Source organism: Alkalicoccus saliphilus (assembly GCF_003044065.1).
GTDB lineage: Bacteria > Bacillota > Bacilli > Bacillales > Salisediminibacteriaceae > Alkalicoccus > Alkalicoccus saliphilus.
Map to the genome: position 1 here is coordinate 1 of NZ_PZJJ01000001.1, position 115343 is coordinate 115343.

Here is a 115343-nt window from a genome sequence, read left to right on the forward strand (position 1 = left end):
GGAAACATGTCGTCGGTCCTGCCAGTGGCCCATCATGGGAATCGACTCCTTTTTCTTTTATCATACGCCGAACCGAGGCAAAATCAAGCAAAAAAAGCCGCCCGCGGGCGACTTTTTCAACAGCCTGAAAAGGGAAGGCCCCCGGGCCTTCCCTTTTTATTATTTAAAATACTCTTTGTGTAAATCGAATAATCATTCATTAAGCAGAAAATATTAATGTGAAGGATGTCCTGTCAATCTGAATCATCATCAAATAAATCCTGCTCCATTCGTGTGATATCCCGGTCTGCCCCAATAACAATTAATATGTCCTGTTTTTTTAAATTTTCATCGGCTGCCGGCGAGACATTAATATCTTCGCCTCTTTTTATGGCCATAATATTACAGCCGTACTTTGCACGAAGATCCAGATCCATCAATGAGTGATTGTGAACTCTGTCTCCAGCTATTAACTCCACAATACTGTATTCGTCAGATAACTCAAGATAATCCAGCACATTCTTTGAAACCAGATTATGAGCAATGCGAATTCCCATATCCCTTTCCGGATGAACAACTTTATGAGCACCTATTTTATTTAAGACTTTCTCGTGATAGTCATTCTGCGCCTTTACTGTTATGTGAGGAACCCCTACTTCCACGAGCATCAAGGTAGTTAAAATACTCGATTGAATGTTATCCCCTATCGCCACAATGACGTGGTCGAAATTCCGGATACCGAGACTGCGAAGCGCATTTTCATCAGTAGTATCGGCCATAACGGCATGCGTAGCTGCCGGGGCGAATTCGTTTACTTTATCTTCATTGATGTCTATAGCCAGTACTTCCATGCCGAGATCATTCAGTTCTTTTACTATACTGCCGCCAAAGCGTCCAAGACCTATTACTGCAAACTGCTTTTTCATTAGTAAAGTGGCGGAAAACCCGCGCCCTCCCCCTTCCTTTTTACACTTCTTTCATCATAACGGAGGAAAGTCGATGTTTCAAACAAATAATCATACAGGTTTCAGTCAGGACAATCGTATGATAAAATGCTATGGTGTGTAAATTCACAATTGAGAAAGGAGACGCATACATATGCCGGAATGGTTAACCGCGGTTGACTGGTCAGCACTTTTAACGAAAGCCGTTACAATCGCAATTCAGCTTGCAGGTATACTGATTGCTTTTTATATTGTGCGGGCAGCTGGCCGCAAATTTATTCAGAAAAGCTTTACGAGAATGAGTGATCAGAGAAACATTTCCAAAGGCAGAATTATTACTCTTGAAAAGCTGGCAGTAAACATTTTCTCCTACGTGCTGATTTTCATTGTCATAACGCTCATTGTAGGGGTATTTGAGTACGATATTACCGCTCTAATAGCAGGGGCGGGTATTGTAGGTCTTGCTATAGGATTTGGAGCCCAAGGGCTCGTCAGCGATATTGTAACAGGTTTTTTTATTCTCCTGGAGCGGCAGATCGATGTCGACGAATACGTCACTATAGCCGGCCTTGACGGAGTCGTGGAGGAAGTTGGACTGCGTACGACCAAACTCCGTGGTTTCGATGGTACGGTACACTTCATCCCGAACCGTGAAATTTCCAGCCTGAGCAACCACTCCAGATCGAACATGCAGGCACATGTGGATATAAGCATTGCCTATGATGAGAATATAGACGAAGCGATGCGCGTTATTCAGACTGCATGCAACAATGCAGCTTCCAAAGTGGATACCGTCGTGGAAGGTCCGGATGTTCTCGGTGTTCAAAGTCTTGGCGAGAGTGATGTTGTAATTCGCGTACTTGCTAAAACTGTTAACATGGAGCAGTGGGGAGTTGAAAGACTCCTTCGTCAGGAAATTAAAGAAGCTCTGGATGCACAAGGTATCGAAATCCCCTTCCCCCACCAAGTGTATTTTCACAAAGAAAGTGAATAACAATTTTAATCTTTTCAGATTTATACGACATACAAAAGAGGCCTGTGGAAGAGGCCTCTTTTTGTATTCCTTATCTCGCTGCCGAAATGATAATCATTATATTAGAAAATCTTTTATGAAAAGATCGTTTTTACTATCTTCCGGCAATCTGTGATTTAAGTAGGATCAGCCACATTGTAGTATATACGCAGTTTAGGACCTGCTTCTTTAATCAGGGCTGACAGTGTAATCTGACGGGCAAAATGGCCTGGATCCTCCATTACGAACAACAGCCGGTCCTCTGAATTCCATGGAGCGGCCGGATGAGCTGCAGCCCCTGCCGCAGCTTCCTTCACGCTTTTTACCACTTTCCCTTCCATCCAATGAAATAATTGTATATACCTGGACGTCCAAAGTACCGGTTCGTACTTCACTGAGCCTGCGTTACGGTACATATTATAAAAGGCTATTAAAACCTGTTTACGATCCGGAGGCAGCAGACCGTATATATCTTCCATAAAAGGAAAGGGATGATTTTTTTCGTACCATGGCTTAAGTAAAGGAACGGTTTCTCCATTTTTGTAAAATGGTTGTTCAGCGAAAGTCGCCGGTATCGTTATTTCAGCCATTTTTCATCCGCTTCTTTCCTTCTCTGCATAATTCCAGAAGAGGACATTCCACGCATTTTGGCTTTTGGGATTTACAGTGGTACCGTCCGAAAAAAATCATCCGGTGATGGGTATCTGACCATTCTTCTTTTGGAATTTTTTTCATGAGCGTTTTTTCCACTTCCAGTACACTGTCTTTCCAACGGCAGAGCCCCAGCCTTTTACTTACCCGTTCAACGTGTGTATCAACGGCAATAGCCGGTTCGTTAAAAGCTACGGAAGCTACAACATTTGCCGTTTTTCTTCCAACACCGGCCAGCTGCATAAGTTTGTCTCTTTCTTCTGGTACCTGTCCATCATACTGATCTATCAATGAACGGCAGAGCTTCTGAATGTTTTTTGCTTTACTTCTGAACAGCCCGATAGACCGTATATCGTTTTCAAGCTCTTCCAATGGTACGTGTACATAATCTTCCGGACGCCGGTACTTTTCAAACAGCTGCGGAGTAACTTTGTTTACGAGAGCATCAGTCGCCTGTGCCGACAATACTACAGCGATTGTAAGTTCCAACGGGTTTCGGCGTGTCAGCTCACATTCCGCTTCCGGAAACATTTCTGCCATTGTGTCCAGCACTGTACGAATTTGTGATTTATTCAGCATCAGCCGTTTCCTCCTTCCAGCCAGTTATAGCCGGGATGAGGCTTGGCTGCTTTTACTTCTGGAGCAGCGAGCCGCCGGCTGCGGATACTCTCCCCATGCTTTTTAGCAGCCTCCAGGTTTTTGATTCCATTTCTTTTCCAGTCATGAAGGATCCGGTCAATGTAACGAAAGTTCAATTTTCCGGAAATAACAGACTCTTTCAGGGCCCCGGCAATTAAATCGGTATCGTGACCGTCTTCGTCCAGCCACATAGAGATCATTTCCATTTCCATAGGGGACAATGGGCGGGCAAATTCTGTTTCAAACGTTTCAAACAGTTCTCCTTCGTCCGTCTTTTTTGTGTTTTCTTTCTCCTCCAGGTCTTTGTCGGAAAGGCATTCATAAAGTTTTTCAAACACCGGGCCAAGTGAAATTTCTTCTACAATTACTTCTTTGCCTGTTTGTTTATCCGATTCTTCGATTTCTTTAATTTCTATAAAACGTGATCCCATAAGATCTTTCAAATGTCGTGAACATTCCTGAATTGGAGCTGTCATCCGATCTGAAATCTGGGCCGGAGAAGGCAGACGGATCCCCTCCTGATGGAGCTGGTGAATATGCTGAAGCACTAGAAACTGCATATCTGTAAGACCAAGCTGTTTATAACATTGAAATAACACCGCCGGGAAAGTGAAAGGAGTTTCCTGCATCATATTTACTGCCCGTTGTCTGTTCATCTCTGTTCCCTCCTTTCGTTGAAAAAACTGTCCCGGGCTTATTACCGGGACAGTTCGGGTAGTTATGGGTACAATCTGTTCAGCAGACGTGGAAACGGGATAGTTTCGCGAACGTGTTCGATGCCTGAAATCCAGGCTACTGTCCGCTCCAGTCCGAGTCCAAATCCGGAGTGAGGAACCGATCCGTATTTTCTCAGATCGAGGTACCACTGGTAAGCTTCTTCTGACAGATTGTGTTCCTCGTACCGCTGCTTCAAAAGCTCTTCATCGTCTATCCGCTGGCTACCTCCAATAATTTCTCCATAGCCTTCAGGAGCAATTAAATCAGCACAGAGAACGACATCCTCCCGGTCCGGGTGTGGTTTCATATAAAAAGCTTTTATATCTTTTGGATAATTTGTTATAAAGACAGGCTTGTCATAAGATTCTGCAATAGCTGTTTCATGTGGGGCACCGAAGTCCTCCCCCCATTCAATTTCAAAACCTTCTTTTTGCAGAAAAGTCACTGCATCATCATAGGAAATACGAGGAAAAGGTGCCTGTATCTTTTCCAGTACTGCTGTGTCTCTTTCGAGAGCTTTCAGCTCCTGAGGACACTCCTTCAGCACTGACTGTACAATCCAGCTTACGTACTGTTCCTGAACTTCCAGACTTTCTTCATGATCCATAAAAGCCATCTCCGGTTCGATCATCCAAAATTCTATCAGATGTCTGCGCGTTTTGGATTTTTCCGCACGAAAAGTCGGTCCGAAAGAAAATACTTTATTAAGGGCCATCGCAGCCGCTTCCATATACAGCTGACCACTTTGTGAAAGGTAGGCGTCTTCATCAAAATATTTTGTGTGGAAAAGATTCGTTGTTCCTTCCGCAGAACTTCCGGTCAATATAGGCGGATCGACTTTCACGAACCCTTCCCTGTTGAAAAATTCATATGTGGCACGAATAATTTCATTACGTATGATCATAACTGCATGCTGCCGTCGGGAACGGAGCCACAAATGACGATGATCCATTAGAAATTCAGTACCGTGCTCTTTCGGCGTAATTGGATAATCCGCCGCCTCATGAATTACCTCGAAATCAGTAACCGAAAGTTCATATCCTGAAGGAGCACGATCATCGGCTCTGACCATACCGGTAACATAAAGCGAACTTTCCTGAGTCAGTTCTTTCGCTTTTTGAAACTTTTCCTCCCCGATTTCCGCTTTCACTACTACTCCTTGAATAAATCCTGTGCCATCGCGGAGCTGTAAAAAAGCAATTTTTCCACTCGATCTCTTATTCGCAAGCCACGCACCAATTATAACTGTTTCTTCCACGTGACTGCCGATTTGTCTGATTGTTGTCTTCAAATCTGATACCTCCAGCAGTGATTGATGATTATTGTTCTTTTATGAATGCCTCTATCCGGTCCAGTGCTTCTTCGAACTGTTCAAGACTCGTCGCATAGCTGAGTCGGATATTATCCGGAGCACCGAACCCTGCTCCCGGTACGACCGCCACTTTTGCTTCTTCCAGTAATGCCTCTACCCATTCCTCAGTTGAAGAATACGGACTTTTTTCCACGGCTTCCTTAACGTTCGGGAATAGATAGAAGGCTCCCTGAGGTCTCTGGCACGAAAAACCCGGTATTTCGTTCAGCCGGTCAAATACTTTCGACAGACGCTCTTCAAAAGCTTTACGCATTTTTTCCACCGAGCCGTCGTCCTCTGTATAAGCGGCTATAGCACCGTACTGTGCCATAACTGCCGGGTTCGACGTGGTGTGGCTTGCCAGATTCGCGATTTTCTTAATAATGTCTGCCCGGCCGGCCGTGTAGCCGATTCGCCACCCTGTCATAGAGTGAGATTTAGAAACACCATTTACGAGGAGGGTCTGCTCTTTGAGTTCCGGTGAAATTTGAGCAATGGATACGTGCTCTTCGCCATTATAAAGAAGCTTTTCGTATATTTCGTCGGAAATAATCAAAATATTTTTCTCCAGGCAGAGTTCTCCAATTTCCTTCAATTCTTCCCTCGTGTAAGTCATACCTGTTGGATTACTTGGGGAGTTGATTATAATAGCTTTTGTTTTTTCAGTGACTGCTTCCTCAATCTGCCTGCGGGTCGCTTTAAATTGATTATCTTCTTTCCCTTCAACGAAGACTGGCACTCCTCCGGCAATTTTCACCTGCTCCGGATAACTTACCCAGTAAGGAGTTAGAATAATAACTTCCTCGTCATCCCGGAGAATCGTTTGAAAAATGGAGGAAAGAGCATGTTTAGCTCCCGTAGATACTGCAATCTGATCCGGAGAGTATTCCAGGCCGTTATCTTCAGCAAACTTTTCGCAGATAGCCTTCTTAAGTGCCGGGAGTCCTGCTGCCGGTGTATATTTCGTATGTCCTTCGAGCATTGACTTGTAGCTGGCTTCAATTATATAGCGGGGAGTATTGAAGTCCGGTTCCCCTGCGCCGAGGCCGATAACATCATGTCCCTGCTCCCGCAGTTCTTTTGCTTTTGCTGTAATTGCCAGCGTAGAAGATGGAGTAATCGATTCGACTTTCTCGGAAAATTTCATCATTATCTCTCCTCATAAATTAGTTGATTCTGATTAAATAGAGCATCTCTGCTTTCTGAAGAATCTAAGAAGTACCAAGCTGATAGCTTTTTATATATTCCCCGTTTTCAAAAGATACATAATAATACCCCAGCCGGCCGTAGGAATCTGTGTAATTGATTTCGTAGATCGGGATTCCTTCCAGCATACCTAATCTGACAGCATGTACAGACTGCATGTCTTCATTCGCTGCTGCCGTTTCACGGGCTTCTTCACGAGTTATGCCCGCACTATGTAGTAAAACTTCCGGTTCTGCTTCTTCATTTTCCGGCACCAGAACGTAAATGTCCTCTCCGTCCTCTCTTACAGCATCCACTACCTGATAAGAAGTTTCCCCGTGAAAAAAGTTCACTTCGTAAATTTCCGCAATATCTTCCATAGAAGAAGCTGCAGCCCTTCCGGCAGCTTCTCTTTCTTCAAGCGGGGAAACTGCCGAATTATAAAGAAAAAGAAGAAGAACCGAAACACCAGCTGCAGCACCCAACGGTATCAGCAGCCAGTACTTCACGTGCCAGAGCCTTTTGTATCGTAAATAGTAAAAATCATCTGCTCTTTATCGTCCTCATCAAGTGCCAGCCCGAACATTAAATCTCTTTCTTTTAATGTCCTGTTCAGGCAATCCACCATCTTGTAAGCATCCCTGCATTTTTCCATCTTTATTGAACTCAACAGTCTTATTTGATCACTGGACATATATGATTCCTCCCGCTTAAATTCCAAGTGCTTATTTATTTTATCATAAATTAAAGCTAACTGTTTTTGATTATAGCAGTTTTTTCGCCTGTTTGTCTGCTTCAAAAAGTACTCTCTCTTCGTCCAGCGTGAGCAGTTCTCTATTTTTCATTACCTGACTGCCGTGGATCCATACGCTTTTTATATCGGTGGATTTCATAGCATACACTATATGGGAAACTGCTCTTTCTGGTAAGGCGGGTGTCAAATGAGGAGAAGCCGTATCGACAAGAATCAGGTCTGCTTTCCATCCCGGAGCAATTATTCCTGTATCAGGAAACTGAAGTGCTGAAGCTCCTTTAATTGTGGCAGCTTTTAAAATATCCTCTGCAGCAGTGGAAGCAGGGTTTTCTTCTTTTCCTTTGTGAAGCATGGCAGCCATTCTCATTTCCTCCACCATATCCAGCGTGTTATTACTTGCTGTCGAATCTGTTCCAATAGTTACATTCACCCCTCTTCTCATCATCTCTGCCGCCGGAGCGATGCCTGATCCGAGTTTAAGATTGGATTTAGGATTATGAGAAACTGCCGTATGTTTTTCAGCAAACAGGTCCATGTGGGCCGGTGAAATATGAACAGCGTGAGCCAGCAGGACGTTAAGATCAAAGATGCCCAGATCATTTAAATGATCGACCGGATGAAGTCCGTAGCGTTTTATATGCTCTTCTGTCTCTTCAGAGGTTTCTGCACAATGCGTATGAAAAAGGAGGTTATTCGATGAAGCGATTTCTGCTGCTTTAAGCATAAAATCCGGCGGGCACGTGTAAGGGGCGTGCGGCATAATACCTATCCTTATCCTCCCGTTTCCTTTCATATGCCATGCAGCGGCAAGGTTTTCTGCTTCAGAAAGCTTCCCCTTCTGTTCGTCTGCGTTTCCGAACCCGATCATCCCCCTGCCGAGCACAGCCTTCAGTCCTGCATGGTCGATTTTCTCGGCAAATTCCCCCATATGCAAATGATACATATCCAGAAACGAAGTAGTACCGGACTTGATCATTTCCGCCAGCGCAAGGTTTCCTGCCGCTTCCACCATATTTTTATCAAAACGCTTTTCATTCGGCCACATGACATTTTTCAGCCATTCATGAAGCGGCATATCGTCTCCTGCCCCCCGAAGAAGCGAACTTCCTGCATGACCGTGAGTATTTACAAAACCAGGAAGAAGCCATCCTCCCCCGCCGTCTGTTACAACATCGGCCTGTTCCTTCGGCGTGCCGCTCCCTGTTTTTATTACTTCATCCCCCTTAATCATAACCCAGCCTTCTTCCGGAGGCATTTCCGGGTTAACAATCACGACATTTTTAATGATCTCCGTCATAAACACTCTCCTTTAAAGGCTTATGAAGCCATGCGTCGATTTCTGTTTCCAGATCATATATGGACCCACGGTGCACCGGCATATCCGGCAGTGATTTTACGAATTGCTTTCCATAGCGCGCTGTGTCAATCCGCCGGTCCAGAACAATTACTATTCCTCTGTCGGTTTCCCTTCTTATTAACCGGCCGAATCCCTGCTTAAAACGAAGGACGGCCTGAGGCAGAGCGAGCTTAATAAAAGGAGAAGCACCTTCCTGTTTCAGTTTATCCGACTTAGCTTTAAATACCGGATCGGAAGGTGGAGAAAAAGGCAGCCGGGCCATAACGATTACACTCAAATCTTCTCCCGGGATATCAACACCCTCCCAGAAACTGCTCGTGCCAAAAAGTATCGTCCTGTCAAACTGCTGAAACATTTTTACAAGCTTTGTCCTGCTCTTTGACTGAATTCCCTGGCCGATAAGCATATACGAGTCGTCCAGAAGGTTGCTCACCAGGTGATATGTTTTTCTCAGCATGTCATAGGAAGTGAAAAGAACGAGCATTTTCCCCTCGGTCACTTCGGCTGTCTGATAAATAGCCTGGGCTATAGAATGGATATAAGCATCCTCCCCCGCTTCCTGAATCAGAGGAATATCATTAGGAATCATTAAAGCTACCTGCTCGCTCCAGTTGAAAGGAGAAGCCACTACTTTCGTCTCCACTTCAAAATCCTCCAGGCCGAGCTGCCTGATCACAAAGTTAAATGACTGATTTACGGTGAGTGTGGCACTCGTTAAGATCACACGTTTTTTCTTTTGGAAAAAACGGTCAGCGAGAAGCTGTGAGACCTCTGTCGGGCTGCTGAAAATCGTAATGGACTGTTTTGGTCCCTTGAGTGCTCTTTCCATCCAGTAAACATTGTCCTCCTGCTGATGAGTAATCAGGTCCATAAATTTCCTGTGAAGATCATCCATTTCATGAATATAGCGGTCAAGAGCTGTCTGTTCATTTTTATAAGCCGGGCCGGTAGATGTATCACTGCTTATTTCGAGTTCAATTTTTTTCAGCTCATCAACAGCTTCAGTGAACACAGCATGGAACCTGTGGGCAGCTTCCAGTACATAATTCCACGATTCGTCACGCACAATTACTTTGGAAACATCCCCTGTTTCTCCCCTGCCTGCTCCTTTATCCGCATAACTGTATATAGATAAAAACAAATCATTCCATTCTTCCCGGGCCTGCTGGATTTTTTCTTTGCATCTTTTCCACATTTCCGGTGTATATAACGAAAGCCATGGTTCGAGGACGTTATCCTGCCCGCGGGTAGTGAAATCGTTCAGCAGCTGAGCCATACTCGCATAATCCAGCTGGGTGCCGAAGTGCCTCGTAGCTGCTTCTTCAAGGTGATGTGCTTCATCAATAATAACCGAACTGTAGGAAGGAAGAATTTGGCTTTCGTGAACAATATCACTTAAAAGCATGGCGTGATTTGTAATCACAACATCCGCTGCTTTAGCCGCCTTTTTAGCGCGCTGGTAAAAACACCTGGAAAACCATGGACAGTCCGGACCGGCGCACGATTGAATATCGCTCGACACTTCCCTTAGGAACCGGTCCGATGCATCTGCCAGATTCAGCTCTTCCACATCCCCTGTTCCTGTTATCGTCAGCCAGACAACAATCTGTGCCTTGGATACCATTCTTTCATAGCTTTCCTGAAAACTCAGATCCAGCAGATTCTCAACTTTCTGAAGGCAGACATAATGCGTTCTTCCTTTCAGAAGCGCCGGTTTTACAGGAAAGGGGAGAAGCTTTTCAACAAGAGGTACTTCCTTTTTCAACAACTGCTCCTGGAGCTGAATAGTTTCTGTACTTATGACAACTTTTTCTTTATATACAGCTGCGTAATATGCGGCAGGCAGAAGATAAGCCAGCGTTTTTCCGGTACCCGTCCCGGCTTCCACAAGGCCGATCTTGCTGCCGGTAAATATTTGGTGCACAAAATTTATCATTTCTTCCTGTCCTGAACGTCTTATGAAGCCGGGCATCACCTTGCTAATGGTCTCACCGGTTTGAAAATCTGCAAATACCTCGTTAAAATCAGCCTCTATATTCTCGTTTTCCGCAGCCTCATAATTGATTTTTCTAAGAGCGATTCCTCTGTAGACTTCCAGTTCTCCTGCAGCATCTTCCGCCTGCTCAAACCATTCTTCCAGTAAAGGCCGAAGACTGCTCTTCAGCATATGTTCTATTCCGAGCAGATGTTTCAGTGCCGGACGTGGTAATTTACGAAAGACTTCTGATATTTTCAAGAAAAGTTCGGCTGTGGCATAGGCATCGCTGTCTGCCTGATGTGGTACAACATGATGAAGAGAAAGATTTTCAGCGAGTTCGCTGAGCCGGTAGCCCGATTCTGAGGGAAAAGCTATTCGGCTGAGCTCCACTGTATCCAGTACCGGACCTTCGTATGGCGTATAACCCGTATCTTCCAGAGTTTCGTTTAAAAAATGAAGATCGAAATCCACATTATGGGCAACAAAGCAGGAATTATTTAAGTCTTCCATTAATTCCGGTACAATTTCCTCAAATGATGGAGCTTTAGCCAGATCTTCTGTCTGAATCTGCGTGAGCTGCTGTACAAAGGCCGGGATAGTAGTTTCTGAATTTATTAACGTATTGAAAGTTTTAACTATCTTTTTTTCTTCAATCACTGTATAAGCAAGCTGGATTATCCGGTCTCCTTCCGCATAGGAAACTCCTGTAGTTTCTAAATCCAGTACGACATATCGAGACATATTACGACCCTACTTTCTGAATAACATTCCTCTGCTATTGTATCACGATTGAACAAATTCTTCTTTCAGCACTGCAAAAAAAGTGACCCGCCTACACTTAGGCGGACCACTTTTATCAACTGTTATAAAAAAGACGATCATTTTCGAGAGGAGCCCTGCGGATCAGATTCGTACCGTTGCTGCCGGTTCTGTCCCCATTTTCTCAACGATCTCATTGGCATCATTCAGGATTGCAACATTTGGAGTGTGCTGACGGGCCTCTTCTTCTGACATCCATTTGTAAGAGATAACAATTACTTTATCTCCCGGCTGCACGAGTCTCGCAGCAGCGCCGTTCAAACAGATTGTTTTCGAACCGCGTGCACCGGCAATAATATACGTCTCAAGTCTTGCTCCATTGTTATTATTTACAACCTGGACTTTCTCATTTTCCAGCATATCTACTTCATCGAGAAGATCCTGGTCGATAGTTATGCTGCCGACATAATTGAGATCTGCCTCAGTTACAGTCCCACGGTGTATTTTTCCATTCATCATTTCACGGATCATTTTTTTCATCCTTTCTGCTGATTCCACATCACATTATCAATCAGCCGGGCCTGTTCATACTTGACGGCCGCCGCCAGCAGCAGCGTTCCGCTCTCTGTACCGTCTGCTTCCTTCAGGTCAGGATATGTGCGCAGTTCAAGATAGTCCACTGTGCCTGATAATCCGGCCAGTTTACTGCGCGCTTCAGAAACAGGATCACTGATTTTATCACTCTGAATTTTTTCTGCTGCTTCAATAAGCGTTTTATAGATTAAAGGAGCTTCTCTTCGCTCTTCTTTCAAAAGACGTACATTTCTGGAACTCATCGCCAGTCCGTCTTTTTCCCTTTTAACAGGAACAGGGATTATTTCAATATTTAAATGATAATCTTCTACCATGTTGCTGACTACAGCGACCTGCTGCGCATCCTTCTGCCCAAAAAAAGCTTTCGAAGGCCGGACAGCCTGAAACAGCTTCATTACTACGGTTGCTACCCCGTCAAAATGGCCGGGACGGCTCGCTCCACATAAAACGTCTGTACCCTGCTTTACTTTCACGATGGAAGTCATGGGACGTGGATACATTTCCTCTGCATCCGGAATAAACAAAATGTCCACTCCGCGCTCTTCTGCAAGCTTTCTGTCCCCCTCGGCATTTCTCGGGTAGCTCTCAAAGTCTTCCCCTTCACCGAATTGGAGCGGGTTGACAAAAATAGACATAACCACTGTGTCACACTGTTCAGCCGCTGCATCAACGAGACTCATATGGCCTTCATGAAGATAGCCCATCGTAGGCACGAATCCGATAGCGTTTCCCTGTCTGCTTAAGTCATTCGATATTTTCTGCATTTCACGGATCGTTGTTATTTTTTTCATCGTTTTTCTCCATAAAGAGAATTAATTTTTTCTACGGGTGAAAAAACGTGGGACTTCTCTGGAAAAGTTTTTTCCCGGACTTCTTTCGTATAGGTGGAAAGTGCTTCTCTGATATCTTTTCGGATATCTGCATACTGTTTAACAAATTTAGGAGTATGTCCCCCGTAATAGCCTACGATATCGTGATACACAAGCACCTGGCCATCGGTTATTCTGCCTGCTCCAATACCTATTACAGGAATGGAAAGCATCTCCTGAATTTTTCCGGCAGCCTCTTCCGGCACGCATTCAAGTACGAGCATGCATGCCCCCGCTTTTTCAGCTTCTTTTGCATCCTCCATCAGCTTTTTTTGTTCGGAAGCAGTTTTTCCCTGTACTTTGTACCCACCGGTCACCCCGACAGTCTGCGGGGTCAGCCCTAGATGACTCACTACCGGTACACCGGCCTCTACGAGTGCTTCCGTATGCCTGAAAACTTCACCGCTTCCTTCCAGTTTCACAGCGTCCGCTCCGCTCTCCTGAATAATTTTCTGCGCATTGAGCATCGTTTCAGCTTTGGAAATATGGTAGGACATAAACGGCATGTCCGTGACGATGAATGTCCCGGACGCTTTACGTTTTACAGCTTTCGTATGGTGAATCATGTCCTCCATCGTAACGCTGACTGTGGAATCATAACCGAGGACTACCATACCTAGAGAATCTCCGACGAGAATCGTGTCCGCTCCTGCTTCTTCACAGAGTTCAGCACCCGGCGCATCATAGGCTGTTACCATGACAATCGGGTGCCCGTCCTTTTTCATTCTGAGAAAATCCGACGTCGTTTTTTTCAACATCAACACTCCTTCTTAGAAAATAAGAAGGAAAGAACGCAGTACGCTCTACCTTCTGTCCCTGTCCGTCGATGCCGGATCAAGGCAGATACCTTTAATTCTCCTGTTCTGCGGTACAGTTTCCATGAAGGAATACTGTCCATTTTTTATTATATCAAATAAGTTCGTTAAATGTCTAAATCATGACAGTTCGATATCCCCGGAAACTACCGGATGAATTCTACCGTCTTCCGTGCGGAGCTGCAGTATCCCCTGATCGTCAACCGATTCTGCTCTCCCGGTAAAATACACACCGTTTTGTTCGACCCGGACAGTTCTTCCCAGCGTACATGTATGTTTTTCCCAATCATCTTTCAACCCTTTGAATCCTTTTTCAAGAAAGAGCTGATAATCCGAAGCGAACTGCATTAATATCGCTGAAGCGAGATCGGCACGGTCCAGCTCCATTCCGGCAGCTTCCTCCAGAGAAACTGCTGTGTTTTCAAGCTCCCCGGAAAAATCATCTTTTTTAACATTCAGACCAATACCAACTATGACAGATCTGACCTGATCAGGATCAGACTGCATTTCTGTTAAAATCCCGCATGCTTTTCTGCCGTTTATCAGCAGATCGTTCGGCCATTTTATTTCCATATTAACACCAGTCACTTTTTTTACAGCCTTAACGATAGAAACCGCAGCAGCCAGTGTCAGCTGCGGTGCTTTATAAGGCGGTATGCCGGGAGTCAGTATAATACTCATCGCAAGCCCCTTACCTTCCCGTGTCTGCCACTCTCTTCCCAGTCTCCCCCGCCCACTCGTCTGGCTGTCTGCTATAACTACTGTTCCTTCCCGAGCACCCTCCAGAAAGAGACGCTGTGCTTCCGGCTGAGTGGAGGAAAGTACCCGGTAAAAATTAACGTGATAAGGCAGCATCGCTCCGGAAAGCTGGGAAGATACTGCATGTGCAGAAAAAGCTTCCGGCGAATTTTCCAATAGATACCCTCTGTTGCGGACCGCTTTAATGATATAGCCCTCTTTTCTAAGTTTTTCGATATGTTTCCAGACAGCAGTTCTTGAACACGAGAGCTCCCCGCTCAATTTTTCTCCTGAAACGTACTCTGGATAATTCTCTTTCAACACAGCAAGCAGCTTACTCTTCATTGATTTTCTCCTTCGATATATGTAATAAGTTTTTTTCTATCGTTGGAAACTTTTCCTGTTACCACGGCTTTTTCCAGTATCGACAAAGTCCGGCCGATCTCCCGGCTCTCCATATGCAGTAAATCTCTGCCGGAAACCTTCAGATCCCGCACAGAATGAATAGGAAGCCTGTCAAACTGCAAAAGAGGATCTTCTGCAAAAGATTCTCCTTTCAGCAGTTTGATCAGCACAGCGGATTGGATCACCGTTCTGCCCGCTTCATAAAAAGCCATGTTGTCCCATCGGTCCTCTGACAAAAAAGAATGTGTTTTACGCACATGCTTAAGTATTTTCTTCGGCAATGCACGTCCCGGCCACACCGCGCTGTTTCCATAGAGGATAACAGTCCACCATTGTTCAGGAGTGAATACCGGAGTTATTTTTAAAAGTCCTTCATACAGACTCGTGTCTTCAAACAGTCCGAGAGGAAGCTGCTTCAGCAATGGATAGACGTTCACCCAGTCACTTTTCGTGATCTGATGTCTTCCAAGCTTGGATAATTCCAGGTAAATGCGCTCTGCCGGCGTCTGTTTAATTAATCCCGACATTTGTTTGTATGACGTAATGATTTCTCTGCTCAATGAAAACTGGAGCTTCACTGAGAGACGAACAGCACGAATCAGGCGGAGCGGATCATCTTTAAAAGTTTTTTCAGCAGAAACGACTGGATGAAGTATTTTTTCCGAAATAGCTTTCCTTGCCTTAAAAGGATCAATTACATTTTCGGCAGTGTCCACTGCCGCCGCATTACATGTGAAATCTCTCAAAGCAAGGTCTTCTTCAATCGTGCTTCCTTTAAGTTTTGTAATTTCCACCGGCTCTCCAAATGGAAATATAAGAAACGTCTCTTTTCTGTTTCCGGCAGGCACAGTACGTCCGAATATTTTTTCGAGTTTTTCAGCACTGACAGAGGAAGCAATATCTATGTCAGCCGGCTCTTTACCGAGAAGTTTATCTCTTACAGCCCCCCCGGTAAGATATGCTTTGTCCCCTTCCTTACTGATTCTTTTTATAATCTCCATTGCCTGCTGCCATCTTTCCATATCAGCTGCCTGCCAGTCGTGCATATATTTTTTCATACTGTTTAACTATATCGTTCTTGTTGAATGTAGTCTGTGCTCTTTTCAGGGCAGCTTCCCCCATTTTTCTGCCGAGGGCCGGATTATTAAATATGTTCATAACATACTCTGCAGCTTTATCCGTATCTCCAAGTTCACATATATATCCACTTTTCCCATGTTCAATAACTTCAGGTATTCCACCTATATTTGTACCAACGGCTGGAACTCCGCAGGCCATCGCCTCGAGTATCACCAGACCAAAACTTTCTTTGGAGGACAAAAGAAGTTTAACATCACTCATCGACAAAAGTTCAGCTACTCTTTTCTGGCTGCCGGTGATATGTACTTTCTCTTTAAGGCCAAGGTCTTTCACCAGGCGACGGATTACAGGCAGTTCCGGACCATCTCCGATCAGCAGAAGGTGGGTGTCTATTCGGGCTGACACTTTCTGAAATGTATAAACAACGTCCTCCACCCGTTTAACTTTCCGGAAATTTGAAACGTGCACCATAACTTTAGCCTGTTCGGGTATCCCCATTTCTTTTTTTACTGAAGCGGCTTCGCTTTTTCGTGGATAATAAATTCTTTCGTCTATAAAATTATATACTGTATCAATGTGGACATTTGTATTTAATAATTCTTTCGTTTGTTTGATCAAATCACCTGAAACAGCTGTCACCGCGTCCGACCGTTCAATCCCGAAGTGGATCATATCACTCAACGTCGGATCGTAACCGAGAACTGTTATATCTGTGCCGTGCAGTGTAGTAACTATTTTAACTTTCCCATCCACCATTTCCTTTGCGAGATAGGCACTGACTGCATGAGGGATGGCGTAGTGCACATGAAGAATGTCCAGACCTTCTTCTTTAATAACTTCCGCCATTTTACTTGCCAAGGCTAAATCATACGGCGGGTGCTGAAACACTGCGTAGGAGTTTACTGAAACTTCATGAAAATATATATTGTTTTCACTTTCATCCAGACGAAACGGGAGACTGGACGTAATAAAGTGCACCTCGTGACCTTTTTCAGCGAGAGCTTTGCCGAGTTCAGTAGCTACGACTCCCGATCCCCCCACCGTTGGATAGCAGGTGATGCCAATTTTCATTGTTCCCCCTCCTCTTCGAAAGGATTATGGAGAAGCAGCGCATCCGTTTTAAATCCTTCCGCGTAGTCTACTCCGGATTCCCGTCCTGTAAGACGGTCCCGGGCTCGGAGGTCTTCCAGATAACCGCTGTTCAGGGGGGTTGAAGCTGCTTCCGGAATCTTCTCAAACTGACTTTTAAAGCACTGTAAAGCCTCAAACTTTTTCTCTGCTGTTTCAGTAATGTCAATTGCGAAATCAGGGTTTCCGAGCCCGTTAATTTGATAATAATACAGGTTTTTTGGACGCCATGCCTCTTTAAAGCCGTATTTTTTGATGCCTGACGAAAAAAAAGCTTCCTTAACGAGTGAAGAACAGTGAGCATGATCCGGATGTCTGTCTTCAAAATAAGGTGCAAACAAATAATCCGGTCTGCCGGTACGAATAAGCTGTACAAGCTCCGCAATGATTTCCTCCCGTTTATTCAACAGGCCCCGGTCAGGATAATTCAGGGCAACCGGTTCAAGCACTCCGAGCCTGCTGCACGCTTTTTTAGATTCTTCTTCACGTTCTTCCACCGTCCCGTTCGACGAAAGTTCCGCTTTTGTTAAGTGGACAAACTGTACTTTTTTTCCTGATTCAGCAGCTTTGGCTGCACTCCCTCCCATCCCTATTTCAATATCGTCAGGATGTGCTCCAATTGCAATAATATCAATTTTCATTGAACTCAGGCCTTCCCTTCCCTTTTACAAGTCCTCTCCACTCCAGATCACCTCTGCTCAGTCCTGCAATTAATATTTCAGCGGAGGCCATGTTCGTAGCAAGAGGGATGCTGTATACGTCGCAGAGGCGTATGAGCGCATTAATGTCCGGTTCATGCGGCTGTGCTGTAAGCGGATCCCTAAAAAAAAACACGAGGTCCATTTTATTTTCTGCAATCATGGCGCCGATCTGCTGATCCCCTCCGAGAGGTCCTGAACGGAAGCGGTGGACAGAGAGATCAGTGGCTTCAATAATTTTTGTGCCCGTGGTACCAGTAGCAAAAAGGCTGTGTGATTCCAGTACAGGCTTATACGCAGTCATAAATTGAACCAGGTCATCTTTTTTCTTGTCGTGTGCGATGCAGGCGATATTCATATAGAACCTCCTTCAGTGGACATTTTGGAACTGGGACTTCTTTATAATTGAGCTGTCTTCGTCGATGATTATTGGAGAAAGCTTTCAGCTCTGCTTTGAAGAAAAGCTTGTTACCTTCCGTAATCAAAAGCTGGAAAGCCGGGTTCCCTTTCTTAACGTAAGAACCATGAACTTTAACATAGCTTAATCAATAAATTCATCCAGGCCGTAGACAAGTCCGGTAGTTTCCATCACTTTCTCTACAGCAAGTCGTACTCCAGGCATAAAAGAAGTACGGTTTAAAGAATCATGACGAAGTGTAAGAGTCTGCCCCTCCCCACCAAAAATAACTTCCTGATGGGCTACCCGTCCGGGCAGACGTACACTGTGCACACGCATCCCTTCATACTCGGCTCCTCTTGCATGTTCCCATGCTTCTGTTTCGTCAGGGTGTCCCTGCGGCTTTTCTTTTCTTACTTCCGAAATCATCTGAGCTGTTTTCATCGCTGTGCCGGAAGGAGCATCCAGCTTCCGGTCATGGTGCTGTTCGATAATTTCCACATCGTCCATATAACGTGCCGCCATACGGGAAAGTTTCATGAGCAGAATAGCTCCTATCGCAAAATTCGGGGCAATAACCGCGCCCAGCTTCTTTTTTTCAGCTTCCGCCGACAGCTCTTTAATATCCTCGTCTGTAAATCCTGTCGTCCCTATTACCGGACGCACACCATGTTCCAAGGCTTTTCTCAAATGTACTTTGCCTGTTTCCGGATTAGTTAAATCAATCAGTACGTCGGGCTGTTCCTCCGTAAAGCACGCCTCGATTTCTTTGTACACAGGAATATCCAGCGGCTCCATGCCTTCCGCCTCTTTCATGCTGATTCCATCGTAGCGGTGATCCACTACAGCTTTTAAAGCGAATTGGTCCTCATTTTCTACCATTTTAACTGCTTCCCTGCCCATATTTCCTCTAGGTCCGGCAATAACTATACTGATCATATTAATTTTCTCCTTTTTCTTTTTTGGTCCACCGGTCTTTATCCCGGGTTTGAAATTTTTCCATGACGAGATCGAAGGATTCTTCCAGTTCAATGTCGAGGGAATTAGCCAGGCAGATCATTACAAAAAGGACATCGCCGATTTCCTGCTCCATACTTTTTGCATCCTCTGAATCCTTTTTAGGTTTTTCCCCATAATAATGATTTACTTCTCTCGCAAGCTCTCCAAGTTCCTCCGTTAAACGGGCCGTCATAGCCAGAGGACTGAAGTATCCTTCCTTAAACTGTGATATGTAGTCATCCACCTGCTTCTGCATTTCCTCCATCGTTTTCCCTTCCATATTCAGTATCAACCCTCCTATATTACATCCAACCATATCGTAGCGGATAAAAGCGGGGAATACAAACGTTTATACCCCATTGCAGGTAAATGTTCCTTAGCTTATAATAAAGCAGGCTGGAGGTGACCGTAAAATGGTAGCAAACGTACATGCGAAAAACATCTTTTTTATACTTCTCGGCACGGCTGTGCTGTCTTTTGGGCTTGTTTATTTTAATATGGAAAATAACCTTGCTGACGGAGGTTTTACCGGAATCACACTGATTTTATACTTCATTTTTGAATTAAATCCTGCCTTTTCAAACCTGTGGCTTAATATCCCTTTATTTATCATAGGCTGGAGAGTACTCGGCAGGCATGCTTTTATTTACACTCTTATTGGTACAGTCGCAGTTTCTGTTTTTTTATGGCTGTTTCAAACCTATCCGGTAGTTTATATGCCGCTGCAGGATGACATGACTCTGGCTGCATTGTTTGCCGGTGTTTTTATCGGTACGGGCCTGGGGATTGTATTCCGCTTCGGCGGCACCACCGGTGGAGTGGACATTATTGCAAAACTTGGTTTCAAATACTACGGGTGGAGTATGGGTCGGACTATGTTTGTATTCGACGCCTGTGTTATTGCATCTTCCCTTTTTTACTTGAACTACCGGGAAGCTATGTATACGCTGCTCGCCGTTTTTGTGGCAGCTAAAGTAATCGACTTAATGCAGCAGGGAGCCTATTCAGGAAAAGCTGCAATGATTATATCTGAAAAAGCACCGGAAATAGCAGAAACAATCCTTATAGAAATGGATCGTGGAGCGACCCTCCTGCAGGGAAGAGGTTCTTTTACAGGTACCAAACGGGAAGTATTGTATTGTGTCGTAGGGAGAAATGAAATGGTTCGGCTTAAAAATTTAATTGCAAAAGTTGACCCCCACGCTTTTGTAACTCTTCAGGACGTTCAGGACGTGATGGGAGAAGGGTTTACGCTTGATGAAAACAAAAAACCACTCGAAATATAACTCTTCATATTCAGAAAAAAGGATGGCCTCCGCTGCTTGGAAGGCCATCCTTTTTTAATTAATCATTATTCATCATGAAATACATTAGAATAAATCTGACGAGCTCAATTACTGCGACGAGCGCAGCCGCTACATACGTTAATGCTGCGGCATTAAGCACTTTTTTAGTTTCCCGTTCTTCGTTATTCTGGATAACGCCTGTTGATACCACTTGATCCATTGCCCTCGATGAAGCATTAAATTCGACAGGCAGTGTGACAAGCTGGAACAGAACGGCAAATGACATTAGTACAATCCCTGCGAGCATCAGCTCCGACATCGTCAGAAGCATTCCACCGATAATAAGAAAAATAGATGCGTTGGAACCAAAACTTGCCACCGGGACGAGGGAACTTCTGAAACGCAGAAATGCATACTCCTCAGCATCCTGCATAGCGTGTCCGACTTCATGGGCTGCTACTGCAGCTCCGGCCACCGAATCACCATAATAGTTGTCCTTTGAAAGACGAACAACTTTGCTGCGCGGATCGTAATGGTCGGAAAGCTGCCCTTTAACCGGCTCGATTGACACATCATAAAGGCCGTTTTCATCGAGAATCTTCCTGGCGACTTCTGCTCCGGTCATCCCCGAGGAAGCCGGGACTTTTGAGTATTTTTTATACGTTGCTTTAACTCTTCCGCTCGCCCACATCGGGATGATGAGAAGCACAGCGAAATAAATTAAAAATGCTGTCATTGATCCGAACATTACCCTGCCTCCTTATAATAATTTTTATCTAATATTATTTTAATGTTCTTAACTTCTTCTGTCAAAGAAATTGTTTTCCAATGACCGAACAGGCTGTTTCCTAACACTGAAGTACCATACCGATGAAATTGAAATCACACTCAGCCAGAAGGTAAAATACCCTATTTCTCCAATATAAGGCACCAGGTCCCTGGAAACCCATGGATGCATGCCGAATAAATAATCGATCATATCGTTATGAATAGTCCACAGGGCGACTACAACGAGATGCCAGTTTTTTATACGGTAAAAAGACATATACAGAAAAGCCTGGACCGCCATACCTCCATGGGAAAGAACAAGCATCCAGTGAAGGTAATTAAGCTCTGTCCCGGCAGCACCTGCAGCAAGGTTCATCACGACAGCCCACAGGCCGTATTTAATGAGCGTAACTGCTGCAAAAGCTTCCATCAGCGGGAATCTTCTGCCCGCGATATAAAAACCAAGGACGATTGTAAAAAAAAGACTCGCTGTAGGACTGTCCGGTACGAAAGGAATAAAATACCATGGCGTCTGCAGCAGCTGCTGGTCATACCATATATATCCATAAATTGTACCGAAAAAATTTATAATAAATAAAACAATTAAAAACCTGCGGTCTCCGAGTACCGCATACATATACTCCCGCATTAACAACCGCCTCCGGCCAGGATGATTACAGCTCCATAAGAAAAAGGAGCGGGTGACACACACATCACCCGGCTCCCTGCTGAATTATTCTTCGTCGTTTTCTTCTGTTTCGTCTTCCTCAGCATTTTCTTCGGCATTTTCACCGTTATTTTCGTCGGCGTTATCTTCGCCGTTATCATTACCGCCGTCGCCATTATCAGGGTCCTGGCCGTCATTGGCAATGAAAGCTGCCATTGTTTCCAGCTCTTCATCAGAACCATCAAACTGATCGGCCGGCATTTCACCAATACCATTTTGTATAATGTCGATTACTTCATCCGTATCGTAATCACTCTGGAAGATGTTAGGTCCGGCTGCTCCGCCCTGCATATCTCCGCCATGACATCCGATACAGGAATCCTGCGTCTGGTATATTTCATAACCTTCTGCTGATTCATCGACTTCCACTTCATCTTCAATGGCCCCCTGCTGGGCTGCTGCTTCCCAGTCATGCTGGTCAACTGATTCCCATGTAAGGAAAATAATTGATATAACACCGAGAATCATCAGCCCGCTTGCAATCGGGCGCTTGTAGGCTCGGCGTTCTGTTCCCCCATCGAGAAATGGAGCCAGAAGCAGCGCACCGAAAGCGACACCTGGAATAACTACAGCACCCATAACAGTGTAAGGGCCTGCCGCAAATTCGTATTTCAGAAGCTGGTACAAAAAGAGGAAGTACCAGTCCGGCAGTGGAATATATCCGGTCTCTGTCGGATCCGCTATCGTTTCAAGCGGTGCCGGGTGCGCTACGCTCAGTACTAGAATACCAATCAGGAATACAGCACCGACCATCCACTCCCGGAGCAGGAAGTTTGGCCAGAAGGCTTCTGTTTTTCCTGGATATTCGGAATAGTCTTTAGGTATGTTTGGCTTGCGTTCTGCCGGAACACGTGAGTCTCCGACAAACTTCATGCCTTTTCCGCGATGCATAATGTCCCCTCCTTATCTACTTTTTACAACGGTCCGGAAATACCCTGCTTACGGATCATGAAGAAGTGTGCTCCAAGAAGTCCGAGCAGTGCACCTGGAAGGAAGAACACATGGATCGCAAAGAACCGGGCAAGTGTCTGTGCACCGATAATGTCTCCACCAGCCATAAGAATCCTGGCGAATTCTCCGACAAATGGTGCAGCTTCCGCAATCTCAAGTCCTACTACCGTCGCAAAGTATGCTTTCATGTCCCAAGGCAGGAGATATCCTGTAAAGCCAAGAGCTAGAATTACAAAGAAAAGCAGTACACCTACAACCCAGTTGAGTTCGCGCGGCTTCTTATATGATCCGGTAAAGAAGACACGCAGTGTATGAAGAAACATCATAACTATAACCAGACTGGCACCCCAGTGGTGCATACCGCGGACGATCATCCCGTGGGTGACTTCATTTTGTAAGTAATAAACTGATTCATATGCATGAATAATATCTGGTACGTAGTACATCGTAAGAAACATACCGGATAAAATCTGAATGACGACAACAAAAAATGTCATTCCGCCAAAACAATAAACAAATGCTGAAAAATGATGGGCCGGATTGACGTGCTCAGGCACCTCGTGGTCTGCAATATCGCGCCATAAAGGGGTAATATCGAGACGTTCATCCACCCAGTCGTACACTTTCTGTAACATTTCTGGTCCCCCTTAACTAGTCACGCTGATTGATCTGACCTAAATAAATCATGCCGTCCCGCACTTCAACCTCATACACGTCCAACGGCCGCGTAGGCGGTGTACCTGGAATGTTGGTTCCATCACGCTCGAATCTTCCAAAATGACACGGGCAGAAAAACTCTTCAGGGTTATCTTCGTTCGTACCCCAGTTTACTGTACAGCCAAGATGGGTACAGATTGGCGAAAGTGCCATCACTTCGTCGCCGTTTCTAAAAACCCATGCGGACTGTGTCTGCTCGGACTGATACCAGCCGTCGTCGAGCTCTACAGTGAAATCCACACGCTGCGGTTCTTCTGACAGTTCATCTTCACTGAGTCCAATAGAAACAAAATCGGAATCCGCTCCTGCTTCCAGTGCTGGATCCAATGCCATTCGAACCATGGGAGCGAGCATTCCTGCTGCCATGAACCCGCCTACACCTGTTAATGTATAGGTCAGGAACTGACGCCTTGACACTCGGTGTTTTTTCTCGCTCACGACCTTCCCTCCTCACTTCCGTTACTACACACATTTTTAAAAAATATCATACTAAGACATAAACATCATAGCCTATCAAATGCAGTCATGTCAATAAATTAAAGGTAATCATTTTATGAGAATAACATTATGTGAAAGCGTTTTTCTACGTCCACTGCTGGGTCATCAGCGGTATGATCTGCTGTGCCTGCTGCTCAATTGCCTGATGTCTTTTCCCTGGTTCCATATCATGCACAGAGAAGGCAGGAATCCACACCAGTTCCCCTGCTTCTTCCACACTGATTTTTCTCCACTGCATATCTGCTGTCACGAACAAAAAAAACTTAAATCCATGTTTTTCAAAATGAGCAGCCCACGCTGACAGCCGGTTCTTTTTTTCTTCTCCACTCTCTTCCTTCAAATATGTAAACGGCGGAAGAAGGTACACCCGTCCCATATACTGCTTTTCCAGATACTCTGTTAAATACTGGGTGAATTCCCCCATCATAACACTTTCCTGCTGTTCTTTTCCTCCGGCGACCGGTAAAAGTGGTATGACTGCAGTGTCCACGTATTCCTTCGCTTTTTCATATACCACTGTATCCTGTCCTGTCCATTTCACCGTGCTCCCCTCCTTTTATATCAATTTTGTTTTCGTACGGTCGAGATCCTCGCTTTTTGCCTGCTACGATACAGCCTTCTTATTGAATGAGTAATCAGGGAAAGCATTGCCCTCCCCTGATTCAAATGCAGGCAAAAAAAATCAGCCCCGCGGATCGAGGGCTTTCAATTCAGAATATTGTTTCGAAAGCTCCAAAAATGTACTGCGGTCTTTCTGCGCAAGTGCTTCATCAATTCTGACTTCCAGGTTTTTCAGGCGGTGAAGTCTCACCGCTTCGTCCAGAACCATCTCAGCAAGCAGATCCGTTACTACGTCCTCCTCGCTGCTGTCAGGCAGAAAAGGGTTCTCTTCCAGCACCGCTACATACTGCGGCAGTGTATATTTATTTTTGAAATTCAGCTGGATATAAATATCCTCACTTCTGTTTAAGCGGATGTCGTGAAACGACTTTTCGGCGTCCATTGTTACATGATGGTTTTTGTGAAAAGCAAAAGGAACCTGGTCGACATCGTTTGCTGAAATCATCAAAGCTTTTGGACAGTGTTCTGCCTGCTCCACAAAATGAACGCGTTCCATCAGGATATCATCGCTCATTAGAAAGTTAAGCAGCCAGGCACATTCACGGCGTTTTAACTGGTATTTTTCAAGAAACCATTTCAAAAAATCACGTTTCTCCATGACAGGAATTGGACTATTCATTACGAATTCCTCCCTTATGCGGTCCGCTTAAACAAATTTGTATCCGCTGTTTATCCTATTCTACTCCCCCGGGGAAATTCCTGCAAAGAATTACACATTCCTCAGGAATTTTTAAGTTCCTCCAGCCGCAGCCGTATATCTTCTCTGTCAGGATCCAACTCCAGAAGTTCCTCAAGAAGTGGAACTGCTTTTTCTTTCTGCCGGTTTGTCAAATACACTGCTGCTGCATCTTCAAGAAGCCTTTCGTCCCGTGTGAGTGTAGTAAGAGCTGCATCCATTGCCTGAGCCGCTGCTGAAATTTCATTTTCTTCAAACAGCGCCTTGGCACGAAAGCGTTCGTACATCGGATCGAATTCATTATAGTCGTCCAGAAAGCGTATCAGTTCAATCATTTCCTCGTAATCTTCTGCTTCATCGTAAAAGTACAGTGCTTCCTGAACAGCGGAAACATTGGATGGGTTCATTGCTATTACTTTTTTTAGAAATTCCCTGCCTTCGCCGGTTTCCCCCCGTGAAAGCTGAAGCTTTGCCATTTCCAGGTAAAGTTCTTCGTTGTACTCATCCCGGTTGATTCCTTCTTTCAACGTTTCTCCGGCCTCTTCCCACTTTTTAATGTCCATGTACGCTTTGGCAAGACTGCCGTAGGCTGAAGTGTAGTCAGGATCCTGTTCGAGAAGTAAGGATAAAGCATCGACTGCCGTATCGTAGTCCTCCAGCTGAAGAGCTGTAAAACCAAGGCCGAACAGCCCGTCAGACGTCTGTTCCTTTTTAAGACCTTCTTTGTAATGCTCCATAGCTTCTTCAAACTGCCCTCCTGCACTGTAGGCTTCTGCAAGACGTACGTGCGGATCCACAGGAAGATCGTCCGGCAGTTTTCCGGAACTTAATGCTTTTTTGTAATAGCCTGCCGCCTGCTGATAATCTCCGCGGTTCAGGTAGAATTCAGCCAGCCCAAGCTGGAGCACGCTTTCTTCGGGCATAATCTCCAATGCCTGAAGCAGTTTCGTTTCAGCCACTTCCTCCAATCCCTGACTTTCATAAAGATCTGCAAGTAGCAGCTGAGCCTGCAGAAAAGCCGGGTCTTCTTTTTTAATTTCATTCAGCATGTCGAGAGCCTCTTCTTCTTTGCCAAGCTCAATATAGCATTCTGAAGCAAAAGCAAAGAGTTCCCCATGGTCAGGATAACGAAACATAAGTTCTTCCGCCAATTCCAGTGCTTTATCCACCAGTCCAAGTTCATAATAAAGTTCTGCAATAGTCCTTTTCGTTTCATCGTCTGCCTCTTTTATCATTTTTTCAACTTGTTCAAGCCCTTTTTCATGATACCCGGATTCAATCTGCTTAATAGCTTCCTGGAGCTTTTCGTTCATAGTACACTACCCCTTTCGTTATCTTTGCTTCGGTATTAAATGCCGCCGCACGAATGATAAATTACTTATCACTGCAGTAAACGTCAAAATTATCAACCACAAACTTTAACAGAGCTCCGGAACAAATTCAATTAAAAAAGGTGCCTTTTTATAACGGCACCTTTAATACATTTCTAATTCATAAGTTTTTCCAGATCTTTGTAAAATCCGGGGTAGGATACAGCTATAGCTTCTGTATCTTTCACGAGCACCTTATCCGAAGCGATCAAACCAGCAAGAGACATAGTCATTCCGATGCGGTGATCGTGAAAACTTTCGACTTTTCCACCTTTCAATGGAGTAGGTCCATGTATGATCATTCCGTCATCTGTCGCTTCACAGTCTGCCCCAAGCTCATTCAGCTGATTTACCACTGTATCAATTCTGTTTGTTTCTTTTACTTTTAATTCAGCAGCATCTTTTATGACAGTCGTTCCTTCCGCCTGCGTAGCGAGAAGAGCAAGGACCGGAATTTCATCAATAAGCCGGGGAATTTCCCCGCCGCTGATGGTGACTGCCTGCAAGGCACCGGATTTGATTGTGATATCTGCTACCGGTTCTCCGCCGAGCATACGTTCCGAATGGATGTGCATATCTGCATTCATTCGTTTCAAAACATCTATCGCGCCTGTACGCGTCGGATTCATGCCTACATTTCTCACGGTAATTTCGCTGCCCGGGACGAGGGCTCCTGCCGCCAGCATAAATACGGCAGACGAGACGTCTCCCGGAACATCCACCTCAGAGCCTGTCAGTTTCTGTCCTCCGCTTACTGCTGCGGAAACTTCGTCCGTCTCCACCTTTACTCCAAACGTTTCAAGCATCCGCTCTGTGTGATCTCTTGACTTATGAGGTTCTGTTACACGCGTCACTCCCTGAGCATACAGTCCCGCAAGCAGAACGGCAGACTTCACCTGGGCACTTGCTACGGGGGAAACGTAGTGAACCCCCTGAAGAGACCCTCCCCGCATACATAGAGGAGTATAATTGGCAAAATCTCTCCCGTCTATGGAAGCGTTCATCATTTTTAAAGGACCTGTCACCCGCCGCATTGGTCTTCTTCCAATAGACTCGTCTCCTGTCATGACAGAAGAAAAAGACTGACCAGCCAGGATACCTGAAAGCAGGCGGACCGTCGTCCCTGAATTCCCGACATCCAGTATTTCCGAGGGTTCGTTCAGCCCGTGCAGCCCTTTTCCTTCGACGCGGATTATTTCCCCGTCCTCTTCAATTTTCACTCCAAGTTTTCTCATGCAGCTGATGGTACTCAGACAGTCCTGTCCATTTAAAAAACCTTTAATAACCGAAGGTCCTTCTGCGATCGCTGCAAACAAAACAGCCCTGTGGCTGATCGATTTATCACCGGGAATGGTTACCGACCCCTGGAGGGGCTTTAAAGCCGTATCAATTGTCTTATGCATTTTTCCACTCCTTCGATTACGGAGATTCATATGTTTCGTACATATGCTCTTCAAGCAGATTTTTAGCTGTCGCCAGATCTTCCTCCGACCGGAAGCTCAGGCGGAGTACTCCCATGATTCCTTCCCGCGCTTCAATGATCCGGATATTCGTAATACTGATTGCGTATTCTGCCAGTATCGCTGTCACGTCGGAAATTACACCGGGATGGTCAGGAATATCGACAAACAAATCATAAAAAGGAAGCATAGCTCCTTTTTTCTTCGATGGAAGACGGTCTCTCGCTGCTTTTGCTTCTTCGAAAAAATTAAAAATTTCTTCGGTATCTGCGTCTTCCACCATCGTCTCGATCTCCTCCATCCGGGATTTCCATTCACCGATCATCTGCAGGAGCGGTCCTCTATTGTGGATAAGAATATCTCTCCACATTGTAGGCGAAGCCGAAGCTATACGGGTAATGTCCCGGAAGCCACCTGCTGCCAGCTGATGCACAAAAGGATCTTTTTCCCCTGCTTTTTCCAGCTGATGTACAAGCGCGGCAGCAATAATATGCGGCAGATGACTGATCATTCCCGCGTACCGGTCATGGGTTTCTGCATCTATCTGTATAAACCGGGCTTTCGTCCCCTTCAGCAGGTTTTGGAGCTGAATTAACCGGGAGGCCGGAGTATCTTTATCCGGAGTAAGAATATAAAAAGCATTTTCAAACAAATGGCTTCTTGAAGCTTCGACCCCGGTTTTATGAGAGCCCGCCATCGGATGACCTCCGATAAAGGTCACTCCCTTTTCCTGCAGTTCTCTTCCTTTTTGCACAATGGACACCTTCGTGCTCCCTACATCTGTTACTACGGCCCCTTCTTTAAGGTCCATGCTTTTTAAACTTTCCAGAACAGATAAGGAGCTTTCGACAGGCGCAGACAGAATAATTATGTCTGCGTCTTTGACACCTTCCTCTATGGAGGAAACTGCGTAATCAATAACCTGCAGACTGTCAGCAAGCCTGGAAGCCCGGCTGTTAACATCGTATCCACGTATAACAGCACCTGGATAGGTTTCTTTTACTGCAAGAGCAAGTGAACCCCCGATCAGGCCAAGCCCTATAATAAATATCGTTTTCTTCACAATGCCCCTCCTACTTAAGCCAGTTCAGCAGTTCCGTGCGGATGTCCTTATTTTGCCGGGGGGTCCCAAGAGTAATCCGTACATAATCAGGAAATCCGAGAGCCTCTCCGTTTCGTACGATGAAGCCGGCATGAAGAAGCTTTTCATATACTTCTCCGCCAGGCCTGCCTGCACTCATCAAAATAAAATTAGCTTCCGAAGGATAATAGGAAAATTCGTTTTCCTCACAGAATGCTTCGAATTTTTTCATCTCTTCTGCATTTTTTTCTGTACAGCTGTTTAAGAATTCTTCGTCTTCGAGAGCGGCAGCAGCTGCAGCCTGGGCAGCACTGTTCGTATTAAAAGGTTCTCTGCCCGGCTCGACTGCCTGTATTAATTCTTCGCGTCCGATACCGTATCCAATTCTAAGGGAGGCAAGTCCATATGCTTTCGAGAAAGTTCTTAAAATAAGCAGATTGCTGTACTGTTCCAAAAGTGCTTTTGTATCAGGAAAATCGTGTGCCGTAACGTATTCATAATACGCTTCATCACTCACAACGAGCACGTCTTCCGGTATTTTTTTCATGAAATCACTGAATTGCTTATGATTCACATAAGTACCTGAAGGGTTATTCGGGTTACATACGAAGACCATTTTAGTTCTGCTGGTAACAGCATCTGCCATATTATCCAGGTTATGCACCCCCGCTTCGAGCGGAACTTCTTTCACTTCCGCCCCTTCTATCACCGCGTTATGTTTATATTGTGGAAAAGTTGGAACAGCGGTTACTATGTTATCTCCAGGATTCAGGAGTGCACGGCACAGGATAAGAATCACTTCGTCCGATCCGTTACCAAATAGAAGCTGCTTTTCTTCAACTTTCTGCTGCTGAGCTACTTTCTCACGAAGCACTCTTGCATAGCCGTCCGGATACACCGCAACATTTTCCAGTGCCTTATTTACTGCTGCGAGTGCCTGAGGTGAAGCTCCATACGGATTTTCATTAGATGCGAGCTTAACGACACGATCCAGTCCAAGCTCCTGTTTCACTTCTTCCATTGGCTTTCCCGGCTGATATGGGGTAAGGCCGGCCATCGATTGTTTAATCTTCAAACTGAATGCCCCTTTCTGCTATGAATTAAGCTCTGTTATAAAGCTGCGGATTTCTTCAAGTGCAGCTTCCTTCCGAGTACTGCTGCGAAGCACTTCTGCTCTTTCAGAAATAAACTTGACGAGGGCGCTGCCTACAATGGCGCCGTCAGCAATTTCCTGGAAATAACGCACGTGTTCTTTTTTGGATATTCCAAATCCGGCGAGTACAGGAACTTCCGCTGTCTTTTTCAGTTCGTTGATTGTTTCTTCCAGTTTTTCGGCAAAATTCTCTCTGGCTCCTGTAACTCCTAGAGAAGTTACATAATAAATAAACCCATCTCCCAGCCGGCTGATTTTTTCCATACGGGTTCCGGAACTCGGAGCCACAAGCGATATTAAAGATATGCCGTATTCATGACATAAATTTCTCAGTTCATCACTTTCTTCAAAAGGCAGATCCGGAATCAGAATACCATCCATTCCGGCAGCGTTCATTTTTTCCAGTACTTCTTTATAGCCGATAGAAAGAACAGGATTAATATAAGTAAAGAGGACAAGTGGTACGGTAAGACCTCTTTCTCTTGCTTCCGCAGCTCCTTTAAGTGCCTGGCGGAGACTCCCTCCTTCTTTACGCGCCTCTTCACCTGCCTCCTGAATCACAGGTCCGTCAGCCAGCGGGTCACTGAAAGGCACTCCCCATTCTATAGCACTGACACCTGCTTCCTCCAGTGTCAGTGCTATATCGATCGAGGCTTCGTAAGTCGGGTGACTGCTCATTATATAGGGAACAAATCTTTTCTCCGCATGTGTGAAGTTGTTTTCTGCAAGACGATTCATTCGTTCTCCTCCAGTACGTTCTGAATTGTGTGGACATCTTTATCTCCACGTCCGGAAAGACAGACGAGAATAATTTCATCTTTATTCATTTTTGGTGCTGTTTTCTCCACGTGTGCAAGGGCATGAGCCGTTTCTACTGCCGGAAGAATTCCCTCCAGCTGGCAGAGAGTCTCCAGAGCTGCCATAGCCTCACTGTCGGTGGCAGGCACGTAGTTTACGCGTTTTGTTTCATGAAGATGAGCATGCTCCGGTCCGATTCCCGGGTAGTCCAGACCTGCTGAAATCGAATACGGTTCAGTGATGTTTCCGTCCTCATCCTGAAGAAGATAGGAAAGGGAACCGTGCAGTACTCCTTTTCTGCCTTTGGAAAGAGTAGCTGCATGAAGCGAAGTATCCACTCCTTTGCCGGCAGCTTCCACGCCTGTGAGTTTTACTTCTTCGTCCTCAAGAAAAGGATGGAACATCCCGATTGCATTGCTTCCGCCGCCGACACAGGCAACGACTTCATCGGGAAGCTTCCCTGTACGTTCGAGAAGCTGACGTCTGCTTTCTGATCCAATTACGCTTTGAAAATCTCTTACGATCATCGGATACGGATGCGGACCTACAACACTTCCTATTAAATAAAAAGTGTCTTCCACATTTGCGACCCAGTGACGGATAGCTTCATTTGTAGCATCTTTAAGCGTACGCCCTCCTGAAGTCACTTCGATTACTTCGGCACCGAGAAGTCTCATCCGGAATACATTAAGCTCCTGACGCTTCATATCTTCCGCACCCATAAAAACTTTACAGCTTAAACCGAATCTTGCTGCTACGGTCGCTGAAGCAACTCCATGCTGTCCGGCTCCCGTTTCAGCAACAATCTGGTTTTTACCCATCTTTTTTGCAAGCAGCGCCTGTCCCAGTGCATTGTTAATTTTATGCGCACCGGTATGATTTAAATCTTCCCGTTTCAAATAAATCCTTGCTCCCCCGAAATGTTCTGTCAGTCTTTCAGCATAGGTAACAGCAGTAGGCCGCCCGGAATATTCACTTAGTTCCTTCCATAGGTCGTTATGAAACTGCTCATCCTCTTTGATGCTTTTGTAGGCTTCTTCCAGCTCTTCGAGAGCGTACATTAAAGTTTCCGGAACGTACTTTCCCCCGAATGAGCCGTATCTGCCGAGAGCGTCAGGTGCCTGGTAGCTTTTTTTTGCAGCTTCTGACATGATCATCATCTTCCTTTCATCATTTCGTTCGTCTGATTCGATACCTGAAGAAACATCTATACCGTGCGGTTTAAAGGCGAGAAGATCTTTTATATTATCCGGAGTGATACCTCCTGCTATGAGACAGAAGACATTTTGTTCCTCTGCTTCCTTCGAATAGGCAGGTACTGCTTCCCAATCAAAGGAAGTCCCTGTCCCCCCCCATCCCTCTGGTGTTTTCGTATCGATAATGTATCCATCGACCATACCTTCAAACAATTTCATCTGCTCCAGCGCCTTACTGCTGTGATGAATTGTTTTAAAAATAGTGAGGGAAGTTTCTTTTTTGAGGTTTTTTACATCCTCAGGCGTTTCAGATCCATGCAGTTGAATACCATCAATTCCGGCCTGCTGTGCTGTTTTTTTTATAACTTCCGGAGATTCGTTCACAAATACACCAATAAGTTTTTTACTGCCCGGTGTATTGGACGTTTTCCACGCCTTTACTTGAGTGGCAGTGACCCTTCTTTTACTATCTGCAAAGATAAAGCCGATAAAATCGGCTTTTGAACGAAGAGCAGCTTTATAATCTTCTTCTGAACGTGTACCGCAGAATTTAATCAGCGTCATAAGCACCTCCGAAAAGAGATTCCAGAAACTGCTTTTTATTCGCACTTTTCATAAAACCTTCTCCAACGAGCAGCCCTTCAGCACCTGCGTCCCTAAGATAATCGGCGTCCGCTTTCGTGTGTACACCGCTCTCACTTACAAGCAGCGTATTTTCAGGCAGGTACGGCTTCAGCCTTGAAGTTGTCTTCAAGTCCGTTTCAAAAGTATTAAGGTCACGGTTATTTATGCCGATAAGTTCAGGGGTCACATGACTGAAAACCTTTTCGATTTCTTTTTCATTATGCACTTCCACAAGAACTTCCATGCCAAGCTCAACCGCCTGGCTGTAAAGCTCCTTCAACTGTGCTCCCTCGAGAATTGCAGCGATCAGGAGTACTGCATCTGCCCCAATTTTCTCTGATTCGCGTACCTGTACTTCATCAATAATAAAATCTTTCCGCAGAACAGGCACATTTACCTCTTGCTTAATTTTTGTTAAATAGTCTGCTTTTCCCTGAAAAAAATCTTTATCTGTTAAAACAGAGATGCCTGCAGCATGAATATCTTCATACTGCAGGGCTGTTTCAACCGGCTGGAAATTTTCCGTCAAAATGCCTCTCGAGGGTGAAGCCTTTTTCACTTCGGCAATAATTCCAAGCGGCCACATTGACTGTTTCAATGAACGGTAAAGAGATTTTTTAGAGGTGGTTACAAGCCTTTCGCCAGGTATCTTAATCGCTGGTATTTCTTCTTTCTTTCTGGCAGTAATAGTATTGAGTATAGTCATCCTACATTAGCCCCTTCTCTCTGCATCGCTTCCAAATGGGCAAGGACCGTTTTACCAAGAGCATTTTCAGCAGCGGCCACGCCCTCTTTAATGGAGGCGGTTTTTCCAGCAGTGTATAAAGCCGCACCTGCATTGAGAAGCAGCAGATCCACGGCTGCTCCCGGTGCTTCTCTCTGGAATATTCGTTTAATAAGTGCCGCACTCTCTGACGGGGTGTTCACTACCGCTTCGTTAATGGAGTGTCTGGAAAGCCCTGCATCCTCCGGAGTATATTCATACTCAGTTATATTTTTTCCATTCTTTTCTACGACAAAAGTCCTGCCCTGTACAGTAAATTCATCCATGCCATCTTCCCCGGCAACAAAAAGAGCACGTTCTATTGGAAGCTCCATAGAGGCTTCAGCCATCTTTCGGGCGGCATCAATACTGTAAACGCCTATCACACGGCGGGAAGCCTGGGCCGGATTGGTTAAAGGACCCAGAAGGTTAAAAATTGTTTTCTGTTTCAGTGCCTTCCTGACAGGAGCTACGTTTTTCATAGCTTCATGATAGACCGGGGCATAAAAGAAAGTCAGTGAATGATCCTGAAGGCTTAAGGCTGCCTCCTTTTCGCTGTTCTGAAAAGGAACACCAAGCTTTTCCAGAACATCTGCACTGCCTGTTTTCGATGAAACACTCCGATTGCCGTGTTTAGCTACTTTAACGCCTAAAGAACTCAAAAGAATGGCTGACGCTGTCGATATGTTGTACGTACCGGAAGCATCTCCTCCGGTTCCGCACGTATCCAGTACTTCAAAAGGGAGAGATACGTTTTTCGCTTTAGCGAGCATTCCCTGGGCAAACCCTGTTATTTCCTCTGCTGTCTCACCTCTGTAAGCCATAACAGAAAGTACAGCCGCCATTTCTTCTCTGCTCATTCTGCCTTCCATCATCTGCATTACAATTTCCCTCGACTCAGCTGCGGTCAGACGGCTCCCCGACAAGACCTTTTCTAGTGTCATTTTCAATGACCTCCTCTTTAGCTATTCTCTGCTCTGCCAGTTTAATGGCGTATATTAAAGCCTTTGCTTTGTTTCTCGTCTCTTCCCATTCCATTTCCGGAATGGAATCCTGAACAATTCCTGCCCCCGCCTGAACGTAGGCGGTTTGATCCTTAAGAACTATTGTACGGATAGCGATGCAGGAATCCATCGCTTTATTAAAACCGTAATAAGCTACAGCTCCGGCATAAACGCCACGCGGCTGCTTCTCAAGTTCCTGAATGATTTCCACTGCCCTGACTTTCGGCGCGCCGGAAACTGTGCCGGCAGGGTGAGTAGACAAAAGTGCTTCGAAGGGATGAATCGATTCCTTCAGACGGCCGGTCACTTTCGTCGTCAAATGCATGACGTGGGAAAAATAAGATATATGCATCATGTCGTGTACACGGATGCTGCCGTATTCACTTATTCGTCCCAGATCGTTACGGGCCAGATCCACAAGCATTAAGTGCTCTGCTTTTTCTTTTTCATCTGCGGCAAGTTCTGCGGCGAGCTTTTCGTCTTCTTCTCTGTTTCTGCCTCTTTTTCTGGTTCCGGCAATCGGATGAATTTCCAAACCGCGGCTCTTGTCCACTTTCACGAGTCGTTCCGGCGAACTGCCGATGACTTCCTGTTCCGGAAATCGTATATAGTACAAATACGGGCTCGGGTTGATTTTTCTTAATACTCTGTAAAGGTCCAGTCCACTTGATCGCACCGGTACTTCGAATCTCTGAGAGAGAACCGTCTGAAATACATCGCCGGCTGCAATATATTCTTTGATTTTCCTGACATCTTTTTCGTAACCTTCTTTAGTATAATTTGAAGAAACTCCACTGAAGATATCTTCATTCAAAGATTCCTCCACTGGAACAGCAGGCAGTGTTCTTTCTGAACCTCTGTCAATTTTCGCAAGAAGCGACTCTATCTTTTGTACTGCTTTCCGATAGGCAGCAGCCCCACCATCTGCCGTGTTTTGAAAATGCATCAGTGTAAGCTCTTCTTTTTCATGGTGATAGGCGAGAACCGTTTCACAGAACATAAAATATACATCGTTCGTGCTGCTTTCAAGCCCTGCAGTTCTTGGTTCATAAAACCGGAATCCTTCAAAGCCGAGATAGCCTACAGCTCCACCGGGGAAAGGAAGGTCAGGAAGGTTCTGCGATACGTTAAAGTCCTTCATCGTACGTTCCCACGCTGCCTGAAGACTCTCCTCCTGCCACAGCTCTCTGCCTGATACATCGTAGGAAGAAAACCCTGTTTCTGAGTCCTTTAAAAACTGCATTGGATTCAAACCGATAAATGAATAGCTGGACCAGGAAGAGAGAGGATCCCTGCTTTCCAATAAAAAAGAGGCTTCTTCGTCAAAAAGTTGAAATAATTGTATAGGTGTTTTTGTATCTGCCACTACAGTAGCAGTAACTGGGATGGTCGTACTGGTTGCTGCCTGATTTATAAATTCCTGTTCGGTTATGGAAATCATTTATTCACCTCATCCTGTTTGGAGATGAAGCATTTTAAGAGGGGGGAGTAAAGATGGAGATACCCTTAACAAGATTTTTCTGAAAAGAAAAATCCAATCCGGGCGGATGTACGTTGTGGTCTCAGCTCATCTTCTCTCTGCTCTGTCTCTGCTTCTCTCTGCTCTGCTAAACTAACTATTAGCGACTATACTAACGCTGTCTGTTCCCTTTTGTCAAGGAAAGATCCGGCCGGAGCTTTTCAGCTTCATTTAAATAAATATGGGTAATTTCCTTTTGTCCCCTGTCCGTTTCTGCTGTCACCATCAGTCTGATACAAAAAGGCAGGCTTCCTGGAACAGGTATCTCCCTCGCACACATTACCGGCACGAATTGATAGCCGGGCATATCCCTCAGCGACCTTGCCGGGAAAGTGGCTGTCACATCATCAGTTACTGTTATCATGACATGAGAAATATGTTCCGGTAAAAGATCATTCTGCTCTTCAATTTTACGCATCAGTTCTTCTGTTGCTCTTAAAATTTCTTCTTCTTTATCTCCTGATACCGTTGTTGCTCCCCGGATTCCCCTTATCATTTTGCCACCTCGTTTTCCAGCAGATGAAGCAGTGTCTCCTCCGCAGCCCTTTTCAAAACGGGCCGCCCCACTTCTTCAAGCAGCACGAAATTAATTCTGCCTCCGGCTGTTTTTTTGTCTTTTTTCATTAATTGAATCAGTTTTACAGCCTCAGCTTCTTTTTCCAGATCCAGCCTGTATCCAAGGCTGGCCAAGTATTTACGGAGCTCGTTTTCAGGAAGTGCCGCGTTCAGTTCCGCGCGGCTGAGTCTTACAGCGAAGATCATCCCGGAAGCAACGGCTTCTCCATGCGTGAGCTTTCCATAGCCGGCATAGGATTCAAGCGCATGGCCGAGTGTGTGACCAAAATTCAAATAAGCTCTTATACCGCTCTCCCGCTCATCTTTCTGAACCACGTCTGCTTTTACCTGAATCGACTTTTTAAGAAGCTCTTTAAGACGTTCCCCTTGCAGAAGCGAAAGATCCTGTACATTCTCCATCAGCCAGTTTAAGAATGGTTTATCAGAAATCAACGCGTGCTTTACTACTTCTGCATAACCTGAACGCCACTCCTCCGGCGGAAGGGTGCGGAGCATTTCCGGGTCATAGATTACTCCATGCGGAGGGTGGAAAGCTCCTACCATGTTCTTTGCACCGGGATGATTGATGCCCGTTTTTCCTCCTACACTGCTGTCATGGGCAAGAAGAGTGGTAGGGATTTGAATAAAAGGTATACCGCGCATATATGTGGCAGCTGTAAATCCTGCTATATCCCCTGTGACTCCCCCGCCAAAAGCGAGAATAACTGACTTACGGTCCAGCCCCTGCTGCAGACACTCAGTTATCAGCCGTTCATACTCGGCGAATGATTTAGACATTTCCCCTGCAGGAAGCAGTGTATAATCCGGTCTGCTTTCCGCAGGAAATGAAGAAAGTATATCTTCTATATAAAGCTTACCGACGTTTTCGTCAGCTATAATAAAAACCTTCGTATAGTCTGGAACGGCTTTTCTTACGAGTTCAGCAGTGTGATGCCGGATACCGTCTTCTATCCATACTGGATAGGAATGCGAGGCACTGTGAATAAGAAGACTCTCGTCCATTTTAAAAATTCCTCGCTTCCTCCTGATAGTGATTATAGGCAGCATGAATATCATCCATCGTATCTGAACCGAACTTTTCCAGGAAAGCATCGGCGAGCTCCCACGCTACTGCTGCTTCACACACAACTGCGGCTGCAGGTACTGCACAGCTGTCGGACCGCTCTATCGACGCAGTGAATGGTTCTTTGGAATCGATATCCACACTCTGAAGAGGCTTATAGAGCGTAGGAATAGGCTTCATTGCTCCATGGACGACGACCGGCATTCCGTTGGTCATACCACCCTCAAAACCGCCGAGACGATTGGATTTTCTATAAAAACCTCTTCCTTCTTCATAGGCTATTTCATCATGAACATTACTCCCGAGCATCCGGGCGGCTTCAAAACCAAGACCTATTTCGATTCCTTTAAAAGCATTGATACTCATGACAGACTGGGCAATTTTCCCGTCCAGTTTTCTATCATAATGTGCAAAGGAACCAAGACCGATCGGGACATTTTCTGCAATGACCTCTACAATTCCTCCAATGGAATCTCCGTTTTTCTTTGCATCATCAATTGCTTCCTTCATTTTTTCTCCTGCTTCCTCATCAGAGCAGCGCACTTCAGAAGCTTCCGTTACACTTTTAAGCTCTCCCACAGAAGAAAAATCTTTTCTTTCTGCACGTATATTACCTATTTCAAGGACGTGTCCCGCCATATTAATACCAAACTGCCTCAGGATAACCTGCGCAAGAGCTCCTACTGCAACTCTCACTGTCGTTTCTCTCGCACTGGATCTTTCCAGGACGTTTCTCATGTCACGGTGCCGGTATTTCACAGCGCCGTTAAGATCTGCATGGCCAGGGCGCGGCCGGGTAATTTTTCGTTTTACCTCCTGCGCCTCCTCCTCACTGATAGGCTCTGCTCCCATAATTTTTGTCCAGTGAGTCCAGTCTTTATTCTCAACAGCAAGCGTGATAGGCGCACCTGTTGTTTTACCGTGACGTACACCGCTTAATATCTGAACCTGATCTTTTTCGATCTGCATGCGCCTTCCCCGCCCGTAGCCTTTCTGCCTTCTGGCCAGATGTTCATTAATATCTTCTGCCGTAAGCGGAAGCTGGGACGGAACTCCTTCAATAATAGCCGTCAACTGCGGCCCGTGAGATTCACCTGCTGTTAAAAATCGCATTACTATCTACCTCTGCTTTCTTTATCACTTTTATGTGTTAAATTAACTTATCCTCTATTGTTGACGAAATCAGATTATTTTTCAAGGGGGAAAGATAATTTAAAGCGTGTTCTGGTAATAAATTACGCTTTGACTGCGCACCCAGTTTTCACTTACTGGATAATCAGCTCTGACTTTTATCCATTGCTGCAGTATACTTCCCTGCAATGATTATGAATAAGCTCTAAAACATCCATTCATCTCAAAAGCTGCTGTTAACATCTATCGGGAACTGTGAGCTGCTCTTACGTGAAGGATAACAGAACCTCCCTTGAAGTTAAACGGGACCGGCTCGAATTCAGAATTAAGCCTAAAAAAATTTTAAGGCCCAGTTTTTAACTTGCTGGCAGTAAAGGCAGCCAATCGTCGTTTTCTTTAGAGGTGGTATCAAAAAAGACACCCCCGGAGGAGTGCCTTCTTCTGAATATTATACATTTGCCGCAGAGCTTTGTTCAATAATTTCTTCACTGCTGAAGAAGAGGGAAATTTCCCGTTCTGCACTTTCCGGAGAATCCGAGCCATGAATAATGTTTTCTGATTTTAGAATGGCATAATCTCCTCGGATCGTACCGGGTGCAGCTTCCTTAGGATCTGTTTTGCCAATCATTTTACGGGCTTCCTCAATGACACCTTCACCTTCCAGCACCATTGCAAACACCGGCCCGGAAGTAATAAATGACACAAGTTCCCCGAAAAAAGGACGCTCTTTATGTTCTGCATAATGAGTTTTTGCAAGATCTTCAGACATCTGCATCAGTTTCGCACCACAGATTCTGTAGCCTTTCGCTTCAAATCTGGCCATTATTGAACTAGCCAGCCCCCTCTTAACACCATCGGGTTTTACCATTACAAAAGATCTTTCCATTTTGACCACTCCTGCCTGCATAATATGTAATTCTATTCCACTATAACAAAAGAAAGTCATAGTGACAACGCTTTCAGCAAAAGTGATTGAAAACTCTGTGCCGGGGCACAGAGCTAAAATTTCCTACTGCCTATATAGACCGCAATCTTCTTTAGAGAAGCGTGCTGTTCCTCTTCCGGAATGATATCCAGCATACGCACAGCTTTTGCTACATACTTATCAGCCAGAGATTTCGCTGCGTTTACTGCCCCGCTCTTTCTAATGATCTCAATAGCTTCCTCCACTTCAAGACTTTCCTCCGAAGGATTATGCATATAACGGTTAATGTTTTTTCTGAATTCCGGATTTTTCTCCATCGCATATAAGGCAGGATAAGTAATATTTCCTTGGATAAGGTCACTTCCCGCTGGTTTGCCAAGTTCTTTTTCACTACCGACAAAGTCCAGAATATCATCCGTTATTTGAAAAGCCATTCCTACGTAATATCCATACCATTTTAATGCATACTGAACAGATGGTGAAGCACCGGATACAAGAGCCCCGAGTTCACAACTCACCGAAATTAGGAGTGCTGTTTTGCGCCGGATTCTTTTCAAATACTGCTTTAAAGTCTGTTCCGTACGAAACTGATCACGAATTTGCTCTATTTCCCCAATACACATTTCTTCCATGGCGTATGAAAGTACCGGATGTACTTGAGGATAGGAGCTGAATGCTGCTATTTCCGTAGCCTTTGCAAATATATAGTCTCCGGTGTACATGGCAACCCTGTTGTCCCACTGGGACTTTATCGTTTTTTTACCCCGCCGGACTTCAGCGTTATCGATTACATCATCATGCACCAGGGATGCCATATGAATTAATTCCAGAGGCACAGCCACTTTTTTGATTTCTTCAAGATCGTACGTACCGTACTGGGCACTTAAAAGTACAAATACCGGACGAATCCTTTTGCCGCCGGCTTTAAGAAGATGAGTAGAAGCTGCACGGAGCACTGGATGGTCCGCCTGCACCTGCGCCTCTATTTCTCTTTCCAGCTTAACTATGTCCGGACGCAGATGCCGGTATATGTCCACTAGCTTCATGTTATATCCACCTTACTTAACTGGTCTTCTCTCAGCGGTTTCCAAAGTTTAATGCTTTCTGCTTTATTAATATATCCTTCTTCTTCAAGGAGCGAAAAATACAGTTCAAGTCCTTTAAAATGATCCTCGGTAAGCTCAAAACGGAGATTACGGAAATAATCCGCCCAGAACTTTTCGGATCCTCCGGACGACTGACGAATTTTTTCAGTCAGTTCCCGGTACTCATCCTGCTCGTTTTTGAGTCTGCTTTTATGAAAAGATTCAAACAGCAGCTGCAGTTCGTATGGGTATTTATAAGCAGCTTCACTTCTTACAGCAAACAACGCATACGTCATAGGAAAGCCGGTCCATTCGTACCAGAGCGTTCCGAGATCGTATGTATAAAGCTCCTCGTTTTCCCAGGAGGCTTTTATCGCATCATCCCCTATTAAAAGACAGGCTTCGCTGTGCTGAAGCATTTTAGTAAGATTCGGTGGTTCTGATTTGAATTCCGGAAAAATTTTATAATAACGATTCAAAATGATTTTCAGTAAATGAACGGACGTAGCAGAACTTGAGGTAAGTGCCACATTTTCTCCGTCGAGCTCTGAAACCGGTATGCGGGAAAATAAGAAAATTGACCCTACGGCTCCTATAGAGGAAACACAGAGACCAGGAAGCACTTCATAAGCAGAAGAGTTCTGGGCATATTCAAATGAACTAATGCCGCCAAGGTCGACCTCCCCTGCCGCCATCATCCGGTTCAACTGTGAAGGAACGGCCTGCTGAAAAGCAAACCCCTTATTCAGAAGCTCTTTTCGGGGGAGTTCCGAGAACATCGGCATAATATTTGTATAATTAATTTCTCCAATTACAAGAGACATTCAAAAACCTCCTCCCGCCGATCAAGATAACACCATTAAATCGCCTAATGTAAAAGTCAGCATTAAAAGGCTGATGATTCCATTCATAGTAAAAAACGCCACGTTGACTTTGCTTAAATCCGTTGGAGATACAAGCGAGTGCTCATACGTCATAATAGCTCCTACGATAAATGTCCCAATTAAATAAATCCAGCTGAGAGGGGTTATAACTGCAAGTGTAAGCATCGCTGCAAAACTGACAACATGAAATCCCCGGGCAAACCGCAGAGCATTCGCTATGCCAAATCTGCTCGGAATAGAGTGCAGGCTGACTTCCCGGTCGTATTCTGCATCCTGCGTTGCGTATATAACATCGAATCCTGCTGTCCATAAAGCTACCGCTGCAAAAAGTACGAGAGCTTCCCACGTAATGGTTCCAGTAACAGCCACCCAGCCTCCAAGCGGGGCAAGTCCAATAGTTACTCCAAGAATAAGATGGCATGCCCATGTGAAGCGTTTTGTGTAGGAATAGAACACAAGAAAAAACACTGCAGCAGGCAGCAGATATACAGCCAGTATATTCAATTGGAAAGCGGAAAAAATAAGCAGTGCGAAGGATACTGTAATAAATATAAGTGTTTCCGCTGTCGATAACAGTCCGGCTGGAATAGCTCTATCTGCAGTACGGGGATTAGCTTTATCAATTTTAGCATCGATAACTCTGTTCAAAGACATTGCTGCGCTGCGGGCCCCAACCATAGCAAGGGTAATCCAAACCCAGTCCATTAAAGGCGGCCATCCATCATTTATAAGCATACTGCCGAGTACTGCCCCCAAAAAAGCAAAAGGGAGGGCAAATACAGTATGTTCAAACTTTATCATTTCTAATATAATTTTCAATTTTCGCATCCGGAAAACCTACTTTCGCGATTTTTCTGCAAAATGGGCGGCGGCTGCACCAGCTGAATAGGATTTCACTTCCACCGAAGAAAAACCTGCTCTAAGGAAAAGATGCTTTAATGCCACTTTATCCGGAAACTGCTTAGTGGATTCCTGAAGCCAGGAATATTCTTTGTAGCTCTTTGCAAAGATTCTTCCGAATAACGGCATTACGTAAGAAAAATAAGTCCAGTACAGCTGTTTAAAGACGGGTGCAGTAGGCTGGGAAGTTTCCAGGCACACGGCAAGACCTCCCGGCTTTACCACACGGTACATTTCTTTGAGCACCTGAAGATAATCCGGCACATTCCTGAGCCCGAATCCGATAGTAACGTAATCGAATGTATTATCTTCAAAAGGAAGTTCCATGGCGTTTCCCTGAATCAGTTCAATCTGGGAGTAGTTTTTTGTTTTATCCACGCCAATGTCGAGCATATTCCGGCTGAAGTCAAGCCCTTTCACTTCCCCATTTTCTCCACATGCTTCGGCAAGCTGAATCGTCCAGTCAGCTGTACCACAGCATACATCCAGGGCCATTTCCCCCTGTTTCACATTCATTTTTTTCATCGTATCTTTTCTCCACGCTACGTGGCGCTGAAAACTGATTATTGCATTCATTCGGTCGTATTGTCCGGAAATAGATTCAAAAATATCGTGTACACGCTGCTCTTTGGATTGTCGCATTGATTTATTCTCCTGTCCTCATAGATGCCATCAGCATATCAGCTTCCTGCTGAATGATGTGATAGAGAGGAAAATCTTCCTGCCCCTCCTCCTTAATCAGTCCATATGCCTGTTGAGCCAGACTTTTCCGGCTGCTGGCCGACTGATTTACAGCTGTATTGAGCATAAAACTTTCTTCTCTGCCGGTCAGGCACTGCAGCAGATAAAGCCGGCGGATAGACGGTATGGAAGAAGCAAATCCGAGAAAAGCGGCTAAGTGAGTTGTAAGTGCACTGCGTACTATCATAAAATGTTCCATCGCTTCACTTTCAGAATCTGCTTCCGTTACTCTCATTTTTGCTTCGTTGATTTCCTGGATTGCTCTTGAAAACACCTTTATAAATTTTCCTTCGCCACATTCAGCCAGCAGTCCGTAATACAGGCTGCTGAAATAATCGCCGGCAAGGACCGTCAGCTGGCGCTGTTTTCTTTCAATCTCACTTGTCGTTTCCATAATTCCAATTCTGTCATGTGTATCCATTGCAGCCTGCACGAGCAGGGCGGAGAGTGCTACAGAATGCCTGTCATTGATCTCTGCCCCGGATCTGTCCAGCATTGTCAAAATGATTCCCGCCTGAGTCGGGTTCATTACAGGCTCAGGTATAAAACGCTGCACATACGGCTCTCTCACCCGCTGATAAAACTCCGTCGTTAATTTATGTATAATGTGTACGTTGTCATAAGTCGCGGTCATCCTTATTTCCTCCAAACTACCTGTGGCGCCTTTGTTTAAAAGGCTTTCAAGCCAGCTAGTATAGTATATCATAATTAATTTCCGACGAGGAAGGTACACAGCGAAGTTTTACCAGCAGATCCCTGGGCAGCCTGAAACAGAAACCTTTAAAACTTACCTGTTAATCATTACTGGACATTTCTCCATGTGCAGTCTGAACTGTAGCGTCTCCACGGATTTTAATTGCTGACGTATGTTCGGTGAACTGGGCAATCATCATTTCGTTTTTATCAAGCTTCTCCGAATGGTGGAACCGCGTATCCGTTCCTCTTGTAAGTCCGATAACGTTTACGCCGTCCTGATTCGCTTTAATGACAATATAATCATTTGACTGTGCCACTTTCTCACCTCTTTTATTTAATATAGATGCATTTTTAATATACAGTTACAGGTTTGAATTAATTAAAACTGCTGAAAAAATCCGGCTGCCTGACCGGCCGTCTTTCGTATCATTATTTTATTAAAGAAAGTACTTCTGATCTTGCTGCTTCATCTTCTCTGAATACTCCCCTGACTGCTGAAGTAATCGTAGAGGAACCGGGCTTCTTTACGCCCCTCATCGTCATGCACATATGTTCCGCTTCAACAATAACCATAACTCCCTGGGGTTCAAGGGTTTCTACAAGGGAATCCGCAATAGTAGACGTAATTCTTTCCTGAAGCTGAGGACGTTTTGTGACTGCTTCCACGGCCCTTGCCAGTTTACTTAGGCCTGTGACTTTACCTCCCTGCGGAAGATAGCCTATATGCGCTTTACCAAAAAAAGGAACAAGGTGATGCTCACACATTGAATAAAACGGGATATCTTTTACGAGAACGAGCTCTTCATGATCTTCGCCAAAAATTGTTTTGAAATGTTCCTTCGGGTCCTGATGCAGCCCCTGGAAAATTTCTTCATACATGCGGGCTACGCGTTTCGGTGTATCCTGCAGTCCTTCCCGACCCGGATCTTCTCCTACTGCTTCCAGAATCATAGTAACGGCCTCTTCGATTTTTTGGTGATTTATATGTGTCATTTGCTGCTTTTCCTCCGATCCGAATCTGCTGTCTGCATTCATTGTATAGATAATAGCACAGCGTTTATTTGTAAAACAAGAAAGGCGCCTTGCTGCAATTTGTAAGACAGGGTTCATAGTCTCCTGACAGCAGGAGAAGGAAGAAACCGTACTGCTCTTTCTGCAGTCACCCTTCCCGAATAATAACCCAAAGCAGGGCCTGTAAAGAGTCTCTGCAAAAAGAAAGCCCGATAAGCAGATGCTTAACGGGTTTCTTTATTACATAAGCCTGCTTATGTAATTGTATTACTTTACTGCATCTTTAAGGGCTTTACCAGGCTTGAATGCAGGTACGTTGCTCGCCGGAATTTCGATTTCTTCCCCAGTCTGTGGGTTACGGCCTTTACGGGCAGCACGCTCACGGACTTCAAAGTTACCGAATCCAATCAGCTGAACTTTTTCCTGCTTCTGAAGAGCGTCAGTGATAATATCAAAAACTGCGTCTACAGCACCTGTTGCATCCTTTTTAGAAAGGTCTGTCTTTTCTGCAACTGCATTGATTAGTTCTGTTTTATTCAATCTGTTCACCTCCCTGCAAGATGTAGTACCGTCACTGTTAGTTCTAAAAGCGTCATCCCTTGATACGACGGGATAACAAGGCTTATGTTATACGAAAAAGCCCGTAAATTCAACATTTTTTATGTATTTCATCGATTTTTTATAATTTTTCTGGCGAATATGGATAATATATACAGAAAAAGGCGGGATTTATAATAAAAACCCGCCCCGCGGCTAGCCCTGGTCTCCTTCGGTAAAAACTATTTCTCCGTCCTCCACAGTCTGCGGTACGGAGTAAGCCGGTACAAATGGAGAATGATCCACAAGAAGCCAGCGTAAATCGTCCCCTTCTTCATAATCTTCCATTCCATATTCTTCAATATAGTATTGGATATCCAGTGAAAAATCGATCACTACATCCCCCTGCGTAGTAAACAGCAGCGGCAGGCGGTGATCAGGATGAAATGGACTATCCACTACAGGTTCCTCTTCATAACCTAATGCTTCGTAATCAAGCCTGAGAAGTTCGTCTCCCACTATTTCCTCCACCGGTGCGTAATCGTTGGAACTACGGTAGGAAAAAATGCGGGTTTCGACCTCCTGTATGGTTCTTGTAGTAGTAAGGTCAATCAATTTCACTGTCGGAAATTCTTCTACATTCACCAGTACGTACTGATAATTACCGCCATTTTCAAATGCATTTCCCGGCGGCTCATTGATATAAGAAGGAATCAGCTGAGTGAACTGCACAGGATATCTGCGAAACGTCGGAGTATCTGCTTCCCGGGTGGCAATTGGCAGCACTCCGGTGCTTTCCTGAAACTGAGTTACTGCATTCTGAACCCTGTCCACCTGCTCCTGATTCGGTCCGTGCTGTCTGCTTCTTTCCTCCTGGGGATATAAACAGCCGCTTAAAAGAATGACTGTAAGCGCAAGAAAAATCAATTGGGTTGTTTTCATTATTACTCCCGCCTTACGAAATATTCTGTCTTACTCCGGTACCGGGCCGCTGAAAGTTATTACTAAAACAATCAGCCCGGACACTACGATGCACACAAAGCTCATCGTCAAAAGTGAGTAACGAAGCACCCCTGTCAGCTTTTCTTTTGTAAATATAGTAATTACAACGGAGAGAAACATGAGGGCCATGGCAATAAAAGATACCCACATCTTCAATAAAGGATCATCGAACATACGCTTTTCCTCCCCTCTCAGCTTTCAATTCTGCATCATTATAGCACACTATTTATCCTGATGCATAAACGTAAACTACGCATGACGGGCGGTGTTCCAAACGTCAATAAATTGTCACATATCCGGAACCGGCGCATATAAGAACCCCCGGGAAAAATCCCGGGGGTTCATTGCTTTACGGCTCCATATGATCAAGGGGGTCCCGGCCTTCTTTTTGAACAGCACCGGTCATAAGTTCCTCCACTTCTTTCTTCTTTACTCTTCCCATTAAAGCTTCCACCGCTTCTTCCACATCCTTCTCTTCAAACAGGACAGCGTAAAGTTCTTTTGTAATAGGCATGTCCACATTCAGTTTTTCTGCAAGTTGATAGGCAGCCTTTGTTGTCCGGATGCCTTCCACTACCATACCCATTTCTTCTTCTGTCTGTTTTACTGACATGCCTTTGCCGATCATATTTCCGGCACGCCAGTTTCGGCTGTGAAAAGAAGTACACGTTACTATCAGGTCCCCGAGTCCGGAAAGCCCGGAGAAAGTGAGAGGATTTGCCCCCATTTTCACCCCCAGCCTTGAAATCTCAGCCAGACCTCTCGTCATTAATGCAGCTCTCGCGTTATCGCCGAAGCCGAGACCGCTCGTCATCCCGGAACCGATCGCAATAATATTTTTCAATGCTCCTCCGATTTCCACACCAATCAGATCCGGGTTAGTATAAACCCGAAAAGCCTGATTCATAAATAAATCCTGAGCTTCCTCTGCAAGATTCATATGAAGAGATGAACATGTTACAGTTGTCGGCTGCTGTTTGCATACTTCCTCAGCATGACTAGGGCCGCTCAGGCAGACTACCGGCTTGTTATCCAGTTCTTCTGCGATAATTTCCGAAATTCTCATATGAGTTTCCGGTTCGATTCCCTTGCTTGCGTGTATAAGTACCGCATCTTTCTCAAGGTAAGACTTTAAAGCCGGCAGAACTTCTCTCATTGCCTTAGTCGGTACTACGAGTACCACAAAGGAGGCTTCCGTTACTGCCTGCTCCATGGACGAATAAGCTTTAATCGTGGAAGGAAGAGTCACTCCGGAAAGATATCGTGTATTTTTATGCGTTTCATTTATCGTTTCTGCCTGTTTTTCCGACCTGGTCCAGAGCCTGACATTGTGGCCGTTGTCAGCCAAAACAATAGATAATGCCGTCCCCCAGCTTCCCGCTCCTATTACAGCAACTTCTTTCATGTCATCATCCCCCCGCTTCCTTGGATTTAACTTTTTCTCCCAGCTTGCTTTCTGTTCCATTCATAAGCTTTTTAATATTAGAACTGTGGCGCCATAAGGATAGAATTGTTAAAGCGGCTAAAAAATAAACATAAACGAACGGGTAATTAAATACCGGGTGAAGAACTGCTGTCAATAGAGTTGTTCCTATCATAAACAGCAGTGAGCCCAAGGAAACGTATCTCGTCACGGCTATTGTAAGAATCGCTATGATCCCTGCTGCCAGCGCCGTCCAAAAAACAAGTGTTGCCAGAACTCCTATGGTAGTCGCCACGCCTTTGCCGCCCCGAAATCCGAAGAAAACAGGCCAATTATGTCCAACAACTGCCGCTGACCCGCACAGAGCTGCAAGAACTGGATCTCCTCCCCCTGCTGCAAAACCAATCCATACAGCCGCAATGCCTTTCGCACAATCAAGAAGTAGAACAACTATTGCCGGCCCGACCCCAAGCACACGCAGTGTATTTGTCGCTCCGGCGTTCCCACTTCCATGATCCCTGATGTCGAGTTTTTTAAGAAGCTGGCCAATTAAATAGCTGAAACTGACCGCCCCAATTAAATAAGAAACTATAACAGCTGCGATTCCCAATGAACCGACCCCCTCTTCTGATACAGTGATCTAAATCAGTCACTTTTTTTACGTGCAATAATTCTGATCGGAGTACCTATGAAGCCGAATGCCCGACGGATATTGTTTTCCAAGTATCTATGGTAGGAGAAATGGAGCAGGTCGGGATCATTTACAAATAACACAAATGTCGGTGGTGCTACAGCTACCTGAGTCGCATAATTGATGCGCAGGCGTTTACCCCCGTGATCCGTCGGCGTAGGATTTGTCGTGACCGCATCTACAATAACATCGTTAAGGACGTTTGTTTTTATCCGCATATTGTGCGATTCACTTACTTCATTCACAACTGGAAGAAGCTGATGAAGTTTCTGCTTTGTTAAAGCAGATAAAAATACGATAGGAGCATAATCCATAAACTGGAACTGATCACGGATTTTCTCTTCAAATTGCTGCATTGTTTTATCGTCTTTTTCTACAGCATCCCATTTATTTACGACAATAACTACTGCCCTTCCGGCTTCATGCGCGTAACCGGCTATTTTTTTATCCTGTTCGATAATTCCTTCTTCCCCATCGAGCACAACGAGTACAACGTCGGATCTGTCAATCGCTTTCAAAGCGCGCAGAACGCTGTATTTTTCTGTTGATTCGTACACCTTTCCACGTTTTCTCATCCCCGCTGTATCAATTACAACATAATCCTGGTCGTCTCTTCGAAAAGGCGTATCGACAGCATCACGGGTAGTTCCTGGAATACTGCTGACAATTACTCTCTCTTCACCAAGAATGGCATTTACGAGCGAAGACTTTCCAACATTTGGACGTCCTATGAGACTAAGCCGTATCGTATCTTCGCTGTAATCATCTCCAGCTTCTGCCGGGAAATTAGCGCACGCAGCATCCAGCAAATCCCCCAGGCCAAGTCCGTGGGAACCGGATACAGCAAAAGGCTCCCCTACTCCAAGTGAATAAAATTCATATATTTTTTCATGCATGGATGGATCATCCATTTTATTCACTGCTATTACTACAGGTTTTTTGGAACGCTGCAGCAGTCGTGCGACTTCTTCATCCGCTCCTGTCATTCCTTCTCTGCCGTTAACGACAAAACAGATGACATCTGCTTCATCAATAGCAAGTTCTGCCTGCATTCTCATCTGTTCTATTAACGGCTCGTCCGACATTTCAATGCCGCCTGTATCGATAATAAAAAATTCGTGGTTAAGCCATTCGCCGGAACTGTAAATCCGGTCTCTTGTCACTCCTGGCTTGTCTTCTACAATTGCTAATCTTTCTCCAATCAATCTGTTGAAAATTGTAGACTTCCCTACGTTCGGTCTTCCTACAATTGCTAGTACCGGCTTAGCCACATTATTTCCCCGCTTTCAATCATCAAAATTCATATAAAACCAACGTTCATTATAGCATAAACTGAGTTGAATACATGTAACTTCATACTAGCACCAGACATAAAAGAAAAAAAGTTATTTCAGAAATATTTCTTCATTTTTCCTTTATTCTTCTTTACCCTTCGAAAAATTTATAACGTTTTAACAGCTTATATACCGCTTTTTAAAAGGCATCAGTTTACACAAAAGGACCGGAAAGCCCCTTTTGCTTCCGGGCATTCCGGTCCTGCACATTTATCAGTTTAACTAGTTTTTATACTTTTTCAGCTGATCACCGATCATGTCACCAAGTGAAAAACCGCCGTCATCTTCTTTTTTGTATTCCTGTTTCGCCTGGGTCTCTTCTTTTTCCACCTTTTCTTCTTCCAGAACACGAATGCTCAGTGAAATACGCTTTTCACCGATGTTAACATCAAGTACTTTTGCCTGCACTTTATCGCCTTCTGTAAGAACTTCGCCAGGTGTAGCAATGTGCCTGTTAGCAATCTGGGAGATGTGTACGAGCCCTTCCACTCCCGGAGCAACTTCTACAAAAGCTCCGAAGGATACGAGTCGTTTCACGGTGCCTTCGACCGTATCATCCTGCTTAATCTGCTGGGCGATAGATTCCCACGGACCAGGCAGCGTATCTTTAATCGACAGGGAGATTCTCTCGTTCTCCGGATCAACAGAAAGTACTTTCACATTGACCTGATCTCCCTCAGACACAACATCAGACGGTTTTTCCACGTGCTGATGAGCCATCTGGGAAATGTGAACAAGTCCATCTACTCCGCCTACATCTACAAAAGCCCCAAAGTCCGTCAGACGCTGTACGGTACCGGCAATGATATCCCCTTCCTTAATCTGTTGAAGGGTTTCTTTTTTCCGCTCTCCTGCTTCTGCATCAAGCACAGCACGCTGAGAAAGAATAAGCTTGTTTCTTTCACGGTCCATCTCCACAGCTTTCAAACGGAGCGTTTTTCCTTTATAAGAGGAGAAATCTTCAACGTAGTGGCGCTCCACAAGAGATGCCGGGATAAAGCCACGGACTCCTACGTCCACAACGAGTCCTCCTTTAACAACGTCTGCAACTTCCGCTTCAAATATTTCGCCGCTTTCCAGCTTCTGCTCCATATCCTCCCAGGCTTTTTCAGCGGCTACTGCTTTCTTGGAGAGTACGAGTTCTTCTTCTGTTACTTTCGTAACTTTAAACTCATGCTCCTCCCCTTCCTGAAGCTCATCACTTACTTTTTCGACATGGAGGCTTTTAAGTTCACTGATAGGTACAACACCATCAATTTTATAGCCGACATTTACATATGCCTGCTTATCCTCCACTTTTGCTACAGTTCCTTTGACAAGATCTCCCACTGATAGTGAGCGGAAGTCCGTCATTTCATTGTTCATTTCTTCTGTCATAAACCATTACCTCCCTATATCCCGTCAATTTGCGGGCCTATACTTCTTCAGTATAAGCTATTCTCCATAAAATGAGAGAATTCCTGCCTACTTTTTATATTTGTCTAAAAGTTGTTTGATGGAGGCCATAATTTCCTCCGATGCTTCTTCCGGTGATGCTTTCCTGTCCCGCAGTTTCTGCATATCTATAGGCTCCCCATACACAAGAAGAATTTTGGAAAAGGGCTTATACGTACTCATGATGGCACACGGTACAACATCCGCCGGGGATCTGAGAGCGAAAAAACCTACTCCTGCCAGCCCTTTCCCCAGGTTGCCGTCCCTGCTTCTCGTACCTTCCGGGAACACACCGACGATTTCTTCCTCTTTAAGGAGCTTCAAACCGGCACGCATTGCCTGCCGGTCACTGGACCCTCTTTTTATAGGGAAAGCTCCTACTTTCGGCAGAAGAAATTTCAGTACAGGCAGTTCGAAAAGTTCCGCTTTCGCCATGTATCTTGTTTTTCTTTTTAAAAAGGCTCCTAAAAGCGGAGGATCAAGATTGTTAATGTGATTACTGCAGAGGAGTACTCCTTTGTCAGCAGGAATGTTCTCCTTACCTATTATTTTTACCCGGAAAAACAGCCGGAAAAACGTGCGGAATAAAAATTGTCCTGTCCAGTACATTTTATTATTCATAAGCTGCCAGCTTTCTCTGTATCCGGGTGTACAGATAATCTACTACTTCTTTAATACTCATCCGCGTGGTATCCACTTCCTCCGCATCGTCTGCTTTTCTAAGAGGAGCTGTTTCTCTTTCAGAGTCCAGCATGTCCCGGCGTGAGATTTCGGATTTCAATAGTTCGAGATCGGAATCCATTCCTTTCCCGAGCTGTTCTTCATGCCTTCTTGCAGCCCTTTCCTCTACAGTTGCATTCAGAAAAAATTTCATTTCTGCTTCAGGAAGTACTGCAGTACCGATATCCCTGCCGTCCATGACTGTTCCTCCCCTCGCTGCAAGTTCCTGCTGTTTATGCACCATATATTTTCTTATATGAGGATGTCTTGCAGTATACGAAACGTTATTCGTTACTTCAGGAAGACGGATTTCGTCCGTCACGTTCCTGCCGTCGACGATAATTTCAGGCGTCCCATTATTATTACGGAGTTCAAGCTCCATTTCCTGGAGAATGTCTGCCAGGGATGCTTCATCTTCACACCCTGCTCCACTTTCAAGCGCTTTCCATGTAAGTGCTCTGTACATCGCTCCGGTATCAATATAAACATATCCGAGGCGGGAAGCCAGTTCCCTTGCCACTGTACTCTTTCCTGCGCCTGCCGGCCCATCAATTGCTACATTTATTTTTTCCTGCATCACGTCAACCTCTTCACTATACTTTAATTAAATACTTTTTCATCTTAACATAAGGGCAAATTCAGGTCTAATGCCCCCTGATATTAGAATCACTCTAAAAAAATACGGCAGTAACTGCCGTATTTTTTATATTCATACGTTATATTATTCCGGTGTTACATCCAGATCGAATGCAGTTTCATTACCACAAACACAACGTTTAAATCCGGTATCGAACCCGCCGTCTTCGTTCGGACGCCCCCGAAGGATGTATTTTTCGCCGCATTCCCGGCACCGGATCGTAACTTTGTAGCGCTGTTTTGTTTCAGGCAAAAAACTCACTTCCCTTCTCAATAAGTTGTTGTACTTGCAGACCTTTAATTTTTACTATACAAGAAACAGGGGCCTTCGTTCAAGAAAACTGCCATTTCATATTATTTTCAGCCTCTTTCTGCGCAATATTTGCTGCTTTAACTTTTCTCATTGCAAAAATCCATAAAAATATCATGAAAGGAATAATTAAATAGGACCAGCTGCTGAAATAAAGAAGGATAAAATTATATGTGCTGTGCAGAAGAAAAGGCACTATTAATGCAGCAGCTAAAAAAAGGTTTTTTCTCGACGAGAACTTCGCTGCCCCAAGATAATACCCCATCACTACGCCGAACAGCGCGTGACTGGTCATGGGAAAAACAGCACGCAGAAATGCAGTGTCAAGTCCATCAGCCAGCAGATAGAATACATTTTCCATTGCAGCAAATCCAAGACCTACCGCACACGCATAAACTATACCATCGTATCTTTGATTAAAATGGACATGGAAAAAGACAGTCAGCAGAACTACAAACCATTTTAAAAATTCTTCCAGAAGAGCTGTCTGAACTATAACGTAAAACAGCATGGAACCAGCGTTTGTTTCCTCAGTTATTACAAACTGGATAAAAATCACTGGAAAAACGAGCAGCGCCCCAAATATGAAAGAGCGGATCACCATATAAACCGGCTCCTGTTCAAATTCATCCTTTAAATAGAAAAATAACAGAAGGGCTGCTGCAGGTGCAAAAGCTGCTGTAAGTATACCTATCATATAAATGTCCTTTCCATAACAGAAGGAAACTGTTTTACAGTTCTCTTATCTTTCAAATGCCCGTTCAGCAGGCTGGCCGGATTTCAAACAGGCAATAAGTTTGATTCTCGCCTTTTTGCTGTCGTAGTCCCTGCCCAAAATCACCCCTCTTTTGTACAGATCATATGCACTGCCGCTGTATTCGTAGGTAGTGTAGACGTGTCCTTCCTCTGAAGCCGTTGTGATAATTACTTTTATACCTTTTTCTACAGCTGCAGTCACTGCATCCACCATGGCCGGATGTATCTGTCCTCTCCCAAGTCCTTCCAGCACAATCCCATCCACATTTTCAGCTGTGCAGGCCTTGACGAACAAATCTGTTCCATTCATAAAGCATTTAATTATTTCCACATTTACTTCTCTTTTTTCGGCAACCGGATAGTATTCTTTGTGAATCGGCCGCTGATAGAGGTGTATTTCATCATTATCTATTATCCCAAGATATCCGAACCCGAAGGCATTAAAACCTTGAATATTGGACGCATGCTCTTTTTTTACATATTTGGCTGAGAAAATGCGTTCGTTAAAAACGACTGTCACCCCCGTCCCGCGAAGACTTCTGCTTCCTGCTGCATAAATAGCGTGGCGGAGATTAATGAAGGCATCACTTCCAAGAGCATCCGGTGAACGCTGTGAGCCGGTGAACACTACAGGTTTTTCATAATCAGTAATTAGATCAAAATAATAGGCGGATTCTTCAAGAGTATCCGTGCCATGGGTAATTACGAGACCGTCAAAGGATGGAAGGAACTGATCAGCTGTTTCTTTTATTTTTTCAAGATCTGCAAACGTAATATGTACACTGGGTTTCTGCAGTGCAGAAATTATTTTAACTTCCATATCCTCTGGTATTCCAAGTTTTTCTGCAAGTTGTTCCCCCGAATACTTTCCTGCTTCAAGTTTTCCCGCTTCGTTTTCTGTACTGGCAATGGTGCCTCCAGTTGAAATTATTAATACTTTTTTCATTTTAATCCTCCTCAGAACAGATCAGTTGTAAAAATCACTGTGTTATCCCCGCTGCAGCAGGGATAACGGCAGTTTCAATACACTGGGGCTATCTTGGAGCAGAGTCTGATTTTGCTTTCGAGAGGCAGGCTTCTGCAATATACTTTCCATGCCAGCGTCCGTTTTCAATAAATATTTCATTGGCGTTGTTTCCTGCAGCGATGACCCCGGCGATAAAAATGCCATTTACATTTGTTTCCATCGTTTCCGGATTAAAATGCGGTCTTCCGGTCGAGTCATCCACTTGTACTCCCATCCCCCTTATAAAGCTGTGGTCAGGGTGGTAACCAGTCATTGCAAAAACAAAGTCAGCTTCTTGTTCCTGTTCTTTCCCATTTTCATTATAAAACACTTTTTCGGAAGTGATTTCTGTAACTTCCGTGTTAAAATGCATATTTATACTTCCGTTTCTGACTAAAGCATCAAATTCCGGCAGGATCCATGGTTTTACACTTTTGGAATAATCACTGCCCCTGTAATAAACGGTAACTTCTGCTCCTGCTTTTTCAAGTTCCAGTGCTGCATCAACAGCTGAGTTTTTGCCGCCGATTACTGCTGTTTTCTGGTTAAAAAACGGGTGGGCTTCATGAAAATAATGTTGGACATGCGGGAGATTCTCCCCAGGAATCCTCATATAGTTAGGTGAATCGTAGTAGCCTGTTGCTACGACAATATACGCTGCTTCATATTTTTTTTCTGTTCCTTTTTTAACAGTACTCAGTTCAAAAGTTCTCTGATCTCTATTAAAGACCGATGTTACCTCTTCATAGGAATTAATGCGTATTCCTTTTTCTTCTGCAACTTTACGGTAATATACGAGTGCTTCGTTTCTTTTCGGTTTGCGTTCTGTACTGTAAAAGGGAATGCCTCCGATAGAAAGTTTTTCGCTCGTGCTGAAAAACTGCTGATGAGTCGGATAGTTGTAAATCGCATTTACCAGATTCCCTTTTTCGATAACAAGAGGATTCATTCCTTTGTTCTGCATTTCAATTGCTGCAGATAATCCGCATGGTCCTGCTCCAATTATAATTACTTCTTCCTGCTGCACGCTCATACTCCTTTCTCCATATACGAGTTATTCATTTTAAAATCGGGGATCAGAATGATCTAATCCTGTATATACATACGACACATTCTGCCGCATTGCACAGCTGTTCTATATTTATCAGAATAAAAACAGAAAAGAGCTGTCCCAATGCTACCAGGAACAGCTGCTTACAGTATAACGAATATTTTATTTTAAATCCAACCTCTGAACCGGCTTGCTTCCGCCATTTTCCGGACACCGACCATATAGGCGGCAAGTCTCATATCAACGTTACGCATCTGAGCCACACGGTAAACATTTTCAAAGGCGGTTACCATAACTTTTTCAAGCCGGGTCCCCACTTCCTCTTCGGTCCAGTAGTAGCCTTGATTATTCTGCACCCATTCAAAATAGGACACCGTCACCCCTCCGGAACTGGCAAGAACATCAGGCACGAGAAGAATACCTCTGTTATAGAGCATTTCTGTAGCTTTCATCGTAGTCGGTCCGTTGGCTGCCTCTACGATGATACTCGCTTTAATTCTGTCAGCATTGTGCTCGGTAATCTGATTTTCAATGGCTGCCGGGACAAGGATATCACAATCCATCTCCAGAAGTTCCTGGTTACTTATAGTGTTTTTAAATAAATTGGAAACTGTTCCGAAGCTGTCTCTTCGATCCAGAAGGTAATCAATATCCAGACCCTCGGGATCGTAAAGAGCTCCCTGAACGTCAGAGATTCCTACAACCAGAGCTCCGGCGTCATGCATGAATTTCGCCAGGAAGCTACCGGCATTACCGAATCCCTGAATTACTATCCTTGCCCCCTGAAGCTCGATACCTCTCCGTTTAGCTGCTTCTCTGATACAGATCGTCACGCCTTTTGCTGTTGCAGATTCTCTACCGTGGGATCCGCCCAGAACAATTGGTTTACCAGTAATAAATCCAGGAGAGTCAAATTCCTTAATTCTGCTGTATTCGTCCATCATCCAGGCCATAATCTGGGAGTTCGTCAGTACGTCAGGTGCCGGAATGTCTTTCGTAGGTCCTACTATTTGACTTATTGCCCGGACGTATCCCCGGCTGAGACGTTCCACTTCCGGAAAAGACATGTTCCGCGGATCGCAGATAATGCCTCCTTTCCCGCCTCCGTATGGAAGATCAACAATCCCTGCTTTAAGACTCATCCATATTGAAAGCGCTTTCACTTCCGTTTCGGTTACATCCGGATGAAAACGTACTCCACCCTTTGTCGGTCCGACCGCATCGTTATGCTGCGCCCGGAAACCAGTGAAAATTTTTGTGGACCCATCATCCATTTTAATAGGAATACGCACAGTAAGCATCCGCATAGGTTCTTTCATAAGCTCGAATACTTCCTCCGAAAAACCAAGCTTTCCAAGTGCTTTATGAATGACCGTCTGTGTGGCTTCAAGCACATCAATTTCTTTTTCCTGATGCTCAGCTTCTTTTGCGTGTCCTGCTTTATCTGCCATTAAAATTCACCTCTGCGTGTTGTTTCGGTATTTACTTGCGATTATATATTTCTCTCACCTATAACTATAAAGAAGTCTCCGGCTTTTTTCCACTGTCTTTTGCTAATTCATCACTCCCGCTTCACAATCGGGACCGATTTATAAAAAAAAAGCAGTTTTCACTGCTCTTTTAACCACGTAGACCATTCTTTCTCTGTTTCTCCGATCAGCATTTTATTAAACTTTTTTTTGTCAGTTTCTTTCATGTAATTCAGCGCTTTCCCTCCAAGACCTATCCTGACATCTTTGTTATGGGAAGCCAGAGATTCAGCCATAGCAAGAGATTTCGGAAGGTTCTCAGCGAGGGTAGTAGAAACTATAGCATACCCTGCCCCCACATCTGCCACTACTTTGTGAAAATCCTTTTCGGGGATACCTGCACCGAGATAAATCGTTTCATACCCCCGTTTTTTAAGAAAATAAGTGAAGATTAAAAGTCCTATTTCATGATTTTCATCAGGACCACACACACATACCGCTTTTGGAAGAAAACTGTTCACTGGAAGAGTATGAAACACCATGCCGATTCTCGTACGGATAAGCGACGTAACGAAATGCTCATGAGCTGTTGTAATCATCCCTTTTTCCCACCGGTTTCCTACTTCCGCTAAAATGCTCCCTAGTATTCTTATAAGCACTTTATCTGTCGAGAAAAGTCCGAAAGCCCTGTCGATTAACTCATTTGATCCACTTTCGTTAAACTGCAGGAGTTCGTGCAGAAGTTTTTCTTTCATAATGTCCATTTGATCCGTCATTCCCGGGTCCGGTTCTATAAATGCCGGCTCATCTTTATTATTAAGAAGATCAACTGCCTGGCCGATAGTAAATCCGTTATCTACTTTATTCACTATCCATTTGAGGATCCTGATATGGTCTTCGCTGTACAGCCTGTGACCGGCCTCATTTCTGACCGGTTCTATAATCTTATACCGGCGCTCCCAGGCCCGGAGCGTTCCGGAATGTATCCCAAGCAGGTTTGATACTGCTTTTATATTGTATTTTCCCTGCGGCTCGCTCATCTCACAAGTCACCTGCTTCTCGTATATTTATAAAGTTTCACATTTAACCAAGGATATAGGAAAGACAGTAATACTTCAAGCAGAGTCCTTTTTCTCTGTCAGCCTGATAAAATGCAGCTGAGGCGGGGCTCCAAGGCGAAGCGGCAGTTTTGTAGTACCGTAGCCGTTCGAAATAAGAATGGGCACACCCTTTTCCACCGTAATCCCTCCGAGTGGGGCCGGCGCGTAAAATCCGAGCCTTATTTGACCTCCATGCGTGTGACCTGCCAGTACAAGCTTAATATTATAAGCACTGTGCAGCTCCTCTTTAATATCCGGACCGTGGCTCATCAATACCACGGGACCGGCCGCATTTTCGAGCGCTTTAGTAAGGTCGTCCAGCTGAAGACTGCGGTCCTCTATACCTGCAAGTGTCCAGCATCCCCCTCCCATAGTAACACTGGAATTATTCAGCTCTGTAACGGAGTATTTTCGGAACAGTCTCTGCAGTACTTTTTTTCTCTGATAATCATTGTTTCCCCATACAAAGTACAATGGGCCAACAGATGCCAGCTGAGACAAATTGTGTTCAATGAGAGCGGCTCGGGCCCCCGCTTCCGTAAGATCTCCACCTATAAGTACAGCATCTATTACCTCATCTGTGAGCAAATCTTTTTCCTTTACAGACCTTTTGTGAATATCAGAAATAAAAAGGATATTCTGACTGCCCCCTCTGTGAAGAACAGCAAATTCGTGTCTGCAAATATTTGTTCTGCCTGCCTGGATAAACATAAAAGCAATAAGCACTGCTCCTGCAGCACCTGCAATAATAAAAAGTCTCAGCATCTTCTCCTCCAACTGACCTGTGAGTACTTTTATCGTACCACAGCGCCGGGTTAAGAAGACAGCTGAGACTCTTTTGATTTAATTCGCACAGAAATCGCGTTAAAATCCGAAACGTCTTTAGGGGCTGTTTATGTTCCCGGTAACGTCTGCTAAAACAGTCCTACTGCTCCCCCTTCATCATTCACATCCATATCAAGGGCTCCGGGACGCTTTGGGAGTCCGGGCATAGTCATGACATTTCCGGTTAAAGCAACAATAAATCCAGCACCTGCGGAAACGCGCAGTTCCCTTACGGTGATCCGGAAATTCTGAGGACGACCGAATTGAGCCGGATCGTCAGAAAGAGAATACTGGGTTTTCGCCATGCATACCGGAAGATTGTCCCACCCATGTTCTTTTATTTTCTTCAACTGGGCGGCTGCGCCGGAAGAAAAGTTTACTCCATCGGCTCCGTAAACAGCGGTGGCAATATTGTTGATTTTCTGCTCCACAGGAAGATCAAGAGAATACAACGGCGAAAAATTCGACGGTTTTTCTATCTCATTCAGTACTTTCTCTGCGAGTTTTTTACCTCCTTCTCCTCCGCTTTCCCACACATCCGCCAGTTCCACCTGAATGTCACGTGAATGGCAGAACTCCTTCAGAATTTCTATTTCCGCCGGTGTATCATGTGAAAAACGGTTGATAGCGACAACGTGTGGAAGACCGAAAGAATGGATCGATTCAATATGTTTTTCCAGATTGGCAAGACCTTTCTGCAGGGCCTCTGTATTTTCTTCCTTTAGATTGTCCTTCGGTACACCCCCGTGCATTTTCAGCGCACGAATAGTAGCTACGACAACGACGAGAGCCGGCTTAATGTTACCAGCCCTTGTTTTGATATTGAGAAACTTTTCCGCACCGAGATCAGCACCGAATCCAGCCTCTGTAACAACGTAATCTCCGAGTTTAGAAGCCATTTTTGTAGCCAGTACACTATTGCAGCCGTGGGCAATATTTGCAAACGGTCCTCCGTGAATGAGAGCAGGGGTGTTCTCCAGTGTCTGGACAAGGTTTGGCTTCAGAGCATCCTTTAATAAAAGCGTGAGCGCTCCTTCCACCCCGAGGTCTTTAACGGTAACAGGCAGATCTTCATAGGTGTAGCCAATCACTATTTTTCTGATTCGGTTCCTCAAGTCGTTAATACTATCCGCAAGACATAAGACAGCCATTAACTCTGAAGCCACTGTTATGTCAAAACCGGTTTCATGGGGGACACCCTGCAGAGGTCCCCCAAGGCCGGCTACAACTTGACGAAGGGAGCGGTCATTCATATCCATTACTCTTTTCCAGGTGAGCTTTCGAACATCGAGTCCAAGTTCATTCCCCCGGTGAATGTGATTATCCACAAGAGCGGTAAGAGCATTATGGGCTGTTGTAATAGCGTGAATATCACCCGTAAAATGCAGGTTTATATCTTCCATCGGCACTACTTGAGAGTATCCTCCCCCGCAGGCTCCCCCCTTCATTCCCATTGTAGGTCCGAGTGAAGGCTCTCTCAGAGCAACGACTGCTTTTTTACCAACTTTATTCAGCGCCTGACCGAGCCCCACAGTCACAGTGGATTTCCCTTCGCCTGCCGGTGTAGGATTGACAGCTGTTACAAGTATTACCTTCCCATCTTTATCTTCTTTTCTTCTATGTAGAATATCCAGGGAGAGTTTTCCTTTATAGTGTCCGTACGGCTCGACTTCGTGTTCTTCAATTCCAAGTTTTTCAGCAATTTCTGTTATTTTCAACATTTCCGCCTGCTGGGCTATTTCAATATCGGAAGGTACTCTCATACATAACGCTCCTCTTTATTTTATTTTTTCTGTATCTATCATAAACAATTCAGGAAATCTCTGCAAGACAGCATGTAAACGTTTTCTTTGTGTGTTTGTTAAAGCATTATTTAGTTATTCGGATTATGACAACCCGTACCGCAATTTTCTAAAACCAAGAGGAGAAATCCAATAATGAACAAACATTTTTATTACTGTCTGCTCTCCGAGGTTTTCAGTCCGGCAATTAAGGTAATGTTAATAAAGCATGTCCGTTTCATACGGGGATGAATCATATCATGGAGGTGCTGCAATTGACCGGCCCTAAATTCGTCGTCTGGTTTCGTAATGATTTTCGTTTTGATGACAATCCCACTGTTTATCAAGCCTTTCGGGAAGCGGAAAAAGCTGATGGAGAGATAATGTTTATCTTTCACCTTCACCCTGATTTCACGTCACAAATTAATCTCAGTAATGATTATTTTTTTCAGACGGTGGAAACTTTTGCCGGACAGTGTAAAGATAATGGAATGAAGCTTCATATTTTAAGCGGATCTGTACAGAAAGCTTTTCAGCTTCTTTTCGACAAGGCCGGGAGTGTACATACAGTTTTTTGCGCAGAAGAATACACGTCTTTTGCAGCGTCACGCGACGAAGAAGCCCGCAGAATTATTGAAAAGAATGATGCCAGCCTCGTACACACCCCGGGGAATTATGTACATCAGCCGCAGGAAATTATTAAAAATGACGGTAGACCCTACAAAGTATATACTCCATATTCACGCCGCTGGATGCAGAAAGAAAAGCCTGACCTTTATTCTTCCTCAGCAGCGGATATTCAAACAAGATATGAGCGCCTGAAAGCACTGGATGAAACAAGCGAACGAGAATGGACCGAAATAATAAAGCGCTGCACAAGACCTTGGAAGCGGCTCGGAGAAGAAGCCGGCAGAAACCGGCTTGAACACTTTTGTCAAAAGGTACTGCCTCACTATCATAAATCCCGCGATCTTCCGGAGAAAGCAGGTACTAGCCGCCTTTCCCCTTTTCTTAGGACAGGAGCACTGTCAGCAAGGCGGGTGTATGAGGCAGCGGACAGCAAAAGAGAAAATCATACTTCTCAGGGACCCGAAGCCTTCATTAAGGAACTCGCCTGGCGTGATTTTTATACGATGATTCTTTATCATTTTCCTGAAGTGGAGACGAAGGAATTTCAGGAAAAATACAGAGGTCTTACCTGGCGTGAAGATAAGGATCTTCTTCAGAAGTGGAAAGAGGGGCGCACCGGGTTTCCTATCGTAGACGCCGGAATGAGACAGTTGAATGAAGTCGGCTGGATGCACAACCGGCTGCGGATGATCACTGCTTCTTTTCTCACGAAAGATTACCAGATGGACTGGCGTATCGGGGAAGCCTACTTCCGGGAAAAGCTGATTGATCATGATCCTGCTTCGAATATTGGCGGATGGCAGTGGGCTTCTTCAGTCGGCACTGATGCCGTCCCCTACTTCCGTGTTTTCAGTCCCGTCCGTCAGGGGGCAAGGTTCGATCCTGAAGGTGCTTTTATTAAAAAATATGTACCCGAATTAAAAAATACAGACAAAAAATACATTCATGAACCACATAAAATGAACGATCAGGAGCAGAAAAAAGCTGAGTGTATTATCGGAAAAGATTATCCTGCCCCAAGTGTCGATCATAAGGAAGAGAGAAAACGTGCCATACGTATGTTTAAGGAGATCGAGGACTGAGAAGAGGATTAAATAAACGTCCTGTCAGTGTTTGATTTAATACAAAGGGCACCTTGAAAATAACGCCTGAAGGAATTTTCATCATCCATTTCACGGTAGATTCATAGAAATGTCCCTGTTAGTGTTTCCTGAGTTTTCAAGGATACCTGCCTCTCTGCAATGAAGTGTTTCCATTGAGAAAAAGCGGATCTCAACAATGGCTGCGCCTATAAAGGACAAAAAAAACGGCAGCATGGCTGCCGGCTGAAAAGTATTATTAACATCACCGATTGCTTAATCAGAGACTGATCATCTTCCTGTTTACCTACTGAGAGCTAGCTTCCCCATACCGGGTATGTAGCGACCGCAGTGACCAGTGTGAAAAAGAGAACAAGCCACACTTTAAAAAAAGACAGTTCCACCGGCTTTTTCTTTTTCTTCCTTGGAAGACTCCGGTACACTTTTTTTCTACGGGGCATATTTTTTCTTGAGGGAAGAGGAGCCATACTCTCTTCATTAACAGATTCATGATCCATACGTTCAGGTATCAACTGCATCATCTCCCTTCCTTGTTCTCTCTATATAATACCACTAATTCCCTTTTATTGCTATATCCTTCCGGGTGATTTATCGGCTGCGGTAACGTATTAACAGTCCCAGCACGGCGTCAATCAGGAAATGTGCTGTAATAACTGTCCATAAGTTTTCAGTCCACATAAAAAGGAAGCCGAGAGAAAAACTCATAACTATAACGAATAAAAATAAAAACCACTTGGATAAATACCTGATATGTATTAATGCAAAAATCAGGGAGGCTGCAACAATTCCGAATTCTGTCTGTAGAACTCCCCGGAAAAGCAGTTCTTCTGAAAAAGCTACGAGCATACTCAGCCCCACAATCTGAACGGCAGGCATTCTCCGAAATATTCTTTCATTTATACCTCCATCATCAAACCATTTTTTAGGAAGCGTGTAATAGCATAAAAATTCGGTCAGGAGGACAAGACCGGCGAACCCTGCTCCTATCAGGGTCGCCTGCCACGTAATATCGATTAGAAAAAACGGCGCAAATACACTTCCCTGAAGAAAAAATGCAAGAATCAGCGCCGCTGTTAAGATCATCGTCTGGGTCATATATAAGTTTGCGTACAGCTCTTTATCCGAGAGTTTATGAATTATTTCTGCCTGTCTGCTCATACTTCCTCCCTCTGCCTTCCGGAAAAAACAGTTCCTCCAGCCGTCTCTGCCACGATTTTTCTACTTTAGTCCCTGCCTGATAAAACTCATCCGGCCAAACCATGTTACCACACGCTGAACAGCAGGGATCGGGCTTATTAAGAAGATCTTCCTTAAAAAATGAAAGGATTTCTTTTCTTAAACAGCTGTGTGACTGCACGTACTTCTGCATGGAGGTCAGCTGGCGGTATTTTTCCATCCGGCGGCTTTCATACCGTTTCTCCAGTTTTCTGCATAATTCCCGCGTGTTATCCAAATAAACAATTTTACCTTCTTTCACGAGCCCTTCTTTTTCAAGATGGGCTTTGATCATACGAAATAATGTATCGGAAACTTCTGTATAACAACGTATATCTTCCAGCTTTCTCCCATGCATTGCCGGGTTAAGGACAAATTTCCCGAGCCAGCCTTCTTCAGGGAACTCTGCTTCAATAAAGGCAAGAGGGAGATGCATATCTTCCTCCGAATAGAAAAGTACCGCCTTGCTCGGTTTACCATCTCTGCCTGCCCGGCCTATTTCCTGCACGTAGTGTTCAATGGAAGCAGGCATCTGCATATGAAGGACAGCCCTTACATCCGGCTTATTAATTCCCATCCCAAAGGCGTTCGTAGCAGTCAGCACATCCAGCTCATTGTTGATAAACTGGGTTTGTATCAAATTACGCTCCTCTGCAGACATGCCGCCGTGATAAGCTGCTGATTCTGAGAATCCTATCTTCCCGGCGAGCATTTCTGCCGCTGAACGCGTACCGGTGTAAACGATACACGGTTTTGGCAGCTGTTCAATTTCTGCGAGCAGAGCATCCAGCTTTTCCTCCCGGGATGATGCGTGCCGCACTTCCAGATAGATATTAGGCCTGTCTATCGATTGTTCCAAAATAAACGCATCTTCCATATTAAGCTGTTTTAAAATGTCTTTTTTAACTTCTTTTGTAGCCGTTGCCGTTAATGCAAGTACGGGAGGCGATTGAAGTTTTTTAATCCTGCTGCCAAGATCCTGATAGTCCGGACGAAATTCATGGCCCCACTGTGAAATACAGTGCGCTTCGTCCACGACGAATAAAGAAATGCTGCGTTTTGCTAAAAGGTTTTGAACAAACGTGGAGGAGAGCATTTCCGGTGATAAATACAGGAGATTCCACTGATCGAATTTGTCTGCTACTTCCATGCGTTCTTGAAAGGACTGCATACTTGTAAGCTGGGCAGCCCTTCTCTCTCCCTGACTTTTAAGCTGGGTCACCTGATCATTCATTAAAGATACGAGTGGGGAAATAACTATTACGAGTCCTTCCATTATTTTTGAAGGGAGATAATAACATAAAGTTTTTCCACTTCCGGTCGGAAGCATTGCAAACACATTTTTTCCATCGAGAACCTTTTCAATTATCTCCCGCTGACCAGGACGAAAAGAATGATAGCCCATTTTTTTTAATAAATTATCCACTGTCCCTCTCCCCTTGTTTATTCTTATGCAGAAGTGCCAGCGCCAGCCTTATGTGAAAGTAGCTGACTTTCTTTCCAAGAGATTCTCTTATATCTTTCAGTTTTCGTTCTCCCGAATGCTTCTCTACAGCTTCAAAAATATTAGCAAGAATGGTTGAACTGATAAACCTTTCGTACTCAAACGACGGGTCGTGCATTGCCAGTTCCACGAGGTGGTCTTCTATCGTGCTTTCTTTCAGTTTTCTAAATCGGGCGGTTTCCTGAAGACTTCTTCCCTCTTTTACTGCTTTTCCTGTTATGGCAGCTGAAGCGGTTACCTGTGAGGCAGCTTCTTTAACAGGAAAAAGACCATACAGCTCTGCCGGACTGCTTTCAAGATCCTCAAGCATCTGGTGAATAATACTTCGAAATTCCAGGTAAGTAAGAACTACCGGTGCGTTTTGATTTTCTAACTGAAAAAACGTTCGGCCCGTATAATTGTAACCGCTCAGTCTTGCCATAAAGAGCTCGGCCCTCTCTTCACCGGCTTCTTTCAGATGAATGTTGAGAAAATGAAAGAGTTCTTCAGCGAGATTATTTGAGTTATTCTGCCGAAGTATATTTTTTACGTAATATTTCACCTCATACGGGGCATACACAGGAAGATAGGAGCTGTTTTTGTACTGTTTATGACTGACAGCCTGAGTAAGGAGAGACAATCTCTGCCAGAAAATTTCCGCTTCATTATCCCACTCCCATTTCCGCCCATTAAATTGAAGATTATGCATGATTTCCCGGTGTTTATTCAAATAATTATATCCCTTTTCCGTCAAAAAGGCTGATTTGTTTTCTGTATGCACCATGTTATGTACGTACAGCTGTTCTTCTACTTTCCGAAGCCTGCTGTAAGGGACATGTTTGAGGGCGGCCGCCCATTTATCACATTGGAAAAGGCCAATATCCTGAATTGTCTGGGATGAGCGTTTCCCCTTCAAAAGGTGAAGCGGTCCGCTTACTGTTCTTACTCCATTCATTTTACTGAGGACCTCAAGAAACAGCACCTCCATATATTTCCCTCCTTTCTTTTTAAAGTCCCGTACTTCACATCTCCTGAGACTGCTGTTTTCAAGTAAAACGATACTGACAGAAGATCGAAACCTTTTATAAATAATACAATACTTTAAATGAATTATTTCCTGTTTTTTCTGCAGCATCTATTATAAGCTACAAACGTTTGTATTCACAGCATATATGTTTTCCTGTTGAAAAGTACAGAAAGAACCTATACAATTGTAAAGCGTAGATTACTTACACTTGTTCGATCGTGCAGACTGGATTTTCAACTTATGTTAAGCTTTACTTAATGCACCGGTACTGCAGAATCACTTAATTACTTGGGAGGTTATATAAATGGCAAAATTTACGATTGTTGATAAAGATACATGCATCGCGTGTGGAGCGTGTGGAGCAGCAGCACCTGATATTTATGATTATGATGACGAAGGCATTGCCTACGTTATTCTTGACGATAACGCCGGTACAGAAGCCGTTCCGGAAGATCTTTACGAGGATCTGGAAGATGCCTTCGACGGCTGTCCTACCGACTCGATTAAAATCGCCGAAGAACCATTTAACGGCGACCCGCTGAAATTCGAATAGAAAATGTGAACCGCGGCTTTGACAGCTGCGGTTTTTTATTTTCTCGTCTTTTAATTACGGCATCTGAAGCTTCTCTGTGAACTTTGCAGCGTATCCTTAACAGGCCGGTACAAATTTTCATTATTTTGTACACAATGCTGGCTTAAAAGCGGAAGATTTTCTATAGTGAAACGCTCCTGAACGAATGAAATCGCTTTATTTGTCAGACTTTTCCGTCCTCACCTCAAAAACTAATGTTTTTTTGCAATGTACGTGCAAATCTTCTGAATTTCATGTTAATATGAGTAAATCACAGAATGAGAAAAGGTGGAGATTATCGCATGGTACAAGTAGAAAATCCTGTGCAGCAGCAAAAGGGGACCTATACAGTTCTTGTTTCCGATAACATGAGTGAAGACGGCCTTAAACCGATCCTTGAAAGTTCGGCTACTCACGTCATCCGGGAAAATATCCATGAAACGCAGGTTCCCCTGGAAACGATCGATGCTTTATTGATCCGGAGCGCTACCACCGTTGATTCGGAAGTACTTAAAAAACTTCCGAACCTGAAGATTATCGGCCGGGCCGGTGTTGGTGTGGACAACGTTGATCTCAATGCTGCGACGGCCCACGGAGTCGTAGTTATTAACGCTCCTGACGGAAATACGATTTCAACAGCTGAACATACTTTTGCAATGCTCGCATCCCTCGTTCGGAACATTCCTCAGGCTAATCAGTCTATGAGGGAAGGGCGCTGGGACCGGAAGCTTTACCAGGGCTCCGAACTGCGCGGCAAAACACTCGGCATCGTCGGTTTTGGAAGAATCGGTGCAGAAATTGCCCAGCGTGCCAGAGCCTTCCGGATGAATGTACTTGCTTTTGACCCTTTCCTTACCCAGAGCCGGGCTGAAAAAAATCACGTAAAAGCTGTAACGCTTGATGAAATTCTTAAGGAGAGCGATGTCATTACAGTTCATACTCCTTTAACGAAAGAAACGAAGGGGCTTTTAAACAATGAAACGTTGAAAAAAACGAAAAAAGGCGTTTTCATATTAAACTGCGCCCGTGGTGGAATCATTGATGAGGAAGCTTTATATGATGCCATCGTTTCCGGTCATGTAAAAGGTGCCGGAATAGACGTATTTGAAGAGGAACCTGCTGTGGATCACCCGCTTACAAAGCTGCCGGAAGTAATTACTACTCCGCACATTGCTGCCTCCACTTCTGAGGCCCAGCAGAATGTAGCAGAGTCTGTTTCTCAGGAAGTACTCGATTATTTGACAGGGAGTCCTGCCCCCCATGCCCTGAACCTTCCGTATCTGGATCAGGATTCTTTTGAAAAATTTTCACCTTTTACACAACTGACAAAAACACTCGGGGACACGGCTTCCCAGCTGTTCCGGGAACCTGTAAAGCAGATTGAAATCAGTTACGCAGGTGAAATATCCGATCAGGAAACCGGCCTGTTCAACAGAAGTTTTCTTGCCGGATTTTTCAGGCACCGTATCGATGATTATGTTAATGAGGTAAATGCCTCTCTTGTAGCGAAAGAACGTGACGTGGAAGTTTCGGAACGTCATGAAAGTGAGTCTCAGGGTTATGCCAATTTTGTTAAGGCGATCGTTCAGGGAGAAAACAGCGCTATTCATATTCATGGCACGTACAGCAAAGAATTCGGAGCGAGAATTGTGAAGATTAATGGATTCCAGCTCGACTTTCAGCCGGCCCGGCATACTCTTTATGTCAGACACAATGACCGCCCGGGTGTGATCGGTAAAGTCGGTCAGCTCCTTGGCACACACGATGTAAATATTGCAACGATGCAGGTGGGACGAAAGCAGGAAGGCGGCGAAGCAATTATGCTGCTTGCAACAGACAAGGAGTGCAGTGAAGAAGTACTTCAGTCTTTTGTTGAAATTGAGGAAATAAATTCCGTATCTGCTATCGAACTATAAGCTTCTGTATAAAATGCGGCTGAAAAACGGCTGCTTATAAGTCAAAGTAAGTTTCGACGTACTCTGAAGGCTGTTCCGTTTCTTTTTCGGGACAGCCTCTTCTTTTTGAGGTCGTTTCATGCCGGCTATTTTTCACCTATCATTTAACTATCTACCACCTGTCCCAGACGGCCGACTGATCAGCTCCTTCTGTTTTCCATGTCGTCATTTTTACAAAGAGTCTTCCTCTTTCAAGCAGCTTCTTCGGAGGTTTTCTTCAGAGCCGGACCAGCTCTACGTACACTTAACTGTATAATCACAATTTCTTTTTATAAAGCTGCCCTGAAAATAAAAATGAATGTCTGCTTTCATACTTCTTTTATATTTTTAAAAATAGTGGAATGTATAGAAATCTTTTTCGGCATAATGCCTGTCACGACAGGCATCCTACACAGTTTTATAGATTTAGAAAATTGATAATTTCACACATTTTGTGATAAAGTGGGTACAGTCAGGGATATATAATAGAAAGGTTGATTACTCTAATGAAAAAAATGTCTAAAAATGGTCTGCTTACATTGTCACTCACTACACTTCTTGTTGCTGCAGCATGCGGCAATGAAAATAATGGAAATGACAATGCTAATACAGAAGAAAATAACGCTGAAACCGAAAATAATACCGAAGTAAATGAATCGGAAAATAACACCGAAACGGAAATGAACGATGATACAGAAACGAACGATGAAGCAACGGAAGATGGAGATCCGGAAGAAGCAATGGAATTCATGGATCAGGATCCGGAAGAACCAGTTGCTGTCGTAAATGGAGAAGAAATAACAAGCGGTGAATTACAGGGACAGCTTGCTCAGTTTGAAACTATGTTTGCCCAGCAGGAAATGGAAGATGAAGAAACAGCAATGATGATGATGCAGTTTCAGCAGCAGTTCCTTGATCAGCTGATTAACCAGACAATTCTTGCTCAGGAAGCAGAAGAAGAGGGTTTCGAAGCAGATGAAGAAGAAGTGGAAGAAGAAATTGAAGAAATCCGTGCCCAGTTTGAAACAGAAGAGCAGTTTGAAGAAGCATTGGATTCTCAAGGTTATTCAGAGGAAGACCTGGAAGAGGAAATTCGCCAGGTATCAGTAGTGGAACAGCTTCTTTCAATGGAACACCTTGATGAAGGGGAATACGAAGTAGAAGAAGATGAAGTCCGGGAATATTATGAAATGGCTGCCGCCAATGATCCGGAAATGGCTGATTCAGAATTTGAAGATGTCCAGGAAGATCTGGAAGAGCAGCTTAGACAAAATCAGTATATAGAAGATCTCCGGGACAGCGCGGACGTCGAAATACTGCTGTAGTTTAAATGAAAAAAAGAGCGTCCCCAGCCACGATGCGGGGACGCTCTTTTTCAGCTTGTTGGTTAAGGTTATCACGATAGAATAATTATTTTATCCTCCGGACACCTCCTGCACCTCACCGCAGCTTAAAACCTGCTTAACAATCGATCCGGAGAGGATTTTAGATGGTATTTCTCTTCTGAATACCATTATTTGAATTCGTTTTTTCCCCGGGCATACAAAATATCTTCAAACCCGGTACGTGCATTCACTGCCCGGGCGGCTGCAAAGAAAAAATCAGATATTCTGTTTAAGTAAGGAAGTGCTGCAGGTGGCAGCGGATCGTCATCATCGATTCCGCTTGCCAGTCTTTCCGCCCTTCTGGCAACCGTGCGGCAAACATGCAGATGAGCGGCTCCTTCATGACCACCTGGAAGAATAAAGGTGTTTATTGGAGGTGATTCATCCCAGTATGCATCAATTCGTAATTCCAGTCTTTCCACCGATTCAGTATTCAGTGCCCATTCTGTCTTTCCACTTACATTGGCAAGATCTCCACCAAGATCAAAAAGTTCGTGCTGAATAGTGAGCAGTTCTTCATAAATATCTTTTGTTTTTCCTGATTTTAACGCTACGGAAGCGACCCCGATAAAACTGTTTAATTCATCGACAGTGCCGTAAGCTTCTACCCTTGAATTCGTTTTACGAACCCTCCTGCCGATCAGCTGGGTTTCTCCTTTATCCCCTTTTTTCGTATAAATTTTCATAATCAGCACCTTCTTTCTATTAGTCGGAACCCCGTCCATCCGGAAAGCCGGTTGTATGAAAACTGTCGGGTTCCGCAAAAGGAAGCACGACACTAAACGTTGTGCCTTCCTCCAATTTACTGTGTACAGTAACTTTACCATTATGTGCCTCGACAATGTTTTTTACAATCGCGAGTCCAAGACCAGTTCCTGCCCTTCCTCTCGTCCGTGCTTTGTCCGCTTTATAAAACCTTTCAAATACAAAAGGAAGGTCCTCCTCAGGTATACCTGAACCTGTATCTTTTATATCAATTCTCAGCCCTGCTTCTGTTCCATACACTTTAAAAATGACTTTCCCATGTTCCGGTGTGTGCCTGATAGCGTTATCAATCAAATTAGTTACGACTTGTTCAAGACGGTCCGGATCTGCAAACACCTCTTTAGACGGTGGATTGATATCTCCCTGCAGGTCCACATGCTGTTCACGGGCAATCACCTGGAATTTTCTCAGTATTTTATCTGCAAAACAGGGAATATCAACCTGTTCCCTGGAAAGGCTGAAGTGACCTGCTTCCATTCTTGCTAAATCCAGCAGTTCGTTGACAAGCCTTCCGATCCGAAGTGATTCATCATAAATAACGCGGGCCATTTCTTTTTTTTCTTCTTCCGTTTCAGCAATACCGTCCACAATTGCTTCGCTGTAGCCCTGGAGCAGAGAGATTGGCGTGCGCAGTTCATGGGAAACGTTGGCGATGAAGTCTTTTCGCAGTTTATCGTGCTGGCGCTCTTCCGTCATATCACGCAGAACTGCGACGGCTCCGCGGATTGCTTCATTGTCATAAAGCGGAGTCATTAATATTACCCAGGTTCTTCCCTGAATAACGATCTCATCAACGACTTCTTCTTCGTCAGAAACGACTTGATCAAAAAGCTCTTTCAAATGAAATGGTTCTTCCCCTCTGGAAACCTGTTCTTCATATCTCCAGGCATCAATAAATTCTCCGGCGGGTGGATTTGTGATTTTCACCTGTCCCCTTTTATCAAACGTCATTACTCCGTCAGCCATGGAACTTAGTATTCTTGAGAGCTGCTCTTTTTCCTGATTCAGTGCATGCAGGTTTGTATTAAGTGCTCTGCGCATCCGATTAAAAGCCATTGCAAGAAGTCCGATTTCGTCTTTTGTCTGAATAGGTATTTTTGTGTCAAAGTTTCCTTTTGCCACTTCAAGTGATGCCGCCCGCATCTGCCTCAGTGGAGCTGTAATCCGGGAGGTCAGGAAAAACGCAAAAACTGTCGTTAGAATAATCGCTATTCCTGCCGAAAAAAAGATAATCTGTTTTGTCTGGTCAGAGGCTTCTTCAATAACATCCAGCGACTGGTATAAGAAAAGAGAACCTTCTTCCCCACCCGCGAAACTTACCGGCATTCCGACAACTATAATTTCCCCGCTGCGCCCTTCCCGGCTGGCATCCGTAAAGTCACCGTGCGTGATTACCGTAGCCTCTTCGTGCAGCACCTCAGAAAGATTTTCATCTTCATAAAACAAAGAAAGGGGTATCGACTCCTCATCTTCCTCTGAAGTATACCAGTAATCATTTTCCCCGATTACAAGCGCCCTTGCCGCATAGGATTCTGAAATAATTTGACTCACATTGACAGCGGCATCCTCTGTGGATTCGTTTTCAAGAAAAGTTACGATGAGATTTGCATGATTCAGCAGTTCTCCTTCCGCCTGCTCAGTATGGAATCTTTCGAAATATTCCATAAGAAGTACAGTCAGTACTAAAAGTACTACTGAAACGAGAAGAAGTATAGTGAACCACAGCTTGCCTACGACACTTCTCCAGAACATCATGCCTGATCCTGGACCTCGAACTTATAACCTACCCCCCAGACTGTCTTAATCATCTCAGCAGCTTTCGGATCCTCATGACTCAGCTTTTCACGGAGTCTTTTAACATGTGTATCGACTGTTCTCAAATCCCCGAAAAATTCATAGTTCCATACGTCTTTTAAAAGCTGCTCCCGTGCAAATACTTTATCAGGTGCCTGGGCAAGGTACAGCAGCAGCTCGTACTCTTTTGGTGTTAAGTTAATAAGACTGCCGTCCACGGTGACCCGGTGGGCTTCATTATCAATAGTAAGATGAGGGAATTCAAACAATTCTTTTGTTTTTGTTTCTGTTTGAAGAAACTTAGTGGAAGACGACCGCCGGAGCAGTGCTTTGACCCGGAGCACTACTTCCCGGGGACTGAAAGGCTTTACGATGTAATCGTCGGTTCCTGCTTCGAATCCCTGGACCCGGTTTACTTCCTCCCCTTTTGCTGTCAGCATAATAATCGGTGTCGCTTTTTGTTTGCGGATTTCTTCACAGACTTCTATTCCATCCATTCCCGGCATCATTAAATCAAGAATTATAAGATCAAAATCCTTATTTAAAGCCATCTCCAATGCTGATTCACCATTTTCAGCATCGTTTACAGTGTACTGCTCTTTTTCAAGGTACATTCTCAGCAGACGCCTGATACGCTCTTCATCATCTACTACAAGAATACTTGTTGATTCTGCATTCATTATTATCCCTCCAGCAAAAGGCTGTCCAATGCATTTATCGGACAGCCTTTTCATTACATATTTATATTGTATCGAAGTTAAGCGTAAGAGTGAAGTCCGGCGATTATCAGGTTTACGAAAATCAGGTTAAACATGATCAAAGCAAACCCTATAACACAGAGCCAGGCACTTTTTTCTCCCTGCCACCCACGTGAAAGACGAAGATGGAGATAAGCTGCATAAAATAAAAACGTGATAAGAGCCCATACTTCTTTTGGATCCCAGCCCCAGAAACGGGTCCAGGCGATCTGTGCCCAGATCATTGCAAAAATCAGTCCTCCAAGAGTGAACACAGGGAAACCGATAGCAATTGCGCGGTAGCTGATTTCATCCACCGTCTGAGGATTTACGTTGCGTACGAGCGGCTGAAGAGCACCGGCTACGGGTTTCCTAAAGCCAAAACGGAGACCCCCGTATAGAAGTAAGCCGCCTAATACGGACCACAACACCGTATTTACGTCATCACTCCGAATGAATTCCGGCATGGAAATAACCGGGTTAAAACCTTGTTCAGAAACGAGTTCTCCTTCATTTGGCCCTACTATAGGAGGCAGGGGATAATCGATTTCTGATGTCTCTCCAAATTCATTGACGTACTCAAATGTTGCCGTATAGTCCGCCGCCCCAAAGCCAATACCGATCATTACATAGGCTACTGTTGCAAGCAGTGTAAACATAATAAACTCTATGCCTTTTACTTTCTTGGAAGCTTTCGTAAAATCAATCATTCTGACGAGGTAAAGGACCCCTGCGGCAAAACCGATTGCAAGAATTCCCTGGCCGATAGCTGTAGTAATGACGTGAATAAACAGCCAGTTGGACTGAAGCGCCGGTATCAGCGGCTGAGCTTCTACAGGAAACATGGAAGCGTAAGCAATAATCAGCATAACAACAGGCATCGTAAACAGCCCGAGATAATTATTTTTGTAAATTGGATAGATTATCACAAAAGCAAGAGACATAGCGATTCCGAGAGCAGTAGTATATTCAAACATATTACTCACCGGAGCGTATCCTACGGCAAGCCATCTGGTCACGAAGTACGCCAGAGCGGAGATAAATCCGCCCACGGCACTGATGTAACCAAACAGACCCGATTTATTCGCCTCTATTCCTCGGCGGTTTTTAAATTTTTTCCCCGTAATTGAGACCGCAAAGAAAATTGTTGCTGCCATATACAGTCCGAATGCGACAAACAGGAGCGTGCTGCTTAACTCAAACATTTTATCGGCTGCCTCCTTCACTCATCTTCGATTTGTCTTCTTCTATTTTCTCTTCTTCATCCAGCTGATCATGAACTTCAGGCAGGTTCGTACCTTCACTGATAAACGCAATATCATTTTTCAGCGCATGCCAGTTTTTATTGGCGTGCCCTGCAACCAGCATCCGGCCGTCTTTCTGCTGAATCCATATTCTCCGGTGATGCCAGTACGATCCCTGGATTAGACCAACCATGAAAATAGATCCCCCAACGATGATTATTGGCAGCGTATGGTCTCTGCGTACAGTTAATCCTGTCACATCCACAAGTTCTACGTCCTGCATACTGATGCGGTGCTCGTGTCCTTCATTTAACGCCTCGTTTACCTGCACTCCGATCATACTGATTTCTCCCGTGTCTGTTTCCGGGTCTGTATCCGGCGGGAAAACTTCAAAGATAATTCGAGGATTATCCGGCACACGGTTCATCGTCATCGGTTCTCCATCATCACTCACGTAGAAATTAGGGAAATACTCGATAATTTCCACCTGATAGCCATTATCATAATCATAATACATCTGCGGATCATTCAGATCCACGTTAAAAACAACCTCTTCCAGCTGATCTTCATCCGCTGTCTCTGATTCCAGGGTAAAAGTAAAATTAGAAAGTTCGTTAATCTTATAATCCACCTGGTAAAGAGAAATACCTTCGAAAGTAAGCGGCTCGTTTACTCTGATCTCATGATCTTTAACATGTTCAAGCTCTGTTTCACTTCCAATACTGCCGCCCTCCGCACGTTTGTAGAGGCTGGCGTTTGTCTGATAGTTGGAAACGACCGGAGCGTCTTCCCGCATTAATGCTTCCTGAAAAATATCCTCGTTCTGATCATCATATAATTCGACGAGAAATTCATTGTTTTCCACAAAATATTCCCCATCTGTTCCGCTGATTACTTCTGTTTCACCTTCCCGGATCCATACATAGTCGTCAAGGTACATTCCTGGGAAAAAGCGGAGCATTCCTCCGATAAGAAAAATAATCAGTCCAATATGATTGACGTACGGTCCCCAGCGGGCGAAGCGTCCTTTTTCCGCCAGCAGATTCCCATTCTCTTCCCGGACTTTATACCGTTTAGACTTCAGTTTATCTTTTACGCTTTCCAGATCGGCATTTGATGAAAGACCTTCTCCATATACCCGCTGCTTTTTCATAAAGGCAGCATGTCTTGTCACCCGCTGTTTTTTTAACGCCCGGTAAAGGGGTACAAACCTGTCGAGGCTTGCTATTACAAGTGAAATTCCGAGTGCTGCAATGAGAAGCATATACCACCAGGAGCTGTACAGGTTATGAAATCCCAGATCGTAGTAAAGCTGTCCGAGTATGCCATACTCCTGTGCATAGTATAAAGAAGGATCCTCTCCCGGCGGAATATACATCTCCTGAGGAAACAGCGTTCCGATGGAAGACGTGACAAGAATCAGCACGATAATCCAGATACCAACTTTTACCGACGAAAAGAAATTCCACACTTTGTCGACGACGGACCGTTTGTAAGTCTGGGAGCGTCTTGCCACCCCTTCATATCTCATGTTGGCGAGCCGGCCGTCTTCTTTCAGCGGTTTTCCGCACGATTCACATAAGTACGTCCCATAAGGATTTTTATGTCCGCATTCACATGTTTCTTTGTTCATACAAATCCCCCATTAATTTTCCGGCACGAGGCTGTCAAGAGCATCAATTACCTGTTCTTCTGTTTTCCCTCCGACTTGACGCTCTTTTACCTCCCCCTGATCGTCAACAAGATATACGGAAGGGAGAACCCCTACACCGTAGGCATTGCCGACCAGCATGTTCCGGTCAATGTACAAATCAAAATCAAGATCATACCGCTGCTGATGCCGTTCCACCTGAAGAGTAGTTTCATCCACATTGATGTTCAGCACCTTCACACCCATTTCTTCGTATTCTTCGTAATGATCGTTCAGCACCTGCATTTTATCGCGGCAGTAGGTACAGTAAGTTGCCCAAAAATTCATATAAACTCCCTGCCCCTGCAGATCAGAAAGTTCAACCCGTTCGCCTTCCATATCCTCCAGAACAAAGTTCGGGGCTTCATCCCCCTGATCCACCAGTCCTCTTTCTTCCGAAAAATGATTATAGAATGTATATCCTATAGCTGCAAGCATAACGAGCAGTATTGTCGTCCGCATCCAGAGACGCTTCTTTTTCATAAGGCATCCCCCTAGAAAATAGGTTTTTTGACTGTTTCCCATTTATCTTATCATTTGTATCCAAAAACTACAGGTATGAATAATGATACTTTATTGAAATTTATGTGACAGAGAGTTCACGCAGTTTTTTTACTTCATGAGGCTTTAACTCCCGGTATTCACCTGCGTTCATTCCCTTTAAATCGAGAATCCCGTAGCGTTCTCTTTTGAGCTTAATTACCGGATGACCGACTGCTTCGAGCATTCTACGTACCTGCCGGTTGCGGCCTTCATGAATCGTGAGTTCAATAATGGCCGTACCTTTTTTATTATCGGTTTTGCGGACTTTTGCGAAGCCGGGAGCTGTTTTGCCGTCTTCCAGCTTCACTCCCCTGTTGAGCTTCTGTACAGCCTGTTTGGACGGAATGCCTTCAACTTTGGCAATGTACGTTTTTTCCACTTTGTATTTCGGATGCATAAGCATGTTGGCGAATTCTCCATCGTTCGTCATTATCAGGACACCTGAAGTATCAAAGTCGAGTCTTCCTACTGGATATATCCGCTGCTCTGCAGGAATAAAGTCCGTAACAACTTTTCTTCCGGACTCATCTTTCACACTTGAAATAACGTTCGAAGGTTTATAAAGCAGGAAGTATACCGGTTCTTCTTTTTCGAGCGGTACCCCGTTAACTATAATTTCATCCTGGTGTATATCGGCTTTAAAACCCAGTTCTGTGACTGTTTCGCCGTTAACTTTGACTTTGCCGCCGGTAATAAGCGTCTCAGCTTTTCTTCTGGACGTAATGCCGGCATTTGCTATAATTTTTTGAAGTCTTTCCATTAAAATCTCTCCTTTATGTTATCATCACGACAACGACTACTGGTGCATACAGCCCCAGTATTATATTGTACCTCGGATTTCGTGTGAAAGAAAGGCTGAAGCTGCAGTGTCCATCCGTCAGTCGGATAGATTAAAACCGTACCAATCAGCGAAGGGAAGGGTGCCTTTTTTGAAAATTATTCTGCTTTTAATAACAGCTGTTTCGGCAGTTTATTTATTTCATGCCTGGCAGATACTCGGCAGCCAGGACAACATGCTTTTTATAGGAGCTGACATTACAGAGGAAAGAGTCGAAGAAGTAAATTCGGAATGGGATAATACAGAAGAACTTCATTTGGAAACAGATGACGGGGAAATTCTCCACGGCTGGATTCAGCATGCGGGCACGACACCTGCCCCACTGCTTATTTATTTCGGAGGTAACGCAGAAGAGGCTTCCGCTGGTATTGAACAATATAATATACCTGAAGACTGGTCTGTTCTTTTCATGAACTACCGCAGCTATGGCAAAAGTTCAGGCGCGCCGGAAGAATCCACTTTATTTGAAGATGCTCTTCTACTTTACGATTATGCTTCTTCTCACGAAAAAGTAAAAGACAGCAGTATTGCAGTTATGGGGAGAAGCATGGGCACAGCGCCTGCAGCTCATACAGCAAGCAGCAGAGATCCCGCCGGCGTCGTACTCATATCTCCTTACGACAGCCGGGAAGCACTTCAGTCCCACCGGTATCCATACCTTCCCATATCTATGTTTATCCGGCACCCTTTTGAAGTAAGCAGCATGGCGGCGCACTCGGAAGCTCCCCTGCTCGGTATTACCGCTTCAGAGGACAGAGTAATTCCCCCGGATCATTCCTATGTAACATTTAATAGCTGGAAAGGAGAGGTACATCAAGTGGAGATCGAAGGTTATGACCACAACTCTCTGCATCAGAGTGGAGAATTTCACGAGGAAATTAAGATTTTTCTTGCACAAATAGAATCTTCTTAAAGATACTTTTTTAATAATTTCAGCAGACTCTGTACAGCGGGGCGTATAATTAACCGTAATTTTATTTCTCCTACGGAAGAGAGACCGAAAGCTTTCTCTATGTCAGGTAGAAAGAGCTCCAGCCGCACTTGTGTTTTAAGAAATCTTTCATAAAGCCTGTATATACCTGTGAGCCATCACTTGAAGAAAGAAGATGCCTGAAAGAGACACCTTCTTTTCGCTTATTAATCAAGTTTTGGATCGTGCTGATAACTGTGTATCCACGATCTTCAGCTTCTGTTTATTTTGAACCTTCGTTTATAAACAGCCTGAAACCAAATTCTCCGGCTGAGTCAGTACGTTGTCACGCCGGATATTTTCTGCAGACGGTAGACCCACTGACGCCAGGCAGAATGAGGGTTTTCGTATTCCTCATAGCCGGCCGTGTACTTATAGGATTCATTATACCAAATCTCCTCGAACCACTCTCTTACTTCGACTGCCGCTTCTGCATCAGGCGGGGACTCCACGTATAAGTTGGTATCCAGATTGTTATTTCTCATGTTTCTGCTGGAAAAGTTGGCGGAGCCGGCGATCATTTTCGCAATGTCTTCAGAATAAACTGCCATCATTTTAGGGTGAAACTGCTCATCAAGCGTGTTGTACCAGCGGATCGTCAACGATCCCCCCGTACTTTCCATTAAATCTTCAGCAACCGGACGATTCGGCATTCCGAAAACTTCAATACCGAAAGCACTTTCGTTCGGATCCAGTATCATATTTATTTCTACACCTCTTAAAGCCGCCTCTTCGATTGATTCAATTATTTCCGGATCGGATATAAAATACACCCCAATCCATACTTCATTATCTGCCTCAGCCTCATCCAGCATTTCCTGCACTCTTTGAAAGTTTGCACCTTCAGTCAGAACCTGGACATCGTAATCCCCTTCTTCTTCCTCAACATGAAAATCCGGAAGACGAACGCCGGAAGAAAAGTTCAAAACCGCCTGTTCAGTCTCATAAATATCTTCCAGTACTTTTCCCGAAACCTGAAAGCCGGTATTGGTATAGTAATAGCTTTCGTCGTGAATATTTGCAGAGGATATAAGTCCGGATTTTTCTGTAAAAAACACTTTGCGGTGATTTGCACGTCCATTCATTAATTTAAGTATAGATCTGGCAGTCATTTCCGGGGCGTCCGGATCAAACGGATTTTCTATCCACCCCGGTCCGCTCTGGCCGAACCATTGAATGAACGCCCGCCATACTCCCGAATAGAGCGGATTGGAATCCTGAAGATTTGTAATATCTGTAATCACTACTTGAATACCTGCTTCTTCCATTTCGTTCAGCAGCTCCGATTCATGGGAATAATAGGAAGTATTAATAGGATCGGTGATAACCGTTATCGGCATTTCCGGATGATACTCTTTTTTATGAATCAGTGCTTCGGCTATTTCTCTGCTTACACCCGGAAATTCGCCTTCAGCCATGTCATTAAACATAAAGACATCCAGGACGATCATTTCTTCTGCCTCTTCAATCCCTTCGATCATTGCAGAAAAAATTTCCTCCTCAAAAATTCTTTCTCCATCATCATTGATTGATCGATTGTAGAGAAATGATACATCCTCCGCTGCGTGCATCTCTCCTTCGTAGGAAGTATTATCAGGAATCGGTTTGAAAAGCCCATACAACGTTGCCGCAAGAACTATCAAAAGAATCAAAGCTGAAATAAGGCGGGTTGGGCTTTTCGTTATTTTCATAGCGTCTGCTCCTCTGCTGTTAAATTATGGATGATGCACTTCTTTTACAGGTAATAATATCTATTATTATATACCCTCAATACGACGCTCATCACTCCTGCAATTCGGAAGCTGTGAATGCTGCAGGCAATCTTCTGATTTACAGGATAAATGGACTTGTTTTATCTTTTTATAGTAGGGAAATAAGAAGCATAATAACTGAAGGAGGATTATTCATGGGTATATTTTCTGATAACTTATTTGCTAATGATCACATCATTGTGACTGGAGCTACCGGAGGGATCGGCTATGTTACGGCTATGGAGCTTTTGAAAACCGGGGCAAAAGTAACTGCCTGCGGCAGGAACGAAGAAAAACTGAATAAATTGATGCAGTCTGCCCACTACCAGTCTGAAGGAAGCCGTATACTTATCGTAGCAGGAGATTTAAATAATCCGGAGGACAGAGAAAAAATCGTCCAGGAAGCGAGAACCCACTTCGGTGAAATAACCGGTCTCGTAAATGCAGCCGGTATAACGGGGGGAGATCTCGTAGAAAACATTGAAGAAAACGAAATTATCCACGTAATGGAAACAAATTTCACTTCACAGGTAATGTTTTCCCAGCTTGTTTACAAAGAAATGAAAAAAGAACGCCGTGGGAATATCGTTAACGTTTCCTCCCTCTCGGGCCTGCGTGGGACGTATGGCAATACAGCATACGCCGGTTCAAAATTTGCGCTTATTGGATTTACACAGTCGTTCGCTCTCGAAGCAATAGAATACGGCATCCGGGTCAACGCTGTCTGCCCGGGATTCGTTGATACAGAAATGGCCAGAAATATACTTGATAAAAAAGCTTTTCGTGCCGGAATTACTTACGATGAACAGCTTGAAGCAGTCCAGAAAGATCTTCCTTCAGGCAGGATTACGACTCCTGAGGAAGTAGCTTCAGCTATTTTATATCTGCTATCCGGAGCATCCGGCAACATTGTAGGCGAATCATTAAAAATATCGGGTGGAAGTGTCATGAGGTAAGAAGTTTTACAGGACTTTCGTCTTTATGCCCTACCTTAATCTCCACAGGTATTTTAAACATGGAGACGAGGACTCAACTGCTGAATGAGAAATGATTCGGCAATTTTTTAACAAAAGAGGCTGTCTCAGAAGGTTCATTGAGACAGCCTGAACAGCACGAGTGGAGCCGTGCTCCATTCCTTATGGGACCTCCCCTTTCAGCCTGATAAATCACTTATCCTCGGCTGCTGCCTTTTGAAATTTCTCAAAAAACAAATCGTAGTCTTCTTCCTCTTTTTCTTCTGCCTGTTCCGGAAACGGCGGGAGATCGTTCAGCGATGATAAACCGAATTGATCAAGAAAATGATTAGTCGTCCCATATAAAATGGCCCGGCCCGTTCCTTCCTGTCTTCCGTTTTGTTCTACGAGACCTTTAGCCTGCAGCGTCCGGAGCGGTCTCTCTGTTTTAACCCCTCTAATTTCTTCAATATCCATTCTGGAAACCGGCTGCCTGTATGCAATAACAGCTAAAGCTTCGAGTGCAGCCTGTGACAGTGCGGCAGATGAAGGTGAACGCACAAGTTTTTTATAAAACTCTGCGTGTTCTTTTTTTGTAGTGAATTTCAGACCTCCAGCCACCTCCTGAATCTGCATTCCTCTTTCGCTTTTTTCATATTCTTTTTTCAATTCTTCTATAAGAGGCTCAAGTTGTTCTTTATCAAGGTCCAGTACTTCCATGAGCTGGTCTTTTTCTGTTCCCTCGTCCCCTGCTACAAACAGCAGACCTTCCAGGACTGCTTTTTTGTTTACTGCTGCCATGGTGTTCCGCCTGCTTTCTGTTTAATTTTTATATCTTTGTAATGTCCGTCCTGCATACAAACAATCCGATCCGCTTTCATTAATTCAAGGAGTGCCAGGAACGTCACAACCATTTCCTGTTTTTCTTTTCTTTCGAAAAGTCGTGAAAACAGCGTTTCCCCCTTAAAGGAATGCAGCCGCAGCAGCACCTCTTCCATCTTTTTTTCAATAGGTATCTCTTCTCTCGCAACCTTCGTTACCCTGTTTGAGTGCTGCTCCTGTTTTTTTCTTTTATTTATCCGGCTGAAAGCCTTCAGCATATCGTAGACTGTCGCCCTGACGTGGGTCTCTCCTTTTTCCCTGGCTTCTTCCATAAGAGGAGTCAGGTCAGAAACCGGCTTCGTGAACAGTTCGCTTCTTTCCATTTCTTTTTCCTTCAGCGATCCGGCTGCTTCTTTAAACTGTTTATATTCTTTCAGTTTATCAAGAAGGTTATCTTTTGTTATTTCTTCTTCTTCGATTAATATTTCTTCGTCCCAGCTATTTTCCTCAATTGGCAGAAGAAGCTGGCTTTTCATGTGAAGCAGTGTGGAAGCCATTACGAGGTATTCACTGGCAACATTAAGCTCCAGCACCTGCATCGCATGAATATATGTCATATACTGATCTGTTATTTCTTTAACAGGAATATCCTGAAGATCCAGATCATTCTTTTGTATCAGGTGCAGCAGAAGATCGAGAGGACCTTCAAATGCATGCAGCTTAACACTGTATCCCATAGTTTCTTCCTCCCTTTACGAGCGCTATTATATCATATGGGCTTTCTGGTGCGGTTGATTTTTCTTCACAAAATGTATTCTGTGCTTTATGATATAGAGAGTATTATTTGCAGAGGAGAGTTGCCTTTTGCGGACAAATGTAATTCATGACTATCCATCAGAATACAAAGAATTCCTTATACATTTCCACGGTACAAGAGACTATTTTGAATGCCATGAAATTCTGGAGGAATACTGGCTTGAACAGAACCGGGAAATTCAGTGGCTCGCACTTATCCAGCTGGCAGTTGCAGTGTATCATGAACGGCAGGAAAACTACGCAGGCAGTGTAAAACTTTACAGGCGTGTGCTTGGACACCTTCAGTCGGAAAAGACAAGGTTTGAGCGCTTAAGTATTGATGTCTCCCGGCTGAATGATCAAATCGAGGAAAGGCTGTTTTTAATAAAAAATAGAATGCCTTACTATCCGATGAATCTGCCGGTAACAGATGAAAAGCTTCTTGCTGAATGCCGGGAAACAGCAGAAAATCGCAGGATCGTATGGAATACAGACGACCGCCGCGCTGGTAAAGAACTTGTTTACAGGCACCGTCTTCGTGACAGAACAGAAGTTATTCAAGCCCGCAAGACTTCACTACTTGAGAAACAGACTAAACGGCAGTACTAAAAAACCCTCTGAACAGGATGCTGTTCAGAGGTTTTTGTTCAAATTATGCTGAAGACTATTTCTCTTTTAGTATATTCTTATTTAAACAAGCGGATATCCCATAAGTGAGAGAGCACGACCCTTTTGAGACAGCCTCTCTATTTCATATTCCGGGTGTATATCTTCAGAATGCCTTAAACTTAAAAGGAGTTATTTAAATTTGCCATTTCTATAGCTGATACAGCTGCATCCCAGCCTTTATTTCCTGCTTTCGTTCCTGCCCGCTCGACTGCCTGTTCAATTGTATCAGTCGTAATTACTCCAAAAATCACCGGAACCCCGCTACCCATTCCTGCCTGGGAAACACCTTTGGCAGCTTCGCTGCATACATAGTCAAAATGCGGAGTGGCTCCGCGGATAACTGTACCAAGTGTTACGACAGCATCATATTTTCCTGTATCCGCCATTTTTTTTGCAATGAATGGAAGTTCATAAGCTCCAGGAACCCATGCTACATCCACATCATCCTCGGAAACGCCGTGACGCCTGCAGGCTGCCTGAGCTCCTTCGAGCAGTCTTGCTGTTATAAAATCATTAAACCTCGCAGTTACTACTGCTATTTTTAAACCTTGTCCCGATAAATGTCCTTCGAATACTTTTCCCATTGTGTATCATCTCCTCTAATGACGGTTTGCGTTTAATAATAGTAATTAAGTTTATTATTACAGATGGAGCATATGACCAAGCTTGTCTTTTTTCGTCTTCAAATATTTTTCATTGTCTCTTGAATGGGGCAGCTGAAGCGGCAGACGATCAACAATTTCCAGATCGTATCCTTGAAGGCCCGTTATTTTTCTCGGGTTGTTCGTCAGCAGCTTCATTTTTCTAATGCCTAAATCCCTGAGAATCTGGGCTCCTATTCCATAATCCCGGAGATCCGGTCCGAAACCGAGCTTTTCATTGGCTTCCACCGTATCCATGCCCTCTTCCTGAAGTTTATAAGCTCTCATTTTGTTTAACAGCCCGATACCTCTGCCCTCCTGACGCATATAGAGCACAACTCCGGAGCCGTTTGCCTCAATCTGGCTTAAAGCTGCGTGAAGCTGCGGTCCGCAGTCGCACCTTCTTGAGCCGAATACATCTCCCGTCAGACATTCTGAGTGCACACGAACGAGCGTAGGCTTATTCCCGCCGATTTCACCTTTTACAATGGCTACATGTTCCTTCCCATCCACTACATTGGAGTATCCAATGGCCCGGAAATCCCCATAATCAGTAGGAAGCTTGATTTCTATTTCCCGCTGCACGAGTTTGTCTTTGCGGTTACGGTATTTAATTAAGTCTTTGATAGTCACCATTTTCAAATCGTGTTCGTCAGCAATTTGACGAAGCTCCGGCACCCGTGCCATCGTACCATCTGCATTCATGATTTCACAGATAACACCTGCAGGCTTCCCACCTGCCATACGGGCAAGATCAACTGCTGCTTCTGTATGACCGGCTCTCCTCAGTACACCCCCGTCTTTTGCGATGAGTGGAAAAATATGCCCCGGGCGTTGAAAATCAGCTGGTTTAGTATCTTCATCAATCAGTGCCTGTACAGTCATCGCTCTCTCCTGAGCAGAAATACCAGTCGTCGTGTGTTTATGATCCACACTTACTGTAAATGCTGTGCCGTGAGGATCGGAATTCCGGTCCACCATAGGAACGAGGTTTAATTTGGAAGCACGTTCTTCGGTGACAGGTGTGCAGACGAGTCCCCGTCCATGGGTAATCATAAAGTTAATTACTTCCGGCGTCGTTTTTTCTGCCAGCGAAATAAAATCTCCTTCATTTTCTCTATCCTCATCATCACATACTATAACTACTTCCCCCTGTGCCAGGGCATATATTGCTTCTTCAACTGGATCAAAGTAATTCATAACACCGGCCTCCTTCTTAAACACTCTATATTAGGGTTTCACCGAAAACATATTTATATCAGCTTCTTAATGACACGGTATCTGCCGATCCATTACTTGAAACCATGGTTATTTAAAAAATCTTCTGTCACGGGAGCAGGATTGTCCGTCATGCGAAATTTATGTTTAAGCAGTTCATCAACGTATTTGGCCAGCATATCGCATTCAATATTGACAGGATCACCGGCTTCCTTTGACCCGATAACAGTTTCCTGCAGCGTGTGTGGAATAATTGACACAGTAAACGTTGACTGTGTGACTCCAAAAATTGTCAGGCTCGTACCATCAACGGCCACGCTTCCCTTCAGTGAAAGATAGGGCCTGAGTACCGGATCAATTTCTATTTCATAATACACTGCATTGTCTTCTGCTTTTTTATTAATAATTGTTCCAGTGCCGTCTACGTGACCACTGACGAAATGACCTCCAAATCTTCCCCCCGCTGCCATCGCCCGCTCCAGATTCACTTCTGAACCTGCCTGAACATCTCTGAGACTCGTAGCTCTGACAGTTTCCGGCATCATATCAACCGTAAATGCCGTATCTGTAAAAGAAGTAACTGTCAGACATACACCGTTCACAGAAATGCTGTCCCCTTGCTTTACATCAGTCAGGATAGTGGGGGCATATACTGACATAACGATAGCTTCTCCCTGCTGATCGACGGATTCAACTTTTCCTTTTTCTTCAATTATTCCTGTAAACATTAGTCATTCCTACTTTCTCTATGAAAAATGTGTTTAGTATCTTCACCGAGCCGTTCCACCGAAAGAAGCTTCAGACGCGGAACGTCCGCCAGTCTGTGGATACCGGATCCGGAAACGGACGAAGGGGCGTCTTTTCCGCCTATTAATAAAGGTGCCATATAAAGGACAACCTGCTGGAACAATTTTTCTCTCAGAAAACTGTCGTGAACGGTTCCTCCTCCCTCCACGAGAAGTGATGTCACGTCCGCCTGTCCAAGCTTTTCCATCACTTCGTCAAGCTGAATCGTAAAACCGGACATTACTGTAACAGTCACGCCGGCCTCCCGAAGCTCCCTGATTCTGGACTCTTCAGCCTGTTCTGTCGTGAAAATCCACGAAGGTGCGTCCTCATTCAAAGCTTTAGCTTCCGAGGGTATGCGGAGCCTGGAGTCAAGTATGACACGGAGAGGGTTTTTTCCTCCCTGTGGAAGTCTTGTAGTGAGCAGCGGATTGTCAGCAAGAATTGTTTCAATTCCGGCAAGGATGGCATCGTTCTCATGACGCAGAAGATGTCCATCCATCCGGGAAGCGGAACCGGTAATCCATTTGCTTTCTCCACTGGAAGCGGCAATTTTGCCATCAATACTTGCAGCCATTTTCAATGTCACATAGGGCGTCTTCGTCACTGCGAAATGAAAAAATACGGAGTTCAGGGCATCTGTTTCTTCTTTTAAAATTCCGGTATGAACTTCCACCCCGGCTTTACGAAGCTTATTTATACCCCGTCCTGATACCCTGGGGTCAGGATCATCCGAGCCGATGAATACCCGCTTAATACCTGCCTCTATAACCGCATCAGCACAGGGAGGCGTTCGACCTGTATGGGAGCACGGTTCAAGTGTCACATACATATCCGCCCCCTCTGCACTGCTGCCTGCCATATTCAACGCGTGTTTTTCTGCATGCTGTTCTCCGGCTTTCAAATGGGCGCCAAGCCCGATAACTTCTCCCTGCTTAACAATAACTGCTCCTACGAGTGGATTAGGAGAGGTCTGGCCTTTTGCAGAAGCTGCCATGTCAATAGCCAGCTTCATATAATTTTCTTTCATCCTCTCTTCTCTCCTTTTAAAATGTATTACTATAAAAAACGCCCTGAACAGATAATTATCCATTCAGGGCATACTTGCAGAATTCTGCATAAATCCGGTGAACAGCCTGTCGCTGAAAAAGGGTACACTGCTCCCTCTGCAGATGACATTCACCAGAAGTTTTTTCCTTCTCCCATCCAGACTGTTACTGTCGGCTTTGGAGTTGCACCAAATCCACCGCTGCTTCTTACAGAAGCAGACGGGTCACGGACTGAAAGACACAGTGTCTTATCACCGCCGGTTGGGAATTGCACCCGACCCCGAAGGAATATATTTATTGAATTGTAGGCACTGCTTATCATAGTGAAAAAGTTAAGGTAACTATACCACTATCTTTTTGTAAGAAGCAAGCTTCAGCAATTATGCGTCGTAAACAGTAACTTCCTGCATTACATCGTTTGGATTGATCCGGTCAAGCGTATCAAAGCCGGCAGTCATTTTACCGAATACTGTGTGGACCCCGTCCAGATGAGGCTGTGGTGCAAGCACGAGGAAAAACTGGCTGCCTCCTGTATCCTTTCCGGCATGAGCCATAGAAAGACTTCCCTTTTCATGTTTATGCGGGTTTCCTTTTGTTTCGCACTTAATAGTATATCCGGGACCTCCCGTGCCGTTACCTGTCGGGCACCCTCCCTGAGCTACAAATCCAGGGATCACACGGTGAAAAGTTAATCCGTTATAAAAGCCGTCGTTTGCCAGCTTTTCAAAGTTTTCCACTGTTCCTGGTGCTGCTTCCGGAAAAAATTCTATTTCAATAACTTCTCCGTTTTCGAATTTAATTTCGCCTTTTTTCATATGTACAACCTCCATAATTTCTATTGTCCAGCACTTTCATTTTACCAGAACTGCTGCTGTCGCGCCATTATAAAACTTTCGTCCGTAATAATCCGGCAGTGCATATTAAGAAAACTTGTTAAGAGGCGCTTCAGTCGTGAGTTTCACAAGTGTTTTCGCAGGTATTCTTTAAAAAAATTTGCAGCCACATTAAAAAGCCGAAGGTCTGCCCACCGGCTTTTACTATAATACAGCTGATTTAAACCTGCTTCTCCTTCTGTACCGCAGCAGCTTTAGAATATTTTCTTTCTCTGCGGGTCAAATCAGTAAGCGTTTCTCTTTCAATAACAATTTCATGCTGCCCATCTTCGACAAAAACAACAGCAGGACGGAGAATCCGGTTATAGTTGTTTGCCATTGAATAACCATAGGCACCTGTAGCGAATACCGCCAGAATATCACCTTGATTTACTGCCGGAAGATCCAGATCCCATATCAGCATGTCTCCGCTTTCACAGCATTTTCCTGCAATCGATACTGTTTCCTCTGTTTCTTCTGCTGCCCGGTTAGCGAGCAGGGCTGTATACTCTGCCTGATAAAGAGCCGGACGAATATTATCCGTCATACCACCGTCAACTGATACGTACGTACGGACATCCGGAATGTCCTTTCTAGCTCCAATACTGTAAAGTGTTGTACCAGCTTCCCCCACGAGAGCTCTTCCGGGTTCTATCCATATTTCAGGTACAGGCTCGTTCATTGCCTCAGCTTCCTCTTTTGCTGCAGTCACCATCCGGTCAATATAAACGTGAAGCGGAAGCGGTTTATCACTTTCTGCATAACGTATTCCAAATCCTCCACCAACATTCAGCACTTGCGGGTAGTAATTCATAGATTCCTTCCACTTACGGATCATACGATAAATCTCTTTTACAGCTTCTTCAAAACCTTCGGCCCGGAAAATTTGGGAACCAATATGGGAATGCACTCCCTGAAGCTTTAAAAATGGATGGTCGAGCAGACGCCGGATTGCTTCGTCTGCCTGGCCGCTGTTTAAATCAAAACCGAATTTGGAATCTTCCTGTCCAGTGGAAATATATTCATGTGTATGGGCCTCAACTCCAGGGGTAATCCGGATTAAAACTTCCATTTCAGTTTTTTCACTTTCGGTCAGAGCCATAAGCCACGTTAATTCAGTAAAATTATCAACAACAATACAGCCGATTTTTTCTTTTACAGCCATCTCGAGTTCTTCAGGAGTTTTATTGTTGCCATGGAAATGAATTCTTTCTGCCGGAAACCCTGCTTCCAGCGCCGTATGAAGCTCACCATCTGAAACCACGTCCAGACTGAGGTCAAGGTCTCTTGCAAGTTCCATCATGGCAATACAGCTGAAAGCTTTTGATGCGTAGGCAATCTGATAATTTACACTCTGGGCACGGAAAGCATCATGAAATTCTTCTGCCCTGTTCCTGATGTCCTTTACATCATAGACAAACAAGGGGGTTCCATAAGTTTCAGCTAGACCTTCTGCCTCCACTCCGCCAATTTCAAGTTTTCCGTTCTCATTAATCCGCTGTGTTCCATAAACGTTCATCTATTCATACACTCCAATCTTTTATCCATAGAAAAAGGGAAATGAACAGCTGAAACCTATCCATTTCCCAAACCCGGACGGGATTGAAAAAGATAGCTCTCCGCAGCACTCCACGGCAGTAACCCGCTTATTCAACGGGCCCCCAGGTCGTTCCCCGTAAGGAGAGGAGAAAACCTTCGGCAGAACGGCCTTTTCAACACGATCCCGGCTGTCCTTCAGCTCACGCATTGTACTGATCCATTCTGCACCTCTATCTTTCTATTCAATTAAATTATTTTTTCCAAGATAGCATATTCAATAGATGAGATCAAGCTAAAGCGTCCGGCTACTCTTTGATAACTTTATAAATAAGCGGAAGTTTGTCCGGCTGTTCATCCGTAATACTGTATGCTTCATTGATTTTGGCTGCTGAATCTTCAGGGTTATCTTCATTGGCATGGAGAATAACAAGCGGCTCTCCTGCTTTTACGTAGTCGCCAATCTTTTTCCGAAGAGTAATCCCCACACCGTAATCGATCTGATCGTCTTTCGTCGCTCTTCCTGCTCCAAGATACATCGCAGCAACGCCGATGGAAGCCGCATCAATAGCGTTGATGTAACCACTCTTTTCAGCCTTAATTTCAATATCGAAAGGTGCTTTCGGGAGTTTTTCCAGATTATCAATTACTTCCGTATCGCCCCCCTGTGCCTGGACAAATGTACGGAAGGCGTCAAATGCACGGCCGTTGTCGAGATTTTTTTCGAGTTCTGTGTAAGCTGTTTCGTAAGAAGAATAAACTCCTGCGAGAACCGTCATGTGGGCACCGATTTCCAGTGAAAGTTCACGAAGATCTGATATGTTTTCCCCCTGAAGTACTGCCGCTGCTTCCCTGATTTCGTTGGCATTACCCACTTCAAAGCCGAGAGGCTGATTCATATCACTGATTACAGCTACTGTCTGCTTTCCGAGATTATTGCCTATCTGAACCATTTCGCGGGCCAGAGCTTCTGAATCTTCCAGGTTTTTCATGAAGGCTCCGGAGCCGGTTTTTACGTCGAGCACGATACTGTCTGCACCGGAAGCAAGTTTTTTACTCATAATGGACCCTGCAATTAAAGGAATGGAATCAACGGTAGCCGTTACATCCCGAAGAGCATATAGTTTTTTGTCAGCAGGTGCCAGGTTGCCTGTCTGTCCGGCAACGGCGAGCTTATTTTTATTGACGTTATCAATAAACTCTTCCTTTGTAATCTCCACGTTGAATCCTTTTATAGCTTCAAGCTTGTCGATCGTTCCACCTGTATGACCAAGACCCCTCCCGCTCATTTTGGCTACGGGCACACCCGCAGAAGCGACGAGCGGACCGATGATGAAGCTGATCTTGTCCCCGACACCGCCTGTAGAATGCTTGTCCACTTTATGTCCTTTTATAGAAGATAAATCGATCGTTTCTCCTGAATCCACCATTGCCTGAGTAAGAAGCGCTGTTTCCTCCGGATCCATTCCCTGAAAATAAACCGCCATCATAAGAGCAGAGGCCTGATAGTCCGGAATGTCCCCTTTTGTATACCCTTCCACAAAAAACTGGATTTCTTTTTCTGTAAGTTGTCCGCCGTTTCTTTTCTTCTCAATTATGTCTACCATTCTCATGGTTTATTCCTCCCTGTTTAAGCCGGGGTGCAGCAATAGTTTCTGCACCCGCCGGCTTGAATACTGCAATGACTCCTTAACGTACTGGAAGATTTTCCATTAAAGACCTTCACGAACCGCAAAGATTCGGACCTCTTTCCGCTGCGTTTTACGAACAGGGAAACTTCTACATTTTCCCAACGACAGTTTTAACTAAAGAAAGGAAGTCTTTTTTAACACGCTCTGTAGTTTCAATTACTTCACTGTGATCAAGCGGCTGATCGAGAATGCCTGCTGCCATATTTGATATACAGGAAATTCCCAGAACGTCCATGCTGCTGTGACGGGCTGCTATAACTTCCGGAACAGTGGACATACCTACGGCATCCCCACCGAGTATTCGAAGCATCCGGACTTCTGCCGGTGTTTCGTAGGACGGACCTGTTGTTCCTACATAAGTTCCTTTTTGAACTTTCAGTCCCTCACTGTCTGCTGCCTCCTGGGCAAGATTCAAAAGCGATCTTGTATAGGCTTCGGACATATCAGGGAAACGGACACCCTGAGCATCGTCATTTTTACCGATTAGGGGATTTGTACCGAACTGATTAATGTGGTCATTTATCAGCATAAGGTCTCCTGCGTCAAAATTCTCGTTAATTCCGCCGGCGGCGTTGGTTACGATCAGCTTTTCAACTCCAATGGCCTTCATGACGCGAACCGGAAGAGTAACTAGTTCCATATCGTATCCTTCATAGAAATGAAATCTGCCCTGCATAGCCACTACATGCTTACCTTCCAGCGTTCCGATAACTAGCTGTCCTTTATGACCGGCTACTGTGGAAGATGGAAAACCAGGGATTTCGTTATATTTAATGACTGTAGGAGATTCGATTTCTTCTGCCAGCACCCCGAGTCCGGAGCCGAGAATTAAACCAATCTCCGGGACGTTCCCTGTCATCTTTTCTTCAATAAATGTTTTTGCTTTCTGTACTGCTGTCATAGTTGCTGCCTCCTTTATTTTAATTCGTTTAAAAAGCTGGTTCCAATCTCCGGAGATGCCACGTTGAAGTTGTCAGCCACAGTCGCACCGACATCCGCAAACGTTTTTCGGGTGCCAAGAGAACCGGGGTTTTTCAGGCTTTTACTGTAGGCAATGAGCGGAACGTATTCTCTCGTATGGTCGGTTCCATGATGCACCGGATCATTTCCGTGATCAGCCGTAATAATTAACAGGTCATCTTCTTTAAGCTCTTCAAGAACTTTCGGCAGACGGGCGTCATATTCTTCCAGCGCCCGGCCGTATCCGAGCGGATCTCTACGGTGGCCGAATTTCGCATCGAAATCCACAAGATTTAAAAAGCTCATCCCGTTAAAGTCCATTGCTATTGACTGCTCCAATTTATCCATTCCGTCCATATTGGACTCTGTACGCATGGAGCTCGTTACTCCTTCTCCATCATAAATATCGGAAATTTTACCGATGGCAATCGAATCGAAGCCTGCATCCGCCAGTTCGTTCATTACTGTTCTCCCGAATGGTTTCAACGCGTAATCATGACGGTTAGAGGTTCTTTCCCAGTTTCCAGGCTCTCCTTTGAACGGGCGTGCAATAATACGGCCTATCATGTACGGTTCATCAAGCGTAAGCTCCCGTGCGGTTTCGCAGATATTCCACAGCTCCTCAGGCGGTACGATTTCTTCATGTGCGGCAATCTGAAGCACCGAGTCGGCAGAAGTATACACAATCAGATCTCCTGTTTCCACGTGCTGACTGCCTAGTTCCTCAAGTATTTCTGTTCCGGAAGCCGGTTTGTTGCCGATGATTTTTCTTCCGGTGCGTGTTTCAAGTTCATTAATGAGCTTCTCCGGAAAGCCGTCGGGGAAAGTTCTAAACGGTTTATCGATGTGGAGACCCATAATTTCCCAGTGTCCGGTCATCGTATCTTTACCAGCTGATATTTCTTCCATTTTACCGTAGTATCCTTCAGGCCTCTCCACTTCGGAAGCTCCTTCATACTTTTTGACCTGTGTGAGGCCGAGCTTGTCCATGTTCGGCATGTGAAGCCCTTTCATTTTTTCTGCTATGTGACCAAGAGTATCTGCCCCTGTATCATTAAACTCCGCCGCATCTGGTGCTTCCCCGATTCCTACAGAGTCCATCACAATAACAAAAATACGCTTAAATTGCTGGTTTTTCATAATTATCCACTCCTAAAAAAATAATATTTAGCCGTCTATTCCCGGTGGTTGTGTCCTTTAATCATTTGATGTCTGAAGTCAGACCTCTTAATAGAGCGCATGTTTTTCATGCACGCGGGTGATGTTTGGAATACACTTCTTTCATACGTACTTTCGTAACATGAGTATAAATCTGAGTAGTGGAAATATCTGCATGTCCAAGCATTTCCTGCACGGCCCGCAGGTCCGCTCCGTTTTCCAGCAAATGGGTTGCAAACGAATGACGAAGCATATGAGGACTCAATTCTTTGTCGATATTAGCATCTGACGCAAGTTTTTTCAGTACTTTCCAGAAACCTTGACGGGAAAGCGGTCTGCCGTGATGATTTACAAAAACCGCCTCCTGCGGCTGCTTCAGCAGCCGACTTCTCGACTCCTGCAAATAAGCTTCCACCGCTTTTAATGCATGGGACCCGAGCGGAATAATACGCTCTTTGTCTCCTTTACCGGTGCACCTGACAAACCCCATATGCAGATGCAGATCACTCATTCTTAAGCTGCAGAGTTCTGTAACCCTCATGCCAGTAGCATAAAGCAGTTCCAGCATCGCTTTGTTTCTTTTGTCTAGAGGGGAGTTGGATGACGGACTTCCGAGCAGCGCCTCTACTTCTGCGGTGGATAAGACTTTTGGAAGCTGCTGCTGAAGTTTCGGCCGCTCAATGTGAAGGACAGGATCGGCAGTTGTAATTCTTTCTCTAATTAAAAATTGATGAAACGAACGAACAGAAGAAAGCATTCTTGAAACAGAGGAAGCTGCTCCTCCCCGGTCATGAAGATGATGCAGAAAAGTGAGAACGTGAGCTTTCCGCACCTCCTGCCAATTAGAGATCTTCTCTGTTTTTATTAAATAATCAGCGTACCGCTTCAAATCTCTCTCATACGCCTGGGTGGAATTAACCGCCAGCCCTTTTTCTATAACAAGAAAATTCATGTAAGCTTCTATTTGCTCCTGCAATGAAATCACCCGCTCCCACAGACTCTTTCCTATACTTTTAGAATACCATATCTTCGCACTAACGTGCATAGAGAGATGAAAAAATGTTATTTAAATAATCGTGTTTCACATATAACCTGTCCGTTGAGTCCCGCAACTTGTCCAGCAGCTCCCATGAATGATGTCTTCCCACAAAAAAACCGGTGGAAAATTGCTTCCACCGGTTTTTCATTAACTGTCATTATGTGATTCGTTGAATTATCAAGTTCTGCACCTGTAACATATTCCGTGAAAAGTAAGCCGATGGTCTTTAATTTCAAAATTCCATCTTTTTTCCACAATTTTTTCAACGTCTCCAAGAAGGTCTTCCTGAATCTCATCCACTGCTCCGCATTCCAGACAGACCAGATGATGATGGAAATGATCCGCCCCTTCCTGGCGCAGATCATACCTGGAGACCCCATCGCCGAAATTTATTTTGTCTACTACTTTAAGTTCAGTAAGCAGTTCCAGCGTCCGGTATACTGTTGCCAGTCCGATCTCCGGATATTTTTCCTTAACGAGCATATATACGTCTTCAGCACTCAAATGATCATCTTCATGTTCGAGGAGAACACGCACCGTTGCTTCCCGCTGAGGGGTAAGTTTATAGCTTTGCGAGTGCAGCTGCTTTTTAATCCGGTCAATTCTTTGCTCCATAGTCCATTTCCCCCAATCGATGCGTAGCCTTCAGGCTTTCCCTGCTAAAGCAGGGCCGTTCTTTCCTCCCTTATTATACTCAACCTTTAAAATAGCTGTCAAATGATAATGATTATCATGACAATGTAATAATTATTATAATTAACTACTTTTTCATCATTTCCCAGTATTGTACTGCGTACATTGTTTTTGCATCGTGGATTTCCCCGGTTTTGATCATATTTTTCGCTTCTTCCAGCGTTACATCTATACGCTCGACGAATTCGTCTTCATCTGTATGTACTTCTCCCGTTGAGAGATCAGCAGCTTCATATACATGAACAAGTTCATCTGCAAAGCCGGGACTCGTGTAAAAAGAAGCCACTTCCTTCATATAAGCGGCTTTGATTCCGGTCTCCTCTTCAAGTTCTCTCTGAGCACATAAACGGGGATCCTCCCCCTTTTCAAGTTTCCCTGCGGGGATTTCAGCTATAGCTTTTTCCAAGGCTTTTCGATACTGCTTTACGAGAACCATTTTTTCTGAGTCTGTGACGCAGATGACTGCAACGGCTCCGGGATGATGAACAACTTCCCTTTTCCCTTGCTCTCCGTTGGGGAGCTCGACATCCTGGACTTCCAGATCGATAATCTTACCTTTAAAAACAGGGTCAATTTTTATAGTTTTTTCAAACAATTTCCGGCTCATTCTTTCACCTCTTAAGTATATTATTTTCCATTATTTTAAATGAAAGTTCCGTGCTGTTTCCTACTGCTTCTTTAGGATAGGGTATTACTTGCGATTCTGCAATCCTTAACGTAGAGTGAAAGCACACTCAAGGACTAGAAAGGATGGAGATATAGAATGAAAAAAAATCAGCTCGGTTCTTCAAATCTTTACGTTTCTGAAATTGGATTTGGCTGTATGTCTTTATCAGATAACCAACAACAGAATGAGAAAATTCTGCACGAAGCGGTCGATTCGGGTATTAATTATTTTGATACAGCGGACTTGTATCAGTACGGTTTCAATGAAGAATCTGTTGGTCAAGCTTTAAAAAACAAACGTGAAAACGTTGTGCTTGCTACCAAAGGAGGAAATGAATGGGGGGATGGCATTGACGGCTGGCGCTGGAACCCTTCCAAAGAGTACATTAAAGAAGCCTGTAAAAATTCATTGAAAAGGCTTCAGACAGATTATATTGATTTATATCAGCTGCACGGCGGAACCGTCGACGATCCATTTGAGGAAATGACCGGGGCGCTGGAGGAACTGACAAAAGAAGGTCTGATTCGTTATTACGGTATCTCCTCCATCCGTCCCAACGTAATTAAAAAATTCACGGAAAAAAGCAGTATTGTCAGTAATATGATGCAGTACAGCATTCTTGACCGCAGGCCCGAAGAGTGGATGCCCCTCCTGGACAGAAGTCAGGTTTCCATTATTGCCCGGGGTCCTGTAGCTAAAGGCCTTCTGACGAATAATTATGTCAATAAACTGACGGAAGAAGGCTATTTGAATTACTCCAGAGAGGAACTTGAACGTTTAATAATAAATCTTCAAAAAATTGCTGACGAAGCAGGGATGCCTCTGAGCTCTCTGGCACTCCGGTACATTCTCGACCATCATACACCGGCCGCAGCAATTCAGGGAGCAAGAACACCGGATCAACTTCGTGATAATGTCCGTGCGTCAGAATATACTTTATCAGAGGATATTATTTCAGCCGTTAAACACGCATCCAAAGCTGCTGTATACGAAGCCCACCGGGAGTAATTCCGTGGTCTGTCAAGCAGCTGCAGTTTTTAAAAAATAACTTTATCATCCCAAAAACAGGGGTACAGGCCTATAAAACGTCCTGTACCCCTGTTTGGTAGTAATTAAAAAAATTGCAAGGGCCGGGTCTCCCGCTTTAAAGCCCGGCTTCGTAATTGTCCCGGATTTCCAGAAAGCTTTCTTCCAGTGCCTCATAGCTGATGTAGCCGGGGCGGTTCATCGCCATCCGACCATCCGGATCAATAATATACGTCGAAGGCATAACATACACGCTGTACTTATCTTCCATGATACCTTCTTCATCCAGGAGCGTATAAAATGGAATTTTAAACTCCTCTACAAACTGTTCAACAGCTTCAATATTTCTTTCTGTATCGGTCATATTTATACCGACCATCTCTACTCCTTCGTCTTGATAGTCTTCGTAGAACTTGACAAAATCAGGCATTTCTTCCCGGCACGGGGGACACCAGGTAGCCCACATATTTACTACTACATACTTCCCCTCCATGTCTTCCAGAGCCAGGCGGCTGTCTCCCTGGAGCTCAGGAAGCTCAAAATCAGCTGCCTTCATACCTGGTTCTGTTCCTGTCTCGTTTATACTTTCATGACTGATCGTATTCTCCGGGTCCGCTGCTTCCCGTTCGATCCCGTCCTGTTCAAGGTACGTTTCCAGCGCTTCACTTCCTTTTTCCTCTTCGCTGTACTGATCCTGGATAAAAATAAAAGCACCGATTCCTACAGCACCTGCCAGTATAATAAAAGATAGTAACTGTTTAATCATTCGATCCCCCGCCTTTCTCGCCCCTATTATACGTCATAAATACTTTCTATACATAACATTGCTGCATTATTCAAAAAATCTCCATACGTGCTGCCCCGGAAAGTTTTTCAAATTTTTTCCCGCTTCTTTTATGTATCTGTTACAATATTGATCGTATGTACTAACATAACGGCCCTGTAAAAGCCGACTGTTATTGTGGAAAGAGTTTCCCGCCTCTGCCATTCACCGAAACCGGCGGATTTTCCTTACATAACAATAATAACTTTTTACAAAGGCTGTATTAAAGAAAGGAAGTTGATTATGTCACTGTTAGAAGCAATTATTTTTGGGATTGTTCAGGGTCTTTCTGAGTTTCTCCCTATTTCCAGCACTGCTCATATAGTAATAACCCAGCTTGTCTTCGGGTATTCTTTCCCCGGACTCGCCTTCGAAATTTTCCTTCACATTGCTTCTGTATTTGCTGTCGTCTTTTATTTCTGGAAGGATGTATGGAACGTCACCGGAGGATTTTTACGATTTATTTTAAAGCGGAAAAAAGAAGACCGGCTCATGTTTTTCTTTGGGCTTTACATTATAATTGCTACGGTGATCACCGGAGGCCTCGGTTATGTATTTTCTGATGCAGTAGGAGATGGGATGAAATCCCCCGCAATTATTGCCGGTGCACTGACCTTAACGGGATTTGCACTGATATTTATTGAAAGATTCCATAAAACCGGCTCCAGAACTCCGGAAAATATGAATTCACTCGATGCTGTAATTATAGGTCTCGGTCAGACGCTTGCAGTGCTTCCCGGTATATCCCGATCCGGATCGACACTTGTCGTATCACTGCTCCGCGGCCTGGACAGGGAAACAGCTGTCAGGTATTCCTTTCTTCTTGCCATACCGGTAATACTAGGGTCCACAGTTCTCGGAATTAATGATGTATCGCCTGAAATGATGCATTATATCGGACCGGTAAACCTCATTGTATCTTTTATAGTGACATTTTTCTTTTCGGTGATAGGCATAGTATGGCTTATTGATTTTCTTAAGAAAAGCAAACTTATTTATTTTGCTGCCTACTGCTTCGCTCTTGCCGCATTTGTCTTCTTTTATATTGATCCTGCAACTATCATTGATATTTAATAATGGGAAATTTTTATTGAAGAAGATAAATCTTTCTACTACAAAAAACAGGTGCGGCTCTCTGCCGCACCTGTTTTCAGAGTGTTGATTAAGTCTTGGTTTCAGAATAATTATTCTTCTGAGCGTATAGCTTTCTCCTGCACTCCCCGGCGGAAGCTTGCCGTGGGGCTCGTCATCAGCTATTTTCCAGCCCTTCGGCCATGGAAAAGGATCTTCCGACTTCGCTTTATCCCACCGGCGTCCCCGCCGGTCGTTCCGGAGGAAAAGCCTCTCCTGAATGGAAGAAAGGACGGAATCAACACATTTTTTAGAAGAGAAACCTTCTTTTTATTTTCCTGCTGGAGCTGCAGCAGGCGACTCCGAGGCGAGATAGGACGAGCAGAAGATCCATTTCTTCCGAGCGTTGTGAGGAAGAAATTAGCTGAAGCCGGCCCGCCCGGAAAGCGTCCTGTGGAGGCGAAAACAGGGAAATGCATAGGCATGTATAAAAAACACTTTATAAACAGCCTGAAAACAGGTGCGGCTCTCTGCCGCACCTGTTTTTGTAGTACTGATTTACTTGGATGTTACTGTCATAATAACTGTTTCTCCGGCAGTTGCCGTCTGATTTTCCTGCTTATCCATTGACGCGACCGCATCTCCGTTAGTTATTATAACAGGTGTAATAGTGCTTTCTGCTTTTTCATTTACAAGGTCCGGATCAAATTCAATCAGCTTATCTCCGACTGCAACCTTATCTCCCTGTTCAACAAATGCTTTAAATCCTTCTCCCTGCATATTCACCGTTTCAATCCCAATATGGATAAGAACTTCCATCCCATTGACTGTTTTAATTCCAACAGCATGTTTAGTTGGGAAAAGCTGCATAATTTCACCATGCACAGGAGCAACAATTGTGCCGTCAGAAGGTTTGACTGCTACTCCATCTCCCATCATTTTTTCTGCGAAAGTCGGATCAGGTACTTCAGACAGAGCAACTACCTCTCCATTGGCCGGGCTGTGGAAAACGTCTTTTCCATCTGCCTCGGGCATTTCCACTTCCTGTTTCTTTTCCTTCTTATCGAGCCCAAATAATTTTTTTAACACAGTTCATACCCCTTTCCGAAATTAAATGCGATCATTATAGTGTGGCGGTACCGCAGTGAATTATATCAGACCTTCACTGACTGTCAAAGATAATTCCGCCTGGTTGTATTCTTTTTTCTCTTTCCCTGTACTTCCGTCTTTAAAACTATTCACCGGCAAGAGGCACGCGTTTCAAAATCGGCAGTACCGCTTCTGCGACACCGGAATCTTCGTTGTTCGCCGTAATAAAATCTGCCGCCTCTTTCACGCTGCTTACAGCGTTCCCCATTGCTGCAGAATATCCGGCAGCTTCAATCATAGACAGGTCATTTTCGTTGTCCCCGATAACAAGCGTTTCGTCGAGACTGATTCCATAAAAGGATGCGGCTCTTTTCAACGCTTTCCCCTTTGTAGCTTCCTTATGAGTAATCTCTATGTTCTCCAGCCCGGAAGAACTTACATCAAGAGGGAGCTTTTGAAGAGCACTTCTAACTTGAAGGCGGGCATTTTCAGAAGCAGAAAAGGCCAGCACTTTCAAAAGACGCGTGTCTGCGGCCTCAATAATAGCATTGTAGCTTGGAGCAAGCCGGACGCCTCCTTCAGCAAAACGCTGTTCCGCAAGACCGAGGGCTTCTTCTTTGGACATTTCACTATCTACTGCATGCAGTACGTCCAGCACTAGTTTCAATGCTTCCTCCCGATTTCTCGTATACGCACCAAAATTAGTGTATATTTCAAAGTAGGCCTGTTCCTTGTCAAGTATGTGGGAAATTTTTGTATACAGCTCTTCCGGAATTACTTTTTCGTCGATCAGCCCGCCCGATTCACTGTGGAATTCTGCTCCATTTGCTCCGATGACCGGCATCGAAAGCCCCGCTTCCCGGAGGGGGTGGGAGGCTTCCTTATAATCACGTCCTGTAGCTGCGATAACTTTTATCCCCTGGGCCTGGGCCTGCTTTAAAATTTCTGCGTTTCTTCCGGTTACTTTCCGTTCATTGTTTAAAAGCGTACCATCCATATCTGAAGCTATCATCTTTATCTCTTTTTTCACGAACAAATCTCCTTACTATATCTTTGTTAATTACAAAAAGCAGGTTCAATTAATGTCAAAAACCGAGTGTGTGAATGTTTATGTTTGAATACGAAAAACTTCCCTGCACCTGGATTTCCCCGGAGGTACATCCACGTTTTTTTCCTGATGCTGCATAAGAAAAGCAGATTGAGGGTAATTATTTGTATATCATGGCAGAAACACGCATCCTGTGCAAGCAGGATGAATTTATGGGAGGGTTCATATGCCTGCTGCATTTGATTTGTATTTGTATCGCTTTTTTATTGTTTGGTATGTAATTGGAGTAGTGCTGTTATCTTTCCATCTTGTACCTCCATGGCTGGAGTGGGCCAATGTTGTTTTTCTCATCACTTCAGGTCTCCTGGCAATAATGTTTTTTTACCGGAGCACTTCCAGAATGATTGGTATATTTATTGTGCTGTTTATTTTTTTTGTATCTATGTTCATGGAAAGTTTCGGAGTACATACCGGTCTGTTTTTTGGAAATTACAGTTATGAAACAGATTTTGGACCGAAGCTTGTGGGAGTACCCATAACGATCGGGTTTGCATGGATAATGGTAATCGCTACATCGCACGTTCTGGCAGCGCCTCTTTTAAACAAACTGCATGTGCTCGGACGGACTCTGTACGCACTGTACGGAGCATTAATTGCCACTTCTCTCGATCTTATTCTCGACCCTTTCGCCTACGAAGTAAAGCAGTACTGGGTCTGGCACGACGGAGGTCTGTATTACGATATCCCATTCACCAATTTTGCCGGATGGTTTGTTTTATCTTTTGTTCTTCATCTATGTTTAGCTGTACTTCTTTACCGGAAAGGAAGCTGGCAGAATAACCGCAGTTTCTTCTGGCAGAAACGCATGCTTTATTTGTATGGAATGATGGCCGGTATGTTTATTATTGTTTCTGTCGTTAATGGACTTGTTCTTGCCCCGATTCTGTCAATTATTACATTAGCAGTATTTTACACTGTTTACCGCCTGCTTAAAAGGGAGGTGCAGGTTATATGATGAGAGCGGAAAATAGCAAAAACTTTGAAAAACTGTTCAGTTTATATAACAACAACCTTTTAAAAAATAAATTTCATGGTATTTATAATTCTCCTGAATCGTCCCCTCTTCCTGAAAAAGGTTCCATTATAATTATGAATCACAGTTCGTGGTGGGATCCACTTATTTTGTTTTATTTAAACAGCAGTAAGTGGAAGACAAACGGCATTGCCATGATGGACGAAAAAGGATTAAACAGGTTTCCTTTCTTCAGTAAACTCGGTGCTTTTTCTGTAAAAGCTTCTTCTCCGGCCTCTGTCAGACAGTCTCTTAAATATGCCGCTGAAGAACTGAGGAACGGACGGCACCTTTTTCTTTTTCCGCAGGGGAAGGAGGTCCCTCTGGAACATCGTCCTCTGGCAATCTCACCGGGAACGGGATATTTGAAATTCCTCGTACCGGAAGCACCCGTAGTCCCTGTAGCTTTTTATCATGGCCTTTTTCACCATCAGATGCCTGAATGGTACATCCAAACGGGGGCTCCTGTACTCGGAGCTCCTTCATGGGGAAGAAAACGCTGGACACAGGCTGCTGAAGAAGCTTTAGAAAAAGAAATGAACTCTCTCCGGAATAAGGTTTTATCAAATCAGCCTTTTATTCCACTTATGCATGGGAGAGAAGGTACAGCAGACAAATTTGAAAAATGGAAAAAGAAATTGGGGGCGTACAATTGATTTATTATATTTTACTGCACCTCATACTGCTCAGCTGGACAATTTTTAACAGCTTATCCATGCCGCGGCTCGGCAGACATTCTGAAATAACCCCCTCTGTAGCTGTGCTGGTACCTATGCGTAACGAAGAAAAAAATGTAGAGGAGCTTCTCCATTCCCTTCAGAAACTTACTTATAAAAATCTGCGCTTTGTTATCCTGGATGATGGATCTTCGGACACCACCTGGGAGAAATTAACCGCAGCATCACAAAAAGATTCCCGTCTCAGTATACACAAAGGAAGTCCCCTTCCGGAAAATTGGGTAGGCAAAGTATACGCCTGCCACCAGCTGTCCATGCTGGCAGAAGAAGAATTTCTCCTTTTTCTCGATGCCGATGTCCGTGTTTCCCCGGATCTGGTTCAGGAAACGTTGTATAATTTCAAAAAAAACACCGGCCTGGTAACCGGCTTTCCACACATACCACTAAAAAGCATACTGGGCCACCTTTTAATACCAATGCAGCATTTTCTTGTTTTTTTTCATCTTCCTGTTCTCCTTTCGAATCTGACCACCTGGTCTCAAGCTTCAGCGGCCCATGGAGCGTTTATGATGTTCAGAGCTTCTGCCTACCGGAGTATCGGAGGCCATTTTTCAGTAAAAAATTCTCTTGTGGAGGATATTCACATCGCACGCGTCCTGAAAACCTCCGGTTGGAGAGTTCGTCTCGTAAACGTGACAGGAAGTGTATCCTGCCATATGTACAATACTTCCAAAGAAGTCTGGAAGGGGTTTTCAAAAAATTTTTTCCCGGGTCTTGGAAGAAGCCTTCCGGCAGCAATTCTGTTTATCTTTTTTTATACGTTAGTGTTCCTTGTTCCTGTTCCTGCAGCTGTGACAGGGGTGGTAACAGGAAATTATCTACTTCTGCTCCCTCTTGTATTGACATTCTTTCTTAAGTTGACGATTGATCTGATAACGAAACAGAAATTCTGGCTCGCCTTTTTCTTTCCGCTCTCGGTAATGGCAGCATTTATTATATTAATTTACTCGATCTCCCTCAGCATTACGAAACAGGGATTTACGTGGAAAGGAAGAACGTATCAATGACTAAAACAGCAGTCGTAATCGGCGCGGGTCTTGGAGGCCTGTCTGCAGCAATAAGCCTTCAGCACCGCGGTTTTCAAGTGACCATCATCGAAAAAAATTCCCATTCCGGCGGGAAACTGCATGACGTACAACTCGGCTCCGCTGGTTTTGACTTTGGACCGAACACTATTACTATGCCACATGTCTTTAATAACGTGCTGAAGCAGACCGGTAGAAAACCGGAAGATTATTTCGAGTTTGTCCCGCTCCCCCGTCATACGACCAATTCATTTGAAGACGGGAGTTCCTTTACCTTTTCTTCTGTAAAAGAAGACATGAAAGAGGAACTGCACGCGCTGGATCCTGCTTCTGCCGATAAGTATGAAGCCTACCGGAAAGAGGTGGAAAAACTTTTCAGGCTGGCAGACAGACACTTTTTAAAAAGAACTTTCCGAAGCTGGAAAGATTTTATTTCACTCCCTCTAGCTAAAGGGCTTCTCTCTTCACGCCCCCTGGAAACGATGGACAGTTTTCACAGAAGATTTTTTAAAGACGAAAGAATCATTTCTGCATTTAACCGTTATGCAACTTATATTGGTTCCTCCCCCTTCAATTCCCCGGCGACATTTGGTTTAATCGGGCACCTGGAACTAAACGACGGCGTTTACTACACAAAAGGTGGTAATTACAGGATCGCAGAGGGTTTAAAAAAAGCAGCGGAAGAATCAGGAGTGAAATTTATATACGGAGAAGAAGTTGTTTCTTTGACTGTTCAGAACGGCACTATTTCAGAAGCTGTTACGAACAGGGAAAAAACTGTGCCAGGCGATGTTTTTTTATTAAACGGCGACCTTCTGAGCCAGTATCCCCGTCTTGTCGCCTCAGAGCACCGGCCATCTTTTACTGATAAAAAAGCTGTTTCCGCCGATCCGTCCGTCTCGGCCTACGTGCTGATGGCTGCTTCAAACAAGCGTCACGCACTTAACCATCATCAAGTTTTTTTCAGCCGGGACCCTAAAAAAGAATTTGAAGATATTTTTAATAAAGGAGAATACAGCAGTGACCCCACTGTATATATATGTACTTCTTCCAAAACAGAGCCTTCCCGATCTCCGGACGGCGACAATTTATTTATACTTGTAAATGCTCCCCCTCTCTCCACTGAAGCCGGAGCTCATCCGTTTTCCAAAGAAACTGTATTCGAAAAACTCCGCAGGTTTGGACTGGATCTTTCTACTTCCATTACAGACTCCATGGAAGTTTCTCCAGCAGTTATTGAAAAAAGGTTCAATGCATACCGTGGAGCACTGTACGGCCTGTCTTCAAATAAAAAGAAAAACACTTTCCTTCGCCCTTTTAATAAAGCATCCGACCTTAATAATCTCTATTTCGCCGGTGGAAGCACTCACCCGGGAGGAGGATCTCCTATGGTCACTTTAAGTGGTCAGAATGTGGCCGAACTGATTGTAAAACATCATTTGAATTAAAATCTACTGCGCAGATAATACGAATGTTGGTTTTTTGATTGACTACCTTGAAAATAAAAAATGAACGTCTGCTTTCGTTTCCATGGAGAGGCTTTCCAAGCGGGCCGGCCTCAGCTCATTCTGTCCTTCTTTTGTCGGTCAGAGTCGGGCACGGCCCTGCCCGCTCCGGAGTTCCTCCCTATCCACTACAGCTTATGGTAAAAAAAACCAGCCATACACAGGCTTCGTTCCACCTGTTTGGATAGAAGGTAATCTTACTGGAAAAGGACCTTTTCATTCCTCACGCTGCAATGAATTTGCATGAATGTCTCTGTTAAAGCTCTGAGTTCTTACGTGAAGAAAGGGAAATTGGCTTTCCTGCTCTTGATTACGATAGGAAAATTTATTTAAAAAGCTGGTAAAGCGAGCTCAAACGATTGTGATTTTTAGGGGAGTAGCTTTTTTGTGAGATATAACTTATTTTCACCAAACGTGCGTAAGAGCCAAACTCCTCGTTGTTTTTGAAAGCCGCCTGCGGCTCTTTACACCTGGAGCGGAGAAAGCATGCTTCTGTCCTTCCGTCCGGGAGGAGCTGCGTGATTCCGCAGGTGTCTCTGCCCCGGCATCGGTTTTACGAATAAAGAGCAGCGTTCATGAAAAGCAGTACTTTTCTTTTTCAATGAAGCAAAAACGAAGCGAAAACCGGCCGCTGTAAGAAGGAGATTGGGGGATAGGACGCAGACCGTCACTTCAAAAATATAAATAAGCCACAAAAAAAAGACCCGCTCCCGAAGCTGAGTCTTTTTTGTACTATTATTTTACATGAAATAGTTTCAACGGCTGAAGCGGCTGGAAATAAACCCGGCCGCAAGTTTAAAGTAATTCTACTTTGTAGCCGCAAGTCCGTTTAATATATTGCTTTTTTCTTCCTGGCTCACTACCGCCCTGCGGCGGAAGACGTCATATTTATTTTGTCTTGCCGTATGAAGTATTTTCCTGTAAAAATGCGCTGCTGCCTGCACTGGGAGTCTGGATGAAACAGGATAAAGATGAATAGATTCAAGACTTTCTTCGTAAAATGCTTCTGCTTCTGAAGCCATCTCCTCCCAAAGTCCAATAAAGGCATCGTTAATTTCACCGGCATCGAGCATTTGCTCTGTATAGCCGTATTTAACCATCAGTTCCTCAGGAAGATACTTTCTGCCTTTTTCCCAGTCTTCCCCCACATCCCTTAAAATATTTGTTATCTGCATGGCATAGCCCAGTTTTACAGCGCTTGGCTTTAACTCCTCTTTTGTATCCGGTGCAAGAACGGGCAGGAGCATCAGCCCTACAGTGCCTGCAACCCTGTAGGAGTAATCGAGTACATCTTCGAAGCTTTGGAAGCTGTATCCGTATAAGTCCATTTCCTGTCCGGAAATCATTTCGTAAAAAGGTTTGAGGTCAAACGAAAAGAGATGGAATGTATGATTAAGTGCTGTCCAGAGAGGACTGCTGTCAGGAATATCTCCAGCTGCAAAGCGATCCAGGTCGTGTTTAAATCTCTGAAGTTCTATTTCTTTATTTACACCCTCATCCACTATATCATCCGCTGTTCTGCAGAAAGCATAAACCGCCCAGACTGCCCTGCGTCTGTCTTTAGGCAGATGCTGAAAAGCTTTTGCAAATGTTTTCGAGTTGTTTTCAATTACTTTTCTGCAGTAATCGTACGCCTGACGTACTTCCATTTGTTCCTCTCCTCTCATTTGAAAGCCTTTCTCTAAATCAGGAGGCTGTTCTTTTATTTTAGACATCTTCCGGGGACGCACCTTGTCCGGCGGCATCTTCGTTAAGTACCCGGGACAAAATTTTTGCTCCCTGCATCACTACCGGGATCCCCCCTCCAGGGTGTACTGAAGCTCCGACAGCATATACATTATCGTAGGCAAAAGGCTTAACCTGCGGTCTGAATATTCCAGACTGGCTCATCGACGGCGCGAGCCCGAAGCTGCCGCCGGAGAAAAGGCCGTCAATCTTTGCTTCATATGGGCTCCGGACATGTTCCCATACGGTTTTTGTTTCCAGGTTTTCATCCACTTTTTCTATTAATTTCCTCTTAATAAGTGTAGCATAATCCTGGTATTCTTTTCTTGTAATGTGACGTCCAGCCGGGACGGGAACGAGAACATAAGCTACCCCCTGCCCCTCCGGTGCCAGCGATGAATCAATTAAGGAGGGATTGAATACATAAAAAGAGGGGTCCCGGTTCAGCCGGTATTTTTTAAATACATCGTTCATATGGTTATCGAGATTTTCTCCCATGAAAAAGTTATGCACGTACTCTGTATCCAGCGGTTCATTCAGTCCGAAATAAAACAACAGACATCCGGAAGAACTTTTATAGGATCGGGAAGGTTCTCTTACAAGTTTTTCAGCAAGCGGGAATTCACCGTTTAAAACTACTCTGTCTGCGTTTTCAACAACTTCATCGACCTTTACTCCTGTGCAGCGCGTCCCATCCGTTACGAGAGCCTCTACTTCTGCATTTGTACGAACGGTAACACCTCTTTCTTCCATTGCCTCTGTAAGTACTTCTGCAAGACCTGCGTATCCTCCTTTAACATACCATATTCCATGAGCATGCTCGCTGTAAGAAACAAGCGAATAAATGGCTGGTGTTTCGGAAGGAGAACCTCCAATATACAGTGTCTGCAGGGAGAAAGCATCCTGGAGTTTAGGGTGCTTAAAATAAGCAGCGGCCTGTTTACGAACTGACTGGTAAGCCCGGAGTTTCCAAAGTGTTTTTACATTTTTCGGCGTCCAGAAGGAGCGGCGTGTCAAAAAAGCTTTTGTAAGAAAAGCCTCTTTCCCTTCAGTAAATCTTGTTTCCATGTCTGTCATATATTTATCAAAGTTTTTTTCCTCTCCTGGAAACAGCCGGCGGATTTCTTCTTTTTGTTTTTCAGTACTGCTCCACTTCAAAAACGTTGTGCCGTCGGGAAAATGCAGGGGATAAAGCGGATCTATCCGCTGCATCTCCACCCTGTTTTTTAAGTCGAGCTCTTCGAGAATCTCTTTAATCATATCCGGCAGAAGAACTACGGTCGGCCCTTCATCCACTTTGTAATCTCCATGCCGGTGATAGGCAAGCCTTCCACCGGTGCTCGATTTTTTTTCGAACAATGTCACTTCACTGCCTGCTTTATTTTCGTAAAGGGCAGTGATCATTCCGCCTATTCCACCGCCAGCTATAATTGTTTTCATGATTTAACCTTCTTTCTGACTTCGTGCACCAGCAGGTTCGAAGTGATTCGTGCAGATTCAAAGATAGTTGGAAGTCCGCTTCCCGGGTGAGTGCCTCCTCCTGTAAGCCAGAGACCATTGATATCTTCAAACTGATTGTGGGGACGAAAATACATCATCTGTCCGAGATTATGGGAAAGATTGAATGTAGCCCCCTGATAAATATCTTTTTCATATTCCCATTCGTAAGGTGTCAGTATTTCTTCCACTTCAATATAATTCTCTATGTCAGGAATCCCTGTTTTAGCAGCCACTTCCTGCATAATAAGATCCCGGAACCTTTTTTTATTTTCCTCCCAGTTTATACCACTGAAGTTATTGGCTACCGGAGCCAGAATGTAGAGCGCTGATTTTCCTGCCGGTGCCAGAGTGTCATCGGTAACGGAGGCATTATGGATATAAATCGATGGATCCCGGGAAAGCTTTCCGAGTTTCGTGATTTCTTCAACATTTTGTTTATAATCTTTGGAGAAAAATATTGTGTGATGATCGAGATTCACTTTTTTATTAATTCCAGCATAAATCATAAAGGTGGAGCAGGAGTATTTTTTCTTTTCAAGTTTTGCGTCTGTATATTTGCTTCTATATTTATCATCAATTAAGTGCTTCATGCTGTTGGCAAAGTCTGCATTCATCACAATATGGTCTGCGCGTATCACGGAGTCATCTTCCAGCCTTAAAGACTGAACTTTTTTATCGTGAACTTCAATCTTTTTTATACCCTTCTGCAAATGAATACGCGCCCCGTTTTCTTCTGCTGCCTGAGCCATTGCTTTGGTCAGCTGATTCAATCCGCCCCGCGGGTGATATATACCGTATTCGTGCTCCATAAACGAAAGAATACTGAAAGCTCCCGGACATTCCCACGGGGACATCCCCAAATATTTCGACTGAAAGGTAAAGGAAAGTTTCAGGCGTTCATCATCAAAGTATTTGGAAAGAACGTCGTGAAGTGTTTTACCGACCTCAAGTTCCGGAAGTGCTTTAATACTCCGCCATCTCATATAATCGAGAAGTGAAGCATGATTTTCCTGAAGAATTGGGGAAAGAGCCGCAAGTTTCTTTCTCGTATCACGCATAAATTTCTTGTATGCAGGACCGCTTCCGGGAAAATGTTTTTCTACTTCTGCAAACATGTTTTCTTCATCGCTGCTTGCCCTGATTTTCATCCCGTCAAAAACGAGTGAATACATTGGGTCCAGCCTGATTAAATCGACATAATCATGAAGATTTTTCCCGCTGTCCCTAAAAATATTTTCCAGAATGTGCGGCATGCTGAAAAACGTAGGACCAAGGTCGAAAGTGTAGCCTTCTTTAGTAAAAGAAGAAGTTCTCCCCCCCAGATAACTTTGTTTTTCATAAACATCCACATCGTATCCTTCAGCTGACAGCAGCATTGCTGCAGCCAGTCCTCCGGGTCCGGCACCGATAACTGCCACTTGTGTCATTTTGACTCACCCTCTTCCTCAATCTATGCTTCTAATCCCTTTAATACCCCTGTTTTATAACTGATAAACAATATTTGTATAACATTTGTACGCCTTCAAATTGAAAAATCGGCTCTTTCTCCTATGGACGGAAGAGCCGGAAAAAAATCTCTTATTTTTTCTTTTTCAGCGTAATTAAATACCATCCGCCTTCACGGATTAAAGGCTTCATTCCTGCGACACGGAAACCAGCTTCCTTAGCGTCCTTTTTAATGCTGTCGGGAGAAGGAAGTGGATAAAGATTGCTGTGAGCTGTCATAAACGTATTAAAAGCTGCAGTGAAAGCCGCCCCGTGTTTTGCTTTTACAAGCGGGCAGATAATAGTAACGGATCCTTGTTTGGAAAGCACTCTCGCAAAGCGGTGGAAAAGACCGGCTCTGTCTTCCGGCTTAAAGTAATAAAGCAGGTTATGGGCCATAATCATATCTGCTTTACCGTCATAAGATTCCAGAAAATCAATAATGTCGCCTTCGCGAATATCAATATGACTGCTTACTTTTTCCCTCGCTTTTTCAACAACTTCCGGACTTAACTCCACTCCAATAAGCTCTGTTTTAGGATGCTTTCGATGGATGGAGCTTAAATAACCGCAGTATCCGCATCCAAGATCGATAATGGCATCAGGTTTTTCTTTCTTCACCCACTTAAGAATCGGGGATACCGCTGCCTTTTCAAGAAATGTAGAAGTTTCTGCAACTATCTCTGAAAACTTTTCGGATAGATATGTAAGACGCTCATCCGATTCGAGAAGCTCTGGATATTTCAGCAGGGTAGGTATATGAAGTTCCATCATCTCACTTAGTAAAATACCTACTGATTCACTGCTGGCTTTTGAGGCGTATTTAATCATTTTTTTGTTTGCTTTAAACTTCCCTCTCCCAGTTTCTTTCAAGTGTCCTACTTCCACACCTACGTCCACCCACCGCTGAAGCAGTTCACTCGACAGATTAAACCTGGAAGCGGTATCTTCAACAGAAGCAGGGCTTTCAAACCTATCAAACAGATTCAAGTCATACCCTACGTGGGCATGCCATGTTTCCAGAAAATTTTCGTTCGTTTTCATCCAGTTCCGTGCCTGAATCATACGCTGCAGTTCACTCACATAGTCCACCTTCTTTTCTTTAACTTTAATATGACCGACGGAGGTTTGTAGAAAAACAGCTCGTCGTTATGGGTTGTAAGCCCTATTCCCTGTCATATTCCTCTATAAACCAGTGCTATAATGAATTTTAAATATTTTCCTGTTCCCGGATATAGGAAAGAAGCGCATCCGTGCCCTCATCTATGAGTATGTAGGTTTCATTAAAATCTCCTGTCATATAAGGATCCGGAACATCCGGTTCTTTTTTTTCCGAAAGAAGGTCCAGCAGCCGGAAGGCATTGATTTCTTTTTCGTGCCCTGCCATCCGGTGAATAAAACCGAGATTGGAAGCGTCCATCGCAGCGACGTAGTCCGCTTCGAGATCTTCAGGAGTAATTTCACGGGCAGTCATTCCTCTATCAGGAATATTCTCCCGTTCCAGAATTTTTTTCGTTCCTGCATGAGGTTTACTTCCCGCATGCCAACTGCCGGTACCTGCGGAGTCAATGTGAATGAGATGCGAAAGCCCTGCCTCTTCTACTTTCTTCCGGAGAATGGCTTCCGCCATTGGAGACCTGCAGATATTGCCTAGACAGATAAAAACAACCCGTATCATTAAATTACACCTTCCTTACAGTTATTTTTTACTAAGACGGCTCCCGGCAATTCGTTCCAGCAGCGAGGGAGCCAGCTGATACATTTTGGCTGCTGTCCCCATCCACCATGGCAGATTCAGTTCACGCCTGCGGCGGAAAAAGATACGCACCGTTTTTTCGGCTACTTTTGAAGCTTCCATCATCATTGATGCTACATTATTACGGTATGTACCTTCCCTGTCAGCAATATGGAAAAAACCGGTTTCTACAGGCCCTGGATTAATCGTGCTGACATAAATGCCTGAATTACGCAGCTCCATTCTGCAGGCATTTGCAAAACCATTCACGGCGTGCTTTGTAGCCGAATAAACACTTGATTTAGGCGTAGCAACTTTGCCTGCAAGAGAAGATACAAATAAAATGTGACTGCCTGCATTCATTCTTGGGACAGCCGCTTTTGTACAGGCAATGGTTCCAAGTACGTTTACACGAAACATTTCTTCAGCATCTTTCATATCAATGTCAGTGACATAATCAAATATGCCAAACCCGGCATTGTTTACGAGAACGTCTACTTTCCCTGCTTCCGCTTCCACAGTATCAAATATCTCTTTCACGCGGTCCGCATCTGTAACGTCTCCTTTAAATACGAGCGGCAGAATGCCCGTCTCCATCTTTATCCGTTGTGAAACTGCATGCATTTTATCTTCAGAACGGGCAATGAGGACAGGAAGGGCACCTTTACGGGCTGATTCTGCAGCTATTTCAGCGCCTATGCCGCTCGAGCCGCCGGTTATAACGATCACTTTTTTCTGTAAATTCCTTTGCATACATAATCATCCTTTCCAATTAACAGTATAACTTTTTTGTTTTCTGCTTGCGAATGATTGTGTTTTCCATATTGACATCCGGGGACGATTCAATAGATAATAAGAATAATTTTCTATTCAGAGCCGCAAAGGAGTTTTACACATGAAAATAACAATAATAGGCGGAGGCTCTATGGCTGAAGCATTAATAGCCGGCTGGACGGACGGTGTTTATCCTTCCGCTTCCCAAATATTCGTCACTAACCGCTCGAATGATGAAAGGCTTGAGGCTCTGGCTCAAACATATGGCGTAACGGTAACACGGGATCCTGAAATTTTGACAGAAAACACGGACTTTATCCTGCTTTCCTGTAAACCGAAAGACTGGGAGGAAGCTTTGGAACCTCTCCTGCCGCATTTGGACTCCCGCACAGCTGTAGTTTCGGTAATGGCTGGTGTAACGACAGCCTCGATGGAGGAAGTGGTGCCGGGTCAAGCCGTCATACGGACAATGCCGAATACTTCAGCTGCTGTACGGGCATCCATGACTTCTCTTTCTTTTGGTTCTTTCTGTTCAGATGAACAATCCGAACGGGCTGTCGAGCTTTTCCGGGAAGTTGGAGAAACGGCTGTAGTGGATGAAACAATGATGGACGCCGTAACTGCACTTACCGGTACTGGGCCTGCTTATATTTACTATTTGATGGAATCGATGGAAAAAGCTGCTGCTAATATTGGCGTGCCGGAGCACATAGGCCGGGAACTCGTAGCCCAGACACTTGTAGGTGCAAGCCGCAGGGTTCAGAAGGAGGAATCTTCCCCAAAGGAACTTTATGAACAGATTATGAGTCCCGGCGGCACGACCGAGGCCGGATTTGATGTACTGAAAAGCCGTGGGGTTCAGGAGGCTCTTATAGACTGTATTGCCGGTGCTTATGAAAGATCTCAGGAACTTGGTAAAAAGAAAAAGCTTTCCAGCCGGTCAGACAATTAACTTTCTCCTGCCATTCCGGCGGTAAAGACCTTCTGCTTTTTAAGAAGGTCTTTTTTACGCAGTGAAAGCTTCTCCGTCAGCAAAAATACAGCTGCAATCTTTATTTTTCGAGAAGGGGCGGTGCGATATAAACAGCTTCTTCCTCCTCCTGCTGATTGAAAAGCTCTCACCCCCTACTTTGTCTACTCTCTTTTTTCTTAAATACTTTCCTTTCTGCACTGCTTCTTTTTTAGTAGAATAAACAGCATGTCTTACATATTTTTCAGCAGAGGACGAGGTAAAAATGAGAACAGAAAAACGCCGTTGGAAACTTTTTTTTCAAAAAATAACAAATAGCCGTCTGTTTACTCCCGTCATTATGACGCTTATTTTGATAAACGCTGTCATAGTCGGAATTGAGACTTACGAACATATTTACCAGGGAAATCAAATGCTGTTTTTCACTCTCGACCGGGTGCTTCTCTGGATTTTCACTGTTGAAATTGTGATAAGGCTTCTGGCAACTCCTTCTCTGAGGTATTTCTTTAAAAGCGGATGGAACTGGTTTGACTTTCTTATCGTAGCAGCGGGCCACCTTTTTGCCGGAGCTCATTTTGTAACTGTCCTGAGGGTACTCCGTGTACTGAGGGTTTTTCGTGCCGTATCCATCATTCCCTCCCTTCGACGCCTTGTCGATGCTTTAATGAGAACGATCCCCTCCCTGGGTAATATTCTTCTGCTGATGGGAATTATTTTTTATATTTTTGCCGTTATCGGTACTATGCTGTTTCAATCGACTGCACCTGAATATTTCGGCAATCTCCAGCTTTCCCTGCTTACTCTTTTTCAGGTGGTGACACTTGAATCATGGGCTTCACAGGTAATGAGGCCGATATTCGAAGAATTGTGGTGGTCATGGATTTATTTTATAGGCTTTATACTCGTTGGTACTTTTGTTATTTTTAACCTTTTTATCGGTGTTATTGTAAGCAACGTGGAAAAAAGCGAAAAAGAAGAAGACACATCTGAGGATGATACTAAAGAAGAGCTGAAACAGCTGAGAACTGAAATAAAAGAATTAAAAGATCTTTTAAACGAACAGTATAACCGATGACTATAGATGTAAGATAATCTCACATTTTCCCCCGACGTTCTTTCCGGTCATGGTATAGTAATAAAAAATGCCACATATTAACGGGAAGGATGGGGTTTCTTTGGCAGTT

118 protein-coding genes and 2 riboswitches (1 of these 120 running past the window's edge) are annotated in these 115343 nt (G+C 44.4%); of the genes, 18 read left to right on the forward strand and 100 right to left on the reverse strand.

Annotated features, from left to right (window positions below):
- Window positions 1-233 precede the first annotated feature (233 nt).
- Complete coding sequence (locus tag C6Y45_RS00010) at window positions 234-905, reverse strand: potassium channel family protein (protein WP_107582678.1); 672 nt, start codon at window positions 903-905, stop codon at window positions 234-236.
- A gap of 172 nt (window positions 906-1077) precedes the next feature.
- Here C6Y45_RS00010 and C6Y45_RS00015 point away from each other — a divergent pair, with 172 nt between their 5' ends.
- The gene (locus tag C6Y45_RS00015; protein ID WP_107582681.1) at window positions 1078-1917 is read left to right on the forward strand and encodes a mechanosensitive ion channel family protein; all 840 of its coding nucleotides are present in this window, start codon (window positions 1078-1080) and stop codon (window positions 1915-1917) included.
- Between the two features lie 155 nt (window positions 1918-2072).
- On the opposite strand, the gene C6Y45_RS00020 is transcribed toward C6Y45_RS00015, so the two are convergent.
- The 19 genes from C6Y45_RS00020 to C6Y45_RS00110 form a co-directional block, all read right to left on the reverse strand.
- Window positions 2073-2525: a YpoC family protein gene (locus C6Y45_RS00020; protein ID WP_107582688.1), complete on the reverse strand. Its 453-nt coding sequence runs from the start codon at window positions 2523-2525 to the stop codon at window positions 2073-2075.
- The gene (gene nth, locus C6Y45_RS00025) at window positions 2518-3165 is read right to left on the reverse strand and encodes an endonuclease III (protein WP_107582690.1); all 648 of its coding nucleotides are present in this window, start codon (window positions 3163-3165) and stop codon (window positions 2518-2520) included. Before nth ends, C6Y45_RS00020 begins: the two co-directional genes overlap by 8 nt.
- Entirely contained in the window at window positions 3165-3881 is a 717-nt protein-coding gene (locus tag C6Y45_RS00030) for a DnaD domain-containing protein (protein WP_245922437.1), read from the reverse strand. The genes nth and C6Y45_RS00030 overlap by 1 nt, the downstream gene beginning before the upstream one ends.
- Window positions 3882-3943: 62 nt before the next feature.
- Window positions 3944-5233: an asparagine--tRNA ligase gene (gene asnS / locus C6Y45_RS00035; protein WP_107582692.1), complete on the reverse strand. Its 1290-nt coding sequence runs from the start codon at window positions 5231-5233 to the stop codon at window positions 3944-3946.
- A 28-nt stretch (window positions 5234-5261) separates the two neighbouring features.
- Window positions 5262-6440, reverse strand: a complete 1179-nt coding sequence (locus tag C6Y45_RS00040; RefSeq protein ID WP_107582694.1) for a pyridoxal phosphate-dependent aminotransferase — start codon at window positions 6438-6440, stop codon at window positions 5262-5264.
- A gap of 64 nt (window positions 6441-6504) precedes the next feature.
- Entirely contained in the window at window positions 6505-6963 is a 459-nt protein-coding gene (locus C6Y45_RS00045; RefSeq protein WP_160058011.1) for a PepSY domain-containing protein, read from the reverse strand.
- 20 nt (window positions 6964-6983) lie between these two features.
- Window positions 6984-7172, reverse strand: a complete 189-nt coding sequence (locus C6Y45_RS00050; protein WP_107582698.1) for a YpmA family protein — start codon at window positions 7170-7172, stop codon at window positions 6984-6986.
- Window positions 7173-7242: 70 nt separating this feature from the next.
- On the reverse strand, window positions 7243-8529 hold the full coding sequence (locus tag C6Y45_RS00055) for an amidohydrolase (RefSeq protein ID WP_107582700.1): 1287 nt from the start codon (window positions 8527-8529) through the stop codon (window positions 7243-7245).
- Window positions 8513-11308 (reverse strand): ATP-dependent DNA helicase DinG, encoded by a 2796-nt coding sequence (gene dinG / locus C6Y45_RS00060; RefSeq protein ID WP_107582702.1) that lies wholly within the window; start codon window positions 11306-11308, stop codon window positions 8513-8515. Before dinG ends, C6Y45_RS00055 begins: the two co-directional genes overlap by 17 nt.
- A 162-nt stretch (window positions 11309-11470) precedes the next feature.
- On the reverse strand, window positions 11471-11857 hold the full coding sequence (gene panD, locus C6Y45_RS00065) for an aspartate 1-decarboxylase (protein ID WP_107583247.1): 387 nt from the start codon (window positions 11855-11857) through the stop codon (window positions 11471-11473).
- Window positions 11858-11862: 5 nt separating this feature from the next.
- Window positions 11863-12711, reverse strand: a complete 849-nt coding sequence (panC, locus tag C6Y45_RS00070) for a pantoate--beta-alanine ligase (protein ID WP_107582704.1) — start codon at window positions 12709-12711, stop codon at window positions 11863-11865.
- A complete protein-coding gene (panB, locus tag C6Y45_RS00075) occupies window positions 12708-13547 on the reverse strand; it encodes a 3-methyl-2-oxobutanoate hydroxymethyltransferase (RefSeq protein WP_107582706.1) in 840 nt (279 codons plus the stop codon). Before panB ends, panC begins: the two co-directional genes overlap by 4 nt.
- A 177-nt stretch (window positions 13548-13724) precedes the next feature.
- Complete coding sequence (locus C6Y45_RS00080) at window positions 13725-14687, reverse strand: biotin--[acetyl-CoA-carboxylase] ligase (protein WP_107582708.1); 963 nt, start codon at window positions 14685-14687, stop codon at window positions 13725-13727.
- Window positions 14684-15769 carry a hypothetical protein gene (locus tag C6Y45_RS00085; protein WP_160058013.1) on the reverse strand — a complete coding sequence of 362 codons (1086 nt, stop codon included), beginning with the start codon at window positions 15767-15769 and terminating at the stop codon, window positions 14684-14686. Before C6Y45_RS00085 ends, C6Y45_RS00080 begins: the two co-directional genes overlap by 4 nt.
- A gap of 1 nt (window position 15770) precedes the next feature.
- Entirely contained in the window at window positions 15771-16898 is a 1128-nt protein-coding gene (gene bshA / locus C6Y45_RS00090; protein WP_107582712.1) for an N-acetyl-alpha-D-glucosaminyl L-malate synthase BshA, read from the reverse strand.
- The gene (gene bshB1, locus C6Y45_RS00095; protein WP_107582714.1) at window positions 16895-17596 is read right to left on the reverse strand and encodes a bacillithiol biosynthesis deacetylase BshB1; all 702 of its coding nucleotides are present in this window, start codon (window positions 17594-17596) and stop codon (window positions 16895-16897) included. The genes bshA and bshB1 overlap by 4 nt, the downstream gene beginning before the upstream one ends.
- Window positions 17586-18011, reverse strand: a complete 426-nt coding sequence (mgsA, locus tag C6Y45_RS00100; protein WP_107582716.1) for a methylglyoxal synthase — start codon at window positions 18009-18011, stop codon at window positions 17586-17588. Before mgsA ends, bshB1 begins: the two co-directional genes overlap by 11 nt.
- Before the next feature lie 183 nt (window positions 18012-18194).
- Window positions 18195-18989 carry a 4-hydroxy-tetrahydrodipicolinate reductase gene (dapB, locus tag C6Y45_RS00105; protein ID WP_107582718.1) on the reverse strand — a complete coding sequence of 265 codons (795 nt, stop codon included), beginning with the start codon at window positions 18987-18989 and terminating at the stop codon, window positions 18195-18197.
- 1 nt (window position 18990) lies between these two features.
- Window positions 18991-19329, reverse strand: coding sequence for a nucleotide pyrophosphohydrolase (locus C6Y45_RS00110; protein ID WP_107582720.1), 339 nt, complete (start codon window positions 19327-19329; stop codon window positions 18991-18993).
- A 133-nt stretch (window positions 19330-19462) separates the two neighbouring features.
- Here C6Y45_RS00110 and C6Y45_RS00115 point away from each other — a divergent pair, with 133 nt between their 5' ends.
- Complete coding sequence (locus C6Y45_RS00115) at window positions 19463-20335, forward strand: YitT family protein (protein WP_107582722.1); 873 nt, start codon at window positions 19463-19465, stop codon at window positions 20333-20335.
- Window positions 20336-20393: 58 nt separating this feature from the next.
- Here the strand turns inward: C6Y45_RS00115 and C6Y45_RS00120 are convergent, their stop codons facing one another.
- The 44 genes from C6Y45_RS00120 to C6Y45_RS00330 all read right to left on the reverse strand — a co-directional run bounded on the left by C6Y45_RS00120 (window position 20394) and on the right by C6Y45_RS00330 (window position 61330).
- Window positions 20394-21083, reverse strand: a complete 690-nt coding sequence (locus tag C6Y45_RS00120; RefSeq protein WP_107582724.1) for a zinc metallopeptidase — start codon at window positions 21081-21083, stop codon at window positions 20394-20396.
- A gap of 48 nt (window positions 21084-21131) precedes the next feature.
- Entirely contained in the window at window positions 21132-21752 is a 621-nt protein-coding gene (locus tag C6Y45_RS00125; protein ID WP_107582726.1) for a DUF1405 domain-containing protein, read from the reverse strand.
- An 84-nt stretch (window positions 21753-21836) separates the two neighbouring features.
- Entirely contained in the window at window positions 21837-22721 is an 885-nt protein-coding gene (locus tag C6Y45_RS00130; protein WP_107582728.1) for a menaquinol-cytochrome c reductase cytochrome b/c subunit, read from the reverse strand.
- A gap of 23 nt (window positions 22722-22744) precedes the next feature.
- Window positions 22745-23416, reverse strand: a complete 672-nt coding sequence (qcrB, locus tag C6Y45_RS00135) for a menaquinol-cytochrome c reductase cytochrome b subunit (RefSeq protein WP_107582730.1) — start codon at window positions 23414-23416, stop codon at window positions 22745-22747.
- A 16-nt stretch (window positions 23417-23432) separates the two neighbouring features.
- On the reverse strand, window positions 23433-23936 hold the full coding sequence (locus C6Y45_RS00140) for a QcrA and Rieske domain-containing protein (protein ID WP_107582732.1): 504 nt from the start codon (window positions 23934-23936) through the stop codon (window positions 23433-23435).
- 145 nt (window positions 23937-24081) lie between these two features.
- A complete protein-coding gene (locus tag C6Y45_RS00145; protein ID WP_107582734.1) occupies window positions 24082-24537 on the reverse strand; it encodes a DUF2487 family protein in 456 nt (151 codons plus the stop codon).
- A gap of 141 nt (window positions 24538-24678) precedes the next feature.
- Window positions 24679-25236 (reverse strand): ReoY family proteolytic degradation factor, encoded by a 558-nt coding sequence (locus tag C6Y45_RS00150; RefSeq protein WP_107582737.1) that lies wholly within the window; start codon window positions 25234-25236, stop codon window positions 24679-24681.
- A gap of 101 nt (window positions 25237-25337) precedes the next feature.
- A complete protein-coding gene (locus tag C6Y45_RS00155; protein ID WP_107582739.1) occupies window positions 25338-26606 on the reverse strand; it encodes a tetratricopeptide repeat protein in 1269 nt (422 codons plus the stop codon).
- Window positions 26607-26779: 173 nt separating this feature from the next.
- Window positions 26780-28066: a 3-phosphoshikimate 1-carboxyvinyltransferase gene (aroA, locus tag C6Y45_RS00160; protein ID WP_107582741.1), complete on the reverse strand. Its 1287-nt coding sequence runs from the start codon at window positions 28064-28066 to the stop codon at window positions 26780-26782.
- Between the two features lie 16 nt (window positions 28067-28082).
- Entirely contained in the window at window positions 28083-29186 is a 1104-nt protein-coding gene (locus tag C6Y45_RS00165) for a prephenate dehydrogenase (protein ID WP_107582743.1), read from the reverse strand.
- Window positions 29187-29196: 10 nt separating this feature from the next.
- Complete coding sequence (gene hisC, locus C6Y45_RS00170) at window positions 29197-30279, reverse strand: histidinol-phosphate transaminase (protein WP_107582745.1); 1083 nt, start codon at window positions 30277-30279, stop codon at window positions 29197-29199.
- Window positions 30280-30297: 18 nt separating this feature from the next.
- Window positions 30298-31095 carry a tryptophan synthase subunit alpha gene (trpA, locus tag C6Y45_RS00175; RefSeq protein WP_107582747.1) on the reverse strand — a complete coding sequence of 266 codons (798 nt, stop codon included), beginning with the start codon at window positions 31093-31095 and terminating at the stop codon, window positions 30298-30300.
- Complete coding sequence (locus C6Y45_RS00180) at window positions 31092-32915, reverse strand: bifunctional phosphoribosylanthranilate isomerase/tryptophan synthase subunit beta (protein WP_107582749.1); 1824 nt, start codon at window positions 32913-32915, stop codon at window positions 31092-31094. The genes trpA and C6Y45_RS00180 overlap by 4 nt, the downstream gene beginning before the upstream one ends.
- Window positions 32902-33675, reverse strand: coding sequence for an indole-3-glycerol phosphate synthase TrpC (trpC, locus tag C6Y45_RS00185; RefSeq protein ID WP_107583248.1), 774 nt, complete (start codon window positions 33673-33675; stop codon window positions 32902-32904). Before trpC ends, C6Y45_RS00180 begins: the two co-directional genes overlap by 14 nt.
- 2 nt (window positions 33676-33677) lie before the next feature.
- Complete coding sequence (gene trpD, locus C6Y45_RS00190; RefSeq protein ID WP_245922439.1) at window positions 33678-34682, reverse strand: anthranilate phosphoribosyltransferase; 1005 nt, start codon at window positions 34680-34682, stop codon at window positions 33678-33680.
- On the reverse strand, window positions 34636-36183 hold the full coding sequence (gene trpE, locus C6Y45_RS00195) for an anthranilate synthase component I (RefSeq protein WP_107582753.1): 1548 nt from the start codon (window positions 36181-36183) through the stop codon (window positions 34636-34638). Before trpE ends, trpD begins: the two co-directional genes overlap by 47 nt.
- Window positions 36184-36373: 190 nt before the next feature.
- Window positions 36374-36757: a chorismate mutase gene (gene aroH, locus C6Y45_RS00200; protein ID WP_107582755.1), complete on the reverse strand. Its 384-nt coding sequence runs from the start codon at window positions 36755-36757 to the stop codon at window positions 36374-36376.
- Window positions 36754-37839, reverse strand: coding sequence for a 3-dehydroquinate synthase (gene aroB, locus C6Y45_RS00205; RefSeq protein WP_107582757.1), 1086 nt, complete (start codon window positions 37837-37839; stop codon window positions 36754-36756). The genes aroH and aroB overlap by 4 nt, the downstream gene beginning before the upstream one ends.
- A gap of 1 nt (window position 37840) precedes the next feature.
- Complete coding sequence (gene aroC, locus C6Y45_RS00210) at window positions 37841-39013, reverse strand: chorismate synthase (RefSeq protein ID WP_107582760.1); 1173 nt, start codon at window positions 39011-39013, stop codon at window positions 37841-37843.
- 466 nt (window positions 39014-39479) lie between these two features.
- Window positions 39480-39917, reverse strand: coding sequence for a nucleoside-diphosphate kinase (gene ndk / locus C6Y45_RS00215; protein ID WP_107582762.1), 438 nt, complete (start codon window positions 39915-39917; stop codon window positions 39480-39482).
- 113 nt (window positions 39918-40030) lie between these two features.
- A complete protein-coding gene (hepT, locus tag C6Y45_RS00220) occupies window positions 40031-41002 on the reverse strand; it encodes a heptaprenyl diphosphate synthase component II (protein ID WP_107582765.1) in 972 nt (323 codons plus the stop codon).
- Window positions 40999-41865, reverse strand: coding sequence for a menaquinone biosynthesis protein (locus C6Y45_RS00225; RefSeq protein WP_107582767.1), 867 nt, complete (start codon window positions 41863-41865; stop codon window positions 40999-41001). Before C6Y45_RS00225 ends, hepT begins: the two co-directional genes overlap by 4 nt.
- A 21-nt stretch (window positions 41866-41886) precedes the next feature.
- Window positions 41887-42753: a UbiA-like polyprenyltransferase gene (locus tag C6Y45_RS00230; RefSeq protein ID WP_107582769.1), complete on the reverse strand. Its 867-nt coding sequence runs from the start codon at window positions 42751-42753 to the stop codon at window positions 41887-41889.
- A gap of 9 nt (window positions 42754-42762) precedes the next feature.
- A complete protein-coding gene (locus C6Y45_RS00235) occupies window positions 42763-43467 on the reverse strand; it encodes a demethylmenaquinone methyltransferase (RefSeq protein ID WP_107582771.1) in 705 nt (234 codons plus the stop codon).
- A gap of 4 nt (window positions 43468-43471) precedes the next feature.
- Window positions 43472-44200, reverse strand: coding sequence for a heptaprenyl diphosphate synthase component 1 (locus C6Y45_RS00240; protein ID WP_160058015.1), 729 nt, complete (start codon window positions 44198-44200; stop codon window positions 43472-43474).
- Between the two features lie 160 nt (window positions 44201-44360).
- On the reverse strand, window positions 44361-44579 hold the full coding sequence (gene mtrB / locus C6Y45_RS00245) for a trp RNA-binding attenuation protein MtrB (RefSeq protein WP_107582775.1): 219 nt from the start codon (window positions 44577-44579) through the stop codon (window positions 44361-44363).
- A 112-nt stretch (window positions 44580-44691) separates the two neighbouring features.
- The gene (gene folE, locus C6Y45_RS00250) at window positions 44692-45255 is read right to left on the reverse strand and encodes a GTP cyclohydrolase I FolE (RefSeq protein WP_107583249.1); all 564 of its coding nucleotides are present in this window, start codon (window positions 45253-45255) and stop codon (window positions 44692-44694) included.
- Between the two features lie 285 nt (window positions 45256-45540).
- Entirely contained in the window at window positions 45541-45813 is a 273-nt protein-coding gene (locus C6Y45_RS00255) for an HU family DNA-binding protein (RefSeq protein WP_107582778.1), read from the reverse strand.
- 213 nt (window positions 45814-46026) lie between these two features.
- Window positions 46027-46752: a hypothetical protein gene (locus C6Y45_RS00260; protein ID WP_107582780.1), complete on the reverse strand. Its 726-nt coding sequence runs from the start codon at window positions 46750-46752 to the stop codon at window positions 46027-46029.
- Between the two features lie 30 nt (window positions 46753-46782).
- Window positions 46783-46986: a DUF2768 domain-containing protein gene (locus C6Y45_RS00265; RefSeq protein WP_107582782.1), complete on the reverse strand. Its 204-nt coding sequence runs from the start codon at window positions 46984-46986 to the stop codon at window positions 46783-46785.
- 175 nt (window positions 46987-47161) lie between these two features.
- A complete protein-coding gene (locus C6Y45_RS00270) occupies window positions 47162-48217 on the reverse strand; it encodes an NAD(P)H-dependent glycerol-3-phosphate dehydrogenase (RefSeq protein ID WP_107582784.1) in 1056 nt (351 codons plus the stop codon).
- Between the two features lie 4 nt (window positions 48218-48221).
- Window positions 48222-48845, reverse strand: a complete 624-nt coding sequence (gene plsY, locus C6Y45_RS00275; RefSeq protein ID WP_107582786.1) for a glycerol-3-phosphate 1-O-acyltransferase PlsY — start codon at window positions 48843-48845, stop codon at window positions 48222-48224.
- Between the two features lie 35 nt (window positions 48846-48880).
- Window positions 48881-50197 carry a ribosome biogenesis GTPase Der gene (der, locus tag C6Y45_RS00280; protein ID WP_107582788.1) on the reverse strand — a complete coding sequence of 439 codons (1317 nt, stop codon included), beginning with the start codon at window positions 50195-50197 and terminating at the stop codon, window positions 48881-48883.
- A 285-nt stretch (window positions 50198-50482) separates the two neighbouring features.
- Window positions 50483-51637, reverse strand: coding sequence for a 30S ribosomal protein S1 (gene rpsA, locus C6Y45_RS00285; RefSeq protein ID WP_107582790.1), 1155 nt, complete (start codon window positions 51635-51637; stop codon window positions 50483-50485).
- 87 nt (window positions 51638-51724) lie between these two features.
- Complete coding sequence (locus C6Y45_RS00290) at window positions 51725-52303, reverse strand: lysophospholipid acyltransferase family protein (RefSeq protein WP_107583250.1); 579 nt, start codon at window positions 52301-52303, stop codon at window positions 51725-51727.
- Between the two features lie 4 nt (window positions 52304-52307).
- Window positions 52308-52991, reverse strand: a complete 684-nt coding sequence (gene cmk, locus C6Y45_RS00295) for a (d)CMP kinase (protein ID WP_107582792.1) — start codon at window positions 52989-52991, stop codon at window positions 52308-52310.
- A gap of 144 nt (window positions 52992-53135) precedes the next feature.
- Window positions 53136-53303, reverse strand: a complete 168-nt coding sequence (locus tag C6Y45_RS17760; RefSeq protein ID WP_170098690.1) for a hypothetical protein — start codon at window positions 53301-53303, stop codon at window positions 53136-53138.
- 79 nt (window positions 53304-53382) lie between these two features.
- A complete protein-coding gene (gene prsW, locus C6Y45_RS00300) occupies window positions 53383-54057 on the reverse strand; it encodes a glutamic-type intramembrane protease PrsW (protein WP_107582794.1) in 675 nt (224 codons plus the stop codon).
- Window positions 54058-54102: 45 nt separating this feature from the next.
- Window positions 54103-55062, reverse strand: coding sequence for an asparaginase (locus C6Y45_RS00305; protein WP_107582796.1), 960 nt, complete (start codon window positions 55060-55062; stop codon window positions 54103-54105).
- A gap of 88 nt (window positions 55063-55150) precedes the next feature.
- Window positions 55151-56149 (reverse strand): YpdA family putative bacillithiol disulfide reductase, encoded by a 999-nt coding sequence (locus C6Y45_RS00310; RefSeq protein WP_107583251.1) that lies wholly within the window; start codon window positions 56147-56149, stop codon window positions 55151-55153.
- A 191-nt stretch (window positions 56150-56340) separates the two neighbouring features.
- Window positions 56341-57624 (reverse strand): Glu/Leu/Phe/Val family dehydrogenase, encoded by a 1284-nt coding sequence (locus tag C6Y45_RS00315; protein ID WP_107582798.1) that lies wholly within the window; start codon window positions 57622-57624, stop codon window positions 56341-56343.
- 158 nt (window positions 57625-57782) lie between these two features.
- Window positions 57783-58682, reverse strand: a complete 900-nt coding sequence (locus C6Y45_RS00320) for a MerR family transcriptional regulator (RefSeq protein WP_107582801.1) — start codon at window positions 58680-58682, stop codon at window positions 57783-57785.
- A gap of 75 nt (window positions 58683-58757) precedes the next feature.
- Window positions 58758-59507, reverse strand: coding sequence for a metallophosphoesterase (locus tag C6Y45_RS00325; protein ID WP_107582803.1), 750 nt, complete (start codon window positions 59505-59507; stop codon window positions 58758-58760).
- A 149-nt stretch (window positions 59508-59656) separates the two neighbouring features.
- Window positions 59657-61330 carry a formate--tetrahydrofolate ligase gene (locus tag C6Y45_RS00330; RefSeq protein ID WP_107582805.1) on the reverse strand — a complete coding sequence of 558 codons (1674 nt, stop codon included), beginning with the start codon at window positions 61328-61330 and terminating at the stop codon, window positions 59657-59659.
- Window positions 61331-61608: 278 nt separating this feature from the next.
- Between C6Y45_RS00330 and C6Y45_RS00335 the strand changes: the two genes are divergently transcribed.
- Window positions 61609-63060 (forward strand): cryptochrome/photolyase family protein, encoded by a 1452-nt coding sequence (locus tag C6Y45_RS00335; protein WP_160058017.1) that lies wholly within the window; start codon window positions 61609-61611, stop codon window positions 63058-63060.
- Between the two features lie 314 nt (window positions 63061-63374).
- Here the strand turns inward: C6Y45_RS00335 and C6Y45_RS00340 are convergent, their stop codons facing one another.
- The 4 genes from C6Y45_RS00340 to C6Y45_RS00355 form a co-directional block, all read right to left on the reverse strand.
- Window positions 63375-63596, reverse strand: coding sequence for a hypothetical protein (locus C6Y45_RS00340; RefSeq protein ID WP_107582809.1), 222 nt, complete (start codon window positions 63594-63596; stop codon window positions 63375-63377).
- Window positions 63597-63666: 70 nt separating this feature from the next.
- Window positions 63667-64236: a CPBP family intramembrane glutamic endopeptidase gene (locus C6Y45_RS00345; RefSeq protein WP_107582811.1), complete on the reverse strand. Its 570-nt coding sequence runs from the start codon at window positions 64234-64236 to the stop codon at window positions 63667-63669.
- A complete protein-coding gene (locus tag C6Y45_RS00350) occupies window positions 64208-65719 on the reverse strand; it encodes a RecQ family ATP-dependent DNA helicase (protein WP_107582814.1) in 1512 nt (503 codons plus the stop codon). The genes C6Y45_RS00345 and C6Y45_RS00350 overlap by 29 nt, the downstream gene beginning before the upstream one ends.
- Window positions 65712-66764 carry a YpbB family protein gene (locus tag C6Y45_RS00355; RefSeq protein ID WP_160058019.1) on the reverse strand — a complete coding sequence of 351 codons (1053 nt, stop codon included), beginning with the start codon at window positions 66762-66764 and terminating at the stop codon, window positions 65712-65714. Before C6Y45_RS00355 ends, C6Y45_RS00350 begins: the two co-directional genes overlap by 8 nt.
- Window positions 66765-67107: 343 nt before the next feature.
- On the opposite strand from C6Y45_RS00355, the gene C6Y45_RS00360 reads away from it, so the two are divergent.
- The 3 genes from C6Y45_RS00360 (at window position 67108) to C6Y45_RS00370 (ending at window position 70633) form a co-directional block, all read left to right on the forward strand.
- Complete coding sequence (locus C6Y45_RS00360; RefSeq protein WP_107582818.1) at window positions 67108-67356, forward strand: ferredoxin; 249 nt, start codon at window positions 67108-67110, stop codon at window positions 67354-67356.
- A gap of 320 nt (window positions 67357-67676) precedes the next feature.
- On the forward strand, window positions 67677-69290 hold the full coding sequence (serA, locus tag C6Y45_RS00365; RefSeq protein WP_107582820.1) for a phosphoglycerate dehydrogenase: 1614 nt from the start codon (window positions 67677-67679) through the stop codon (window positions 69288-69290).
- 524 nt (window positions 69291-69814) lie between these two features.
- The gene (locus C6Y45_RS00370; protein WP_107582822.1) at window positions 69815-70633 is read left to right on the forward strand and encodes a SurA N-terminal domain-containing protein; all 819 of its coding nucleotides are present in this window, start codon (window positions 69815-69817) and stop codon (window positions 70631-70633) included.
- A gap of 188 nt (window positions 70634-70821) precedes the next feature.
- Here the strand turns inward: C6Y45_RS00370 and C6Y45_RS00375 are convergent, their stop codons facing one another.
- From C6Y45_RS00375 to C6Y45_RS00405, 7 genes are all read right to left on the reverse strand, one after another.
- Window positions 70822-71379, reverse strand: a complete 558-nt coding sequence (locus tag C6Y45_RS00375) for a cob(I)yrinic acid a,c-diamide adenosyltransferase (RefSeq protein WP_107582825.1) — start codon at window positions 71377-71379, stop codon at window positions 70822-70824.
- A 19-nt stretch (window positions 71380-71398) separates the two neighbouring features.
- A complete protein-coding gene (locus C6Y45_RS00380) occupies window positions 71399-73213 on the reverse strand; it encodes an ATP-binding protein (protein ID WP_146159133.1) in 1815 nt (604 codons plus the stop codon).
- Window positions 73210-73932 (reverse strand): response regulator transcription factor, encoded by a 723-nt coding sequence (locus C6Y45_RS00385; protein ID WP_107582829.1) that lies wholly within the window; start codon window positions 73930-73932, stop codon window positions 73210-73212. The genes C6Y45_RS00380 and C6Y45_RS00385 overlap by 4 nt, the downstream gene beginning before the upstream one ends.
- A gap of 77 nt (window positions 73933-74009) precedes the next feature.
- Window positions 74010-75194 (reverse strand): c-type cytochrome biogenesis protein CcsB, encoded by a 1185-nt coding sequence (gene ccsB, locus C6Y45_RS00390; RefSeq protein ID WP_107582831.1) that lies wholly within the window; start codon window positions 75192-75194, stop codon window positions 74010-74012.
- Window position 75195: 1 nt separating this feature from the next.
- Window positions 75196-76866, reverse strand: coding sequence for a cytochrome c biogenesis protein ResB (gene resB, locus C6Y45_RS00395; RefSeq protein WP_107582834.1), 1671 nt, complete (start codon window positions 76864-76866; stop codon window positions 75196-75198).
- Between the two features lie 12 nt (window positions 76867-76878).
- Window positions 76879-77406 carry a thiol-disulfide oxidoreductase ResA gene (gene resA / locus C6Y45_RS00400; RefSeq protein ID WP_107582836.1) on the reverse strand — a complete coding sequence of 176 codons (528 nt, stop codon included), beginning with the start codon at window positions 77404-77406 and terminating at the stop codon, window positions 76879-76881.
- 100 nt (window positions 77407-77506) lie between these two features.
- A complete protein-coding gene (locus C6Y45_RS00405) occupies window positions 77507-78226 on the reverse strand; it encodes a pseudouridine synthase (protein WP_107582838.1) in 720 nt (239 codons plus the stop codon).
- Between the two features lie 169 nt (window positions 78227-78395).
- On the opposite strand from C6Y45_RS00405, the gene C6Y45_RS00410 reads away from it, so the two are divergent.
- Window positions 78396-79217, forward strand: a complete 822-nt coding sequence (locus C6Y45_RS00410; protein ID WP_107582840.1) for an alpha/beta hydrolase — start codon at window positions 78396-78398, stop codon at window positions 79215-79217.
- A gap of 332 nt (window positions 79218-79549) precedes the next feature.
- Here the strand turns inward: C6Y45_RS00410 and C6Y45_RS00415 are convergent, their stop codons facing one another.
- Window positions 79550-80965: a phospholipase D-like domain-containing protein gene (locus C6Y45_RS00415; RefSeq protein WP_107582842.1), complete on the reverse strand. Its 1416-nt coding sequence runs from the start codon at window positions 80963-80965 to the stop codon at window positions 79550-79552.
- A 215-nt stretch (window positions 80966-81180) separates the two neighbouring features.
- Here C6Y45_RS00415 and C6Y45_RS00420 point away from each other — a divergent pair, with 215 nt between their 5' ends.
- Entirely contained in the window at window positions 81181-81981 is an 801-nt protein-coding gene (locus tag C6Y45_RS00420) for an SDR family NAD(P)-dependent oxidoreductase (RefSeq protein WP_107582844.1), read from the forward strand.
- A gap of 210 nt (window positions 81982-82191) precedes the next feature.
- Here C6Y45_RS00420 and scpB read toward each other — a convergent pair whose 3' ends face one another.
- Together scpB and C6Y45_RS00430 are read right to left on the reverse strand one after the other, a co-directional pair.
- Window positions 82192-82779 carry an SMC-Scp complex subunit ScpB gene (gene scpB / locus C6Y45_RS00425; protein ID WP_107582847.1) on the reverse strand — a complete coding sequence of 196 codons (588 nt, stop codon included), beginning with the start codon at window positions 82777-82779 and terminating at the stop codon, window positions 82192-82194.
- Window positions 82767-83537, reverse strand: coding sequence for a segregation/condensation protein A (locus C6Y45_RS00430; protein WP_107582850.1), 771 nt, complete (start codon window positions 83535-83537; stop codon window positions 82767-82769). The genes scpB and C6Y45_RS00430 overlap by 13 nt, the downstream gene beginning before the upstream one ends.
- A gap of 127 nt (window positions 83538-83664) precedes the next feature.
- Between C6Y45_RS00430 and C6Y45_RS00435 the strand changes: the two genes are divergently transcribed.
- The gene (locus C6Y45_RS00435; RefSeq protein ID WP_107582852.1) at window positions 83665-84204 is read left to right on the forward strand and encodes a DUF309 domain-containing protein; all 540 of its coding nucleotides are present in this window, start codon (window positions 83665-83667) and stop codon (window positions 84202-84204) included.
- A gap of 179 nt (window positions 84205-84383) precedes the next feature.
- Here C6Y45_RS00435 and ribH read toward each other — a convergent pair whose 3' ends face one another.
- From ribH to C6Y45_RS00495, 12 genes are all read right to left on the reverse strand, one after another.
- Window positions 84384-84848: a 6,7-dimethyl-8-ribityllumazine synthase gene (ribH, locus tag C6Y45_RS00440; RefSeq protein WP_107582854.1), complete on the reverse strand. Its 465-nt coding sequence runs from the start codon at window positions 84846-84848 to the stop codon at window positions 84384-84386.
- Between the two features lie 57 nt (window positions 84849-84905).
- A complete protein-coding gene (locus tag C6Y45_RS00445) occupies window positions 84906-86105 on the reverse strand; it encodes a bifunctional 3,4-dihydroxy-2-butanone-4-phosphate synthase/GTP cyclohydrolase II (RefSeq protein WP_107582856.1) in 1200 nt (399 codons plus the stop codon).
- A gap of 92 nt (window positions 86106-86197) precedes the next feature.
- On the reverse strand, window positions 86198-86851 hold the full coding sequence (ribE, locus tag C6Y45_RS00450) for a riboflavin synthase (RefSeq protein ID WP_107582857.1): 654 nt from the start codon (window positions 86849-86851) through the stop codon (window positions 86198-86200).
- Window positions 86851-87939 (reverse strand): bifunctional diaminohydroxyphosphoribosylaminopyrimidine deaminase/5-amino-6-(5-phosphoribosylamino)uracil reductase RibD, encoded by a 1089-nt coding sequence (ribD, locus tag C6Y45_RS00455; protein WP_107582858.1) that lies wholly within the window; start codon window positions 87937-87939, stop codon window positions 86851-86853. Before ribD ends, ribE begins: the two co-directional genes overlap by 1 nt.
- Window positions 87940-88099: 160 nt before the next feature.
- Window positions 88100-88250: riboswitch (FMN riboswitch) on the reverse strand.
- Between the two features lie 88 nt (window positions 88251-88338).
- Complete coding sequence (locus C6Y45_RS00460; protein WP_107582860.1) at window positions 88339-88773, reverse strand: peptidylprolyl isomerase; 435 nt, start codon at window positions 88771-88773, stop codon at window positions 88339-88341.
- Between the two features lie 238 nt (window positions 88774-89011).
- Window positions 89012-90349, reverse strand: coding sequence for a diaminopimelate decarboxylase (gene lysA / locus C6Y45_RS00465; RefSeq protein ID WP_107582862.1), 1338 nt, complete (start codon window positions 90347-90349; stop codon window positions 89012-89014).
- Between the two features lie 85 nt (window positions 90350-90434).
- Window positions 90435-90610, reverse strand: a riboswitch (Lysine riboswitch).
- A 64-nt stretch (window positions 90611-90674) separates the two neighbouring features.
- Window positions 90675-91979: a pyrimidine-nucleoside phosphorylase gene (locus tag C6Y45_RS00470; RefSeq protein WP_107582864.1), complete on the reverse strand. Its 1305-nt coding sequence runs from the start codon at window positions 91977-91979 to the stop codon at window positions 90675-90677.
- A 166-nt stretch (window positions 91980-92145) separates the two neighbouring features.
- Window positions 92146-92958 (reverse strand): purine-nucleoside phosphorylase, encoded by an 813-nt coding sequence (locus C6Y45_RS00475; protein ID WP_107582866.1) that lies wholly within the window; start codon window positions 92956-92958, stop codon window positions 92146-92148.
- 14 nt (window positions 92959-92972) lie between these two features.
- Complete coding sequence (deoB, locus tag C6Y45_RS00480) at window positions 92973-94157, reverse strand: phosphopentomutase (RefSeq protein ID WP_107582868.1); 1185 nt, start codon at window positions 94155-94157, stop codon at window positions 92973-92975.
- Window positions 94158-94263: 106 nt separating this feature from the next.
- On the reverse strand, window positions 94264-95151 hold the full coding sequence (xerD, locus tag C6Y45_RS00485; protein ID WP_107582870.1) for a site-specific tyrosine recombinase XerD: 888 nt from the start codon (window positions 95149-95151) through the stop codon (window positions 94264-94266).
- Between the two features lie 240 nt (window positions 95152-95391).
- Complete coding sequence (gene fur / locus C6Y45_RS00490; RefSeq protein WP_107582872.1) at window positions 95392-95829, reverse strand: ferric iron uptake transcriptional regulator; 438 nt, start codon at window positions 95827-95829, stop codon at window positions 95392-95394.
- A gap of 145 nt (window positions 95830-95974) precedes the next feature.
- Window positions 95975-96514 carry an NUDIX hydrolase gene (locus tag C6Y45_RS00495; protein WP_107582874.1) on the reverse strand — a complete coding sequence of 180 codons (540 nt, stop codon included), beginning with the start codon at window positions 96512-96514 and terminating at the stop codon, window positions 95975-95977.
- Window positions 96515-96670: 156 nt separating this feature from the next.
- Between C6Y45_RS00495 and C6Y45_RS00500 the strand changes: the two genes are divergently transcribed.
- Window positions 96671-97582, forward strand: a complete 912-nt coding sequence (locus C6Y45_RS00500; RefSeq protein ID WP_107582876.1) for an aldo/keto reductase — start codon at window positions 96671-96673, stop codon at window positions 97580-97582.
- Window positions 97583-97718: 136 nt separating this feature from the next.
- On the opposite strand, the gene C6Y45_RS00505 is transcribed toward C6Y45_RS00500, so the two are convergent.
- A complete protein-coding gene (locus C6Y45_RS00505; protein WP_107582878.1) occupies window positions 97719-98366 on the reverse strand; it encodes a TlpA disulfide reductase family protein in 648 nt (215 codons plus the stop codon).
- 300 nt (window positions 98367-98666) lie between these two features.
- Here C6Y45_RS00505 and C6Y45_RS00510 point away from each other — a divergent pair, with 300 nt between their 5' ends.
- Window positions 98667-99497 carry an undecaprenyl-diphosphate phosphatase gene (locus tag C6Y45_RS00510; RefSeq protein WP_107582880.1) on the forward strand — a complete coding sequence of 277 codons (831 nt, stop codon included), beginning with the start codon at window positions 98667-98669 and terminating at the stop codon, window positions 99495-99497.
- Between the two features lie 179 nt (window positions 99498-99676).
- Here C6Y45_RS00510 and C6Y45_RS17225 read toward each other — a convergent pair whose 3' ends face one another.
- The 3 genes from C6Y45_RS17225 to C6Y45_RS00520 all read right to left on the reverse strand — a co-directional run bounded on the left by C6Y45_RS17225 (window position 99677) and on the right by C6Y45_RS00520 (window position 101613).
- Window positions 99677-99979 (reverse strand): hypothetical protein, encoded by a 303-nt coding sequence (locus C6Y45_RS17225; RefSeq protein ID WP_160058021.1) that lies wholly within the window; start codon window positions 99977-99979, stop codon window positions 99677-99679.
- A 73-nt stretch (window positions 99980-100052) separates the two neighbouring features.
- Complete coding sequence (locus C6Y45_RS00515) at window positions 100053-100583, reverse strand: PTS sugar transporter subunit IIA (RefSeq protein WP_107582882.1); 531 nt, start codon at window positions 100581-100583, stop codon at window positions 100053-100055.
- A 145-nt stretch (window positions 100584-100728) separates the two neighbouring features.
- Window positions 100729-101613 (reverse strand): Cof-type HAD-IIB family hydrolase, encoded by an 885-nt coding sequence (locus C6Y45_RS00520; RefSeq protein WP_107582884.1) that lies wholly within the window; start codon window positions 101611-101613, stop codon window positions 100729-100731.
- A gap of 244 nt (window positions 101614-101857) precedes the next feature.
- Here C6Y45_RS00520 and C6Y45_RS00525 point away from each other — a divergent pair, with 244 nt between their 5' ends.
- The 4 genes from C6Y45_RS00525 to C6Y45_RS00540 are packed head-to-tail and all read left to right on the forward strand — an operon-like array spanning window position 101858 to window position 105913.
- On the forward strand, window positions 101858-102646 hold the full coding sequence (locus tag C6Y45_RS00525; protein ID WP_107582887.1) for a carotenoid biosynthesis protein: 789 nt from the start codon (window positions 101858-101860) through the stop codon (window positions 102644-102646).
- Complete coding sequence (locus C6Y45_RS00530) at window positions 102643-103359, forward strand: lysophospholipid acyltransferase family protein (RefSeq protein ID WP_107582889.1); 717 nt, start codon at window positions 102643-102645, stop codon at window positions 103357-103359. The genes C6Y45_RS00525 and C6Y45_RS00530 overlap by 4 nt, the downstream gene beginning before the upstream one ends.
- The gene (locus tag C6Y45_RS00535; RefSeq protein ID WP_107582891.1) at window positions 103329-104447 is read left to right on the forward strand and encodes a glycosyltransferase family 2 protein; all 1119 of its coding nucleotides are present in this window, start codon (window positions 103329-103331) and stop codon (window positions 104445-104447) included. The genes C6Y45_RS00530 and C6Y45_RS00535 overlap by 31 nt, the downstream gene beginning before the upstream one ends.
- Window positions 104444-105913: a phytoene desaturase family protein gene (locus C6Y45_RS00540; protein WP_107582893.1), complete on the forward strand. Its 1470-nt coding sequence runs from the start codon at window positions 104444-104446 to the stop codon at window positions 105911-105913. The genes C6Y45_RS00535 and C6Y45_RS00540 overlap by 4 nt, the downstream gene beginning before the upstream one ends.
- Before the next feature lie 863 nt (window positions 105914-106776).
- Here C6Y45_RS00540 and C6Y45_RS00550 read toward each other — a convergent pair.
- The 6 genes from C6Y45_RS00550 to C6Y45_RS00575 form a co-directional block, all read right to left on the reverse strand.
- Window positions 106777-107619 carry a phytoene/squalene synthase family protein gene (locus C6Y45_RS00550; RefSeq protein ID WP_107583252.1) on the reverse strand — a complete coding sequence of 281 codons (843 nt, stop codon included), beginning with the start codon at window positions 107617-107619 and terminating at the stop codon, window positions 106777-106779.
- A gap of 58 nt (window positions 107620-107677) precedes the next feature.
- Window positions 107678-109135, reverse strand: a complete 1458-nt coding sequence (locus C6Y45_RS00555; RefSeq protein ID WP_107582897.1) for a phytoene desaturase family protein — start codon at window positions 109133-109135, stop codon at window positions 107678-107680.
- Window positions 109132-110622, reverse strand: coding sequence for a phytoene desaturase family protein (locus C6Y45_RS00560; protein ID WP_107582899.1), 1491 nt, complete (start codon window positions 110620-110622; stop codon window positions 109132-109134). The genes C6Y45_RS00555 and C6Y45_RS00560 overlap by 4 nt, the downstream gene beginning before the upstream one ends.
- A 151-nt stretch (window positions 110623-110773) precedes the next feature.
- Window positions 110774-111763: a class I SAM-dependent methyltransferase gene (locus tag C6Y45_RS00565; protein ID WP_107582901.1), complete on the reverse strand. Its 990-nt coding sequence runs from the start codon at window positions 111761-111763 to the stop codon at window positions 110774-110776.
- 127 nt (window positions 111764-111890) lie between these two features.
- A complete protein-coding gene (locus C6Y45_RS00570; RefSeq protein WP_107582903.1) occupies window positions 111891-112358 on the reverse strand; it encodes a low molecular weight protein-tyrosine-phosphatase in 468 nt (155 codons plus the stop codon).
- A gap of 21 nt (window positions 112359-112379) precedes the next feature.
- Entirely contained in the window at window positions 112380-113168 is a 789-nt protein-coding gene (locus C6Y45_RS00575) for an SDR family NAD(P)-dependent oxidoreductase (protein WP_107582905.1), read from the reverse strand.
- A 142-nt stretch (window positions 113169-113310) separates the two neighbouring features.
- Here C6Y45_RS00575 and proC point away from each other — a divergent pair, with 142 nt between their 5' ends.
- The 3 genes from proC to C6Y45_RS00590 form a co-directional block, all read left to right on the forward strand.
- Window positions 113311-114141, forward strand: coding sequence for a pyrroline-5-carboxylate reductase (gene proC / locus C6Y45_RS00580; protein ID WP_107582907.1), 831 nt, complete (start codon window positions 113311-113313; stop codon window positions 114139-114141).
- A gap of 358 nt (window positions 114142-114499) precedes the next feature.
- Window positions 114500-115234 carry an ion transporter gene (locus C6Y45_RS00585; RefSeq protein WP_425427840.1) on the forward strand — a complete coding sequence of 245 codons (735 nt, stop codon included), beginning with the start codon at window positions 114500-114502 and terminating at the stop codon, window positions 115232-115234.
- Between the two features lie 100 nt (window positions 115235-115334).
- A protein-coding gene (locus C6Y45_RS00590; RefSeq protein WP_245922442.1) for a MerR family transcriptional regulator crosses the window boundary here: on the forward strand, window positions 115335-115343 show its 5' portion. It continues 297 nt past the right edge of the window; the window shows 9 of its 306 coding nt (coding positions 1-9); the start codon lies at window positions 115335-115337; the stop codon falls past the right edge of the window.

Coding starts and splice junctions, on each gene's coding strand:
- C6Y45_RS00010 (WP_107582678.1), bottom strand. CDS start 905: ATGAAAAAGCAGTTTGCAGTAATAGGTCTTGGACGCTTTGGCGGCAGT.
- C6Y45_RS00015 (WP_107582681.1), top strand. CDS start 1,078: ATGCCGGAATGGTTAACCGCGGTTGACTGGTCAGCACTTTTAACGAAA.
- C6Y45_RS00020 (WP_107582688.1), bottom strand. CDS start 2,525: ATGGCTGAAATAACGATACCGGCGACTTTCGCTGAACAACCATTTTAC.
- nth (WP_107582690.1), bottom strand. CDS start 3,165: ATGCTGAATAAATCACAAATTCGTACAGTGCTGGACACAATGGCAGAA.
- C6Y45_RS00030 (WP_245922437.1), bottom strand. CDS start 3,881: ATGAACAGACAACGGGCAGTAAATATGATGCAGGAAACTCCTTTCACT.
- C6Y45_RS00040 (WP_107582694.1), bottom strand. CDS start 6,440: ATGAAATTTTCCGAGAAAGTCGAATCGATTACTCCATCTTCTACGCTG.
- C6Y45_RS00050 (WP_107582698.1), bottom strand. CDS start 7,172: ATGTCCAGTGATCAAATAAGACTGTTGAGTTCAATAAAGATGGAAAAA.
- C6Y45_RS00055 (WP_107582700.1), bottom strand. CDS start 8,529: ATGACGGAGATCATTAAAAATGTCGTGATTGTTAACCCGGAAATGCCT.
- dinG (WP_107582702.1), bottom strand. CDS start 11,308: ATGTCTCGATATGTCGTACTGGATTTAGAAACTACAGGAGTTTCCTAT.
- panD (WP_107583247.1), bottom strand. CDS start 11,857: ATGATCCGTGAAATGATGAATGGAAAAATACACCGTGGGACTGTAACT.
- panC (WP_107582704.1), bottom strand. CDS start 12,711: ATGAAAAAAATAACAACGATCCGTGAAATGCAGAAAATATCGAATGAC.
- panB (WP_107582706.1), bottom strand. CDS start 13,547: ATGTTGAAAAAAACGACGTCGGATTTTCTCAGAATGAAAAAGGACGGG.
- C6Y45_RS00080 (WP_107582708.1), bottom strand. CDS start 14,687: ATGAAGAGTAAGCTGCTTGCTGTGTTGAAAGAGAATTATCCAGAGTAC.
- C6Y45_RS00085 (WP_160058013.1), bottom strand. CDS start 15,769: ATGGAAAGATGGCAGCAGGCAATGGAGATTATAAAAAGAATCAGTAAG.
- bshA (WP_107582712.1), bottom strand. CDS start 16,898: ATGAAAATTGGCATCACCTGCTATCCAACGGTGGGGGGATCGGGAGTC.
- bshB1 (WP_107582714.1), bottom strand. CDS start 17,596: ATGAAAATTGATATTATTGCAATTGGAGCACATCCTGACGATATTGAA.
- mgsA (WP_107582716.1), bottom strand. CDS start 18,011: ATGAATATCGCCTGCATCGCACACGACAAGAAAAAAGATGACCTGGTT.
- dapB (WP_107582718.1), bottom strand. CDS start 18,989: ATGATCAGTATAGTTATTGCCGGACCTAGAGGAAATATGGGCAGGGAA.
- C6Y45_RS00110 (WP_107582720.1), bottom strand. CDS start 19,329: ATGGAAGGGAAAACGATGGAGGAAATGCAGAAGCAGGTGGATGACTAC.
- C6Y45_RS00115 (WP_107582722.1), top strand. CDS start 19,463: ATGGTAGCAAACGTACATGCGAAAAACATCTTTTTTATACTTCTCGGC.
- C6Y45_RS00120 (WP_107582724.1), bottom strand. CDS start 21,083: ATGTTCGGATCAATGACAGCATTTTTAATTTATTTCGCTGTGCTTCTC.
- C6Y45_RS00125 (WP_107582726.1), bottom strand. CDS start 21,752: ATGCGGGAGTATATGTATGCGGTACTCGGAGACCGCAGGTTTTTAATT.
- C6Y45_RS00130 (WP_107582728.1), bottom strand. CDS start 22,721: ATGCATCGCGGAAAAGGCATGAAGTTTGTCGGAGACTCACGTGTTCCG.
- qcrB (WP_107582730.1), bottom strand. CDS start 23,416: ATGTTACAGAAAGTGTACGACTGGGTGGATGAACGTCTCGATATTACC.
- C6Y45_RS00150 (WP_107582737.1), bottom strand. CDS start 25,236: ATGAATAGTCCAATTCCTGTCATGGAGAAACGTGATTTTTTGAAATGG.
- C6Y45_RS00155 (WP_107582739.1), bottom strand. CDS start 26,606: ATGAACGAAAAGCTCCAGGAAGCTATTAAGCAGATTGAATCCGGGTAT.
- aroA (WP_107582741.1), bottom strand. CDS start 28,066: ATGCATAAGACAATTGATACGGCTTTAAAGCCCCTCCAGGGGTCGGTA.
- trpA (WP_107582747.1), bottom strand. CDS start 31,095: ATGAATCGTCTTGCAGAAAACAACTTCACACATGCGGAGAAAAGATTT.
- C6Y45_RS00180 (WP_107582749.1), bottom strand. CDS start 32,915: ATGACGCTGATTAAATTCTGCGGTACACGTTCAGAAGAAGATTATAAA.
- trpD (WP_245922439.1), bottom strand. CDS start 34,682: ATGACACTAGAAAAGGTCTTGTCGGGGAGCCGTCTGACCGCAGCTGAG.
- trpE (WP_107582753.1), bottom strand. CDS start 36,183: ATGATTTCCATAACCGAACAGGAATTTATAAATCAGGCAGCAACCAGT.
- aroH (WP_107582755.1), bottom strand. CDS start 36,757: ATGATAAGGGGAATCCGGGGAGCAACAACGGTATCAGGAGATAAAGAA.
- aroB (WP_107582757.1), bottom strand. CDS start 37,839: ATGGACGAGAGTCTTCTTATTCACAGTGCCTCGCATTCCTATCCAGTA.
- aroC (WP_107582760.1), bottom strand. CDS start 39,013: ATGCGATTTTTAACAGCAGGTGAATCTCACGGGCCGCAGTTGACGGCT.
- ndk (WP_107582762.1), bottom strand. CDS start 39,917: ATGGAAAGATCTTTTGTAATGGTAAAACCCGATGGTGTTAAGAGGGGG.
- hepT (WP_107582765.1), bottom strand. CDS start 41,002: ATGAAGCTAGTGGACATATACCGGCATCTGCGTCCGGACATAGTTAAG.
- C6Y45_RS00225 (WP_107582767.1), bottom strand. CDS start 41,865: ATGTCTCTTGTAATTGGAGAAATTAATTATACAAATATTATGCCGATG.
- C6Y45_RS00230 (WP_107582769.1), bottom strand. CDS start 42,753: ATGCGAAAATTGAAAATTATATTAGAAATGATAAAGTTTGAACATACT.
- C6Y45_RS00235 (WP_107582771.1), bottom strand. CDS start 43,467: ATGCGACAATCCAAAGAGCAGCGTGTACACGATATTTTTGAATCTATT.
- C6Y45_RS00240 (WP_160058015.1), bottom strand. CDS start 44,200: ATGACCGCGACTTATGACAACGTACACATTATACATAAATTAACGACG.
- folE (WP_107583249.1), bottom strand. CDS start 45,255: ATGACACATATAAATCACCAAAAAATCGAAGAGGCCGTTACTATGATT.
- C6Y45_RS00260 (WP_107582780.1), bottom strand. CDS start 46,752: ATGAAAACAACCCAATTGATTTTTCTTGCGCTTACAGTCATTCTTTTA.
- C6Y45_RS00265 (WP_107582782.1), bottom strand. CDS start 46,986: ATGTTCGATGATCCTTTATTGAAGATGTGGGTATCTTTTATTGCCATG.
- C6Y45_RS00270 (WP_107582784.1), bottom strand. CDS start 48,217: ATGAAAGAAGTTGCTGTAATAGGAGCGGGAAGCTGGGGGACGGCATTA.
- rpsA (WP_107582790.1), bottom strand. CDS start 51,637: ATGACAGAAGAAATGAACAATGAAATGACGGACTTCCGCTCACTATCA.
- C6Y45_RS00290 (WP_107583250.1), bottom strand. CDS start 52,303: ATGTACTGGACAGGACAATTTTTATTCCGCACGTTTTTCCGGCTGTTT.
- cmk (WP_107582792.1), bottom strand. CDS start 52,991: ATGCAGGAAAAAATAAATGTAGCAATTGATGGGCCGGCAGGCGCAGGA.
- prsW (WP_107582794.1), bottom strand. CDS start 54,057: ATGATAGGTATACTTACAGCAGCTTTTGCACCTGCAGCAGCCCTTCTG.
- C6Y45_RS00305 (WP_107582796.1), bottom strand. CDS start 55,062: ATGAAAAAAGTATTAATAATTTCAACTGGAGGCACCATTGCCAGTACA.
- C6Y45_RS00315 (WP_107582798.1), bottom strand. CDS start 57,624: ATGGCAGATAAAGCAGGACACGCAAAAGAAGCTGAGCATCAGGAAAAA.
- C6Y45_RS00320 (WP_107582801.1), bottom strand. CDS start 58,682: ATGAGCGAGCCGCAGGGAAAATACAATATAAAAGCAGTATCAAACCTG.
- C6Y45_RS00325 (WP_107582803.1), bottom strand. CDS start 59,507: ATGCTGAGACTTTTTATTATTGCAGGTGCTGCAGGAGCAGTGCTTATT.
- C6Y45_RS00330 (WP_107582805.1), bottom strand. CDS start 61,330: ATGAGAGTACCTTCCGATATTGAAATAGCCCAGCAGGCGGAAATGTTG.
- C6Y45_RS00335 (WP_160058017.1), top strand. CDS start 61,609: ATGGAGGTGCTGCAATTGACCGGCCCTAAATTCGTCGTCTGGTTTCGT.
- C6Y45_RS00340 (WP_107582809.1), bottom strand. CDS start 63,596: ATGCAGTTGATACCTGAACGTATGGATCATGAATCTGTTAATGAAGAG.
- C6Y45_RS00345 (WP_107582811.1), bottom strand. CDS start 64,236: ATGAGCAGACAGGCAGAAATAATTCATAAACTCTCGGATAAAGAGCTG.
- C6Y45_RS00355 (WP_160058019.1), bottom strand. CDS start 66,764: ATGGAGGTGCTGTTTCTTGAGGTCCTCAGTAAAATGAATGGAGTAAGA.
- C6Y45_RS00360 (WP_107582818.1), top strand. CDS start 67,108: ATGGCAAAATTTACGATTGTTGATAAAGATACATGCATCGCGTGTGGA.
- serA (WP_107582820.1), top strand. CDS start 67,677: ATGGTACAAGTAGAAAATCCTGTGCAGCAGCAAAAGGGGACCTATACA.
- C6Y45_RS00370 (WP_107582822.1), top strand. CDS start 69,815: ATGAAAAAAATGTCTAAAAATGGTCTGCTTACATTGTCACTCACTACA.
- C6Y45_RS00375 (WP_107582825.1), bottom strand. CDS start 71,379: ATGAAAATTTATACGAAAAAAGGGGATAAAGGAGAAACCCAGCTGATC.
- C6Y45_RS00380 (WP_146159133.1), bottom strand. CDS start 73,213: ATGATGTTCTGGAGAAGTGTCGTAGGCAAGCTGTGGTTCACTATACTT.
- C6Y45_RS00385 (WP_107582829.1), bottom strand. CDS start 73,932: ATGAATGCAGAATCAACAAGTATTCTTGTAGTAGATGATGAAGAGCGT.
- ccsB (WP_107582831.1), bottom strand. CDS start 75,194: ATGTTTGAGTTAAGCAGCACGCTCCTGTTTGTCGCATTCGGACTGTAT.
- resB (WP_107582834.1), bottom strand. CDS start 76,866: ATGAACAAAGAAACATGTGAATGCGGACATAAAAATCCTTATGGGACG.
- resA (WP_107582836.1), bottom strand. CDS start 77,406: ATGAAAAAGAAGCGTCTCTGGATGCGGACGACAATACTGCTCGTTATG.
- C6Y45_RS00405 (WP_107582838.1), bottom strand. CDS start 78,226: ATGGAAAGACTTCAAAAAATTATAGCAAATGCCGGCATTACGTCCAGA.
- C6Y45_RS00415 (WP_107582842.1), bottom strand. CDS start 80,965: ATGAAAATAACGAAAAGCCCAACCCGCCTTATTTCAGCTTTGATTCTT.
- C6Y45_RS00420 (WP_107582844.1), top strand. CDS start 81,181: ATGGGTATATTTTCTGATAACTTATTTGCTAATGATCACATCATTGTG.
- scpB (WP_107582847.1), bottom strand. CDS start 82,779: ATGGCAGCAGTAAACAAAAAAGCAGTCCTGGAAGGTCTGCTGTTTGTA.
- C6Y45_RS00430 (WP_107582850.1), bottom strand. CDS start 83,537: ATGGGATACAGTGTTAAGCTGCATGCATTTGAAGGTCCTCTCGATCTT.
- ribH (WP_107582854.1), bottom strand. CDS start 84,848: ATGGGAAAAGTATTCGAAGGACATTTATCGGGACAAGGTTTAAAAATA.
- C6Y45_RS00445 (WP_107582856.1), bottom strand. CDS start 86,105: ATGAATTACTTTGATCCAGTTGAAGAAGCAATATATGCCCTGGCACAG.
- ribE (WP_107582857.1), bottom strand. CDS start 86,851: ATGTTTACAGGAATAATTGAAGAAAAAGGAAAAGTTGAATCCGTCGAT.
- ribD (WP_107582858.1), bottom strand. CDS start 87,939: ATGAAAGAAAATTATATGAAGCTGGCTATTGACATGGCAGCTTCTGCA.
- C6Y45_RS00460 (WP_107582860.1), bottom strand. CDS start 88,773: ATGAAAAAAGGCGAAATTAAATTCGAAAACGGAGAAGTTATTGAAATA.
- lysA (WP_107582862.1), bottom strand. CDS start 90,349: ATGAACGTTTATGGAACACAGCGGATTAATGAGAACGGAAAACTTGAA.
- C6Y45_RS00470 (WP_107582864.1), bottom strand. CDS start 91,979: ATGAGAATGGTAGACATAATTGAGAAGAAAAGAAACGGCGGACAACTT.
- C6Y45_RS00475 (WP_107582866.1), bottom strand. CDS start 92,958: ATGACAGCAGTACAGAAAGCAAAAACATTTATTGAAGAAAAGATGACA.
- deoB (WP_107582868.1), bottom strand. CDS start 94,157: ATGAAAAACCAGCAATTTAAGCGTATTTTTGTTATTGTGATGGACTCT.
- fur (WP_107582872.1), bottom strand. CDS start 95,829: ATGGAGCAAAGAATTGACCGGATTAAAAAGCAGCTGCACTCGCAAAGC.
- C6Y45_RS00495 (WP_107582874.1), bottom strand. CDS start 96,514: ATGAGCCGGAAATTGTTTGAAAAAACTATAAAAATTGACCCTGTTTTT.
- C6Y45_RS00500 (WP_107582876.1), top strand. CDS start 96,671: ATGAAAAAAAATCAGCTCGGTTCTTCAAATCTTTACGTTTCTGAAATT.
- C6Y45_RS00505 (WP_107582878.1), bottom strand. CDS start 98,366: ATGATTAAACAGTTACTATCTTTTATTATACTGGCAGGTGCTGTAGGA.
- C6Y45_RS00510 (WP_107582880.1), top strand. CDS start 98,667: ATGTCACTGTTAGAAGCAATTATTTTTGGGATTGTTCAGGGTCTTTCT.
- C6Y45_RS17225 (WP_160058021.1), bottom strand. CDS start 99,979: ATGCCTATGCATTTCCCTGTTTTCGCCTCCACAGGACGCTTTCCGGGC.
- C6Y45_RS00525 (WP_107582887.1), top strand. CDS start 101,858: ATGCCTGCTGCATTTGATTTGTATTTGTATCGCTTTTTTATTGTTTGG.
- C6Y45_RS00530 (WP_107582889.1), top strand. CDS start 102,643: ATGATGAGAGCGGAAAATAGCAAAAACTTTGAAAAACTGTTCAGTTTA.
- C6Y45_RS00535 (WP_107582891.1), top strand. CDS start 103,329: ATGGAAAAAGAAATTGGGGGCGTACAATTGATTTATTATATTTTACTG.
- C6Y45_RS00540 (WP_107582893.1), top strand. CDS start 104,444: ATGACTAAAACAGCAGTCGTAATCGGCGCGGGTCTTGGAGGCCTGTCT.
- C6Y45_RS00550 (WP_107583252.1), bottom strand. CDS start 107,619: ATGGAAGTACGTCAGGCGTACGATTACTGCAGAAAAGTAATTGAAAAC.
- C6Y45_RS00555 (WP_107582897.1), bottom strand. CDS start 109,135: ATGAAAACAATTATAGCTGGCGGTGGAATAGGCGGAATGATCACTGCC.
- C6Y45_RS00560 (WP_107582899.1), bottom strand. CDS start 110,622: ATGACACAAGTGGCAGTTATCGGTGCCGGACCCGGAGGACTGGCTGCA.
- C6Y45_RS00570 (WP_107582903.1), bottom strand. CDS start 112,358: ATGATACGGGTTGTTTTTATCTGTCTAGGCAATATCTGCAGGTCTCCA.
- C6Y45_RS00575 (WP_107582905.1), bottom strand. CDS start 113,168: ATGCAAAGGAATTTACAGAAAAAAGTGATCGTTATAACCGGCGGCTCG.
- proC (WP_107582907.1), top strand. CDS start 113,311: ATGAAAATAACAATAATAGGCGGAGGCTCTATGGCTGAAGCATTAATA.
- C6Y45_RS00585 (WP_425427840.1), top strand. CDS start 114,500: ATGACGCTTATTTTGATAAACGCTGTCATAGTCGGAATTGAGACTTAC.